Genomic DNA, 113,574 nt, shown 5'->3' on the forward strand with positions numbered 1-113,574 from the left:
TCAATATTCTCGCGCTGCGCTATCTTCAGTTGGTGGAGACGACCTCGATCTATTTTTTCGGCCCGATGATCATCACGGCGCTGGCTGGGCCTTTGCTGGGTGAATGGGCCGGCTGGCGGCGCTGGTCGGCCATCTTTGCCGGCTTCATCGGTGTGCTGGTGATTACGCGTCCCGGCATCGGCGTGTTCGGGATTGGCCATTTCCTTGCCTTGGGTTCCATGTTGTCGAACAGCTTCTACGTCATCATGACCCGGCGCATGTCGGCCTCCGAAACGCCTGAAAGTCTCGTCTTCTATTCCGCGCTGGCGCCTTTGGTGCTGTTGACGCCGACATTGCCGTTCACGGCGTCGATGCCCGGCGATGCCTGGCAATGGCTCCTGCTGGCGCTGCTGGGCGTCTTCGGCGGGCTCAGCCACTGGTGCCTGATCCAGGCTTACCGGCAGGCCACGGCAACGGCGCTCGCCCCCTATCCCTACCTGCAAATGGTCTGGATGATCGCCTTCGGCTGGTTCATTTTCGATCAGTTCCCCGACAACTGGACCCTGGCTGGCGCGGCCATCATCGTCGCCAGCGGGCTCTATATCGTCCATCGCGAGCATCGGCTGCGCGTACGCAACCGGGCGGCCCCCGGCTCGGAAACCGAAGCGGTGGCAAAAAAGCTTTGATTTGCTGCGGAACGATGGCATAAGCCGCTTTTAAACAGTTTAAAAGCGGTGGGGGACAAGCGGCTCTGGCGCAGAAAATCAAGCTTTCGACGATCGCGGACGCGTTGGGCGTCTCGACCGCAACCGTCTCGCTGGCGCTGCGAGACAGCCCGCTGGTGGCCGCCACCACGCGTGACCGCATCAAGGAACATGCGCGCGAGATCGGCTACATCTACAACCGCCGTGCCGCCAGCCTGCGCACGTCGCGCTCGGGGATTGTCGGCGTCGTCGTGCACGACATCATGAACCCGTTTTATGCCGAGATCCTGCGCTCCATCGAGCACGAGCTCGACCGCTCGCGCCAGACCTTCATCCTGTCCAACCACTACGACCAGTTGGACAAGCAGCGCACTTTCATCGACACGCTTCTGCAACTCGGCGCCGACGGCGTGATCATGTCGCCGGCCATCGACACGCCAGCCTCCGATATCCTCATGGCCGAGGAGAACGGCCTGCCGGCGGTGCTCATCGCCCGCGATGTCGAGGACGCGCATGTGCCGGTGTTCCGCGGTGATGATGCCTACGGGACGGCGCTTGCAACCAACCACCTGATCTCGCTTGGCCACAAGCGCATCGCCATGATCGGCGGCACCGACCAGACCTCCACCGGCCGCGACCGCTACCAGGGCTATGTCCACGCGATGGAGGAGGCAGGCCTTGAGGTCAAACCGTCCTGGCGCATTGCCGGCCCACGCACCAAGCAGGGCGGTTTCGAGGCCGCCAACCAGTTGCTGGCGCTGAAGGACAAGCCGACGGCGGCGTGCTGCTGGAACGACCTCGTTGCCATTGGCCTGATGAACGGCATTGCGCGCGCCGGGCTGGTGCCGGGCGTCGATATTTCCGTGACCGGTTACGACGACCTGGAAGAGGCGGCCATTGCCACGCCGGCGTTGACCACGGTCTGGAACGGCCAGCGCGAAGTCGGCCGCCGTGCCGCCAGCGCCCTGCTCGACAAGCTCAACGGCCAGACCGTTCGTCCATCGCAGGAACTCATCAAGCCTGAATTGCATGTGCGCCAGTCGACCGGGCGCCCCGTGGAACGTTCATGACCGATCCGATACCGTCAACGCCCGTGACCATATTGGTTCCGGGGAAGTTCCACGACCATGCGCTGAACCGTATCGCGGGCGAATTCCGGCTTGTCGCCATCGAACGCGCCGACGCCTCTCTCGTGGATAAAGCCGAGTGCGAGGCGGTGCGCGGCATTGCAGCCTTTGGCGGTGTCGATGCTGCCTTCATCGACGCCTTTCCCAATCTGGAGATCATTGCCAATTTCGGCGTCGGCTACGATTCCGTCGATGCCGCCCATGCCGCGACGCGTGGCGTGATGGTGACCAATACGCCCGATGTCCTGACCGAGGAGGTGGCGGATACCACCGTTGGCCTGCTGATCTCGACCTTGCGCGAACTGCCGAAAGCGGAAGCCTGGCTGCGCGCCGGCAAATGGGCCTCGCAAGGGCCGATACCGGTGAGCCCGCTGACGCTACGCACGCGCAGCATCGGCATTTTCGGCATGGGCCGCATCGGCCTTGCCATCGCCAAGCGGCTGGAAAGTTTCGGGCTGCCGATCGCTTATCACAACCGTCGTCCCGTCGAGGGCGTGGCCTATACCTATTACCGTTCGCTCAAGGCGCTGGCCAAGGCGGTTGACACGCTGATCTGCATTGCACCGGGCGGTGCGGCGACCGAGAAGGCGATCAACGCCGAAATCCTGGCGGCGCTGGGGCCGAACGGGGTTTTCGTCAACTCCGGGCGCGGCAGCACGGTCGATGAGGACGCACTGGCCAAGGCGCTATCGGATGGAACGATCGCCGCCGCCGGGCTTGATGTGTTTGCCAACGAACCGCACGTGCCGCAGGCGCTGCTCGATGCGCCCAACACCGTGCTGTTGCCGCATGTAGCCTCGGGCTCGGCTTTCACCCGTCGGGCGATGGCCGATCTGTGCGTGGACAATCTGGTGTCGTGGTTCTCGACCGGCAAGCCGCTGACCCCGGTTCCGGAAACGGCTAGGATCAAAAAGCAGTAAGAACCTACTCCGCTGCGGCACGAGTTCCGGTACGTGCGGCGGCGTGCAGCCGAGCGGCATCACCGAAGGCCTTGAACACCTTTTGCGAGACGCTGTCGGAGTTCACCCAATATTCCGGATGCCACTGGACGCCGACGGCAAATGCGAGCGAATCCTTGACCGATACCGCCTCGACCGTGCCGTCCTCGGCCACGGCTTCGATCTGCAGCTTCGGCCCCAGCCGGTCGACGGCCTGCCGGTGAACGGAGTTGACGGAAATATCACCGGCGCCGAAGACGCTCGCCAGGCAGCTTCCGGGCTTGATCGACAGTTTCTGGCGGATGGCGAAGCGTTCGTCCTGATTGTCGCTGGCCGGGGCGCGGTGGTCGAGCACGCCTTCCCGCTCCTGGATTTCGGTTGCCAGCGTACCGCCCAGCGCGACGTTCATCTCCTGGATGCCGCGGCAGATCGCCAGCAGCGGAACGCCCCGTTCGATGGCCTTGCGGATCAGCGGCAAGGTGGTGGCGTCGCGCGCAGGGTCGTAGGGGCCATTGGCTTCGCTGGCGTCGCCGCCATAGAGCGAGGGATGCACGTTCGACTTCGAGCCTGTCAGCATGACGCCGTCGACTGACGACAACAGCTCGTCGAGATCGAGCCGATCGCCGAGGCCCGGCACCAGGACCGGCAGCACGCCGGCACCCGTGATAGCCGCCTCGAGATATTGCTGGGGTGTCGCGTGCCAGGTGTAATTCTCGAATTGCTTGACGTCTGTGGAGACGGCGACGAGCGGCTGAAGCATTTTGCGTGTTGATCCGTTAGCGGCGTGGAACTTAGCTACATTCAAGATAGGCAATATGAAGGCGGTTTGCCACGTCAAGTTTTGCCTTGCCGCTGCGCCGGCCGGGAGGCCGTTCGACTATAGTTGCAAGCGTTTGGGCCGCATAAGAGAAGCTGCAACCATATTGTCTATGCTATCGTCCGGCCCGCTGGACTACGCAAGTCCGGCGTGTATTGTTTCATTGCACCGATTGCCAATAGCGAAATGAATCCACGGTGATCGGACCATAAATTCCGATACGGAAAGGGAGGAAATTGATGGATCGTCGTTCATTTATCAGAAAGGCCGGTACGGCCGGTGCGGGAGCCGCAGCAGCTGCCGCGACTCTTGCCACTCCGGCAATTGCCCAGTCCAACCCCAAGATCACCTGGCGGTTGGCCTCGTCCTTTCCGAAATCACTCGATACGATCTATGGCGGCGCCGATACGCTGTCGAAATATGTGTCGGAAGCGACCGACGGCAATTTCACCATCCAGCCCTTCGCCGGCGGCGAGATCGTGCCGGGCCTGCAGGCAGCCGATGCTGCCGCGGCCGGAACCGTGGAGATGTGCCACACGGTCGGTTACTACTACTGGGGCAAGGACCCGGCATGGGCGCTCGGCTCTGCCGTTCCGTTCGCGCTCAACGCGCGCGGCATGAATGCCTGGCTCTATCACGGTGGCGGCAACGATCTCTACAACGAATTCCTTGACAAGCAGGGCCTTTACGGCCTGCCTGGCGGCAACACCGGCGTGCAGATGGGCGGTTGGTTCCGCAAGGAAATCAACACCGTCGAGGACCTCAAGGGCCTCAAGTTCCGCGTCGGCGGCTTTGCCGGCAAGGTGCTCGAGAAACTGGGCGTAGTGCCGCAGCAACTGGCGGGCGGCGATATCTATCCGGCTCTTGAAAAGGGAACGCTGGACGCTGCCGAATGGGTCGGCCCTTATGACGACGAGAAGCTCGGCTTTCAGAAGGTCGCGCCCTATTACTACTATCCCGGTTGGTGGGAAGGCGGCCCGACGGTCCATTTCATGTTCAACAAGGCGAAATGGGAAGAACTGCCGGCTGGCTACAAGGCGCTACTGAAGGTTGCCGCACAGGCGACCGATGCCAACATGCTGCAGAAATACGACTATGTGAATCCGGGTGCGATCAAGTCGCTGGTTGCCAATGGCGCCCAGTTGCGGCCGTTCAGCCAGGAAATCCTGTCGGCCTGTTTCGACGCGACCAACGAAGTCTACGCCGAAATGGAAGCGAGCAATGCCGGCTTCAAGAAGATCTGGGATTCGATCAAGGCGTTCCGCAAGGATCACTTCCTGTGGGCGCAGATCGGCGAGTACAACTACGACACCTTCATGATGATCCAGCAGCGCAACGGCAAGCTCTGATCCACTGGCGTCGAACTGAAACAAAAACCCCGGAGGCCAGGCCTCCGGGGTTTTTTGTTGGGCTTGGGAAATAGTCCCGAAACTGCTCTCTTCCCGCAGTTCAGTTGAAGCTGGGCGGGGCGGAGAGATTGTTGCCCGGCTGTGGCGCTGCAGGTGCCGTTCCGTTGTCTGGCGCGGGCATACCGAGCGGAGCTCCGAGGCCCGGCATTTGCGGCAGTTCGATCTTGATGGTTGAAGGATCGACCACCTTGCCCTTGTAGTGCATGACCATCTGCGGGAAGAAGATCAGGATGCCGACCATAAGCACCTGGATCAGCACGAAGGGCACCGCGCCCCAATAGATCTGGGCGGTGGTGACCGGCTCGATCTTCTTGCCGATGACCTTGTCGATATAGGGCACCCTGGCCGCCACCGAGCGCAGATAGAACAGGGCAAAGCCGAATGGCGGGTGCATGAAGCTCGTCTGCATGTTGACGCCCAAGAGCACACCGAACCAGATCAGGTCGATGCCGAGTATCTCGGCGGCCGGTGCCAGCAGCGGCACGATGATGAAGGCCAACTCGAAGAAGTCGAGGAAGAAGGCCAGGAAGAAGACGAGGATGTTGACGACGATGAGGAAGCCGGTTGCACCGCCCGGCAGCGACGTCAGCAGATGCTCGACCCAGACATGGCCGTTGACGCCGTAGAAGGTCAGCGAGAAGACGCGTGCGCCGATCAGGATGAACATCACGAAAGACGAAAGCTTGGTGGTGGCGATCAGCGCCGAGCGCGTCACCGCGTAGCTGAGCCGGCCCTTGGCGGCAGCCATCGCCAGTGCGCCGACCGCGCCCATCGCTCCGCCCTCGGTGGGGGTGGCGATGCCGAGGAAGATCGTGCCCAACACCAGGAAGATCAGCGCCAGCGGCGGGATCAGCACGATGATGACCTGCTGGGCCAGCCGCGACATGATGCCGAACTTCATGCCACGGTCGATGACGGCGAAGGCATAGATGACGACGACGCCGACCGTTGCGCCCCAGATATCGGCGTTGACGCCGACTGCAGGCGTGAGCAGGACATGGGCGGTGTAGGCGATGCTGCCGGCCACGATGAGAGCGATGATCAGCGAGGTGACGCCGTGCCCCAGAGTGCGGGCCTCCAGCGGCAGTGCCGGCATCGACGCCGGCTTGAAGATCGACATCGCCAGGATATAGCTGGCGTAAAGCGCGGTCAGGAAAAGACCGGGAATGAGCGCGCCGGCATACATGTCGCCGACCGAGCGGCCGAGCTGGTCGGCCAGAACGATCAGTACCAGCGACGGCGGAATGATCTGCGCCAGTGTCCCGGAAGCGGCGATCACGCCTGATGCCACGCGCCGGTCATAACCATAGCGCATCATGATCGGCAGCGAGATCAAGCCCATGGCGATGACGGAAGCCGCCACGACGCCGGTGGTGGCGGCAAGCAGGGCGCCGACGAAGATGACGGCATAAGCAAGCCCGCCCCGGATCGGGCCGAACAACTGGCCGATCGTGTCGAGCAGGTCCTCGGCCATGCCGGACCGTTCCAGCACGATGCCCATGAAGGTGAAGAAGGGGATGGCCAGCAGCGTCTCGTTGGACATGACGCCCCACAGACGCTCCGGCATCGCATAGAGCAGCGGCCAGGACAGGTTGATGGCGTTGCCCGAGAAGGGGGCCAATTCGACCCCGATGACGAAGAACATCAGGCCGTTGGCTGCCAGCGAAAACGCGACGGGATAGCCGATCAGCAGGAACACGACGAGCGAGCAGAACATGATCGGGGCCATGTTCTCGGCGATGAGATGGATCACTGGCGGATCTCCTTGGCGAGCGCCTCGGCTTCCACTTCGGCCATTTCATGGGACGAGATGAACGGATTGGGGTCGTCCATGTTGCCGCGCAGGATCGCGATCTTCTTGATGATTTCGGAAATCCCCTGGAACAGGAGCATGATGAAACTGATCAGCAAAAGCGATTTGGCCGGCCATAAGATGAGGCCGCCGGCATTGTTCGACATCTCGCCCGAGCGGTAGGAAAGGCCGACATAGGGGAACAGATAGAGCACCATCAGAATGGTAAAGGGCATCAGGAACAAGACGTGGCCGAACAGGTCGATCAGGTGCTGGGTGCGGCGCGAGAACATGCCGTAGACGATGTCGACCCGGATATGCTCGTTGTCGCGCAAGGTGTAGGCGGCGGCGAGCAGGAATGCGGCGCCGAACAGATACCATTGCAATTCCAGCCAGGCATTGGACGACATGCTGAAGGCTTTGCGGATGATGGCGTTTCCGGCGCTGACCAGCACCGCAGCCAGGATCAGCCAGGCAACCCATTTGCCGATGAATTCGTTGACCCGGTCGATGCCGCGCGAGATCGCAAGCAGCACCGTCATGTTGCGGTCCCGCGTGCGCGTCCATAAGCCAGCAATGATCACGAGCAGCGCGACGCCAAGCAAGACTTGCCCGGTCGGCGAACGCCAAACGGCGTCGATCAGGTTCATCGGAATTCCTCCCTTGGACAACAGTCCCGTGTTCCGCCGAGCGTCAGGCGCTCTTTTGGACCAACGATATGCAGGATGCTGGCTTGGCCCGTCAACTTGTGAATTTCGGCGTGCCGGCTGTCCGAAATGAAGAAAGCAGCGGAAAATCAGGGCTTTCGCGCGTCACTCCAACGAAAGTCTGACAGGCTGAAGCACGTCCTGTCGAACGAATTCATGTGACGTGCTTTAGGCTCTCGAGTTTCGCGTGTCGTGTTCCGACCTGCTTCAGGCGGCTTTGACCGTGTCGCGCCCGGCACCCACAAGCACCAGCATGGCGGCCAGCAGCGCCAGCATCCAGGCGTCGCGCCATTCGGTGGGGAAATAGCCGGCCCAGAGCGATTCCCCCAATCCAAAGGCGGCTGCGCCAAGAGCTGCCCGAAACGGCGACAGGTATCCGCCGACCGCCGTGACGAACAGGATCTTCAGACCGTAGATGAGGCCGGCGCCGAAACCGATATTCCCATAGTAGAGGCCGGCCATGACCCCGGCGAGCGCAGCGTACAATCCGCCCGCGACCACGGAACGGCGAAAAACAGTCCTGGTATCGATGCCGCACAACGCGGCCGCGTGCGGATCGTCGCAAACGGCACGCCAGGTCCTGCCGAGACCGGAGCGGGCAAGCACAAGACCGCCGAAGCCCAGCGCGGCTGCCGCGATGAGGCAATTCGCGAGTTGGATGACTGTCATCGTCACCTCGAAGCCGCCCGACCGCGCGAACACCACCGGTATGGCCAGCATCGGCGGCAGCCAGAAGTCGTGCGTGTCGGCGGCGATGCGGCTGAATTCGGTGAGCGCCAGAAGGACGCCGAGCGTGGCGGTAACGATGGCGTTTGGCGAGGCGTTGGCGAGCGGCTGGAACACGCCGGACGCCAGGATGGTGCTGACCAGGGCGGTGTAGGCGATTGCCACCGCAATGCCGAGCGCGACCGTTGCCGGCAGGGTCAACCACAGTACGTTCCAGCCGAACACCGAAACGAGGATCATCGTTTGGCCGCTGAAAGCGAACAGGCCGCCATAGGCAAGGTTGGTGCGATGCAGGACACCGTTGGTCAGCGCGTAGCCGAAGGCCAGCAAGGCGTAGAGCGCACCCGAATGCAGCCCGTTCAACACCTGCTGGAGCAAGTAGAGCATGCGAAAGCTTTCGCGCCAGACGCCTCGGCAATAGTCTTGATGCACAGAATCTAACTTGTCAAATATCTTTTACCAGTTAGATTATGTCTTCATGACGGTTTCCTGGATCAAGCATCGGTTTGCCGGCGGCGTGCTGGCGCTGGATACCGCCAACACGGTGGTGCTGCGCGGCCATACCGACAGGACATTCGACAGGTTCGACGACCCTGACGAGATCGCGCGCTTCGCCGAGGCAGCGAGCGGTTTCAGGGCTGGGGAACTGGGCGGCCGGAGACTGTCGGCACCCAGGCCTCGCGAAATCGCGACGACCGTGCTGTCGATTCGGGAAGCCACCGATCGACTGTTTAGGGACGCGGCACTGAGCGGCGCAATGGCGGCCGACGACCTCGCCGCTTTTCTCGTGGCCTGTGCGGCAGGGCTGCACGGCAAGACGGAAACAACCGGCCAGCCGGGCAGGCCTTTCGGAGATCCCGCAACGCCGATTGCTTTCGAGGCGGCACTTGCCGTTTCGGCGCTGTCGCTGCTCTCAGGCGAAAGCCGTACGAGGCTGCGGATCTGTCCCAACTGCAATTGGCTGTTCCTCGACAAGAGCCGCAACGCTAGCCGCCTGTGGTGCGACATGGCCGTCTGCGGCAACCGCCGCAAGGCAAGCCGCCACTACCATCGCAAGGTCGCAAGCCGCAGCGCCGGCACATCAGGGGAGGTCGGCAATGCATAGCGGGTTCGTGCGCATGATCCTCGTGGCGGCAATGTTCGCTGCCGCCGTCGCCCTTGGGGCTTGCCGCGACACCGGCAAGGACGCCTTGTTCGAGATTTCCGGGCGGCTCGTCGTGTTCAACTATCGCGAGGCGACGCTGACCTATCTGGTGACGCTGAAACCGCTCAAGCCCATCGGCGAAGGGCAAGTAGTCGTGACGACCATGGACAACCCCGCAGGTGGCGCTCCCCTCGTCTTCAGCCAGAAGCTTTTCCCCGGCCAGGCCAAGGTCACCGTCGAAAGTCCGCCGCTGGAATGCGTTGTCAAGGACAAGCCCTACAACGTCGCCATCCGCATAGAGTACACCGATGGCGGCCTGTTGCAGCAGATCGACACGACCATGGTTTCGGCGCAGAACCAGGACATGCTGCCGGACCGCAAGCTGGTCGTCGGACCCGGCTACAAGCCGAATCCCGAGCTTGCCGGTCATCCTGACGGCAAGTTGCCGGGCGGACGCGGCGTGACCTGTCCGGCGGCAAGCTGATCGCCCGACGGCGCCCGCCGTCGTTGGCCTTATGCACCGATTTCGTTTGACCTCTTGGGTTTGGGGCGAAAGACTGCGACATCCGTTCTCGACGTTGGTCTGCTTCGCGGCAGCCTCCGCAGAGGTGAAACCTGATGACGCTGCATGCCGTCGCGCTCGACGACAAATTCGACCTTGCCAAGGAGCGCGTCTTCCTCTCCGGCGCGCAGGCTGTGGTTCGCATGCTGCTCATGCAGCGCGAGCGCGACCGCATGGCCGGCCTGAACACGGCAGGCTTCATTTCGGGGTATCGCGGCTCGCCGCTGGGCGGCCTCGACCAGCAATTGTGGAAGGCGAAGAGCCAGCTTGCCGGCTCCGGCATCGTCTTCCAGCCAGGCCTCAATGAAGAACTCGCCGCCACCGCCTGCTGGGGCGCGCAGCAGACGGAACTGCTTGGCGAAGGCAAGTATGACGGCGTCTTTTCGGTCTGGTACGGCAAAGGGCCGGGCGTCGACCGCACCGGCGACGTGTTCCGTCACGCCAACCTTGCCGGCACTTCGAAAAATGGCGGCGTGCTGGCCCTGATGGGCGACGACCACATGGCCGAATCGTCCACCAACGCCCATGCCACCGAGTTCGCCTTCGTCGACGCCATGATCCCGGTGTTCAATCCCGCCGGCGTGCAGGAACTGATCGACTACGGCCTTTACGGCTTTGCCCTGTCGCGCTTTGCCGGCACCTGGGCGGCGATCAAATGCGTCAAGGACAATATCGAATCGACGGCGTCGGTCGATGCCTCGCTCGGTCATCTCGGCATCGTCATTCCCGAATTCGACATGCCGCCGGGGGGTCTCGGCATCCGCCACGAAATCAACATGCTCGGCCAGGAGGAGCGCCTGTTCGAGCACAAGCGCGCCGCTGCCGCCGCTTTCATCCGCGCCAACAAATTGAACCGCATCGTCTATTCCGGCGGCCGGCAGCCGAAGCTCGGCATCGTCACCGTCGGCAAGAGCTATCTCGACGTGCGCCAGGCGCTGGAAGATATTGGCATCGACGAGGCAGCCGCCAACCGCATTGGTATCAGGCTGTTCAAGGTCGGCTGTCCCTGGCCGCTCGATTTCGAGCACATCGCCGATTTCGCGCGCGGCCTCGACACGGTTGTCGTGGTTGAGGAAAAGCGTTCGCTGATCGAGGTGCAACTGCGCGAAGGCCTCTACGGCAGCGCCATCCAGCCGAGGATCGTCGGCAAGAAGGACGAGCGCGGCGACTGGCTGTTCCCGGCCAAGGGCGCGCTCGACCCCAACGACATCGCCATTGCGCTGGGCGAACGCATCCTCATGACGATCGGGCCGTCGGAAGAGATTGCGGCGCGGGTCGCCAATCTGCGCCAGTTCCAGGCGATGTTGGCCGATACCAAGGATGTCGGTTCGCGCACGCCTTATTTCTGCTCGGGCTGCCCGCACAATTCCTCGACCAAGGTGCCGGAAGGCTCGCTCGCCGCTGCCGGCATCGGCTGCCACTTCATGGCATTGTGGATGGACCGCTCCACGGTCGGCTTCACGCAGATGGGCGGCGAGGGCGCGCAATGGGTCGGCCAGGCGCCGTTCTCCACGCGCGACCATATTTTCCAGAATCTCGGCGACGGCACCTACAATCACTCGGGCGCGCTGGCCGTCCGCTTTGCCCGTTCGAGCGGCGTCAACATCACCTACAAGATCCTCTACAACGATGCCGTCGCCATGACCGGGGGGCAGCCGCATGACGGCGGCCTGACCGTCGATGCCATCGCAAGGCAGGTGCGTGCCGAAGGCGTCGAGCGCATTGCGGTGGTCACCGACGAGCCGGACAAATATGCCGGCCGCACCGAATTCCCTTCAGGCACGACCATCCATCATCGCGAGGAACTGGACCGGGTCCAGCGCGATCTGCGCGAAGTGAAAGGCGTCTCGGTCCTGCTCTACGACCAGACCTGCGCCGCCGAGAAACGCCGCCGCCGCAAGCGCGGCGCGTTCCCCGACCCCGACAAGCGCATCTTCATCAACGAACTGGTCTGCGAAGGTTGCGGCGATTGCGGCGTCGCCTCCAACTGCGTCTCCGTGCAGCCGGTCGAGACCGAGTTCGGACGCAAGCGCCGCATCGATCAATCCTCCTGCAACAAGGATTTCTCCTGCGTCGACGGCTTCTGCCCGTCCTTCGTCACCGTTCATGGCGCGAAGATCAAGAAGGCGGCAGGGCTTGCCGGAGCTGCCGACCCGCTGGAGGGCGTGCCAGAGCCCTCACCTTTCCCGCTGGGTCGAGACGGCTGGGCGGCGGTCATTGACGGTGTCGGCGGCACCGGCGTCGTCACCATCGGCGCCATTCTCGGCATGGCCGCGCATCTGGAGGGCAAGGGTTGCGGCATGATCGACATGGCCGGCCTTGCCCAGAAGGGCGGTGCCGTGTTCACCCATGTCCGCATCGCGCCCGGCCCGGCTGACATCCATGCCATCCGCGTCTCCGCCGGCAAGGCCGATCTGGTCCTCGGCTGCGACCTCGTCGTCTCGGGCGCAAAAAAGGTGCTGGCCTCGGTGCGTGAGGGCCACACGCTTTTCCTCGCCAACACCGCCGAGATCATGCCGGGCGATTTCACCCGTTCGGCGGATTTCTTCCTGCCGGTCGAGCGGCTGAAGAAAGCCATCCGGTCGGCAGCCGGCGACGACAAGACGCACTTGGTCGATGCGACCAGCACCGCCACCGTGCTGTTCGGCAATTCTCTCGGTGCCAACATGTTCATGCTCGGCTTCGCCTTCCAGCATGGCGGCCTGCCGCTGTCTGCGGAAGCGGTCGAGAAGGCGATAGAACTCAACGGCGAGGCTGTCGCCATGAATGTCGCCGCGTTCCGCTGGGGACGCCGGGCGGCTCACGATCCCGCCTTCGTGCGCGATCTGGTTGAAAGCAAGGGCAAGGCGCGGTCTGAACAGTCGGCGGCCCAAACGCTGGATGAGGTCATCGCGCGCCGAGTCGAATTCCTCACTGCCTATCAGAACGCCGCCTATGCTAGCCGTTACGCCGACAGGGTTGCGGCTGTGCGTGCTGCCGAAACGAAAACCGCGCCGGGTTCCACGATGGTGACGGAAGCCGTGGCCCGCAACCTGTTCAAGCTGATGGCGGTCAAGGACGAATACGAAGTCGCGCGCCTTTATACGGACAGCTCCTTCGCCCGCCAACTGGCCAGCCAGTTCGGCAGCTACGACCGGCTGGAATTCCATCTGGCACCGCCGATCCTCGGCCGGCGCGACGCTGAGGGCCGCCCACGCAAATCCAGTTTTGGCCCCTGGATGATGACCGGGTTTCGGCTCCTGGCTGCCCTGAAAGGCTTGCGCGGCACCATGTTCGACGCGTTTGGCTATACGGCCGAGCGGCGGCTTGAGCAGCAATTGTTGGCGGATTACGAGAAGGATATGGACACTGTCGTGAGCCGGCTGGAGCCCGGCCGTCTTGAAGCCGCCGCAGCCCTTGTCTCGGTGCCGGCTCTCATCCGCGGTTATGGCCACGTCAAGCATGCGTCCATCGAAAGGGCTGCAGGTGAGAGGGCTCGCCTTGTCGCCAGGCTCGAGGGACAACTCGTCCAGCCGCAACTTCAGGCTGCAGAATGATCGATACTTCTTGTTTACCTGAAGCGAAGATTGTTGAGTTTTGGTGCGTTTCGTGCCGATCAGAAACCCTTGAAGGCCGTGTCTCTAAAGGTTTTTTAAGGCGGATCGTGGCATGACTGCGTTTCGTGCGGCGGCGTAGGCCATGAACGTAGACAAACCCGACGACATATCTGAGGACGTATATCTGGGCTTCGTTCGCTCGTTGTTTGACAACGCGAGCCTTCTGTTCGTTGCGGCGTTTTCTCAGGCAGTCATCGGCAGTCTGGTCTACTGGAAGACGTCTGCCACCATCTACCTCGTGCTCACGATCCTGATGGTGGTCGTTACTCTGGGCAGATATTACGCCATTCAAAGGGTGCGGCCTGAAACCATCGATACCTACCAGTCCGCACTGGAATGGGAGCGCTACTACCTGATCGCCGGGACCATCCATGGTTCGGTGGTCGGCTTTTTCGCCTTCACCAGCCTCTATATCGCGCCCGATCTGTTTGGCGAGATAGCCGCCATATCCATGGTGCTGGCGAGCGCCATCACCATCGCAGGCAGGAATTTCGGCTCGCGCAAGATGGTGGTCATCCTGACCGTTTCCGTCATTGCGCCGATTGCCGCCGGCCTGATGCTGAAGGGTGATTTCTACAATTTCATCCTCGGCCTGTTCATCGTCCCCTTCATCTTCACCATCAACACGATGGCGCGGATCGTGCGTACGGTGCTCTTCGCCGCCATCAGCCAGGAGAAGAAGGCAACGCGCCTGGCCCAGCGTTTCAACCGCGCGCTGAACACCATGTCGCACGGCCTCATCATGCTCGGCCCCGACGGGAGCGTGGTGGTTGCCAACGCCGAGGCGGCCCACCTGATGTCCCTGAAATCACCGGATCTGTTGCTGGGGCGAACGGTTCATTCCTTGCTCATGCGCGGCGTGGCCGGCGGCATGCTGACGGTGAAGGACTGTCAATATGTAGAAGCGCAACTGACCAGGGCCTTGCGCGAGGGCAGGGACCGCAAGGTCCTTGTCGGCTTTTCGAACGGGCAGCACTATGAATTCTCGGCGCGGGAAGGCAGCCTGGAACTCGGTGTCATCACCTTCGAGGATGTCACCGCCCGCGTGGAGGCCGAAGAGCGTATCCGCTTCATGGCGCGCTATGACAGCCTGACCGGACTCATCAATCGCGCCTATTTCCACGAACTGGCCGAGGAATGCATGTCGTCGGGCAACAAGGAACGCTATTGCGCCCTTGCCGCCATCGACCTCGACGACTTCAAGAGCGTCAACGATACGCTGGGCCATCCCGTTGGCGACGGGTTGATCTACGCGATCGCCGAACGGCTTACTGCCTTTTCCGCACCCGGCATCAAGGTCAGCCGCTTCGGCGGCGACGAATTCATGATCTTCTTCGACCGCATCGAGAGCGAGAGCGATCTTGCGAGCCTGCTCGACGACATCTTCGCCAGCCTGCAAGGCGAGGTCGACGTTGCCGGCCACGTCCTGCGCATCCAGGCCAGTGCAGGCGCGGTGATGGCGCGCGTGGAAAGCAGCGATATCGACGAGATGATCGTCAAGGCGGATCTAGCCCTCTACAAGGCCAAGGAACTGGGCAAGAACGGCTGGCGCATGTTCGAGTCCGCCATGGATGCCGCCTTCCGCAACCGGCAGATGATGAAAGCCGATCTGCGCAGTGCGGTGGAAGCCGCCAGCTTGCGCGTCGTCTACCAGCCGATCGTCGCCATGACCACCATGCGCATTGCCGGCTGCGAGGCGCTCTGCCGCTGGGATCACCCGGAACTCGGCCCGATTTCGCCCAGCGTCTTCATTCCGCTGGCCGAGGAAATGGGCATCATATCCGAGATCAGCACTTTCGTTCTCAATGCGGCTTGTGCGGAATGCGCCAAGTGGCCGGAACACACCAACGTGTCGGTCAATCTGTCGGCGCGCGATTTCCGCAACCGCAATGTCATCCACAAGGTGCGCGATGCGCTGGTCGGTTCCGGCCTTGCCCCGCATCGGCTGGAGGTCGAGGTTACTGAAACCGCGCTGCTCGACGACAAATCCGCCACCCGCGAACTCATTCAGGAACTGAAGGCACTCGGTGTGCGCATCGCGCTCGACGATTTCGGCACCGGCTACTCCAGTCTCAGCTATCTGCACAAACTGCCGCTCGACAAGGTCAAGATCGACCGCTCGTTCCTTGCCGATCTGACGTCTGAATCGAGTTCTTTGGTCCTGCTCAAGGGCATTGTCGATTTGACGCGTACTCTGGGGCTGACGGTCACCATCGAGGGTGTCGAAAACTTCGAGCAGCTGAAAGTCCTGATGCAATCGATCCATCCGGACCTCGTGCAGGGCTTCCTGTTCGGCTCGGCTCTGACCGCGACAGGCATCGAAACCATGTCGACGACGGTCTGGCCTTTCGCCCGCGAGTTGCGATCCGCGAGCCAACGCGCAATCAACTGACGTCAGGCGATCCGGCTGCTATTGCCGGCCAGTCGAACGAGTCCGGCGATTGCCGAGACGGCTTTGACCGGCTTTCGCGCCGAACCCTTCAGCCGAAAACCAGGGCCATTTGCCTGCCTAGCTGATCCCTCTTTTTCGGGGCTGCAGCATTCCACGGATCACCGGACGATTGTTAACCTTAACATAATGTAAATGACTTGAGGCTAATTTTCCCTTTTTACGAAGCTCCACCATCGGCTAGCTTGAAAAGCGCGGTGGACAGAGAGGGGATGACATGTCGGCTACGGCGACCGAGGATGTAGTACGGGTTCAAGATGTGTACTCTGGGCCTACAAAGATATCTTCTTTTTCTAGAAATATATCGGATTTACTCGAACACATTGAATATAGAAGGTGCGAGAGCGGGGAAGATCTTGAGGCGATATATCGCCTTCGGTACAAGGCCTATTACCTCAACGGCTTTCTTCCCGAAACGCGCGAACAGAAAATGTCGGACGACTTCGACGAAACCTCGAACAGCTACAAGTTCGGCGTGTTCATCGACGACAATCTGGTTTGCACGGTCCGTATTCACCATCTGAGCCCGGAAGAGCCCTATGCGCCGGCCATGACCACGTTCGGCGACGTGCTGAAGCCCCGCCTGGATCGCGGCGAAAGCTTCATCAACCCCACGCTTCTTGCCGCCGATCCAGAACTCGTCGCTTCCTACAAGGCCCTGCCTTATGTGACGTTACGGCTGGGTCTGCTGGCCAGCGTGCACTTCGACGCAACTGCCTGCATCGGCGTCATCCGCGAGGAGCATACGGCCTTCTACCGCAGGGTTTTCGGAGCGATTCAGGTGGGAGAGCCGCGCCCCTATCCGCCTTTCACCGTGCCCGTCATGCTCTATGACGCCAATGTCGCTGCCAACCGCAACTGGATCCTGCGGCGCTTTCCGTTCTTCCATTCCGCTGCGGCCGAGCGGCGCATGCTGTTTGCGAAGCCGCGCAAGGGCGAACTCGCGCCCTTGACCATCCTGCCGACGGCCAAATATTTCCACGACGCAGCGTGATGGGCAGCGCGGGACGCGCGAAATCCTGGCCTTGATATTTTCTGCTTACGGCGTGTTGCCCTTGTAGGTAACACGCCAGATGGTGCCGCTGCCGTCTTCGCTGACGATCAGCGAGCCGTCCTTGGCGACCGCGACGCCGACAGGCCGGCCCCATGCCTGAGCGTCGGAGATGACGAATCCGGTCATGAAATCCTCGTATTCGCCCGTCGGCTTGCCGTTCTCGAAGATCAGCCGCACGACCTTGTAGCCGGTGCGGATGCCGCGGTTCCATGAGCCGTGCAGCGTCACGAAGGCGTCGCCCTTGAAGTCTGGCGGAAATTGCGCGCCCTCGTAGAACGAGATGCCGAGCGGCGCCGAATGGGCCTGGAACAAAACGTCCGGCACCGTCACGTGATCGGCAAGATCGCGGCGGGCGCCCGTATGGCGGGGGTCCTCGTGATTGCCGATATAGTACCAGGGCCAGCCGTAGAAAGCGCCGTCCTTCACGCTTGTCGCAAAATCGAAAGGCACGTTGTCGCCGAGCCCGTCGCGCTCGTTGACGGCGCACCACAGCGCGCCGGTCGCCGGTTGGACGCTCATGCCAGAGCAGTTACGCAGACCTGTGGCGAGGATGCGACCGTTGCCGCCGTCCGCGTCGAAGGCAAGCACCGCGGCCCGGTTCTCCTCACTGCCCCAGGCCGCGCCCAGCGGTTGCTGCTCTGCCCATGCCTCGACGCCGCCAGCGGGTTGCCGTCCGGCGCTTTCAGCCACATTCGAGGCGGAGCCGACCGATACGTAAAGCGTAGTGCCGTCAGGGGAAAAGGCGAGGTCTCGGGTCCAGTGGCCACCGCTCGGCAGACGCTGCACCACCACTTCAGGTTCGGCGGAAGCTTCGAGGTCGCCCGCATTGTAAGGGAAGCGCACCACGCTGTCTGAATTGGCGACGTAGATCCATGCGGGCTTCTCGGCAGGATGGAAGGCAATGCCGTAGGGTTGGTTGAGTTCCCTAGCAAAGATCGCCTGCTCGACCGGTTCGGCGCTGCCGTTGCCGAGACGGTAGACCCTGATCCGGTTGGCGCGCGAATCCGCCACGAAGATGTCGCCGTTGGGCGCCACCCGCACGGTGCGCGGATTTCGGATGCCCGATGCGATCAGTTCCGCCGCAAAGCCGGGAGGCAGTTGCGGCTTGGCGTCCGCTGGCATCAAGGCCCGGTCGGCGCCGTTCGAGACCGATTCCGTTGCAAAGGGAACTTGCAGGTCGTCGGGCGTGATATGCCGCCTTACGCCCGGTCTGTCGGCATGCCAATCGCCAAAGGCGGCCTCGCCTTTGAGGGCGCTGCCGGTTTGCTGCTGGGCAAAAGCCGGTGTCGCCAGCAACAACAAGGGGAGGGCTAGTGCGGCCGCAAGCTTCAATCGTTCCTCCATCAGTGATGGCGAAACGTAGGAGAGCGAACGCCGTTCCGCATCACACGTCGATGTGAACGGCATTGATTGAGGATCAGGCCTCGCCGCCGCTGAATTCCTCGTCGAGGCGTCGTTCCAATTCGACCAGGTCGGCCGGCAGCGGCATGCCCATGGCGCGCAGTTCCCTCAGCTTTTCCCGCAACTGTTCCTGCGTTTCGCGCCGATCCTCGGGCTGGTTGACCATCTGCTCCAACAGCAGGCTGATCCTGGCCTTGATCTCTTCCAGTGCCATTTTTGTCTCCTTGGTCGGCATCGCGGTGGTACCGCTCAAGACCGGGGGCAGTGATCAGCGTAGCAGACGCGAAATAAGCTGCGCTGTATAGTCGACCATCGGCACGATACGGGCATAGTTGAGGCGCGTCGGGCCGATCACGCCGAGCGCGCCCACCACACGTGCGTCCTTGTCGCGATAGGGAGCCACCACCAGCGACGATCCGGACAGAGAAAACAGCTTGTTTTCCGAGCCGATGAAGATGCGCACGCCCGGCCCCTGTTCCGCCATGTCGAGCAGTTGGATCAGCCCGTCCTGGGTTTCGAGGTCGTCGAACAGGTGTTTGAGCAGGTCGAGATCGGCTTGCGCGGTGACGTTTTCCAAAAGGTTGGCCCTGCCGCGCACGATCAGGCGCGCCGGCAGTCCGGTTTCCGAGCCGGCCCACAGGGCAAGACCCTTTTCCACCAGATCCTGCGACAGCGAATCGAGCGCCGCCCGTGTCTCGTCTTTGATCCGGGTAATCTCGGTGCGCACTTCAACCAGAGTGCGGCCACGGATATGGGCGTTGAGGAAGTTCGAGGCCTCGTGCAATTGCGAGACGGTGACGCCGGCCGGCAGTTCGATGACCCGGTTTTCGACGTCGCCATTCTGCGACACCAGCACGGTCAGCGCCTTGGTCGGCTCGAGTTGGATGAACTCTATGTGCTTCAGCGCTGTCTCGTTCTTCGCGGCCAGGACCAGTCCGGCGCCGCGCGAAACGCCCGACAACATCTGGCTGGCTTCCGTCAGCATGTGCTCCAGCGAGGCTTCGCTGCCGGAGGCCTTGATCTGGGCCTCGATGCTGCGGCGTTCCTCGTCGGAAAGGTCGCCAAGCTCCATGAAGGCATCGACGAAGAATCGCAGGCCCGCCTGCGTCGGCAGGCGGCCGGCGGAAATATGAGGCGCATAGACGAGGCCAAGGTGCTCCAGATCGCTCATCACGTTGCGGATCGTTGCCGGCGACAGCGACGAAGGCAGGATGCGCGACAGGCTGCGTGAGCCGACCGGCTCGCCGTCCTTGAGATAGGACTCGACAATGCGCCGGAAAATATCGCGTGAACGTACGTCCAGCGATTGGAACGCTGGCGAATGCAGGGTCGGATCGGCAATTGGCTTCGTCATCTCCAGCTTCCTTACCGTAGCCTCCGGGTCCAAGGATATAGACTTGGGTCGGGCGAGTGCAAGCCGGGGCATTTTCCTTTGCGCCCTGCTCTCCATGAGGCTACAAGCCCGCCAGATATCCCTGACAATCACCAGAAAGAGGCCCGAATGCGCCCCTCCAAACGCCAGCCCGACGAAATGCGCGCCATCTCCTTCGAACGCGGCGTCTCGAAGCACGCCGAAGGCTCTTGCCTGGTCAAGTTCGGCGACACGCATGTGTTGTGCACCGCCAGCCTTGAAGAGCGAGTTCCGGGCTGGATGCGCAATTCGGGCAAGGGCTGGGTGACGGCGGAATATGGCATGCTGCCGCGTTCCACCGGCGATCGCATGCGCCGCGAAGCATCCGCCGGCAAGCAGGGCGGCCGTACGCTGGAAATCCAGCGCCTCATTGGCCGCTCGCTGCGCGCCGTCGTCGATCTGCAGGCGTTGGGCGAACAGCAGATCACCGTCGATTGCGATGTGCTGCAGGCCGATGGCGGCACCCGCACCGCCTCCATCACCGGCGGCTGGGTTGCTCTTTACGACTGCCTGCGCTGGATGGAAGCGCGCCAGATGGCAAGCATCCAGCGTGTGCTGAAGGATCACGTCGCCGCCATTTCCTGCGGCATCCATGATGGCCAACCGGTCATCGATCTCGACTATCTGGAGGATTCGTCGGCCGGCACCGACGCCAATTTCGTCATGACCGGCAAGGGCGGCATCGTCGAAATCCAGGGCACGGCGGAAGGCGAGCCGTTTTCGGAAGCGCAGTTCGCCGAACTCATGGGGCTGGCCAAGAAGGGCATTGCGCGCCTCGTCAGCCTGCAGCAGATGGCGGTGGCGTAAGGTCACCGACGGAAAGAAGATGCAGCCTGCGTCCATCCTCGAATCGGCCCTCTACGTCACCGACCTCGACGCGGCGGAAGCCTTCTATGGCGCCGTCCTTGGTCTTGAGCGCATTGCCAGGGTCGAGGGCAGGCACGTCTTCTTCCGCTGCGGGACCGGTGTGGTCCTGCTGTTCAACGCCGAGGCGACGAAAGTGCCGCCGACTGCTGGCGCGCGTCTGCCTGTACCGCCGCACGGTACAACCGGCCAAGGCCATCTGTGCTTTGCCGCCCATGCCGATGAAATCGAGCGCTGGTGCGCGCATCTGAAGGAAAGCCAGGTGGAAATCGAAGCCGACTTCCACTGGCCGTCCGGTGGCCGCTCCATCTACTTTCGCGATCCGTCCGGCAATTCTCTGGAATTCGCCGAACCGAAAATCTGGAACCTGTGATGCATTCTCTCGACGGGAAAAAGATCGTTATTGCCAGCCACAATGCCGGCAAGCTGCGCGAATTCGCCGATCTTATGGGCCCGTTCGGTTTCGAGGCGAAATCGGCCAAGGACTATGGCTTGCCCGAGCCGGACGAAACCGGCACCACCTTCGAGGAGAACGCCTACATCAAGGCCTTTGCCGCCGCCAGCGCCATTGGCCTGCCGGCGCTCTCCGACGATTCCGGTCTGTGCGTCGACGCGCTGGATGGCGCGCCGGGCGTCTATACCGCCAACTGGGCGGAATTGCCGGATGGCAGGCGCGATTTCGGCATGGCCATGCAGCGCACCGAAGTGGCGATGCAGGAAGTCGGCGCGAAAGAAACGGGCCAACGCACCGGGCGCTTCGTTGCCGTCATCTGCCTTGCGTTTCCCGATGGGCAGGCCGAGTATTACCGCGGAGAGGTGGAAGGCCGGCTTGTGTGGCCGCCGCGCGGCGAGCTTGGCTTCGGCTACGATCCCGTGTTCCTTCCCGATGGCTTCGGCAAGACGTTCGGTGAAATGACGGCCGAGGAGAAGCACGGCTGGAAGCCGGGTGATGCGTCGGCGCTTTCGCACCGCGCTCGTGCCTTCCAGAAATTCGCGCGAGCGAGGTTGGACGTCGCCTGATCATGCTGCTTGACCGCAATCCCGGCTTCGGGGTCTACATCCACTGGCCCTTCTGCGCGGCCAAATGCCCTTACTGCGACTTCAACAGCCATGTCCGCCATCAGCCGGTGGATCAGGAGCGCTTTGCCAGGGCTTTCGCCACCGAGCTTGCCACCATGCGCGCTCGTACCGGCCCGCGCGAAGTCACCTCGATCTTCCTCGGCGGCGGCACGCCCTCACTGATGAAACCGGAAACGGTCGGTGCCGTACTGGAAGCGGTGGCGAAGAACTGGACGGTGCCTTCTGGCATCGAGGTGACGCTGGAAGCCAATCCGTCCTCGGTCGAGGCCGAGCGGTTTCGCGGCTATCGCGCCGCCGGCGTCAACCGCGTATCGCTTGGCGTACAGGCGCTGAACGACACCGATCTGCGCTTCCTCGGCCGGCTGCACAATGTGGCTGAAGCCTTGCATGCCATCGGCTTGGCGCGTGAAATCTTCCCGCGGCTGTCTTTCGACCTCATCTATGCCCGGCCCGGCCAGAGACTGGATGCCTGGGCGGCGGAACTGGAGGAAGCGATCGGCTACGCTGCCGACCATCTGTCGCTCTACCAGCTTACCATCGAGGAGGGCACGCCCTTCTTCAAACTGCATGAGGCTCACAAGTTCGAGATTCCCGATGCCGATCATGCAGCCGACCTTTATGCACTCACCCAGGAGATCACGACCGCATGTGGTCTGCCGGCCTACGAAATCTCCAACCACGCCCGGCCCGGAGCCGAGAGCCGCCACAACCTGACCTATTGGCGCTATGGCGAATATGTCGGCGTCGGCCCCGGTGCGCATGGCCGTTTCGTGGAAGGTGGTACACGCATCGTCACCATCGCCGAGAAGATGCCGGAGACCTGGGCCGGTCTTGTCGAGCAGAAGGGCCACGGCATCGTCGATGGCGAGGTCCTGCACCGTTCGGAAGAGGCCGACGAATTCCTTTTGATGGGATTGCGCCTTGTGGAAGGCATCGATCTGGCCCGCTACGAGCGCCTGTCAGGGCGCGGCCTGTCTTCGACCCGCCTGTCGATCCTGCAGGAGGAGGGGCTGGTCGCCTCGATCGGCAATTCGCGCTTGCGCGCCACGCCCTCCGGCATGATCGTACTCGATGCACTGGTGGCCGATCTGGCCCGGTAGATCGGTTTCCGCGCTGCCGACATCCGGGGAGTGTTTGCGATGAACGTATCGGATAGTTGGCAATTCTGGGCGGTGCTATCCGCCGTTTTTGCAGCGCTGACGGCAATCTTCGCCAAGGTCGGCGTCGAAACCGTCAATTCCGATTTCGCCACCTTCATCCGCACCGTTGTGATCCTGGCCGTTCTCGCAGCGATCCTCTTGGCAACCGGTCAGTTTCAGCCGCTCGCTTCGATCTCATCGAAAACTTACGCGTTTCTGGCGCTGTCGGGTCTGGCGACGGGCGCGTCATGGTTATGCTACTTCCGCGCGCTGAAACTGGGGCAGGCCGCTGAGGTCGCGCCGATCGACAAGCTAAGCGTTGTGCTTGTTGCGGTGTTTGGCGTTGTCTTTCTCGGAGAACGCCTGACCGGCACGAACTGGCTTGGCGTCGGCCTTATCGCCGTTGGCGCTGTACTGGTTGCCTATCGGGTGTGATGGGGGGGCGTCGTTTCGGGCGCTCTTCGTTTCGATCCGGGACATGAAGACATCGAAGCGGTTAGGCATCGTTCGATCAGCGCTCCGTCACTTTGCCGGCACGTTTGGCCTGTTGCCGCTTCTTGTACGCGACCCGTAACCATTTGAGCTTGTCGTCGCCATTGGCGGCGGATTGGTTGTTTTCCGCGGCAAAGCGCTTGCGCCCGGCATAGTAGGGCTCGAAAGCGTCTTGGATTTTCAGGCTGTCCATCGTGTCCTCCATAGGGAATCGATGTCTAAATCCATGGTCGCCGGTTTCGTTCCGCACTGTGGCAAAGACATGGCGGTGAGGATGGAAAATTGTGGGTTTTGCAACAAGCGCCAAGCCGTGCCAAACAGAGGCTGGCGAGGGTTTGAAATGGCCGGCGAGACGAAAAGACATAGCTATGTGATCGGTTCGGCCGAAGTCCCGGTCCGGCCATTGCAGCCGGCGCTTTATCTGGTCGCTACGCCGATCGGCAATCTGGGCGACATCACGCTGCGGGCGCTGGAAACGCTGGCCGCTGCCGATATTCTCGCTTGCGAGGATACGCGCGTTTCGCGCGTCTTGCTCGACCGCTACGGCATCCGCCGGCGCACCACCGCCTATCACGAGCACAACGCAGCGGAAGCGGGGCCGAGGCTCATCGAGGCGCTGGACGCCGGTCAAAGCGTGGCGCTGATTTCCGATGCCGGCACGCCGCTGGTTTCCGATCCCGGCTACCGGCTGGTCGGCGAGGCGTTGGAACGCGGCCTGCGCGTCGTGCCGATTCCCGGGCCGTCTGCGGTGCTTGCAGCGCTTACGGCCTCCGGCCTGCCATCCGACGCTTTCATGTTCGCAGGCTTCCTGCCCGTGAAAACCGGCCAGAAACGCACCCGCCTCGAAGAGTTGCGCGCCGTGCCGGCGACCCTGATCTTCTTCGAATCGCCGCGCCGGCTGGCTGATACGCTTGTCTCGATGGCCGAAACGCTGGGCGGCGCCCGCAAGGCTGCCATCGGCCGCGAGCTTACCAAGGCATTCGAGGAAATGCGGCTGGGATCGCTGCAGGAATTGGCGGATCACTATGCCGCCGCCGACACGCCGAAGGGCGAGATCGTCATCTGCGTCGGCCCGCCGGACGCCGAGAACCGGACGCCTGCCGACATCGACAGCCTGCTTCTGTCCCTGGCCGCCGAATTACCGGCTTCCAAGGCTGCAGCCGAGGCGGCGAAGATGACCGGGACCAGCAAGCAGGATTTGTATCGCCGCCTGCTGGAACTGAAAGCGAATGGCTGACGCCACAAAGGCCAGGCGCCGCAAGGCCTATCGGCGCGGCCATCACGGTGAAACGCTGGCCTCGCTGGCGCTGATGCTGAAAGGCTACCGCATCCTTGCCCGCCGCTATCGTACCAAACTGGGCGAGATCGACCTTATCGCCCGGCGCGGCGACCTGATCCTCATCGTCGAGGTCAAGGCGCGGCGTTCGCTGGTCGAGGCCATGGAAGCCATAGCTCTCGAATCCGAGCGCCGCATAGAAGGTGCCGCCGACCTGTGGCTTGCACGCCAGCCGGACTACGGCCGGCTCTCGGTGCGCTTCGACATGGTCGCGATACTGCCGTGGCGCTGGCCCGTCCATGTAGAGAATATTTTCCAAGGCAGGAGTTGAGGCCGCACGTCAGGCGGTTGTATCGGGAGAAATCGATGTTGCGGGCTTGAAACCGGCGCCTGAGCCGTTTATCGGCGGGCCGCCGGTGGTTTTCATCGGCCTCCCGGAGACTGAAGATGACGCTTCCCGACAGAATGAGCATCGACGAGCGCAGCCCGTTCTACAATGCCGAGGCGCTTGAGCGCGGCGTCGGCATCCTCTTCAACGGCAAGGAGCGGCAGGATGTCAGCGAATATTGCGTCAGCGAGGGCTGGATACGCGTCGCCACCCCGAAATCCAAGGATCGCTATGGCCAACCGCTGACCATCAAGCTGAAGGGCGAAGTGAAGCCTTTCGTCAAGGAATACGCAGCGCACCGGGTCAACATCACCGGCTAGACGGTGATGCGGAACCCGCCCTGCGCAACGGCATTATCCGTCGCCTCTGCCCTGACATCGGCCACGACCGCCCCGCGCGGCCCTTGCCAAAACCGCTCCAGCATTGCCGTGACCGCGTCATCCGGTCCGGCTATGAGTGCCGCGACTGAGCCGTCCGGTTCGTTGCGCACCCAGCCGTCGAGGCCAAGCCGCTTGGCTTCGCCCTGCGTCCAGAAGCGGAAGCTCACGCCCTGCACGCGCCCGGTGACGCGCACCAGCATGGCTCGAGTGTTCGCGGTTTCGCGTGTCAACGCCGTGTCACCCGCATCGGCAGGCCGCCTTGCGGCTGTGTCGTCAGCTTCTGCACCGGCCATGGCTTCGTCTCGGCGGTCGCATCGAAGCGGAAGCGCGACAACAAAATGGCAAGCGCGATGATCGCCTCCTGCATGGCGAAGCTTGCGCCGATGCAGACGCGCGGCCCCGCACCGAACGGCAGATACTGGAAGCGGTCGATCTTTTCGCGGTTTCCCGGATGGAAGCGCTCGGGCATGAAGGCGTCTGGCCTATCCCACAGCTTGCGGTGGCGATGGATGACCCACGGCATCACCAGCACCGCTGCTTTCGGCGGGATGTACAGATCCTTGTAGTGCTCCGGTTCGATCGGCTCGCGGTTGATCGAGGGGGCGGGTGGATAGAGCCTGAGCGCCTCGTCGAAGGCGGCGCGGGTCAGCGGCATGGCGTCCAGCCATCTGGTCGGATCTGGTTCGCTGGCCAGCACCGCGTCGATCTCTCGTTCGATCGGCTCGCGCTCCCACGGCGCTTCGGCCAGGCAATAAAGTGTCCATCCGAGCGCACGCGCCGTGGTTTCGTGGCCGGCCCCGATGAAGGTGATGATGTTGTCCTCGATCTCCGCGCGCGTCAGCCCGTCCTGTCCCTCGGCGCGCAACAGCAGCGTCAGAAAGTCCTGCGGCGCGCCGCCCGGATCACGCTTCAGCCGCGCCTCGCGCATCGACACCGTGTCGGTGACGATCTTGCGGAAATAGGCCATGGTCTTGCGTCCGCGAATGCGGGTCAGGCGCGGCATCCAGTCGGGCGCGCGCAGAAGGTCGAGCGGATCGACCCGGCCCATGGTTTCCAGCAGGCGGTCTATATCCTGCGCGAACGTGCCTTTCTCACCGGCGATCTCGCCCGAAAACAGCGTTTCGGCCAGGATATCGTAGGTCAGCATGGTCATGTCGTGGGCGATGTCGGAGACCACGCCGTCTTCGTAGCGCTCCACGAATTCCAGCGTCCGTTTCAGCATCGGCTGCGCAAAGCCGAAGATGTTGCGCGGCGTGAACACCGGCGCCATCGCCTTGCGCGAGCGCTTCCACACCTCTCCCTCGGCGGTCAGCAGGCCGTCGCGCAGAATCGGGCGCAGAATCTTCTGGCGCACCGCCGCCATCTTGTAGTTCTTGGCGTTGTCCACCAGAACGTGCCGGATCAGGCCCGGATCGTTGGCAATCACCAGCGGTCCTCCCACTCCGGTCACCGAAATCCACGGTTCGTTGTAGGAAGGCTCTCCCCACAGTTCGAGCGGATTGCTGTAGACAATGCGGATCATCTCCAGCGTCGAAGGCGGCACGGAGCGCGGCTTCGGCGCCGGCGGCACGAATGGGGCAGGTTTTGCGTCCATGGTCTGCTCCCTTCAAGCGCCGAATGTAGGAGGCGGCGGGCAAGGCGTCCATAGGGCGGGCGGCGTGCGGTTACGCAAAGGTGCCTTCTTGAAGGTGGGGCTGTTGGCCTCTATTTCACGGTCACCATAAGATACTGCCATTGAAAAGGGATTCAGCCTTGAAGCATCGCCTCGCCATCATCATCGGTTCGACACGTCCGGGTCGCGCCGGTCCCGTTTTTGCAGAATGGCTGGAGGCATTTGCGCGTCAGCACGACAAGTTCGAGCCGGTCGTCACCGATATCGCGGCTTTCGACCTGCCGCTGCTGGACGAGCCGCATCATCCGAGGCTCGGCAAATACGAGAAGGAGCACACCAGGGCCTGGTCGAAGGCAATCGACGCTGCCGATGCCTTCGTCTTCGTGACCCCGGAATACAATTACTACGCCGCGCCCGCGATCGTGAACGCGGTCGACTACCTGTCGCGCGAGTGGCAATACAAGCCGGCGTCGTTCTTGAGCTATGGCGGCGTGTCCGGCGGCCTGCGCTCCGTGCAGGCGGTGAAGCCGCTGCTCACCACGGTCAAGATCATGCCGATCCCCGAAGCCGTCGCGGTGCCGGCCTACCAGAAGAGCCTCGATGAAGACGGTGTTTTCCAGCCGTCCGAGCATGCTGTTTCCGGCGCGGGCGCAATGCTGGACGAACTCCATCGCTGGAGTTTGGCTCTGAAGCCGATGCGCGCCGGATAGCCGCTCGTTTCAAAGCCGGCGGGCGCGCGGCCGCCACCTGGCATGGCCTGTGGTCAAATGCCCGGAAAGCTTGGAAAATCGCCCCCAAACGCCTATATCTACAGGTATCAGACAGCGCGATTCGGGGCAGGTTTTTCGCGCATCCCGTACGGCTTCGAGAAAACAGGTTTTCATGAGCGAACAGTCCGAGAACGACAACGGCGCGCAGGCCGAATACGGTGCCGATTCCATCAAGGTTTTGAAGGGGTTGGACGCCGTCCGCAAGCGGCCCGGCATGTATATCGGCGACACTGACGACGGTTCCGGCCTTCACCACATGGTCTACGAGGTGGTCGACAACGCCATCGATGAGGCATTGGCCGGGCACGCCGACCTCGTCACCGTGGCGCTCAATCCCGACGGATCGGTGACCGTCATCGACAATGGGCGCGGCATTCCGACTGCCATTCACACCGGCGAAGGCATTTCGGCCGCCGAAGTGATCATGACGCAGTTGCATGCCGGCGGCAAATTCGACCAGAATTCCTACAAGGTTTCCGGCGGCCTGCACGGTGTCGGCGTTTCCGTGGTCAACGCACTGTCCTTGTGGCTGAGGATGAAGATCCGCCGCCACGGCCAGATCCACGAAATGAGCTTCACTCATGGCAATTCGGACGCGCCGCTTTGCGTCACCGGAACCTATGAGGAGAACAATCTGCCTGGCACCTATGAGGGCCGCAGCGGGACCGAGATTTCATTCTTTCCCTCGACCGACACGTTCACGATGGTCGACTTCGATTTCGAAACGCTGGAACACCGGCTGCGCGAACTGGCCTTCCTCAACTCGGGCGTGCGTATCCTGCTGACCGACAAGCGGCACGCCGATGTGGTGCAGCGGGAACTGCATTATGACGGCGGCCTGGAAGAATTCGTCAAATATCTCGACCGCTCCAAGAAGCCGCTGCTCGACAAGCCAATCGCCATCCGCGCCGAGCGCGACGGCATCACCGTCGAGGTGGCGATGTGGTGGAACGACAGCTACCACGAGAACGTGCTGGCCTTCACCAACAACATTCCGCAGCGCGACGGCGGCACCCATCTGGCCGGATTCCGCGGCGCGCTGACCAGGCAGGTGACCGGCTATGGAGAAAGCTCCGGCCTCACCAAGAAGGAAAAGGTCGGCCTGATCGGCGACGACTGCCGCGAAGGGCTGACGGCGGTGCTTTCGGTGAAGGTTCCCGATCCGAAATTCTCATCTCAGACCAAGGACAAGCTGGTCTCGTCGGAGGTGCGCCCGGTGGTCGAAGGTCTCGTCAACGAGGCGCTCGGCACCTGGCTGGAAGAACATCCGGCCGAGGGCAAGGTGGTGATCGAGAAGGTCATCCAGGCGGCGGCGGCTCGCGAGGCGGCGCGCAAGGCGCGCGACATCACCCGCAAGAGCACGCTAAGCGTCACCTCGTTGCCGGGCAAGCTGGCCGACTGTCAGGAAAAAGACCCCGCCAAGTCGGAACTGTTCATTGTCGAGGGCGACTCGGCTGGCGGTTCGGCCAAGGGCGGGCGCTCGCGCCAGAACCAGGCGATCCTGCCGCTACGCGGCAAGATTCTCAACGTCGAGCGGGCGCGCTTCGACCGCATGCTCGGCTCCGAGATGATCGGCACGCTGATCACCGCGCTCGGCACCTCGATCGGCAAGGACGAGTTCAATGCCGACAAGCTGCGCTATCACAAGATCATCCTGATGACCGACGCCGACGTCGACGGCGCTCACATCCGCACACTCTTGCTCACCTTCTTCTTCCGCCAGATGCCGGAACTGATCGAGCGCGGCCACCTCTTCATCGCCCAGCCGCCGCTCTACAAAGTTTCGCGCGGCAAGAGTTCGCAATATCTGAAGGACGAGGGCGCCCTCGAGGAATACCTCATCGGCATAGGGTTGGAGGAGGCGTCGTTGACGCTGGGCTCTGGCGAAGTCCGCACCGGACAGGACTTGCGGTCGGTCATCGATGACGCGCTGACGGTGCGGCAGCTCATCAACGGCCTGCACACGCGCTACAGCCATGCCGTGGTCGAACAGGCAGCAATTGCCGGCGGCCTTAGTCCGGAAGCCTTTGTCGATCTCGCCCATGCCAACCAGATGGCCGAGCGGATCGCAGGGCGTCTCGACATCATCGCCGAGGACACCGAGCGCGGCTGGACCGGCCGCATGTCGACCTCGAACGAAGGCGTCGGCGGCTATGTGTTCGAGCGCACCGTGCGCAGCGTCAAGGAATATGCGCATCTCGATCTCGCGCTGATCAACTCCGCCGATGCGCGCCAGCTCGACCGTTATGCGCCGCGCCTCGGCGAAGTCTATGACCAGCCGCCGGTGCTGCGCCGCAAGGATGTTCACGAGACGATCTCGGGACCGCTCGCCTTGCTCAACGCTGTCTTCGCCACCGGCCGCAAGGGCCTCACCATGCAGCGCTACAAGGGTCTTGGCGAAATGAATGCCGAGCAGCTTTGGGAAACCACGCTGGACCCCAATGTGCGTTCGCTTCTGCGGGTCAAGGTCAACGATGCCGCCGGCGCCGATTCGCTGTTCTCGCGCCTGATGGGTGACGAGGTCGAGCCGCGCCGCGAATTCATCCAGGACAACGCCCTGAGCGTCGCCAATCTCGACATCTGATTGTCTGGCATGATTGCCTTCTCACCCGGTCCGCATTGCGGATCGGGTGAGCAAGCGCCGCGTGTTTCGCAGCGAGAGGTCTACTGCGGCCGCAGTTCGAAGCTGAAATATTTGTCCGCGATCGTCTTGAAGGTGCCGTTGGCGATGATGCCGTCGAGCGCGGTGTTGATGCCGTCGGCGAGCGCTGCCTCGTCCTTGCGCACCGCAATGCCGATCTCGGTGCCGAGCGCGGCATCGGTGATGTTGCCGCCGATCTGCTCATAGGCGCCAACCCCGCCGTTCGCTTCCATCCACGGCACCATGGCCGGTGCTTCTGCGAACACGGCGTCCAGCCGGCCGTTCTGGAAATCGAGGAACATCTCGTCGCTCGACGGATAGCCGTGAAGCTCGATGGCGTTGCCGAACTGGTCGCGCAGCCAGTGTTCGTGCGTGGTGGCGGCCTGGACGCCGATGGCCCGGTCTTTCAGGCCTTCACTGGAGAAATTGAGGCCGCTCCCCTTGTTGGCGATCATCATGCCGTAGGAGAAATAGTAGGGCTTTGAAAACAGAACCTGTTGCTTGCGCTCGGCGGTAATGGTCATCGACGACATGAGCACGTCGAACTTGCCCGCCTGCAGCGCGGGGATGAGGCCATCCCACTGCACCACGACCCACTCGCATCGGCGCTGGAGCCGCGGGCAGATCGCCTCGCCGACATCGACATCGAAGCCCTCGACCTTGCCGGCCGCATCGACGGAATTGAACGGCGGGTAGGCACCCTCAACCCCCATCTTCAGCGGCGGGTCATCGGCTCGCGTTGCGGTGCTTGCCAGAATGAGACCTAACGCAATGAGGGCGGTTAGCTTCACTGTTTTTCCTTGTTTGGCTTGTTGTTGCGTACCGGCGTGACGAAGCTGGGCCCTGGAAACGTTCGGCGTTCAGCAACGCCGCCCGTCCTGCCAAGTGCCCGCACTTCTGTTAATTTAGAATGTACGCATAATACAACCCGGAAATCGATCCCGACTTCCGGGCTAAGCCCCTGGTCTTAGTCTTTGGCGCGTTCCACATAGGCGCCATCGGCGGTCATGACGACGATGCGCGTACCCACGGCGATGTGGGGCGGGACGGTGGTTTTCACGCCGTTCGAAAGGATCGCCGGCTTGTAGGAAGACGAGGCGGTCTGGCCCTTGGTGGTCGGCTCGGTGTCGACGACTTCGTAGATGGCGCGCTGCGGCAGGACCAGCGCGATGCCGACGCCTTCATACACCGACAGCGTTACCGCCATACCTTCCTGCAGATAGGGAGCCTGGTCGCCCACCACGTCCTCGGTCACGGCGACCTGGTCGTAGGTTTCCGGGTTCATGAAATGGAAGCCTTCGCCGTCATGATAGAGGAACGTATGTTCGCGATCCTCGACATGGGCGCGCTCGACCTGTTCGGTCGTGCGGTAGCGTTCGGAAACCTTCACGCCGTCGGAAATGCGGCGCATGTCGAGTTGGGTGACCGGCGTGCCCTTGCCAGGATGGATATTCTCGGCAAAGAGGATCACATAGAGCTTGCCGTCTCTTTCGACGACATTGCCTTTACGGAGGGAACTGGCAATTACCTTCACAAGCGTTCTTCCTGAAATATTGCGTTGCGGCCAATCGGCTGTCGCAGCCATCGTGCGCGCTTTACCCTATCCGCGCGGCAATCGCCAGCCACCCCTTGAACCCGTGTCCGCACAATCATGATCGAAGCTTCGCCCTGGTGGACACCGCATGTCCACGCCGACCGCCGGCCGCGCCTTTTGCTGCGCAACAGGGTTGCCGCCGCGATCCGCAGCTTTCTGGCCGATCAGGACTTCATCGAGATCGATGCTGCCGCCCTTCAGATATCGCCCGGCAATGAAACCCACCTCAGTGCCTTTGCCACCGCGGAAATCCGCTCCGACGGCACCGCGCAACCGTTCTATCTGCACACCTCGCCGGAATTCGCCTGCAAGAAACTGCTGGCGGCAGGCGAAAAGCGCATCTTCAGCTTCGGTCCGGTCTGGCGCAATCGCGAGCGCAGCGCCCTTCATCATCCCGAATTCACCATGCTGGAATGGTATCGCGTCGGTGAATCCTATCAAAGCCTGATGCAGGATTGCGCCGCGCTACTTTCGCTCGCCGCAGAAAAGGCCGGCGCCGCCCGCTTCTCGTTCAGGAACCGCGAGGCCGATCCCCATGCCGAGCCGGAGCGACTGACGGTTGCCGAAGCGTTCGACCGTCATGCCGGCATCGACCTGCTTTCGACCGTCGCGCCAGACGGATCGACGGATCGCGACACCCTTCATGCCGCTCTGGTCAAGTCTGGCCTGCGCACCGCGCCCGACGACACCTGGTCCGACCTTTACAGCCGCGTCATGGTGGAGTGCGTCGAACCGGCGCTGGGCATCGGCCGCGCCACCGTGCTTTGCGAATATCCAATCGTCGAGGCTGCCCTTGCGCGCCCCGCGCCGCACGACCCGCGCGTGGCCGAGCGCTTCGAGCTTTACTGCTGCGGCGTCGAACTTGCCAACGGCTTCGGCGAACTCACCGATCCTGTCGAACAGCGCAAGCGCTTCGAGGCCGACATGGACGAGAAGGAGCGCATCTATGGCGAGCGCTACCCGATTGACGAGGGTTTCCTGTCGGCTCTCGCCATCATGCCGGAGGCCAGCGGCATTGCATTGGGCTTCGATCGGCTGGTGATGCTGGCTGTGGGTGCAGCCCGCATCGAGGACGTCATCTGGACGCCGGTCGCGGATCCGGCCGTGGCGTCCACGAAGGTCTAGCACCCACCTCACCGCCCCGCTGAGGGGAAACCCGGACTGCAATGATTTGGCCTGCCGCGGAACAGAAGTCCGACCGGCGCATTATGCCGGTGTCACAGGCTTTTTCTTTCAGGAGGTTTTTTATGGGTCGCGGTATTCTACTCTGGCTACTTGGGATTCCGATCCCGATCATCATCCTCATCCTCCTTTTCGTGCGGTAGGTGGATGCCATGCAGTCAACCGTCTCCGCAGTGGAACTCGCTACCCCGACAGAATCGTCGTCGCCCGCCGTCAGTTGGGGGCCGATCATCGCCGGCGCTTTCGCGGCCGCGACGCTGACATTCGTCCTGATGCTGCTCGGCTCCGGTCTTGGCCTTTCCATGGTGTCGCCATGGTCTGGCTCGGGCGCAAGCGTCACCACCTTCGCCGTTTCCACCGCCGTCTGGCTGATCGTCGTGCAATGGCTGTCGTCCGGCTTCGGCGGTTATCTGACCGGACGGCTTCGCACCAGATGGGTGGGTATCCATACCGACGAGACCTATTTTCGAGATACTGCCCATGGTTTCCTGGCGTGGGCGCTCGCCACGCTTTTGATGGTCGGGGTTTTGGGTTCCGCCCTTACCTCCGTCATAGGCGGCGGCGTGCAGGCGGCTTCGACCGTCGTCTCGGGGGCCGCACAGGGCGCATCGACAGTGGCGGCATCAAGCGGCGCCGGCGAACAGGCAGGCGACGCAACGTCCTACTTCATCGATTCGCTGTTCCGGCCGGCCGACGCATCCAGGCTGTCGGCTCCCGGTGCCGAGGGCGACGCGGCGGCAACCGCGCAAGCCTCGCGCATCCTCATTGCCAGCGCGGCTGAAGGCCAGGTCTCCGACGAAGACAAGGCCTATCTGGCCCAGCTTGTAGCGTCACGGACCGGCCTTTCGGCAGCGGACGCCACGGCGCGGGTGGATGCGATGCTTGCCAGGGTGGCGGACGCCAAGGTCAAGGCCCAGCAGGCCGCCGATACGGCCCGCAAGGCAGGCGCCACCTTCTCGCTGATCGGCGCTCTGTCGCTGGTCATCGGCGCGTTCATCGCCAGTGCCGCTGCGGTCCTCGGCGGCCGCCAGCGTGACGACGACGAGGCGCTCTTCCTGAGCAGACGCTAGAGCCGCTCTATGCGTTACGACATCCGACAAAAAAGCCCGGCGGAGATGCCGGGCTTTTTCGTGGTCGTGATCCGGGCTGTTCAGTGATCGAACGCCTTGACGATTTCCTCGGTCATCTTCTTGGCATCGCCGAGCAGCATCATGGTGCCGTCCTTGTAGAACAGCGTGTTGTCGATGCCGGCATAGCCGGAGCCGAGCGAGCGCTTGACGAACAGGCAGGTGCGGGCCTTGTCGACCTCGAGGATCGGCATGCCGTAGATCGGCGAGGATTTGTCGTCGCGCGCCGAAGGGTTGGTCACGTCGTTGGCGCCGATGACATAGGCGACGTCGGCCTGCGCGAACTCGGAGTTGATGTCCTCCAGTTCGAACACCTCGTCGTAAGGCACGTTGGCCTCGGCCAGAAGCACGTTCATGTGGCCGGGCATGCGGCCGGCGACCGGGTGGATGGCGTATTTGACCTCGACGCCGTTGGCCTTGAGCTTGTCGGCCATTTCGCGCAGCGCGTGCTGCGCCTGCGCCACCGCCATGCCGTAGCCGGGCACGATGATGACCTTTTGCGCATTCATCATCAGGTAGGCGGCATCGTCCGCCGAACCCTGCTTGACGGTGCGCTCGATGCCGTCGTCGCTGCTGGCGGCGGCCGTCTCGCCGCCGAAGCCGCCGAGGATGACCGAGATGAAGGAACGGTTCATGCCCTTGCACATGATGTAGGACAGGATCGCACCGGAGGAGCCGACCAGCGCGCCGGTGATGATCAGCGCCAGGTTGCCCAGCGTGAAGCCGAGTGCCGCCGCCGCCCAGCCCGAATAGGAGTTCAGCATCGAGATGACGACCGGCATGTCGGCGCCGCCGATGGGGACGATGAGCAGCACGCCGAGCACCAGCGACGCAGCCACGATCAGCCAGAAGATGGTGTAGCTTTGCGTGGTCACCAGAAGCACGATCAGCACGATGAGCGCTGCGCCGAGCGCGATGTTGATGAGGTGGCGCGCCGGCAGCATGATCGGCTTGCCGGACATGCGCCCGTCGAGCTTGAGGAAGGCGATGACCGAGCCGGTGAAGGTGATGGCGCCGATGGCGACGCCAAGGCTCATCTCGACCAGTGCTTGGCCGTGGATGGCCCCAACCGTGCCGATGCCGAAGCTCTCTGGCGCATAGATGGCAGCCGCTGCCACCATCACGGCGGCGAGGCCGACGAGGCTGTGGAAGGCGGCGACGAGCTGCGGCATCGAGGTCATGGCTATGCGCCGTGCGATGACCGCGCCGACGCCGCCGCCGATGGCAAGCCCGATCAGGATGAGGCCGAGGCCGCCGGCCGAAGGCAGCGCCAGCGCCAGCGTGGTGACGATGGCGATGGCCATGCCGATCATGCCGTAGGTGTTGCCCTTGCGGCTGGTGGTCGGGTGCGACAGGCCGCGCAGCGCCAGGATGAACAGGATGCCGGAGACGAGATAGAGGAAGGAAGCGAGGTTCACGGACACGTCACTTTTCCTTCTTCTTGTACATGGCTAGCATGCGCTGGGTGACCAGGAAGCCGCCGAAGATGTTGACCGAGGCAAGCACCAGGGCCGTGAAGCCGAAGCCGGTGGCAAGGCCGGAGGCCGAGATGCCGACCGCCAGCAGTGCGCCGACCACGATCACCGAGGAGATGGCGTTGGTGACGGCCATCAGCGGCGTGTGCAGCGCCGGCGTCACCGACCACACCACATAGTAGCCGACGAAGATCGCCAGGACGAAGATGGCGAAACGGAACACGAACGGGTCGATCGCCCCGCCCGACAGCGCATGCGCCGCATCGCCTGCTGCATCGGCGGCGCTGGGAGCGCTGGCCAGATCCTGCGCCGCCATGCGCACGGCGGCGATGGCCTGGTCGAGTTGGTCGAGCGCTTTCTGCAAGGTTTCCATCGTCAGGCCCCCTTCGATTTTGCAGCGGCAGGTTTCTTCGGCGCTGCCGGTTTCTTCGCGGCTGCCGCTTTCGGCGCTGCCGGCTTCTTCGCAGCTTCGGCCTTGGCCGGTTTGGCAGCGGGAGCAGGCTGCGCCACAGCCGCCTGTTCCTTGCCGGCGAAGGCCGCATGCACGATGCGGCCGCCGTCGGTCAGCATCGTCGCCTTGACCAGTTCGTCGTCGCGGTTGATGGCGATCTGCTTGCTGTCCTTGTCGATCATCGTTTCGAGGAAGGCATAAAGGTTCTTGGCGTAAAGCAGCGAGGCGGACGCCGCGATGCGTCCGGCCACGTTGAGATGGCCGACGATCTTGACGCCATTGGCGGTGGTGGCGACCTTGCCGGGCACCGCGCCCTCGACATTGCCGCCGCGCTCGACCGCCAGGTCGACGATCACCGAGCCGGGCTTCATCGAAGCGACCATCGCCGCCGAGATCAGCTTGGGGGCCGGGCGGCCGGGGATCAGCGCGGTGGTGATGACGATGTCCTGCTTGGCGATATGCTCGGCCGTCAGCGCCGCTTGCTTCGCCTGGTATTCCTTCGACATTTCCTTGGCGTAGCCGCCGGCCGTCTCGGCTGCCTTGAATTCCTCGTCCTCGACGGCAAGGAATTTTGCGCCCAGCGACTGAACCTGTTCCTTCACGGCGGGGCGAACGTCGGTCGCGGTCACCACCGCGCCCAGCCGGCGCGCCGTGGCGATCGCCTGCAGGCCGGCGACGCCGACGCCCATGATGAAGATCTTTGCCGCCGGAACCGTGCCCGCCGCCGTCATCATCATCGGCAGCGCCCGGTCATACTCGCCAGCCCCGTCGATCACCGCCTGGTAGCCGGCGAGGTTGGCCTGGCTGGAGAGAACGTCCATCACCTGTGCGCGGGTGATGCGCGGCATGAACTCCATGGCGAATGCGGTCACGCCCGCCTTGGCAAGGGCAGCGACCGCTGCCTCGTTGCCGTAAGGGTCCATGGTGGCCAGCACTGCAGCGCCCTTTTTGTAGCCCTTGAGTTCGGCCTCGTTCGGGCGGCGCACCTTTAGCACCACGTCCGCCTTCGCGGCATCCGATGCCTTGCCGGTCTTGGCCCCGGCTTTGGCGAACTCCTCGTCGGGAATGCGCGACAGCGTGCCGGCGCCCGCCTCGACGATCACGTCGAAGCCAAGCCCCGCAAGTCGCTTTACCGTATCGGGAGAGGCCCCGACGCGGGTTTCCCCAGCGTCAACCTCTTTGGGTACGAAAATCGTCTGTCCCACCGCATGATCCTTTCGGCTGGAGCCTTGCGCAGGTCGGCGGCGACCTTTGCGGCCACGCCTCAGGCCAAGGAGAGAAAGATTTTATCGCAGGATGAAGGCGCCTACGGCACAGGCCAGCAGAAATACGATAAAGCCGGAAATCGCGCCGCCGACGAAAAAGCCGAAGGCCATTCCGATCAGGGTCGCTGCGCAGCCCAGGGATCCGTATTTAGCCAGAAGCGTGAAGCCGTGATAGGTCCGCTCGTGCTCCGGATAGTCCATGTGAGCACCAAGTTCTACAGGACCGGTCGGCGTATGGTCGGCCATAGGAATACCCCTCCGAAATTGACTCAACGGCACATAGCGAAAACCGCGCTGAAGGGCAATGGCGCTATTGCCGCATCGTTCGCCTGGCTGGCGCAATCGATAGCGCGGCGAAGGAAATTCACAGCAACACGCGTGTGTGGCAAAAGCCTGCTTCGCCGCGAAAGAGAGTACGATGACACTCACAGGATTTCTTGCCTACAGCGCTGCCCTCGGCATCGCCGCCGCCATTCCCGGCCCCGGCGTGACCGCGCTTGTCGCCCGCGCGCTCGGCTCCGGCTTCCGCTCGTCCTTCGCCATGTTCTGGGGCCTGTTGCTCGGCGACCTGTTCTATCTCACCGCTACCGTTCTCGGCCTTGCCTTCGTCGCCCAGCAGTTCGGCATGGTGTTTTTGGCGATCAAGTGGTTCGGCGTGCTTTACCTCGCCTGGCTCGGCTGGCGCTTCTGGAAAGGCGGTATTTCCGCGGAAACGGTGCAGGCCGGCAAGGCCAAGGGTGGTCTGGTGTCGAGCTTTATGGGCGGGCTGACGCTGACGCTCGGCAATCCAAAGACCATGATCTTCTATCTCGCCATCACGCCGACCATCGTCAATCTTCGCGCCATAACCCTTGGCGACTATGCCATTCTCCTGAGCGTCACGGCGCTGATCCTGCTGGTGGTGCTGGTGCCTTACCTTGTGCTGGCGGCCAAGGCGCGCTGGTTCCTGTCCTCGCCGCGCGCCCTCAAGCGTTTGAACCGCACCGCCGCTTCCTTCATGATCGGCGCGGCGGCGGCCATCGCGGCACGACATTGACGGATAGCAGGCGCAAACCGCGAAACAGTTTCAGCCAAAACGAAATGCAGGAATCGGTGGATGGACCAGTCGTCCAAACCCATCCGATATGCGCCGTCAGGGGAACATTATTGCGGGAAGCGCCAAAATAATCCGGAAATGGGACATTTCAGGAAATTCCTTCCCTTGTGCGCAGGCTTTTCAGCACGCTTCCCACTCGGATAGTCTCATTTCGTCGCCTATTTTCGCTATGAACACGTAAAACCAGAAGCCGCCGACTCGATGCGAGAGTGATGCCCATGACCAGATCCGAGGCTTCCGCCCATATTCCCGGCCGTGGCCGTATCTACAATTCGATCACCGAGACGATCGGCGACACGCCGCTGGTGCGGCTGGACCGTTTCGCGAAAGAAAAGGGCATCGTCGCCAATCTTCTGGTCAAGCTGGAGTTCTTCAATCCCATCGCCTCGGTCAAGGACCGCATCGGCGTGGCGATGATCGAGGCGCTGGAGGCAGAGGGCCGCATCAAGCCCGGCAAGACGACGCTGATCGAACCGACTTCGGGCAACACGGGCATCGCGCTCGCCTTTGCCGCCGCCGCCAAGGGATACAAGCTGATCCTCACCATGCCGGAAACCATGTCGGTCGAGCGGCGAAAGATGCTCGCCCTGCTTGGTGCCGAACTCGTGCTCACGGAAGGCGCCAAGGGCATGAAGGGCGCCATCGCCAAGGCCGATGAACTGGCCGCCAAACTGCCCGATGCGGTCATTCCGCAGCAGTTCGAAAATCCGGCCAATCCCGAAATCCATCGCACCACGACTGCCGAGGAAATCTGGAACGACACTGAAGGTGGCGTCGACATCCTGATCGCCGGCATCGGCACCGGCGGCACCATCACCGGCGTCGGCCAGGTGCTGAAGCAGCGCAAGCCGTCGGTCAAGGTGGTGGCGGTCGAGCCTGAAGCCTCCCCGGTTCTGTCGGGCGGTGCGCCAGGGCCGCACAAGATCCAGGGCATTGGTGCTGGCTTCGCCCCAAAAATCCTGGACACGACCGTCTATGACGAGGTGGTGACCGTATCGAACGACGACGCGGTGGCCAATGCGCGCCTTGTCGCGCGGCTTGAAGGGGTGCCGGTCGGCATCTCGTCGGGCGCGGCGCTGCAGGCTGCCATCGTCGTTGGCTCGCGGCCGGAAAACGCCGGCAAGAACATGGTCGTCATCATCCCGTCCTTCGCCGAGCGCTATCTCTCGACCGCCCTGTTCGAAGGCCTCGGCGCCTGATTGGCGGGCGTCTTGCTGGACCGCTGAAAAAAGCGCCTTGGCGCAGGCTTCACGCGTTGAGGCGCGCCGGCTTTCGGCTACAAATCCTCCGGCCCGTGTAGCGCGGGCGGGGAGAATCAGCATGTACAAACTTTATACGCGTCCCGGCAGCGGCGGCTTCGTCGCCGAGGCCGCATTTCTTCTGGCCGGCGAACCGTTCGAGCAGATCAACGTTCCGAAAACCGACAAGCCCGAAGCCGCGTTTCTCGCCATCAGTCCGCTCAATCAGGTGCCTGTGCTGTCCTTGCCGGACGGCCACACGATCACGGAATCGGTCGCCATCTGCATGCTGCTGGCCGAGCGCCATCCGAAGGCGGGTCTCGCGCCGCAAGACAGCGCCCCGGCGCGGGCGGATTTCCTGCGCTGGATGGCCTTCATGACGTCGGCCATCTATCCGGCGGTGCTGCGCTTCTACTATCCGCATCGCTACTCGGCCGATGACGGCGCGAAGGCGGGTGTCAGGAAGGCAGCCATTGCCGAACTCGACCGCGACTTCGCCGTTGTCGACAACGCGCTGGCCGGGCGTGAGTGGCTGGCCGGCGATCGCATGACCATTGCCGACGTCTATCTTCTGATGCTGTTTTCCTGGCACCCCGAAGCGGATCGGGCAAGGCAGGCGTTCGCCAATGTCGAGCGCCTGTGCACCGGATTGCGGGATCATCCGGTGCTGGCAAAACTCAATGCCAGCCACGAGATGTGGTGACACTTGGAGCGCGTCCCGATCTTTCAGATTCGCTGACCGCGCTTTTGGTATTCGTTTGCCCGAAACAGGTTCCCACTTTCGGGCGACATGCAATAACGCTCTTACGTGTGTGATCTGAAAGGCGGCGGGCAACTGCCCGCGCCGGTGCGCTGGCCTTAGTGGCGGCGCGAGGCGGCCGGTTGTCCCTTGCGATAGGTGGTCGCGCGGGTATCCAGAGCCGGCTTTGAAATGCGGGGGCCGTGACGGCTTTCAGGCAGCATGTCAGTGCGTGCCGAAGCCGAGTTGGTGATTGCGGCGAGCGCAAGCCGGGCCTGGGCCGCGCATGTAGTAGCGCTCAGGCCGATAGGTTGGCGCGATGAACTCGCGCACGGTGGCGGCATAGCCGCGTAGATGGTTCAAGATAGTCATTTTAGTCCAGTCCCTGTCCCGAACTTCGGAGTCCCTTCCGAATTACGGACACCATAGCGCCGAGGCGTGAATAGTCGGTGAACGCTATGTTAACTTTCGGTCGAAACCGCCTCGCTTCGTGGCGGGATTGCGGCTGATTCGGGGTCTTTTCATGCCTTTCGTCGGCATGTTTAGCGATGTGCCATTTGCGTCACACGAGCGTGGCCGGAACAAGCGGCTCGTTCGCCCGTTGTTGGCCCACGACAGTCGGGAACCCGGGGGAAGTATGTCATGGCGCCACGCCCCGCTTGGAAAGGCTATCTCAAGCTCTCGCTCGTGACCTGCGCGGTGGAGTTGACCAACGTGGTCACCCATGCCGAGCGCATTTCCTTCCGTGTGCTCAACCGCAAGACCGGCAATACGGTCAACCGTGTCTACGTCGATGCGGAGACCGGAAAGCCGGTTGGAGATGGCGACGAGATCAAGGGCTACGAGGTCGATGACGGCGACTTCGTGCATATCGAGGAAGAAGAGATCGAGGCGGTTCGCGTCGAATCCTCGAACATGATGAGCCTCGACGGTTTCGTCGACAAATCCTCCATCCAGCAGATCTATCTCGACACGCCTTATTATCTCGCGCCGGCCGACAAGGTGTCGCTCGATGCCTTCGCCGTCATCCGCGACGCCATGGCGGCCAGGAAGAAAGCGGGTTTGGCGCGCATCGTTTTGTATCGTCGCGAGCGTCCGGTGGTCATCGAACCCTTGGGCAACGGCATGGTGCTGACCACGCTGCGTTACGACAACACGGTGCGCCAGCCCGACACGGTGTTCGCCGATATCAAGCCGGTGAAGACCGACACGGAAATGATCGAACTTGCCGAACACATCATCGACAAGAAGGCCGCGCGCTTCGATTCGTCGGTCTTCGACGACAAATATGAAGAGGCGCTGCTCGAACTGATCCGCGCCAAGAAGGCCGGCCGCAAGGCGCCCAAGGCAAAGGCTGCGCCCAAACCTTCCAATGTCGTCAATCTGTTCGAGGCGCTGAAGCAGAGCATTGCCGCCGACAATGACGACGCAGCGACATTGGCGAAACCCGCCAAGGCATCGAAGCCCAAGGTAGCGGCGCCGAAGGCCAGGCCGGCTGCCAAAAGCAAATCCGCCTAGGCGCGGTCTGCTCTGACCATGGCCGCTCTCAAGGAATACCAAGCCAAGCGCGATTTTTCGAAGACCGCCGAGCCTGCCGGCAAGGTGGTGCACAACGAGCGGCCGGACGTAGGCGGCATTTTTGTCATCCACAAGCATGCGGCCACCCGTCTCCACTACGATCTGAGGCTGGAGCATGACGGCGTGTTGTGGAGTTGGGCCGTTACGCGCGGTCCGAGCCTCGATCCCAACGAAAAGCGCCTTGCCGTCCACGTCGAGGACCACCCGCTCGACTACGCTCCGTTCGAAGGCACCATCCCGAAGGGCGAATACGGCGGCGGTTCGGTCATCGTCTGGGACGAGGGGCGGTGGGTGCCGGAGTATTCTCCCGCCAAGGGCATGAAGAAGGGCCATATCGAGTTCGAACTCGACGGCCACAAGCTCAAGGGCAAATGGCATCTGGTGCGGCTCAAGCCACGAGCGGGCGAGAAGCGTGACAACTGGCTGCTGATCAAATCCGACGATGCCTTCGCCCGTCCGGGCGAGGACATATTGGAGGAGGAGACGCATTCGGTGAAATCCGGCCTCACCGTCGAGGAGGTCGGCGCCGGCAAGACCGTCAAGGGCAGCAAGCCGAGGGTCTGGCATTCCAACAAACCGGCTGGTGGCAAGGCGCGCAAGGAACGCAAAGAACTGGGTTTCATCGAACCCCAGCTTGCAACGCTGCAACGGCAGGCGCCGGGCGGCACCGATTGGCTGCACGAGGTGAAGTTCGACGGCTATCGCATGCAGGCGCAGATCGTTGGCACCGATATGCGTCTCCTGACCCGCAGCGGGCTCGACTGGACTGGACGGTTCGGCCCCGAAGTCGTTGGCGCGCTGGGGGCGCTGAAATGCAAGGACGCCATCATCGACGGCGAGATCGTGGTGCTGGGCGGCAACGGCGTCTCCTCGTTTGCGCTGCTGCAGGCCGACCTTTCGGCCGGCCGCTCGGACCGCTTTGTCTACTACGCGTTCGACCTGATGCGGCTCAACGGCGAGGATTTGCGCGACGAACCTGTGGTCGAGCGGAAGGCTGCATTGCATAAATTGCTGGCCGGCATGGGCGAGGATTCGCCGGTGCGCTTCAGCGAACACTTCGTCGAACCCGGCCGGGTCATGCTCGAGCATGCCTGCCGCATGGGGCTGGAAGGCGTGATCTCCAAACGCGCCGATGCCCCCTATCGCAGCGGGCGCTCAACCGCCTGGGTCAAGTCGAAATGCATTGAGCGGCAGGAGTTCGTCATCGGCGGCTATTTGCCTTCCGACAAGACGGGAAGGGGTTTGAAATCGCTGCTGGTCGGCTATCATGAGGCTGGCCATCTGAAATATGCGGGCCGGGTCGGCACCGGCTTTTCGTCGGGCGTAGCCGACGATCTCAAGGCGCGGCTGGGTAAGCTGAAGGCCAAAAACAGTCCTTTCCATGCCGCCGTGCCCGATGCACGGCAGGCGATATGGATCGAGCCGGAACTCGTGGCAGAGGTTGAATTCCGAAGCTGGACCGCGGACCGCATCCTGCGCCATGCTTCCTTTCAAGGACTGCGCGAGGACAAGCTAGCGGAGGAAATCGTGCAGGAAGCGCCGAAAGCCGCGAAACGCCCAGCAGGCAGGAAGGCCGCAAAGGCGGTAACCTCCGTCACGCTTTCCCATCCCGACAAACTGCTGTGGCCAGACGAGAAGGTGTCAAAGCAGGCTCTGCTCGACCACTATGCGCTGGTGTGGCCGCGCATGGAGCAATTCGTGGTCGACCGGCCGCTGGCGCTTGTGCGCGCGCCCGATGGGGTCAACGGCCAGCGCTTTTTTCAAAAACACGCCTCGCCCGGCATGAGCGACAAGATCCTGCGCTCGCACGATCCGGAGGACAAGGAAGAGATACTCTACGTTCGCGATTTCGACGGCATCGCAGCCCTTGTGCAGATGGGCGTGGTCGAGGTCCATGTCTGGGGCTGCAAGGTCGAGGAAATCGACACGCCCGACCAGATCGTTTTCGACCTCGATCCCGACGAAGGGGTCGCCATGGACCGGGTTCGCGAAGCCGCGCTCTCGATCCGCCAGCGTCTTGAGGAACTGTCGCTTGCGACCTTCGTCAAGACATCGGGCGGCAAGGGCTACCACATCGTGGTGCCGTTGAAGCCGACGGCCAGATGGGATCAGGTGAAGGGCTTCTCCCACGACTTTGCCCGCGCCATGGAGCAGGCCGAGCCGGAGCGTTTCACCGCCACGCTGTCGAAAAAGGCGCGGACCGGAAAGATTTTCATCGACTACCTGCGCAACGGCCGCGGCTCAACCACGGTCGCCCCCTATTCGTCGCGGGCCAAGACGGGCGCCACCATCTCGATGCCGGTCACATGGGCCGAGATCGAGAAAGGCATTGCGCCCAATGCCTACCCGCTTGGCGGCAAGACGACATTGCAGCGTCTTGACGCCGACGACCCCTGGCAGGATTTCTTCAGCAAGGGCAAGCCGCTGAAGCTGCGCTGAAGCTGCCTCAGGCGTTGCCGATCAGCACGCCTGCCGCAAACACCAGCGCCCCACCCAGCACCACCTGGAAGGCGGCGCGCAGGAACGGCGTTTCCATATAGCGGTTCTGGATGAAGGCGATGGCCCACAATTCGAAGAACACCACGATTGCCGCCACCGTGGTCGCGGTCCAGAAGTTCGTGATCAGATAGGGCAAGGCATGGCCGAGGCCGCCCAGCGCCGTCATGACGCCTGAGGCGATGCCGCGCTTCAGCGGCGAGCCGCGTCCGGACAACTTGCCGTCATCGGATGCGGCTTCCGTAAAGCCCATCGAGATACCGGCGCCGATCGAGGCAGCGAGGCCGACCAGGAAGGTCTGCCAGGTGTCATGCGTGGCAAAGGCCGCAGCAAAGATCGGTGCCAGCGTCGAGACCGAACCGTCCATCAGTCCCGCCAGTCCCGGCTGCACATAGGTCAGGATGAACTGCCGGCGCTCGGTGGCGGCTTCCTCGTTGCGCACCGCACCCGGCACATGTTCCTGCTCCAGTCTTTGCGCCAGCCTCTCATGGCCTTGTTCGGCAGCGGCGAGGTCGCCCAAAAGCTTGCGCGTCGAGGCATCGGAAGTGCGCTTGGCCGCCTCGACATAAAACAGGTGCGCCTGCCGCTCCATGTCCTCGGCCTGGCTGCGCACCTTGTCGATGCCAAGCGGCCTGACCAGCCAGTCCGGCTTGCGCTCGTAGTAGCCTTTCACATGCTCGCGCCGGATCAGCGGGATACGTTCGCCGAAGCGCTTGCGGTGCAACTCGATCAATGCGGCGCGATGCCCGTCCTCTTCCGCCGCCATCGCCTCGAAGACCTTGGTCGACTGCGGGAAGTCCTTTTCCAGCCCGTCGGCATAGGCGCGGTAGATGCGCGCATCGTCTTCTTCCGAAGAGATGGCCAGAGCCAGGATTTCCTGTTCCGACAAGGAAGAGAACGGGCGCCGCCCAAAACCGAACACGCGAGAAAGCATGAGCGTTCCAATCTAGTTTAGAATTGTTCTAAACTAGATTGTGCGCCGCAAGAGGTCAATCGCGTCCGGGAAATCGACCGTCAGAATTATTGAACGGCAAATCGAATCGGGGCTCTTTTTATCGGTGAACGTTTGCCTATATGGATGCCTTCTGTAGAACTCCCCCGGAAGGCACCGACATGCACAAGGAGCACGTAAACGCGTTCGATCCGAAGCCGCTGCTGGACCTGATTGCCTCCATCGAAGCGGACCTGCACCGCCTCAAGGGCATGGTCGAGCAGGAGGTGGAGAAATTCGACCCCGCCAATCCGCACAACAAGACGTCCGATGGCAAGTTGACCACGGAGGGCGTCGAATGCTGCTACCGAATGTTCGATGAGGGCAAGACGCGCTATACGGTCGCGCAGCAGATGAAGATCTCGTTCGCCGCCGCGACCCATCGCTTCAACGCGTGGCGAAAGGCGGGTGGTGCCAAGCGCCAGCGCGAATTGCTGGGATGAAACTGCTGGCGGGGCATCGGATACGGCGCCCCGCCGCAAGCATGGTACGCCGTCAGCGGTAGAGCGGGCAGCTTCTGTCCCAGCGGCCGAAGCTGACGACGACACGCTCGCCGTAGCGCGAGCGGCCGCTGACATCGATCGTGCGCCGGCCGACGTCGACGATGCGTGCGCGCCGGATCCCCATCCTCTCGGCTTTGGCCACGGCACGCTGCGGCGCGCATTCGCGCCGTGCCCAGCCCCGATCGTCGGGACGCCGGTCGTAGTAGCGCCGATCGTCATAACGACGGTCGTCATATCGCCGATCCTCACCGCGGCAACGCTCGCGATATGGGTTGCAGTCGTCTCTCATGAGCATCCTCGGTCCGTCCGGACCGAGTTGCAGTTCAAGCGTTTCGGCTTGCGCGACATTTGCGGCAGCACCTGCCAGGGCAAGCGTCGCCGCAATCAGGGCGGTTTTCAGTATGTTTCGCATTACAAGGCCTCCTGTCGGGACCATAACGACGCCAGAGCGATCCGGTTCAAATCAGCTTTGACGATTGCCCCGAAATAGTTGGTGAGTGTCCCGCCTTCGTCGCCTCAGGACGCGACGATTGCGGCGCCTTGATGGTTGCGATCGTAAAATTTCATTGGTGCAGGTCGCCGTTTTGCGGGAATGGTAAAGAACAAGGCCTTTTAGTTCGTCACCACGGCCTGGGGTTCTGCCATGACCGCCACCTTTTCCGCCGGCTTGCCCGGCATTGCCGATATCCGCCGTGCCGCGCAGCGCCTTGCCGACCTTGCGGTGCGCACGCCGATCGTCGAGTCGCCGGCCCTCAACGAGCGCTTCGGCGGCCGGGTGCTGTTCAAGCCCGAAGTGCTGCAGCGCACCGGTTCGTTCAAGTTCCGCGGTGCCTACAACAAGATCTCCGGTCTCAGCGAGGAGGAGCGCGCGCGCGGCATCGTTGCCTTTTCGTCCGGCAACCACGCGCAAGGCGTCGCTGCTTCGGCGGCCCTGTTCGGGGCAAAGGCTGTCATCGCCATGCCGTCGGATGCGCCGCAGGCCAAGGTCGGCAACGTGCGGCGCATGGGTGCCGAGGTCGTCCCCTTCGATCGCTTCCGCGACAGGCGTGAGGATGTCGTGCAGCCTTATCTTGATCGCGGCATGGTTCTGGTTCCGCCCTTTGACGATCCGGCCATCATTGCCGGGCAGGGTACGGTCGGCCTCGAAATCGTGGAACAGGCGGCGAAACTCGGCGTCAGTCTCGACGCGGTGGTGGTGCCGTGCGGCGGCGGCGGTTTGATCGGCGGCATCTCGCTCGCCGTCAAGGACGCGTCAGCCGCTACGGCGATCTGGGGAGCGGAGCCGGAACATTTCGACGACACCCGCCGCTCGCTGGAAGCGGGCCGGCGGGTCGCCAATGAACCCGGCCACGTTTCCTCCTGCGATGCCTTGCTGACCTCCGAGCCCGGCCTCATCACCTTCGAGATAAACCGCCGCAATCTTGCCGGTGTGGTTGCCGTTTCGGAGCAAGCGGTAGCCCTGGCCATGCGGGACGCCATGGCCCATCTCAAGCTGGTGGTCGAACCGGGCGGATCGGTCGCGCTTGCCGCTCTTTCTTCCGGCCGCATCGACTTGCAAGGCAAGTGCGTGGCGGTCGTGCTGTCGGGCGGCAATGTCGACTTCGATGTCTATTCCAGGATGATCGCTGAAGCCTGATCGCCGTCAATCCAGAGTTCGCCGGAAACGCAGCAGGGCAAAGCCCGCAAACAACAGCACGAAGCCGAACAGCCAGGCCACTTCGGTTGCGATCGCTGGAAATTCCGCGCCTTTCAGCATCACCGCGCGCACGATGCGCAGGAAATGGGTGAGCGGGAAGATTTCGCCCAGCCATTGCGCCCATACCGGCATGCCGCTGAACGGAAACATGAATCCGGACAAAAGGATCGACGGGAGGAAGAAGAAGAAGGTCAGTTGCATGGCCTGCATCTGGGTGCGCGAAACCGTCGAAATGGTGTAGCCGAGCAGAACCAGCCCCAGCACGAAAACGAGGATGGACGACAGCAAGAGCGGCAGGCCGCCGACGAAGGGGACGAAGAACAACAGCTTGGCCGCGATCAGCACCACCACCACCTGCACCGCGCCGACGCAGGCATAGGGCAGCACCTTGCCCATCATGATCTCCAGCGGGCTGGACGGCATGGCGAGCAGGTTTTCCATGGTGCCGCGCTCCGTCTCGCGCGTCAGTGCGATCGAGGTCATCATCACCATGGTCATTTGCAGGATGACGCCAAGCAGGCCGGGCACGATGTTGTACTGCGAAATGCCCTCCGGGTTGTAGCGCCGGTGCACCACCACATCGAGTTGGCCGCGCGCATTCTCGGCCGCGGCCGCTTGCTGGCCTTGTGCCCGCAGCAGCGCTTGGCCGGCAATCGTTCCCAGGGTCGAGATCGCGCCGCTTGCCACCGAAGGGTCGGTGGCGTCCGCCTCGATCAGGATTTGCGGCCTGTCGCCGCGTTCCACCCGTCGTCCGAAGTCTGCGGGAATGGTGACCACGAACGTCACCTCTCCGCTCGCCATCAGCGCATCCGCTTCTTCCTGGGTCTCGGCGATATGGTCGAAACGGTAATAGTTGGTGTTCTCCAGCGCCGACACCACGGCGCGGGTGTACTGGTCGTTGCTCATCGCCAGAAGTGCCGCCGGCAGGCTCTTGGGATCGTTGTTGATGGCGAAGCCGAACAGCACCAGAAGCATCAGCGGCACGCCGAGCATCATGGCGAAGGTTACGCGGTCGCGCCGCATCTGGATGAACTCCTTCACCAGCAGCGCATTCAGCCTCGAAAGGGAGAAATCACCGTTCATGGCAAGGCCTCGCGGTGGACAGCCCCTATGGCGCCGGCCTTGCGGCAGCGTTTCCTCTTCTCCGGGCGGGGGGAGAGGTGGTCCGAAGGGGCGGTGAGGGTGTGTTTCCCCAATCGAGCGACAATCCTCATCACATATTGTCCTTCGCACCGGCCATGAACTGGATGAAGACGTCTTCGAGGCTGGTTTCGCCAGCGGTCACCGTCACGCCGGGGTGATGCCTCTCCATCTCGGTGAGCGATGTTTGCAGCGCAGCCTTGTCGGAGCCCACCACATGCAGCGTCGCGCCGAACGGTGCCACCTGCTCGACGCCGGGCTTGCCGGCCAGCGCCGCGGCCACCCTGTCCAGCCGCTGCCCCTGCACCACAAACGTGGTCAGCCCGGCGTTGCGCACCACCTCGTCCACAGTGCCGGTGGCCAGCATCTTTCCGTAGGAGATGTAGCTGATGCGGTGGCAGCGCTCGGCCTCGTCCATGTAGTGGGTGGAGACCAGCACGGTCAGCCCGCCGCTGGCCAGCAGGTGGATTTCGTCCCAGAATTCGCGCCGCGCCTTGGGATCGACGCCCGCCGTCGGCTCGTCGAGCAACAACAGCTTCGGCTTGTGCATGATGCAGGCGGCCAGCGCCAGCCGCTGCTTCCAGCCACCCGACAGCGTACCCGCGATCTGGTTGCGCCGCGAGGTCAGGCCGAGGTCGGCCAGCGTATCCGAGACATAGGTTTCGACCGGCTGCAACTGGTAGAGACGCGCCACGAATTCGAGGTTCTCTCCGATGGTCAGGTCCTCGTAGAACGAGAACTTCTGCGTCATGTAGCCGACTTCGCGCTTGATCATCAGGCCTTCGGTGAGCAGGTCGTAGCCAAGCACGGTGCCGTCGCCCTCGTCGGGCGTCAGCAGGCCGCACATCATGCGGATGGTCGTGGTCTTGCCCGAGCCGTTGGGGCCGAGGAAGCCGACGATCTCGCCTTCGGCGACCGACATGGTGACGTGATCGACCACCGTCTTGTCGCCGAAGCGCTTGACCAGGCCGCGAACGTCGATGGCGTTCATTGGTCTGGATCCACCAGGGCGACATCGACGATCTGGCCCGGCTGCAGCAGCGTCGCCTCGCCTTCCGGACGCGCCTCGACCAAGTAGACCAGCTTCTGCCGGTTATCGAGCGAATAGATCACCGGCGGCGTGAATTCGGGATCGGGCGATACGTAGCTCACGCGCGCCCTCAGGTCGTCGGCGCAGCCGTCGCAGTGAATGGCAAGTTCCGAGCCGACCTTGACCGACGAAAATGCTTCCTGCGGCACGTAGACCGTAAGCTTCACCGCGCCGTCCGGCAGGATGGAAACCACAGGGGCCGTCGGCCCGGCCGTATCGCCGGCATTACGGATGATGTCGTTGACGCGGCCGGGGGCGGGGGCGGCGAGCGACCGCTTCGACAGCCGCCACTTCGCCTGCTCCAGCGCGGCCTCAGCCTGCTTGACCTGGCCGTTCGCCGCCTTGATCTCCTCGGGGCGCGCCGGCAGGCCGGCCACGGCGAGATTTGCCTCGCTCTGGCCGATCTGCGCCTCGGCCACTTCGACGGCGGTAGTCGCCTCGTCAAGCTGCGCCTGGGTGGCGATGCCGCGCTTGGCAAGGTCCTGCGTCCGCTCCAGCACTCGCCTGGCTTCGTCTGCCTGGGCATTGGCCGAGCGTACGGCGGCTTGCAGCACCGCGATCTCCTCCGGTCGCCTGCCGACCTTGAGGTTGGCAAGCTGGGCTTGCGCCTGCGACAACGCGGCGTCGGCTTGTGCGACGGCGATCTCGGCGTCGGCACTTTCCAAAGTCACCAGCGGGATGCTGGGTTCGACCCGGTCGCCGCGCTTCACGCTCACATCCTTGACCTGTGCCACCTCGATCGGGGCGAGCAGGACATAGTCGCCCTCGACATAGCCGACCGCCAGCGGCGGCGGCGCTGCGCAGGCTGAAAACAACTGCATGGCCAGCGGGACGTAACAGAAAAAGCTCATGTGTTTTCACCTTTTCGCGCCGCCAGGATGGCGCCGAGATTGTCGCGCATCACGCCAAGCACCTTGTCGGCCTCCTTGTCGCCGATACCGTCCCAGCCCATGCGCTTCAGCACTACGTCGCGGCCGATGCGGAAATAGACCACCTGTCCGATCAGCGTGAACACGGTGAGCCTGGTGCGCTCGCTTTCCGCCGGTTCGCCCGTCGCCTGTTCCCAGATCAGGCAAAGCCGCCGGTGCAGCGGCTCGAAGACGCCTTGGTAGATGCGGTCCAGCGCCGTGGTCGGCTGCGAGACCTCGCGCAGCATGAACTGGGCGATGTCGCCGGCCTCCGGCGTCACGACGAAGAACAGCACCATGCGCTCCAGCGTCGCAAACAGTTGCGCCCGCGCTGCCTCGGGATCGGCGTCCATGGCCGGTGCCTGCACGTTGCCGAGCGCCTGCGCGGCAATGGTCTGCACGGTCTCGACGATGTAGTCCGCCGCCGCCGCGTGCAGGCCTTCCTTGCCGCCGAAATGATAGGCGATGGAGCCGATATTGGCATTCGCCGCCGCCGCGATTTCGCGCGTCGAGGTGCCCTCGAAACCCTGCCGGCCAAACAGCTTCAGCGCGGCCCGGATCAGCGCTTCGCGCGTCACTTCCGCCGGTGAGGGGGCCGCTTTGCGCCGGCCCGACCTGACATTGGCTGCTTTCGTCATGACGCATAATTTAATCAATCGATTGATTAAAGTCAATCATGCCCAGTTTAACTACCGCTGCTGCGGTTGATTTGGCTGACCGCACGCGCTTTAGTCCCGGCCATGGCCAAGGAAATAGAACGCAAGTTTCTGGTAAAGGATGCAGCGTGGCGCGCCGCCGCCGAGGCCAGCATCGCCATCGTCCAGTTCTATCTGGCGATTTCCGCCGAGCGCTCGATCCGCGTTCGCATTTCCGACGGCAAGGCCGCCAAGTTGACGCTGAAATTCGGCAGCGACCTTTTGCAGCGTGACGAGTTCGAATATCCGGTGCCGCTGGCCGACGCCCGCGAGATGCTGGCCTTCGCCATCGGCACGGTCATCCGCAAGACACGCCATCACGTCCGCCACAAGAATTATCTCTATGAGGTCGACGTGTTCAACGGTGAACTCGACGGTCTCGTCGTCGCCGAACTCGAGACCGCCGACAAGGTGGCGGACGATCTGTTGCCCGCCTGGCTCGACCGCGAGGTCACGGGCGAACTGCGCTATTCCAATGCCTCGCTGGCCCTGAACGGCTTTCCGGAACGCGTGCAGTGATGAGGCATCCAATGTCTGAGGCGCGAGATTGCGGCCGGAGAACGATTTGAAGCATGACAGCACCTGCCGAAACATTTCTCGACAAGCTTGGCCGCTGGCTTGCCGGCCGGCTGCAGGTCGAATCCTCGGGCTATGAGCCGTACACGCCCTCCGATCCTGACACGCTGCGCCGTACGCTGGAACCGGGCGACATCCTGCTTGTCGAAGGCAACCAGAAGATTTCGGCGGCCATCAAGTACCTCACCCAGTCGACATGGTCGCATGCCGCGCTCTATGTCGGCGACGCCTTGCCGGAACCGGAGGACGGCTCGGAGCGGCCGCGCCTCATCGAGGTCACCATCGGCGATGGCTGCGTGGCCGTACCCTTGTCGAATTATCGCACCTACAACACCCGTATCTGCCGGGCGAGCGGTTTGTCGCCCGAAGATCGCGACCACGTCGTCGCCTTCATGATAGGCAAGCTCGGCCTGAGCTACGACGTGAAGAACATCTTCGACATGCTGCGCTATTTCTTCCCGGCGCCGCCGGTGCCGGTGCGCTGGCGCCGCCGCTTGATCGCCTTCGGTTCGGGCGACCCCACCCGTGCCATCTGCTCGACGCTGATTGCCCAGGCCTATGGCGAGATCCGCTACCCCATCCTGCCGGAGATCACGCTGGCGCCCGGCCGCGCTTCGGCGCAATCGAATTATTCGCGGCAGGAAATCCTGCACATCCGCCACTATTCGCTCTACACGCCGCGCGACTTCGACCTGTCGCCCTATTTCCGCATCGTCAAGCCGACGCTGGAATACGGCTTCGACTACAAGACGGTGGTGTGGGGCGACGCTTCCCCTATCGCGCTTCCGCCGCTGTCTCAAAAAGAGCCGGAACGTCCCTGACTGAAGCGGCAAAATTCGCCAGCGGCGGTGTCACGCCATGGGTCGTCAGCATGCGTCGCACCTGTGGGGATGCGCCGGCTATGTAGAAGCGCACGCCGGCTTTCCTTGCCTTTTGCGCCGCGCCCTCGATGACGTTTGCGGCGGTCGAATCGATGAACGGCACCGCCGAGCAATCGAGGATGAAGGTGCGGCGCTGGTCGGCGATGCGATCGAGCACCGAGCCGACCGTTGCCGCCGCGCCGAAGAAGAAGGCTCCTGAAATCCGGTAGATCACCGTATCGGGATCGGTGGCGGTTGCGGGGTCGTAGGCCTTGCGCTCGCCGTTCGCGTCATCGGCAACATCGTCGGCTACCAGAGGCGTGTGGGCCTCCACCTCGACCTGGTGCGCCATGCGGCCGATGAACAAAAGCGCCCCCAGCGAAAAGCCGACGACGATGCCGGTGGTGAGGTCGCGGAAAATCACCAGGCCGAAGGTGGCGAGCAGCACCGCCGCATCGCCGCGCGAAGAGGCGAGCAAGGCCCGGAACGCCGGCCGCTCGACCATGTTCCAGGCCACGACCGCCAGCACGCCGGCAAGTGTGGCCAGCGGTATGTAACTGGCCAGCGGCGCCGCCAGCAGCATGAACAGGAGCAGGAACACCGCATGCAGCATGCCGGCGACCGGGCCATGCGCCCCGGCGCGCACATTGGTTGCCGTGCGCGCGATGGTGCCGGTCACGCAGATGCCGCCGAACAGCGAAGCCCCGATATTGGCAACCCCTTGCGCCACCAGTTCGCAGTTGGAGCGGTGGCGGCGTCCCGTCATGCCATCGGCCACGACCGCCGAAAGCAGCGATTCGATCGCACCAAGCAGGGTAAAGGCCATGGCATCCGGCAGCACCGCCAGCATTGTCGCCGGATCGAGCGTTGGCAGTGTCGGTTCAGGCAGCATGGAAGGGATGCCGCCGAAGCGCGTGCCGATCGTCTCCACGTCAAGCCCGAACAGCACGGTGACACAAGATGCCAGTGCGACCGCGATCAGCATGCCCGGCCATGTCGGTCGCCAGCGATTGAGCCCGACGATCGCGGCTGCGGTCAGTGCGGCGATCCCCACCGCGCCGGCATTGACTGTCGGCAGCGCCTTCGCCAGCACCATCAGCTTGGGGATCAGGTCGCCCGGTTCCTTTTCGGACAGCGTCAGGCCGAACAGGTCGTGCAACTGGCTGGCGAAGATGATGACGGCGATGCCGGCGGTGAAGCCGACCGTTACAGGGTAGGGGATGAATTTGATGTAGGTGCCGAGCCTGAGATGGCCCATCGCAACCATCATCAGGCCGGACATCATCGTGGCCAGGATAAGTCCGTCGACGCCGTGCCGGTCCACGGTCGCGGCCACCAGAACGATGAAGGCGCCCGCCGGCCCGCCAATCTGGAAGCGGCTGCCGCCGAGCAGCGAAACGAGAAAGCCGCCGACGATTGCGGTGAACAGGCCCCTTTCCGGTCCGACGCCAGAGGCAATGGCAATCGCCATCGAAAGCGGCAGCGCCACGATCGCAACCGTCAGGCCGGCAATCGCATCCGCCTTGAATTGAGGCAGGTGGTAGCCTTCACGCAGCACCGTCACCAGCTTGGGCGTGAACAGGTCGAGAAAGCTTGGTCCTGCGGCCTTTTGGCGGCTGGTCGGGTCCATCGGTCTGCCTTCGTATCCAGCGCGGCATCGTCGGCATTCGAAAGAAACGTCGGCGGCCGCCGTCGCGGCTTGATGCGGACCCGGACCGAAAAGCCTATTGGGACTTGAGGCGCACGCCCCTGCCGCCGCGTTCGCTGGCCTGGTTCTCGCCGATCAGTTCCACCCCGGCCTCTTCGAGCGCCTGGATGACCTTCATCAGCGTATCCACCACGCCGCGAACCACGCCTTCGCTGGCTTCCATCCGCTGGATGGTGGGCAGCGAAACGCCGGCGCGCTCGGCAAGCGTCCTCTGGTCGATCCCGGCCAGTGCCCGCGCCGCGCGCATCTGCGCTGCAGTGATCACTGGTCGGAACTCCCGTCTAGATCTGCAATATGCATATATGATACATTCATAGTGATGTGTCAAACATAAGTATGGATATCTGAAGCGTTACAATCAGTCAGCCGTCTCGGGTTCGCCGCGGCTCTGCAGCAGGCGCGCCGCCAGCCACCACAGCATGGCCCAGGCAAAGCCTGCGCACCAGCCCGCCAGCACGTCCGAGGGCCAATGGACGCCCAAATAGATGCGGGAGACGCCGACAAGCAGCGAAATGAAGACGGCAAGCGACAGCACGTAGATCTTGGCGGTGCGGCCATGCACGGCCCGACTCGCCAACGCGCCCAGCGTCAGATAGGCCAGCGCCGAGATCATGGCGTGGCCGCTGGGAAAAGACAGCGAAGTCTCCTGCATCAGATGCGACACCAGTTCCGGCCTCGGCCGGTCCACGCCTGCCTTGAGCAGGGTCGAGAGCAACTGGCCGCTGGCAATCGCCGCGATCACGAACAGTCCCGTCGCCCATTTCCTGACGAGGAAGAGGTAGATGGCCGTTGCCGCCGTCACCAGCGTCAGCACGCTGGCGCTGCCGAGCGCTGTGATGTCGCGCACGGCATTTTGCAGCCAATGCGGACCGATTGGCATGTCAGGGTGGCCGGCCACGCGGAAGAACAGGAGGATTTCGCTGTCGAGCGAATGCGGAGCGCCGTCGCGCGCCACCTCCATCAGTTCGAGAAATCCCCACATCCCGCCGGCAATGACGACGCCGGCAAGAAGCAGGGGAAATTCTACCCTGTTCAGGAGTGCCGCGACTGCTTTCATGCGCCGGTTTCCATGGTCATCGGCCCTGGAGATAGGGTCCGAGCGTGATCAGCGCCACCGCCACGATTGCCAGCACGATGCCCGTCGCCTGCAGCGAGGTGAGGCGTTCGCTGAAGAAGGCGAGCGCCACCACGTTGACCGCCACAAGCTGGATCACCGCCGACAGCGAAAACGAGATCGACATGCCGAAGTCGCGAACAAGCTTCAGCATGATGAGATTGCCCAGCGAATAAAGGACCAGCGCCAGCACCAGCTTGCCGAAGCTTGGCCCCAGCGCCCAATATTTCGCCACCGTGGCAGCGAGCAGGAATATCGCGGTCGATAGACCGAGCAGGATCGCTCCCGACAGACTCATTGGTTTTCCCCGAATGGCGCGTCAACCAGCCTTGTTCCCGAACCGTGTGGCGTGGTCAAGCGGCCAGGCCGCACGGCTGCGGCTTGCCGGCAACTTTCCATCGGCAAGTCATGAAACTGTTATCCGCCGCCTTTACCGGTTCGCGAGCGCAATGCCCCAGCCAATTTGAAAGCCAGAGGACAAGCCATGACCGAACAGACGGCGCACGAAACGACCTTCCGCACCAGCCTGCTTGAAGAAAATGAGGGGCCGGGCACCAATCTCACCGACAACCGCACCATGGGCGAGATCATCGCCGCCCGCTTTTCACGCCGCGGCTTCCTCAAGGGTTCGCTGGCCGTATCCGCGATTGCCGCGACGGTCAGCCCGCTTGCGCTCGTCACTGCCGAAAAGGCGCGCGCCGCCGGCGCTTCCGCCTTTTCCTTCGATGAGGTCGCAGCCGGTATCGACGAGAAGCACCACGTGGCTGCCGGCTACGATGCCGACGTACTCCTGCGTTGGGGCGATCCGCTGTTTGCCGATGCGCCGGAATTCGACCCGGCCAACCAGTCCGCCGAGGTGCAGGCGAAGCAGTTCGGCTACAACAACGACTATGTCGGCTACATCCCCCTTGAAGGCTCCTCCGAGCACGGCCTGCTCGTCGTCAACCACGAATACACCAACCCGCACCTGATGTTCCCAGGCATCGTCACCGTCGCCGAGAAGGAAGGCAAGAAGGTGCTCGAACAGGCGCCGCTCAGCAAGGAACAAGTCGATATCGAGATCGCTGCCCATGGCGGCACCATCGTCGAAATCAGGAAGGAAAGCGGCAAGTGGCAGGTCGTGCGCGACGGCAAGCTCAACCGCCGCATCACCGCCGACACCGAAATGCAGCTTTCCGGTCCCGCCGCCGGCAACGACCGGGTCAAGACCAATGCCGACCCCTCTGGCCTGAAGGTGCTCGGCACCGTCAACAACTGCGCCGGCGGCGTCACCCCCTGGGGCACCTATGTGATGGCCGAGGAGAACATCCACGGCTACTTCTCCGGCGAATTGCCGGCCGATCACAAGGAAGCGCAGAACTATAAGCGCCTCGGCATCCCGGAGGGCTCCTACGAGTGGGCCGCGCACTACGAGCGCTTCGACCTCGCCAGGGAGCCGAACGAGGCCAACCGCTTCGGCTGGATCGTGGAGGTGGACGTCAACGACCCGACCTCGACGCCGAAGAAGCGCACCGCTCTCGGCCGCTTCAAGCACGAAGGTGCCGAATCGATCGTCGCCAGGGACGGCCGCGTCGTCTTCTACCTCGGCGACGACGAGCGTTTCGACTACGTCTACAAGTTCGTTACCGCCGGCAAGTTCAATTCCGACGACCGCGCCGCCAACATGGACCTGCTCGATGAGGGCACGCTCTACACGGCGAAATTCGCCGAGGACGGTTCGCTCGAATGGCTGCCGCTCACCTTCGGCGAAGGTCCGCTGACTGCGGAAAACGGCTTCGCCTCGCAGGCCGACGTGCTGATCGAAACCCGCCGCGCCGCCGACCTTCTGGAGGCCACCAGGATGGACCGTCCGGAGGACATCCAGCCGAACGGCGTCACCGGCAAGGTCTATGTCATGCTCACCAACAACACCAAGCGCAAGGACGAGGACGTCGACGCCGCCAACCCGCGCGCCAAGAACGCTTTCGGCCACATCATCGAGATCATCGAGGACGAAGGCGATTTCACCGCCACCAAGGGCAAGTGGGAAGTGCTCTTGAAATGCGGCGATCCGTCCGTGGCCGAAGTCGGCGCGTCCTTTTCGACCGCAACCACCGCCAACGGCTGGTTCGGCATGCCGGACAATTGCGCCGTCGATTCGGCCGGGCGCTTGTGGGTTTCGACCGACGGCAACAACGCCAAGGATACCGGCCGCACCGACGGCCTGTGGGCGGTGGACACCGAAGGCGAAGCGCGCGCCACCTCCAGGCTGTTCTTCCGCGTGCCGGTAGGGGGGGAAATGTGCGGACCGCTGTTCACGCCCGATGACGAGACCGCCTTTGTCGCCGTCCAGCATCCGGGCGACGGCGGCGAGGAGTGGGAAGGCTTCGGCCGTCCGTCCTACTACGAGGACCTGTCCACGCGCTGGCCGGACTTCCAGCCTGACATGCCGGTGCGTCCGGCTGTTGTCGTCATCACGAAGCAGGGCGGCGGCAAGATCGCTGTCTGACCGGAACTTTTCGGTATGGGGGCGGGCTTCGGCTCGCCCCCAGCCTGAGGTCAGGAACTACGTCCTCAGCCGGTAGCCGGTCTTGAACATCCACCCCACCACCATGATGCAGGCAAAGAGGAAGGCAAGCGTCATGCCCAGGCTGATGGCCAGCGAAACGTCCGCCGTGCCGAAGAAGCTCCAGCGGAAGCCGCTGATCAGATAGACCACCGGGTTGAACAGCGTGATCGTGCGCCACATTTCCGGCAGCATGTCGATCGAATAGAACGCGCCGCCGAGGAAGGTCAGCGGCATCACGACCAGCAGGGGCACGAGTTGGAGTTGCTCGAAATTCTGCGCCCAGATGCCGATGATGAAGCCGAACAGCGAGAACGTCACCGCCGTCAGGATCAGGAAGCAGACCATCCACACCGGATGCTCGATATGCAGCGGCACGAACAGCGCGGCCGTCGCCAGGATGATCAGCCCGATCGCCACCGATTTGGTTGCCGCCGCCCCCACATAGGCGATGACGATCTCCAGATAGGAAACCGGCGCCGACAAAAGTTCGTAGATCGTGCCGACGAATTTCGGGAAGTAGATGCCGAACGATGCGTTCGAAATGGACTGCGTGAGCAGCGACAGCATGATCAGCCCCGGCACGATGAAGGCACCGTAACTGACGCCGCCGATTTCGGAGATGCGCGAACCGATCGCCGCGCCGAACACGACGAAATAGAGCGAGGTCGAGATCACCGGCGACACGATGCTCTGCAAAAGCGTGCGCAAGGTGCGGGCCATTTCGAACCGGTAGATGGCCCAGATCGCGTGGCGGTTCATGCCTGCCTCACCAGGTTGACGAAGATTTCCTCGAGCGAGCTGTTTTGCGTATCGAGGTCGCGGAACTGGATTTCCGCTATCTCCAGGTCGCGCAACAGCGAAGCGACGCCCGGCCGATCGCTCTGGTTGTCGTAGGTGTAGGTGAGCGCTTCGCCATCCCCGGAAAGCTCCAGCCTGTAGTCGGCCAGCGCGGCCGGAATGGCGCTCAGCTTCTGGCGCAGTTCCAGCTTCAACTGCTTGCGGCCGAGCTTGCGCATCAGTTCGCTCTTGTCTTCCACCAGGATGATCTCGCCGTGATTGATGACGCCGACGCGATCGGCCATCTCCTCGGCTTCCTCGATATAGTGCGTGGTCAAGATGATGGTCACGCCGCTTTCGCTGAGCCGCCGCACCATCGCCCACATGTCTTGCCGCAGTTCCACGTCGACGCCCGCCGTCGGTTCGTCGAGGAACAGGATCTTCGGTTCGTGCGCCAGCGCCTTGCCGATCATTACCCGCCGCTTCATGCCGCCTGACAGCGTCATCACCTTGGCGTCGCGCTTGTCCCACAAAGACAGGTCCTTCAGGATCCTGTCGACGAGGTCTGGATTGGCAGGCTTGCCGAACAGGCCGCGGCTGTAGCTCAGCGTCGCCCGAACCGTCTCGAACGCTTCGACCGTCAGTTCCTGCGGCACCAACCCGATCAGCGCGCGCGCCGCGCGGTAGTCTCTGCCGATGTCGTGGCCGTCCACGGTGATCGTGCCGCCCGATCGGTTGACGATGCCGCACACGATCGAGATCAGCGTCGTCTTGCCCGCGCCATTGGGGCCAAGCAGGGCGAAAATTTCGCCGCGCCTGATGTCCAGATTGATGTCCTTCAGCGCATTGAAGCCGGAGGCATAGGTTTTCGAAACGCCGGAAATCGAAATGATTGGCTGCATGGCTGAAAACTGCGGCTGGAATGAATTTGTCTCTGATGCTTGAATGTCGGTGCGCCGCGCGCAATGTCAACGTGCCTCCTGACATTTCACGCCATTTCCGTTTCAGGGAACCAAAGCGGGGCGGGGCGAGTTGTTTCTTGTTTGCCGGTTCAAATCGCAAGACAGGTTGCAAGATATAGGGGTTCTCATGCTCAAGACAGTTTCTGCCGCCGCCATCGCGACTTTCCTTCTTGCCAGCGGCGCCTATGCCCAGGACACCGACCGGGCGCCGCCTCCGGACGCGAAGAAACTCTCCGAGATCGTCGCCAAGGTCGAGCAGCGCAACGGCTTTCGTTACATCGGCGACATCGAGTGGGACGACGGAGCCTACGAGGTCACTTACTACACCGTGGACAAGGCCAAGGTGGAAATCCGGTTCGACCCGGTTACCGGCGAGCCGAAATAGCGCATGCTGCGACACCTCGCCTCGCGTGGCGCTGCGCCGCTTTGACGGCGTTTGCCTGAGCGCCTAGTTTCTGCCTGGGAGAGCAGCCGGAGCCTTTGCCCATGGACCCGCTCATACTGTCTCGGATTCAGTTTGGAGCGAACATCTCGTTCCATATCCTGTTTCCGACCATCACCATCGCTCTCGGCTGGGTGCTTCTCTTCTTCAAGCTGCGCTACAACGCCACCGGCGACACCGCCTGGATGCGGGCCTACTTCACCTGGGTCAAGGTGTTCGCGCTGTCCTTCGCGCTCGGCGTCGTCACCGGCGTCACCATGAGCTTCCAGTTCGGCACCAACTGGCCGGGCTACATGGAAACGGTCGGCAATATCGCCGGCCCCTTGCTCGCCTACGAGATCCTCACCGCCTTCTTCCTCGAAGCCGCCTTCCTCGGCATCATGCTGTTCGGCTTCCGCCGTGTCTCGAACCGCATCCACACGCTCGCCACCGTTCTCGTCGCCGGCGGCACCACCGTCTCGGCCTTCTGGATCATTGCGCTCAATTCCTGGATGCAGACCCCGACCGGTTACGAGATTCGCGATGGCGTGGCGCATGCCGTCGACTGGTGGGCGGTCATCTTCAATCCGTCCATGCCCTACCGGCTCATCCATATGCTGATCGCCTCGGGCCTCACGGTCGCCTTCCTCATCGCCGGCTTTTCCGCCTTGCGCTACCTTGCGGGCGACCGCTCGGACTCCATGTGGAAGGCGTTGCGCACCGGCACCTTCCTTGCCGCCGTGCTGATCCCGGTGCAGATCTTCGTCGGCGACCTGCACGGACTGAACACGCTGGAGCATCAGCCGGCCAAGATCGCCGCCATGGAAGCCAACTGGCATACCGGGGCGAACGTGCCGCTGGTGCTGTTCGCCATTCCCGACGAGGCGGCGAAGGAGAACCGTTTCGAGATCACGGTGCCCAATGGCGCCAGCCTCATCCTCAAGCACAGCGCCGGCGGCGTCGTGCCGGGTCTCGACCAGTTCGAAGGTAACCATCCGCCGGTCTTTCCCGTCTTCTGGGGTTTTCGCATCATGGTCGGCACCGGCCTGTTGATGCTCGCCGTGTCATGGTCCGCCGCCTTTTTCCTCCGCCGCCGCGCCAGCCTGCCGAAACCTTTGGCGCTGCTCATGGTGCCGATGGCGCTGGCAGGCTGGGTGGCGACGCTTGCCGGCTGGTACACCACCGAGATCGGCCGCCAGCCCTGGCTGGTCACCGGCATTCTCAAGACCGCCGATGCGGTCGGTCCGGTTGCCGGCAGCCATGTCGCGCTGACGCTGGCCATCTATCTCATCCTCTATGCGGCACTGCTCGTCACCTATCTCGGCGTGCTGGTGCATCTGGCGTTGAAGGCGGCGAAGGACGGCGATACCTCGCCCTTGCCCGGCGTGCTCAACGCCGCGCTCTCGCAACCGGCGCAAAGCGAGAGGTGAGGGTGATGCGCGCGCCGGCCTTGACATTTGCACATGCCCGACGCCTTCGCCGCGACATGAGCCTTCCCGAGGTTCTGTTGTGGGATTGCCTGCGGGCAGGACGCCTCGAAGCCTTGCGGTTCAGGCGGCAGCACGCGGCCGGGCCGTATGTGCTCGATTTTTATTGTCCCGAGGCAAAGCTGGCCGTCGAGGTGGATGGCGCACACCATGACCTTGCTGGACAGATGGAGCATGACAAACGCCGGGATCGGTGGCTGTCTGAGCAGGGCATCCGTACTCTGAGAATTCCAGCCACGGACATCCTGAATGAAAAATCGTTGGAAGGCGTGCTGATTATGATCGCGCATGCCGCAAGTTCTTCGACTGCCAAGCCGCCCCCTCCACCGCCTTCGGCGGTCCCCCTCCCCCGTAAACGGGGGAGGATCAACGGTGGCGACGGCCTCGACCTTGGATCCTCCCCTGCGAAGCGGGGGAGGGGGACCGCCGAAGGCGGTGGAGGGGGCGAAGCCTGCTGCCGTGGAGGGGGCGCAGTCGACCTCGGTGGAGGGCGCGCAGATGGCGCCGCCGACAGCAACGACGACCGGGAGCAGACCCCATGACCCTCGACTGGCCAACCCTGCTGCCGCTGATCTTCGCGGGCCTGATGGGCCTTGCGATCCTCATCTATGTTGTGCTCGACGGTTTCGATCTCGGCATCGGCATCCTGTTTTCCGTTGCCGACGACGCCGAAAAAGACACCATGATCGCCGCCATCGGGCCGTTCTGGGATGCCAACGAAACCTGGCTGGTGCTGGCGGTCGGCCTTTTGCTCGTCGCTTTTCCGCTGGCGCACGGCATCATCCTCACCGCCCTTTATCTGCCGACCTTCCTGTTGCTGGTCGGCCTCATCCTGCGCGGCGTTGCCTTCGACTTCCGCGCCAAGGTGCCCGCTGGCCGCAAGCGGCGCTGGAACGGCATCTTCTTTGCCGGATCCGTGCTGGCCTCGCTGGCGCAGGGTTACATGCTCGGCATCTATGTGCTGGGGCTCGATACGGGTCTCGCGGCAATGGCCTTTGGCGCGCTGGTTGCGCTTTGCCTCGCCGCCTCCTATGCCGCAATGGGCGCGGCCTGGCTGATCTACAAGACCGAGGGCGCCTTGCAGCAAAAGGCGGTGCTGTGGCTGCGCTCGACGCTGGTGCTCACCGTGCTCGGCATGGTGGCAATATCGCTGGCCACGCCTTTTGCCAGCCCCCGCATCTTCGACAAATGGTTCGTGTGGCCACAGATGCTCTATCTGTCGCCGCTACCCATCCTCTCAGCGCTGCTGTTCGCGTGGCTGTGGCGCCAGACTTTCCATTTGCCGAAGGAAAATGACCGCCATTCCATCGTGCCGTTCCTCACGCTCGCGGCAATCTTTGCGCTTGGCTTCGCCGGCCTCGCCTGGTCGTTCTATCCCTTCGTGGTGCCGGATAGGCTGACCATCTGGCAGGCGGCCTCGGCGCCTGAAAGCCTGGCCTTCATTCTCGTCGGCACGGTCTTCGTGCTGCCGATCATCATCTTCTACTCGTTTTATGCCTATCGCGTTTTCGGCGGCAAGGCCGGCGATCTGACCTACGACTAGCAGGGGATGAGCCGGTTTTCGGGCAAGACAAAGTTGAATCCGCCGTCGTGAAAATAACCGCAGACATCCCGATCGATCAGGACTTGGCCGATCTGCAGAAGGTTTCCTTCGGCTATTTCCTGCATGAGACGAACCCGCGCACGGGGCTCGTCGCCGACCGCACCCGCGTCGGGTCTCCAGCCAGCATTGCTGCCGTGGGCATGGCGCTCACAGCCTATCCCATCGGTGTCGAACGCGGCTTTTGCACCCGCGAGGAGGCGCGTCGAAAGACGCTGGCCGTTCTGCGCTTCCTGTGGAACAGCCCGCAAGGCCCGGAGCGGGACGCGGCTGGCTACAAGGGCTTCTTCTACCATTTCCTCGACATGGAAAGCGGCCGCCGCGTCTGGAAATGCGAACTCTCCACCATCGACACCGCGCTGCTTATGGCCGGCGTGCTGGCGGCGGGTCACTGGTTCAACCACGACAGCGCGGAGGAAGCGGAAATCCGCGACCTCGCCGACCGTCTCTATCGGCGCGTCGATTGGCGTTGGGCGCTGAACGGCGGCGCCACCCTCTCGCATGGCTGGCGGCCGGAGCGCGGCTTCCTGCGCTATCGCTGGGCCGGCTACGATGAGGCGTTGATCCTCTATTTGCTGGCGCTCGGCTCGCCGACTTTCCCCATCCCGCCGGAAAGTTACGCGGCCTGGCTCTCCACCTATCGCTGGAAAAGCGTCTACGGCCACGAATTCGTCTATGCCGGGCCGCTGTTCATCCACCAGTTCTCGCACATCTGGGTGGATTTCCGCGGTATCCGCGACGCTTTCATGCGCGAACACGGCAGCGACTATTTCGAAAACAGCCGCACCGCCACCTATGTCCAGCGCGCCTATGCCATGCGCAATCCAGGCGGCTTTGCCGGCTACGGCGCCGAATGCTGGGGCATCACGGCCAGCGACGGGCCGGGCCGCATGTGCCGCACCGTCGGCGAGCGGCAACGCCGCTTCTTCTCATATCATGCGCGCGGCGCGCCGTTCGGGCCGGACGATGGGACCGTTTCGCCTTGGGCGGCGGTGGCTTCGCTACCCTTCGCACCCGAGATCGTGCTGCCGGCCATCCGCCATTTCCACGACCTCAACCTGCACATGGACAACCCTTACGGTTTCACCGCCTCCTTCAACCCGACGCTGGCCGAGCCCGGCGGTTCGCCGGCCGGGTGGGTCGCGCCCGACCATGTCGGCATCAACCAGGGTCCGGTCGTGCTGATGCTGGAGAATTACCGCAGCGGCTTCGTCTGGAGGCTGATGCGTCGCTCGCCCTATCTGGTCGAAGGTCTGCGCCGCGCCGGTTTTCGCGGCGGGTGGCTCGAATAATGCGCCGCTCCGGTTGATCAGTTCGTCGCCGCTTTCACCAGCACCGGCTTGTCGCTGTATACCTGCGGGAACAGCTTCTTCAGGTTCTCGACCTTGGGCAGGTCGTTATAGACGATGTAGGGATAGGTCGGGTTCAGTTCGAGGAAGTCCTGGTGGTAGGCCTCGGCCGGATAGAACGCCTTGCCGGTTTCCAGCGTCGTCACGATCGGCTTGCCGAACGCCTTGGTCTCGTCGAGTTGGGCAATGTAGCTCTGCGCGATCTTTTTCTGCTCGGCATTTGCGGCAAACACCGTCGAGCGGTATTGCGGCCCGCGGTCCGGCCCCTGGTAATTCAGCTGGGTCGGATTGTGCGCCACCGAAAAATAGACCTGCAGCAACTGGCCATAGGTCACCTTGGCCGGATCGTAGGTGATCTCCACCGATTCCGCATGGCCGGTGCGCCCCGTGCCCACCGTCTCGTAGACGGCATCGTCGGCGCTGCCGCCGGCATAGCCGGACACCGCGCTCGTCACGCCCTTGACGTGCTGAAACACGCCTTGCACGCCCCAGAAGCAACCGCCCGCGAACACCGCCTTTTCCAGCCCCGGCTTCACTTGCTCGTCAAGCGCCGGCGGCGGTATCGCCACTGCGTCCTCCGCCGAGATGGCCGGCGCCTGCCACAGCGCCACGGCAACACCGGCCAGCGCCAATGCTGCGAGCACGGCTCTTGCGCCGCTGCCCCATCTTGACGCGCGTTTCGTCATGTCGGTCATGGCAACGGTCTCCATCGTCCAGCAGCCCTCGTCGTCAGCATAAAACGGAACGCCGCGCCGCGCGTCTCACAATCCCGTGCGCGCTGCGTTTGCGCCCGTGCCTGCCGCTGCGGCCTGGTCCCGGTTGCTTTGTCGCATTCGTCCGCCGAAATCCGGTTTCCACTTTGCCTGCGAATGCTTTATAGCCCGCGCCCATGACCACATCGCTCGACCACATCCGCAATTTCTCCATCGTCGCTCACATCGACCATGGCAAGTCCACGCTCGCCGACCGCCTGATCCAACTCACCGGCGGCATGGACGCCCGTGAGATGGCCGGCAAGGAGCAGGTTCTCGACAATATGGACATCGAGAAGGAGCGCGGCATCACCATCAAGGCCCAGACCGTGCGCCTGACCTACAAGGCGAAGAACGGCGAGGACTACATCCTCAATCTCATCGACACCCCCGGCCATGTCGACTTCGCCTATGAGGTGTCGCGCTCGCTCGCCGCCTGCGAAGGCTCGCTGCTGGTCGTCGACGCCTCGCAGGGCGTCGAGGCGCAGACGCTGGCCAACGTCTACCAGGCCATCGACAACAACCACGAGATCGTCGTGGTCCTGAACAAGATCGACCTGCCCGCCGCCGAGCCCGAGCGCATCAAGGAACAGGTCGAGGAAGTCATTGGCCTCGACGCCAGCCAGGCCGTGATGATCTCGGCCAAGACCGGCATCGGCATCGAGGACGTGCTCGAAGCCATCGTCCACCAGCTTCCGCCGCCGCGCGAGGGCGACGCCTCAAAGCCGCTGAAAGCCATGCTGGTCGACAGCTGGTACGACGCCTATCTCGGCGTCATCGTCCTGGTGCGCGTCATCGACGGCGTCATGAAGAAGGGCCAGACCATCCGCATGATGGGCACCGGCGCCAAATATCTGGTCGAGCGCACCGGCGTGTTCACGCCCGCCCGCGTCGCCGTCGACGAACTCGGCCCCGGCGAATTCGGCTTCATCACCGGCTCGATCAAGGAAGTGGCCGACACCCGCGTCGGCGACACCATCACCGAGGATCGCCGCCCGACCACGCAGGCGCTGCCCGGCTTCAAGCCGGCCCAGCCGGTGGTGTTCTGCGGCCTGTTTCCCGTCGATGCCGCCGACTTCGAGGATTTGCGCGCCGCCGTCGGCAGGTTGCGCCTCAACGACGCCTCCTTCTCCTATGAAATGGAAACCTCGGCGGCCCTCGGCTTCGGCTTCCGCTGCGGCTTCCTCGGCCTCTTGCACCTCGAAATCATCCAGGAGCGGCTGGAGCGCGAGTTCGACCTCGACCTCATCGCCACCGCGCCCTCCGTCGTCTACCGCATGCACCTCACCAATGGCGAGGTGAAGGAACTGCACAACCCCGCCGACATGCCCGACGTGGTCAAGATCGACCATATCGAGGAGCCGTGGATCCGCGCCACCATCCTCACCCCGGACGATTACCTCGGCTCCATCCTCAAGCTGTGCCAGGACCGCCGCGGCATCCAGTCCGACCTGTCTTATGTCGGCAAGCGCGCCATGCTGGTCTACGACCTGCCGCTCAACGAGGTGGTGTTCGATTTCTATGACCGCCTGAAGTCGATCTCGAAGGGCTACGCCTCCTTCGACTATCACCTGACCGACTACAGGGAAGGCGACCTCGTCAAGATGTCGATCCTCGTCAACGAGGAGCCGGTCGACGCGCTCTCCATGCTGGTCCACCGCACGGCGGCGGAAAAGCGCGGTCGCACCATGGTCGAGAAGCTGAAGGAACTGATCCCGCAGCACATGTTCAAGATCCCGATCCAGGCTGCCATCGGCGGCAAGGTCATCGCGCGCGAAACCCTTTCGGCGCTGCGCAAGGACGTCACCGCCAAATGCTACGGCGGCGACGTCTCACGCAAGCGCAAGCTGCTCGACAAGCAGAAGGAAGGCAAGAAGCGCATGCGCCAGTTCGGCAAGGTCGACATCCCGCAGGAAGCGTTTATCCAAGCGCTCAAGATGGGGGATAATTGACGACGACAAGCAACTGAAGTTGCTTGTCGGAAAATCGATCCGGTGGATCGATTTTAGTCAATTATGGGTGGGAGGTGCCGGAGGCACCGGGTCCCACCCCGGGCGCCGCCTGATGACGGGCACGATCTTTGTCCTCACCTTTTGGCGCGAAGATCTGGTACTTCGAGGCGTTTTCCGCCAACCTTCCGGCATCGTCATCCGCGGGTTTGGCCCGACGATAACGATGCAGCAAAACAGATCACAAGCTGCTCGGTAAGCAAACGAAAGACAAGATCGCGATGGGACGGCGTCCCTTAGAAATATTGCATTCAGGCGCTCTGACTAGATTCAAGCTCATTTGTCGGCGCTTCCAGATTTGCTGCCTTAGCTTTTCTTAAAAGGTGTTGGGCAAAAACCAACAGTTCAAGGGCGATGTCGGGCTCATCAACCCAATTAAACTCATGAGTTACCGGGTTGCGAATTCCCAACATGGCACCAGCGTACAACTGATGATAGCCGCGCTGCTCGTCCAATTGCGATTGACTAGTACGATCACTCCAAAACAAGATGGGAGAGCGTGGGCTGAACGCTTGATCCATCAACTGCGTGCCAGAGTGACGGCTTATGCCAGATTTTTCACGTATAAACCTATCTAGCGCCTTGTAAGCTTCCTGCACTGCCAAAGAATAGTGACCTGAGACAAACAAATCACGAGAAACGCCCTCTATCTCGGGCTCAGTAATTGTTATCGTGAATACATTGCTGGCAGCGGCATCATCGCTAGTAGGTGATGGCAGCGCCAACATCCTTGGAGCCGGCAAGGCGAGAACGCCTCTTGCCAAACCCAACTCAAGAACATTTTCCTGAAGCTTCTTCAGCGATTCAATTAGCCGGAGCGTCATTTAGGTAACGTCTCATGGCGGAGAAAATCGCTTCGATCTGTTCTGTACCCGCATCTGCTCCAATATGTATTTGCAGATTAATGTTGAGGGGAATTGTATCAGTGCCCAATGCCCCAGTCCGTCTTACCTGAGTTGAAGCGCCACTTTTTGCATTTTGCTTCGGTGAGGGAGAGGCTGTGGCTAAGCTCACTTTCTTCCGTGGCGCAGTGGGAAAGCCTCGCCATGAACCAACGGGACGGCAACAAGCGCGTGGCGTTTGCCTGCATGGATATCTTTCTCGGCCTCAACGGCGCGCGGCTGGAGGCCGGGCCGGACGACGTGATCGCCTTCATCTACCGCCATCTCGAAGCCGGCACCTTCCGCAAGCCGGTGCTGGAAGAGTGGCTGCGGGCGCATGTCATCCCAACTCAACTGTAACTCGAAGCGGCAAAGGAAAACTTCGTCATGCCGGCCAACTGAGCGGAGCGAGGGCGAACCGGCATCCATTCCGCCACAATGGGTCAGGGCGCACAACGCAGAATGTGGATCAAACCATCTCCATTGCTCCGCCAATCGCTTGATCCTGCTCACTCTCGCAAAAAAATCCATCCCCACCCTCTCCGCCTGCCCGCATACTCCACCTTATCGCCCTTGCGGGAGACCTGGTGCGCACCGGGTATCAGGGAAGGGCGACGGTGCCGGGCTGGTCGTCCACGGTGGGCGGCTGGGTGATGAGCCCCCAGGTTGAGGGAAGCCACCGGACGGGCGGCCGCAAGGTCGCATTACTTACCTAAACGAGCGTCCGAACGGCCGCCCGTCTTCCCGACCTTTCGCGCTACAAGCAGAGGTCAGTTCTTTGACAATGGCCAGACGGCGAAGCCGGGCGTGGCAACCATACAGCACGAACTCCGATAGCCGTCTGGCCATCCGGGGCCCCCGCCAGCGACGAGCGCAGCGAGCGAGCTTAAGGGCGGGGCAGAAGACTCCCAGGGCCGAAAGGCAGAGTGGCGATGAACAAGCGCGCACCACTCCTCACCCCATAGGGGAAAAGGGTGGGCCAAGCCCATTGTTCCAACGGATCATTGACCCTTTGGCCCTGTCATGCCAAAGCGCCCGCATTGATGCCACCTACTCTTTCGGGTGGGGCTTGCGGAGATTTTTTGAATGACGAACCGGATCGAGATCGCCGGGCTGCGTATTGCGCGCCCCTTGCACGACTTTGTTGTCGGCGAGGCCTTGAAAGGCAGCGGGATCGAGGCGGAGAAATTCTGGTCCGGCTTTTCCGAAATCGTCCACGACCTCGCGCCGAAGAACCGGGCGCTGCTGGTAAAACGCGACGAGCTGCAGGCAAAACTCGACCAGTGGTATCGCGACAACGGCGCGCCCGCCGACATGGAGGCCTACAAGGCCTTCCTGCGCGACATCGGCTATCTCGTGCCGGAAGGCCCGGCCTTCTCGGTCACCACCGAAAACGTCGATGCCGAGATCGCGGAGGTCGCCGGCCCGCAACTCGTCGTTCCGGTCATGAATGCGCGCTATGCGCTCAACGCAGCCAACGCCCGCTGGGGTTCGCTCTACGACGCGCTTTACGGCACCGACGCCATTTCCGACGCCGGCGGCGCCGAAAAGGGCAAGGGCTACAATCCCAGGCGCGGCGCCAAGGTCATCGCCTGGGCGCGCGCCTTCCTCGACGAAGTCGCCCCGTTGGTGTCCGGCTCGTGGAAGGACGTCACCGCCCTTGCCGTCTCCGGCGGCCGGCTGAAGGTCGCGGTCGAAGCCGGCCCGACGGCGCTCAAGGATGCTTCCCATTTCGCCGGCTGGCGCGGCGAGGCGGCCAATCCCGGCGCGGTGCTGCTCGAGAAGAACGGCCTCCATGTCGAGATCGTCATCGACCGCAACAGCGTCATCGGCAGGGCCGACAAGGCCGGCATTGCCGATCTGGTGGTCGAGTCGGCACTCACCACCATCCAGGATTGCGAGGATTCCGTCGCCGCAGTGGATGCGGAAGACAAGGTCGTCGTCTATTCCAACTGGCTGGGCCTGATGCGCGGCGACCTCTCCGAGGAGATTGCCAAGGGCGGCAAGAGCTTCACCCGCCGCCTCGCCGCCGACCGCACCTACACCGCGCCCGACGGCAGCGAACTTGTCCTGCCCGGCCGTTCGCTGATGCTGGTGCGCAATGTCGGCCACCTGATGACCAATCCGGCCATCCTGGATCGCGACGGCAACGAGGTGCCGGAAGGCATCATGGATGCGGCGATCACCGCGCTCATCTCCCTGAACGACATCGGCCCCGACGGCCGCCGCGCCAATTCCCGCGCCGGCTCGATGTATGTCGTCAAGCCGAAGATGCATGGCCCCGAGGAAGTTGCCTTCGCCGTCGAGGTTTTCGACCGCGTCGAGGCGCTCGTCGGCTTGGCGAAAAACACCATCAAGATGGGCATCATGGACGAGGAGCGGCGCACCACCGTCAACCTCAAGGAATGCATCCGCGCCGCTTCAGCGCGCATCGCCTTCATCAACACCGGCTTCCTCGACCGCACCGGCGACGAAATCCATACTTCCATGGAAGCCGGCCCGATGATCCGCAAGGGCGACATGAAGCAGGCGGCGTGGATCGGCGCCTACGAGAACTGGAACGTCGATACCGGCCTCGAATGCGGCCTTGTGCGCCATGCCCAGATCGGCAAGGGCATGTGGGCGATGCCGGATTTGATGGCGGCGATGCTGGAACAGAAGATCGCCCACCCCAAGGCCGGCGCCAATACCGCCTGGGTGCCGTCGCCGACCGCTGCGACCCTGCACGCCACCCACTATTTCCGCGTCGATGTGCCTGCCGTTCAGGAAACCCTGAAGGGCCGGCCAAAGGCCAGGCTGGACGACATCCTGTCGGTGCCGGTGGCAACCCGTCCCAACTGGACGCCGGACGACATCCAGCGCGAGCTGGACAACAACGCGCAAGGTATCCTCGGCTATGTCGTGCGCTGGATCGACCAGGGCGTCGGCTGCTCCAAGGTGCCCGACATCAACGACGTCGCCCTGATGGAAGACCGCGCCACCTTGCGCATTTCCTCGCAGCACATCGCCAACTGGCTGCGCCACAACGTCTGCACGAAGATCCAGGTCATGGATTCGCTGCAGCGCATGGCCGTCATCGTCGATCACCAGAATGTCGGCGACCCGCTTTATAAGCCTATGGCGCCCGATTTCGACATGTCGATCGCCTTCCAGGCGGCCTGCGACCTCATCTTCAAGGGCGCGGTCCAACCGAGCGGCTACACCGAGCCTATCCTGCACGCCCGTCGGCTGGAATTGAAGGCCGGGGAGAGCGGGGCAAATACATAACTGCATGATCGTCCTTGCCATCGACTGTGCCGCAAGCCTCTGTGCCGCCTGTGTTTATGACACAGCTGCCGGCAAGGAACTCGGCCGCAATGTGCTGGATCTCGGCAAGGGGCATGCCGAGCATCTGATGGCGGTGATCGCCGGTGCGCTGGAGCAAGCCGGCAAAGCCTATGCCGATCTGGGTGCCATTGCCGTCTCTGTGGGGCCGGGCTCATTCACTGGCGTGCGTGTGGGCGTTTCGGCGGCGCGAGGTCTTGCGTTGGCGCTGAAAATCCCCGCCGTCGGCGTGACCACGCTGGAGGCGCTGGCTGCTGCGGCTGCCGCTGAGTTTCCACATCGTGCGGTGCTGGCGGTACTCGACGCCGGGCGTGGCGAAATCCATGCCGCGCTGTATGATGAAGCGATGCAACTGCGCTTTGGACCCGCTGTGACGACACTGGAAGGGGCCACCGACATGGCGGCCAAATCGCAGCCGGTCCTAGCCGGCACGGCAGCCGCGTTGGTTGCCGATGCGGCTGGTCGATCTTTCGATGTCGGTCCGGCAGGTGCGACCGCCGATATTCCCGTATACGCTCGTCTTGCCGCCGCCAAGGGAGTTGGTGCCAAACCCGCGCCCGTCTATCTGCGCGGGGCCGACGCCAAGCCGCAGGCCGGCTTCGTCTTGCCGAGGGCCAAGCCTTGATCTGTGGCAAAGAGGCGTTAAGCATCAACCGGCAAGGGCTGGGCTGATGCGCATCCCGTTCCTGACGCCCCGTCGCCGCGACTATGTCCTTGAGCCGCTGTCGACGATCGATAGCCCCGCATTATCGCTGCTCCATCAGGAGGATTTCGTGCGGCCCTGGTCCGATACCGAATTTGCCACCTTGCTGGCGCAGGACACCGTCTTCGGCTACGCCGCGCGCGAGGTCGGGCAGGGCGGTCGCTCGCCTGTCGGCTTCGTGCTGGCCAGGCTTGCCGCCGGGGAGGGCGAAATCCTCACTGTCGCGGTCGCCCGTTCGCATCGCAGGCAAGGTATCGGCTGGCGATTGATGGACGCCGTATTGCGTGAACTGCATGGGGAGCGCGCCGAAGCCCTGTTCCTCGAAGTCGATGAAACCAACGCTGCGGCGATCGCGCTTTATCGGCGACTGGGATTCGGCGAAGTCGGCAAGCGCCCGAACTACTACCGCTCGCCCGAGCATGGCCCGACTGGCGCGCTTGTCATGCGCCGCGACCTTCGCTGATGTGAGGGCGAAAAGAGGATGGCCAAGATCAGGACGTTTCTGGCGCTGGTGTTCGTCGCGGCAAGCACGCTCCTGCTCGTGCCGCTGCAACTCGTGTCGATGAAGACAGGGCTGTGGCGCGAGACCGTCATATTGAGGCTCTGGCACAAGGCGATCCTGAGGGCGCTCGGCCTGCGCGTCCATGCCACCGGAACGCTGTCGAACGAACGTCCGTTGCTGGTGGCGGCCAACCATGTGTCCTGGACCGATATCGCCGTCCTTGGCTCGCTGGCCGACGTGCGTTTCATCGCCAAGGCCGACATGGAAGGCTGGCCGCTGATCGGGTTCCTGTCGAAATTGCAGCGCACCGTCTTCATCGAACGTGAGCGCAGGCGCAAGTCCGGCGATCAGGCCAGCGAAATTGCTGGGCGGCTGGCCAATGGCGACGCCATGGTGCTGTTTGCCGAAGGCACGACCGGCGACGGCAACATGGTCCTGCCGTTCAAAAGCACGCTGTTTGGCGCAGCAGCCATGGCGGTTTCGGGCGGTGCGGCTGAGGAAGTGTTCATCCAGCCGGTGGCGATTGCCTATACGCGCCTGCATGGCTTGCCGCTCGGCCGCCAGCACCGGCCCCACGCCGCGTGGATCGGGGACCAGGATCTGGTGCCGCATGTCAAGGATCTGTTGGCTGAGGGCGCCATGGATGTGGAGGTTCATTTCGGCGAGCCGGTGGCGTTTTCTTCCGCCTCGAACCGCAAGCAGGCCTCACGCCTCATGGAAAAACAGGTCAATGCGATGATGCAGGGGGCGTTGCGTGAACCTCGCCCCAGTCGACCCGGCGCCTCGAGCCGGCCCAAGGCGTAGAATCGGCTGTTTTTTGCTACTGAAAGGCGTTAGAAGCCGCCGCATGGAACTGGAAACGACAAGCCTCGATGAATGCGCTGCGCTTGGCAGCGCGCCTGCGATGCCGAAAAAGGTCTTCGTGAAGACCTATGGCTGTCAGATGAATGTCTACGATTCGCAACGCATGACCGATGCGCTCGTAGCAGACGGCTATGTGGCGACTGAAGCCATCGATAATGCCGATCTGGTGCTCCTGAACACTTGCCATATCCGGGAGAAGGCGGCCGAAAAAGTCTACTCGGAACTTGGCCGTCTCCGCGATCTGAAGTCTGAACGGGCAGAAGCCGGGCGTGATCTTACGATCGGCGTTACGGGTTGTGTGGCGCAGGCCGAAGGCGGCGAGATACTCCGGCGCTCGCCCTCCGTAGACCTGGTCATAGGGCCGCAGACCTATCACCGCCTGCCCGACGTACTTGCCAAGGTCCGCAAGGGCGAGAAGGTCGTCGAGACCGACTATGCCATCGAGGACAAGTTCGAGCATCTGCCGCAGCCGAGGCGCGCCGAAGTCATCAAGCGTGGCGTCACGGCATTTCTGACCGTGCAGGAAGGTTGTGACAAGTTCTGCACCTTCTGCGTCGTGCCCTATACGCGTGGTTCCGAAGTCTCGCGCCCGGTCAAGCAGATCGTCGCCGAAGCCGAGCGCCTCGCCGAGGCGGGGGTGCGCGAAGTCACGCTGCTCGGCCAGAATGTCAATGCCTGGCACGGCGAGGGTCCGGACGGCAGCGAGTGGGGCCTCGGCCGACTGCTTTTTCGCTTGGCGGAAATCCCCGGCCTTGCCCGCCTGCGCTACACCACCAGCCATCCGCGCGACATGGACGATGACCTGATCGCTGCACATCGCGATCTGGCCGTGCTGATGCCTTACCTGCATCTGCCGGTGCAGTCCGGTTCGGATCGCATCTTGAAGGCGATGAACCGCCGCCACAAGGCGGCTGACTATCTGCGGCTGATCGAACGTGTCCGTGGCGCGCGCGCCGACATTGCCATGTCGGGTGACTTCATCGTCGGCTTCCCCGGTGAGACCGAAGGCGATTTCGAGGCGACGATGCAGATCGTGCGCGAGGTCGGCTACGCCTCGGCGTTCTCCTTCAAGTATTCACCGCGCCCCGGCACGCCGGGCGCCGAAATGGACGGCCATGTGCCCGATGAGGTCAAGGACGAGCGCTTGCAGCGGTTGCAGTCGTTGCTGGTCGAACAGCAACAGGGCTTCACGCAAAGCATGGTTGGGCGCACGATGTCGACCCTGATCGAGAAGCCGGGCCGGCAGGCCGGCCAGAAGGTCGGACGGTCGCCGTGGCTGCAACCGGTTATTGTTGATGAAAAGGTCGCGGAAATCGGTGACATTGTAGACGTGCGAATCACGAAGACTGGCTACAATAGCCTGTTCGCCGAACCGGCCTGAGCAAGGCCACGGCAGATGAGGAGAGACGGTTGAGCGCTGCCGATCTGAAGAACGTGCCCTCTAAGCTGGAGTCGGGGGCATCGGACATGGCGCACATCGTTCTGACCTTCGACAACAACAAGCTGGCGAGCGCCCTTTACGGTCAGTTCGATGAGAACCTGGCCAGGCTCGAGCAAAAGCTCGGGGTCGATATCCGTTCGCGTGGCAACCAACTCACCATCAAGGGTTCGTCGTCGGCGGCAGAGCAGGCACGCCGCGCGCTGGACAGCCTCTATGACATCCTGCAGAAGGGCGTTGATATCGGCCAGTCCGACGTCGACGGAGCGGTGCGGATGGCGGTCGCTGCCGACGATCAACTCACGCTGCCGACATTGGAGCGCAAGGGCAAGGTGTCAGCCGCGCAGATTTCGACCCGCAAGAAGACCATCTATGCCCGTTCGCTCAATCAGGACGCCTATATGCGGGCGCTAGAGCGCTCCGAATTGGTGTTCGGCATCGGTCCCGCTGGCACCGGCAAGACCTATCTGGCGGTCGCGCATGCGGCCATGCTGCTCGAACGCGGCATGGTCGAGCGCATCATCCTGTCCCGGCCAGCCGTGGAAGCCGGCGAGCGGCTTGGCTTCCTGCCCGGCGACATGAAGGAAAAGGTCGATCCCTATCTGCGACCGCTCTACGACGCACTCTACGATATGATGCCGGGAGACAAGGTCGAACGGGCGATAGCCGCGGGCGTCATCGAGATCGCGCCGCTGGCCTTCATGCGCGGCCGCACGCTGGCGCATGCCGCTGTCATCCTTGATGAGGCGCAGAATACCACGCAGATGCAGATGAAGATGTTCCTGACGCGCCTGGGCGAGAATTCACGCATGATCGTCACCGGTGACCCGACCCAGATCGACTTGCCGCAAAATACGCGCTCCGGCCTGGTCGAGGCTTTGCGGGTTCTGGATGGGGTGCCGGGGATTGTCACCGTGCGTTTCAACGACACCGACGTGGTGCGCCACCCGCTGGTTGCCGAGATCGTCAGGGCCTACGATCGCGACGGCAAGGTCGCCCGCGGCCTTGGCGTGGAAGGCTGATCGCGGCGTCACCATGCCCATAGGCACACCACCGTCCGCGACCGCTTTGTCGCACCCTCTCGATATCGATCTTCTGGTCGAGGCTGGCCAGTGGCCGGACGAGAAAGTACTGAGGCAATTTGTCGAGCGATCTGCAGGCGCGGCCTTTGCCGAGATCGGTTCGGCTTGGTCGGGTCAAAGCGAGCTTAGCATCGTTTTTTCCGACGATGCTAATATCCGTGAGTTGAATGCCGGCTGGCGGGGCAAGGACAAGCCGACCAACGTGTTGTCTTTCCCGGCATTTCCGACGTCGGGTGGCGGGCCGTTGCCGCCTATGCTGGGCGATATCGTGCTTGCATTCGAGACGGTTTCGCTGGAGGCGGAACTGGAAGAAAAGCCGATCGAGAACCATATCAGTCATCTCGTCATCCATGGCCTCCTGCATCTTTTAGGCTATGATCACGAGACCGACGCCGAGGCCGAGGCCATGGAGGCCGTCGAGCGCGCAGCGCTGGCGAGGCTTGCCATTCCCGATCCCTATGCGTAACTACGAGGCGCAAACCAACCGGACGACGATGACCGACACACCACAGACTGCCGCCCGCCCAGACGCCGGCAGTGCGGGCAAGCCCCCCGAAAATACCGACGAGGACCCTAGTCCCAGTACCATGTCCGGCAGTGTTTCGGTTGACACCGCACCTGCCGGGCCATCCGTTTTCGAACGGCTGATCGGTCTGTTCAGGCACCGCAACGGCACCACGCTTCGCGAAGAGATCGCCGACGCGCTTGCCGAGACGGCGAGCGGAGCCGGCTCATTCTCTCCCGGCGAACGGGCGATGCTCAACAACATCCTGCGCCTGCGCGAAGTGCGCGTCGAGGACGTCATGGTGCCTCGCGCCGACATCGAGGCCGTGGAGATCGCGACCACGCTCGGCGACCTGCTTGCCGTGTTCGAGCAATCCGGCCATTCGCGTATGCCTGTCTACGCCGAGACGCTGGACGATCCACGCGGCATGGTCCACATCCGCGACGTCCTGGCCCACATCACCCGCAGCGCGCGTGGCAAAAAACGCCGCACCACCCGCAAACGGCCGACGGGTGCTGACCTTGATCTGGCTCAGGTCGATCTCACCCGCACCATCGGCGATCTCGGTCTCATGCGGCCGGTGTTGTTTGTGCCGCCATCGATGCTGGCCTCCGACCTGATGGGTCGTATGCAGACGGCGCGCACACAGATGGCGCTGGTCATAGACGAATATGGCGGGACGGACGGTCTCGCTTCGCTGGAAGACATCGTCGAGATGGTTGTCGGCAATATCGAGGACGAGCACGACGACGAGGAGCCGATGGTCACCAAGGCTGGCGATGGCGCTTTCATCGTCGATGGCAAGGCCGAGATCGATGAGGTTGCAGCCATGATCGGCGAGGGGTTCGCTGCCGGCGAGCATGGCGAATCCGTCGACACAATCGGTGGGATGATCTTCAACACGCTTGGCCGCGTGCCGGCGCGTGGCGAGGTGGTACAGGCGATCCCCGGCTTCGAATTCCATGTGCTCGACGCCGATCCGCGACGGGTGAAACGCGTTCGCATTGTGCAGATCCTGAAAGGTGACCGGCGCAAGCGCGTGGCTCGTGCCGAGCAAGCCTGATCTATTGCGGGTGAGTGCCGTTGGAGTGAAGGCTTCAGCCTGATAAATCTTCTCCCGTGATTCGCGCGAATCGGAAGATTTCATGGAGCGCCTAGCGGGCCGCATAATTCTGCTCTGGGGCTGGCGCCGTGCCGTTGTGGCATTTCTTGCCGGTGCACTGGCTGTTCTGGGGCAGGCGCCTTACGATTTCTTCGCCGCCTGCTTTGTTTCCTTTCCGGTCCTGGTCCTGCTGCTCGACGGTGCCACCGGCGATGCCTCCGCGGGGCGTTTCAGGCGCCTGCGCCCCGCGTTTGCCGTCGGCTGGTGGTTCGGCTTCGGCTATTTCCTGGCCGGGCTTTGGTGGATTGGCGCAGCCCTTTTGGTCGAAGCCGAAAGCTTTGCCTGGGCTCTGCCTTTCGCCCTTGTCGGTATCCCGCTGGTGCTTGCCATCTTCTATGGCTTAGCGACGGCCGTCGCCCGGCTTCTCTGGAGCAGCAATATCGGCCGCATAGCGGCTCTCGCATTCGGCTTCGCGCTCGGAGAATGGCTTCGCGGTTTTCTTTTCACCGGCTTTCCGTGGAATGCCGTCGGATATGCGGCAATGCCCGTGCCGTTACTCATGCAAAGCGTGTCCGTGGTTGGTATGGATGGCATGAATGCGCTGGCGGTCTTCGTCTTTGGGCTGCCAGCCCTGCTGGCCAATCGCCAAAACCTTCGCCTTGGCGTCGTGCTGTTTGCCACCCTTATCCTCGCCGATGTCGGCTTTGGTTATTATCGACTTACCAAGTCGGCGCCGGATACGGTCGAACATCTTGATGTGCGCATTGTCCAACCTGCGGTCGATCTAAGCGAGAAGTGGGACAAGGTGGTGCGCGACCGCATCTTCGCCTCGCTTCTGGCGCAGTCGGCAAAGCCGCCTGAACAGGGACACGGCAAGCCGAAGCTGATCATCTGGCCGGAAACCGCAGTGCCGTTCCTGTTCAATGAGCGGCCCGATGCGTTTTCGGCACTCGCCGAAATGCTGGACGACGGCCAGATGTTGCTAGCCGGTATCGTGCGCGAAGAGGCGGCCGTGGCGGGAGCCTCCGACGACCGCTACTATAACTCGGTTGCGGCAATCAACGACCGTGGCGAGATCGTCGATGCGGTCGACAAGGTCCACCTCGTGCCTTTTGGCGAATACATCCCGTTTGCCGATCTGTTCGGCCGCATCGGGTTGAAACAGATCGTTGCAGGTCCAATGAATTTTGCCGCCGGAAACGAGCGTCATGCCATCTCCGTACCCGGAGGTGTGATGGCGCTGCCCTTCATTTGCTATGAGGTCATTTTCTCCGATCTTGTAGCAATTGACGTTACGTCATCTGAGCTTATTGTGAACGTAACCAATGACGCATGGTTTGGAGACACACCGGGCCCTTATCAGCATTTCAGACAGGCTCAGGTACGTGCGGTTGAGAACGGACTGCCTTTGTTAAGAGCGGCTAACACTGGCATCTCTGCCGTCGTGGATCAAAGGGGGAGAATCGTCGACGCTTTGGCGATCGGCGCGAAGGGGGAGATAGACGTTCAATTGCCAGTCTACAGGCTGGAGACGGTGTCGACGCGTCAGCGGCGCGTTAACGGATTGCTGACGGTTCTGTTGTTTGCCGCCGCTTCTCTTGTCGTAAACGTAAGACAAAGGCTACGGGCGAATTGACAGTCCGTATATTAGAAATTCATATAGTATCTGCCTGACAATTTTCAGTACGCGTTGGCAAGTTTCATCGGGGGCGCTCTGGCCAGGCGTCTTCAGGCCCAAAAACAGAAAAATGCCGAAAAAATCGGCGAGGAAAAAATGGTAGAAGAAAACAAAAAGAAACCGAACCCAATCGACATTCATGTTGGTAGCCGCATTCGGCTGCGCCGAAATATGCTTGGAATGAGCCAGGAAAAACTGGGTGAAAACCTGGGGATTACGTTTCAGCAGATTCAGAAATACGAGAAAGGCACGAACCGTGTCGGCGCCAGCCGATTGCAGGCGATCGCATTGATCCTCGAGGTTCCTGTCGCCTTCTTTTTCGAGGACGCCCCCGGCCAGGCGCCTTCCACAGGCCGCGGTTTTTCCGAGGACTCGTCCATGAGTTCGGTGATGGAATTCTGTTCCAGCACGGAAGGTTTGCAACTCAACCGTGCTTTCGTGAAAATCACGGACCAAAAGGTGCGTCGCCGCATTCTCGACCTTGTGAAATCGCTTTCCCCTGACGACTTCGATTAGAGAATGTCATTGCAGGACTTTGCGCCGCCGACGGTGTTATCCCGTTGGCGGGCATATTGCTTGACGAGACGTGGCGCGCACCGCTAACACGTGGCGCGCTTAACGGCGCGCAGCTATCATTTCGAGAGGGGACACCCGTGAGTCGCCAGGACTACTTCTTCACCTCTGAATCGGTATCGGAGGGGCATCCCGACAAAGTCTGTGATCGCATTTCCGACGAGATCGTCGATCTGGTCTATCGAGAAGCCAGGAAGACCGGCATGGATCCCTGGGAGGTGCGCGTCGCCTGCGAGACGCTGGCGACGACCAATCGGGTTGTCATTGCCGGCGAACTCCGTGTTCCGAATTCACTCCTGAAGAAGGATAAGCAGGGTAACGTCCTGACCGATTCCGGCGACTTCCCGGTTATCAATCCGGCGAAATTCAAATCTGTAGCGCGCAAGGCGATCCGCGAAATCGGCTACGAGCAGGCCGGTTTCCATTGGAAGACGGCCAAGATCGATGTTCTCCTGCATGGCCAGTCGGCCGATATCGCACAAGGCGTAGACAACGCATCCGACAAGCAGGGTGAAGAAGGCGCGGGCGATCAGGGCATCATGTTCGGCTATGCCTGTCGTGAAACGCCCGACCTGATGCCGGCGCCGATCTACTACAGCCACAAGATTCTCGAACTGCTCGCCGCCGCGCGACACGAAGGCAAGGGTGAGGTCGGCAAACTCGGCCCCGACGCCAAGAGCCAGGTTACGGTGAGGTACGTCGGCGGCAAGGCCGCCGAAGTCACGCAGATCGTTCTCTCGACCCAGCATCTCGACGAAAGCTGGGATTCACACAAGGTCCGCAAGGTTGTCGAACCATATATACGCGAGGCTTTGGGAGACCTGAAAATCGCCGACGATTGCAACTGGTATATCAACCCGACCGGAAAGTTCGTCATTGGCGGGCCGGACGGGGATGCCGGACTGACCGGACGCAAGATCATTGTTGACACCTATGGTGGGGCTGCTCCGCACGGTGGCGGTGCCTTTTCGGGCAAGGATACCACCAAGGTCGACCGTTCCGCTGCCTATGCGGCGCGTTATCTGGCCAAGAACGTGGTTGCGGCCAAATTGGCGGATCGCTGCACGATCCAACTTTCTTACGCCATCGGCGTTGCGCAGCCGCTGTCGGTCTATGTCGATCTGCATGGTACCGGCAAGGTCGATGAGGCCGTTCTGGAAAAAGCGTTGCGCGAGGTCATGGACTTGTCGCCGACGGGTATTCGCCGACATCTCGATCTTAACAAGCCGATCTACGCCAAGACCACGGCCTATGGTCATTTCGGCCGCAAGCCCGGCCGCGACGGCTCCTTCTCCTGGGAGAAGACCGACCTTGCCAAGGCGCTTAAGGAAGCCATCGCCGCTTGAATGCGGTGGCGCTCGCCGTGACCTCTGACGAAAGACCCACACGCGCCAGCGAGGCTTTTTTCGGTCGCCGTCGCGGCAAGACCATCCGCCCGGCCCAGTCGGTGGCGTTGGAAGGCGGCTTGGCGCGTTACGGGCTCGACTTGTCGAGCCCGGCCCCCGCCGATCTGCGCCTGATTTTCCAGGCGCCTGTGAACGCCGTGCGTCTGGAAATTGGTTTCGGCGGTGGTGAGCATCTTTTCCACGAAGCGACATCCGCGCCTGTTAGCGGCTTCATCGGGGCCGAGCCTTTCGTCAACGGCATGGCCAAGATGATGACGGCGCTGGAAAGAGAGCCGCTCGACAATATCAGGGTGTTTGATGAGGATGCGACACGGCTGCTGGATTGGCTGCCGGCGGCGTCGCTGGATGGCATAGACCTGCTGTATCCCGACCCTTGGCCGAAGAAGAAGCATTGGAAGCGGCGCTTCATCAGCAAGGTCAATCTGGACCGCTTTGCGCGTGTCCTTAAATCCGGTGCCCGATTCCGATTTGCGTCCGACATAGATACCTATGTCAACTGGACGCTTCAGCATTGCCGCGCTCATGACGATTTTGAATGGCAGGCTAGGCAGGCCGCAGATTGGCACCAACCCTATGATAGCTGGCCCGGCACCCGCTACGAAGCCAAGGCGATCCGCGAAGGCAGGCAACCAGCCTATCTCACTTTCGTGCGGAAGTGAGCAGTAACGCTGCCGGAATTTCCCGGCAGCTGTTCATGTCGATCTTAGCGGCCGATTTTGTCGAAGGCGCGTGGATCGATGCCCAGATTGCTGAGGTGGCGTGCTTTCGGCTTGCGGCCGGCCTCAATCGCGCTCGAAACGGCGACCGCGCTGCCGAGGGCGATGAAGAGATCGCTGATCCCTGCCAGTGCGCTACGCTTGACCATGATGATGGTCCTTTCCGGTGCTGTCGCACCACTTATGTTGCAATGCATCACAGATGGGGTGCGCTGCAAAAGATTTGAATGCTCGTTTCGACATATGCGCCTTGCGCTGGGCGCATCGCTGCGCAAATCGCACCCGATATGACGCTGTTCGGTGTTCGGCCTTGAAACATCACGCCTGATCGTTTATATCGCGATCAAATTCTTGGTCGGTATGACGAAGAGTGGGTCCACCCGGTCCCGCTCTTTTTTATTACCTACCGGTTCAAAACCACAGGGTTTGATGACAGTGACGTCAGGCGAGGCGAATGGCGACGACCGCATCATCCGCGAGAGCGGAATCGATGCGCGCATTGCCATGATCATCCAGCCGGTCCTGCGCGGCATCGGCTTTCGGCTCGTGAGGGTCAGGCTGTCGGGTCAGAGCGGACTGACGCTGCAGATCATGGCCGAGCGCGACGACGGCACCATGAACGTCGAAGACTGCGAAGAAGTCAGCCGCGCAATATCGCCGGCGCTCGATGTGGAAGACCCGATCGAACAGGCGTATCATCTGGAAGTGTCGTCGCCTGGTATCGACCGCCCGCTGGTGCGCAAGTCGGATTTCACCACTTGGCTTGGCCATCTGGTGAAGATGGAGACCGTAACTCTCGTCACCGACCGCAAGCGCTTCAAGGGCAAGATCGCCGAAGCTGACGATCAAGGCGTAGTGATCCAGCGTGACCAGGCAGCTTATGGCGAAGCGCCGAGTGTGCGCGTGCCTTATGATGCGATTGCCGAGGCGCGTCTCATCCTGACGGATGACCTGATCCGCGACGCGCTGTCGAAGGACAATCGTGCGCGCAAGGAAGCCAAGAGGCGCCACGCAGGACAGGATGATGCGCCCGAGGGTGCTGAAGAAGACGATAACGAACAGGAAGATTGATTGAACTGCCGCGATGGATTGCGGCAAGGTTCAGGGAGAAAGACATGGTTGTAAGCGCCAACAGGCTTGAATTGCTGCAGATCGCGGACGCGGTCGCGCGCGAAAAGTCGATCGACAAGCAGATTGTCATCGATGCGATGGCCGACGCTATCCAGAAGGCGGCCCGCTCGCGCTACGGCCAGGAAACCAACATCCGCGCCGACATCAATCCGCAGACTGGAGAAATGAAGCTTCAGCGCCTCATGGAAGTGGTGGAGCAGGTCGAGGATTATGCCACCCAGATCGCACTTGTTTCGGCGCGCGAGCGCAATCCGGACGCCCAGCTTGGCGATTTCATTGCCGAGCAGCTTCCACCGATGGACTTCGGTCGCATCGCGGCACAGTCTGCCAAGCAGGTCATTGTCCAGAAGGTGCGAGAAGCCGAGCGCGATCGCCAGTATGACGAATACAAGGATCGCATTGGCGAGATCGTCAACGGCACCGTCAAGCGCGTCGAATATGGCAACGTCATCGTCGATCTGGGCCGCGGTGAGGCAATCATCCGCCGCGACGAGTTGATCCCGCGCGAGAACTACAAGTACGGCGATCGCGTGCGCGCCTATGTCTACGACGTGCGCCGCGAGCAGCGCGGCCCGCAGATATTCCTGTCGCGCACCCATCCGCAGTTCATGGCAAAGCTGTTCACGATGGAAGTGCCGGAAATCTACGACGGCATCATCGAGATCAAGTCGGTGGCGCGCGATCCGGGTTCTCGTGCCAAGATCGCCGTCATTTCGCGCGATAGCTCGATCGATCCGGTCGGCGCCTGCGTCGGTATGCGCGGCTCCCGCGTGCAAGCTGTCGTGGGCGAATTGCAGGGTGAGAAGATCGACATCATCCCGTGGTCTCCGTCGGCTGCATCCTTTATCGTCAACGCGCTGCAGCCGGCCGAGGTCGCCAAGGTCGTGCTCGACGAGGATGCTGAGCGTATCGAAGTCGTGGTGCCCGACGACCAGCTTTCGCTGGCCATCGGCCGCCGCGGCCAGAATGTGCGCCTTGCCTCGCAATTGACCGGTTGGGATATCGACATCCTGACCGAACAGGAAGAGAGCGAGCGCCGCCAGAAGGAGTTTGTCGAACGCTCGAGCCTGTTCATGGATGCGCTCGATGTCGATGAGATGGTCGGCCAGGTACTGGCTTCGGAAGGCTTCACCAGCGTCGAGGAGGTCGCCTATGTCGATGCCGACGAGATTTCCTCCATCGACGGTTTCGACGAGGATACGGCCAGCGAAATCCAGACCCGCGCCCGCGAATATCTGGAAAAGATCGAGGCCGAGCAGGATGACAAGCGCAAGGAACTCGGCGTCGAGGACGAAGTGCGCGAAATTCCCGGCATTACCACCGCTATGATGGTGTCGCTTGGCGAGGATGGCGTGAAGACGATAGAGGATTTCGCCGGCTACGCTGCCGACGACCTCACCGGCTGGAAAGAACGCAAGGACGGCGAGACCAAGGTCTATCCGGGTGTGCTTGCCAGCCATGGCGTATCCCGCGCCGACGCTGAGCAGATGGTTTTGGCCGCTCGCCTCAAGGCCGGCTGGATTTCCGAGGAGGAAGCCCAGGCCGAGGCGGTCGATGCCGAAGCTGCCGGTGCGTGACGTGAGCCGACCCGGAGCACCCCTTGGCCGAGATGAACGATCGCACCTGCATCGTCACGAGAAAGACCGCCGAAACGGATGATCTGATCCGTTTCGTCGTCGGCCCGGACACGGCCGTCGTCCCGGATATCAAGAGAAACCTTCCCGGCCGCGGTTGCTGGGTCACCGCCGACCGCCTACATGTGGACAAGGCTGCGGCGAAAGGACTGTTCGCACGCGCCTTCAAGGCCAAGGTTTCCGTCCCGCCCGAATTGGGCGGCATGGTCGAGAGCTTGCTTGAAAGGTCTGCGTTGGGCATGCTGGGCCTTGCCCGTAAGGCAGGGAGCATCGCTCTCGGTGCCACCAAGGTCGAGGCAGCGGTGCGAAACGGGACGGCCCTGTTCGTCCTGCACGCTGCCGAGGCGTCGCCCGATGGCGTGCGCAAGATCAGCCAGGCCCGCCGCGCCACGGCCCATCTCGGTGGCCCCGCGATCCGTGCCCACAAACTTTTCTCCGAAGCCGAATTGGGTTTGGCATTGGGGGGCACAAATGTGATACATGCTGCCGTTCTCGCGGGAGACGCGGGCAAGGCGGCTCAGAAGCGCATGGTTGCGCTCGACCGTTACCGGGGCGGTACCCCGGACGATCTGGCGATGCTTGCGGCCGTCGCTGGCGAAGATGACGCCGCAGAGGATATGGAATGAGCGATACGAAATCGGGTGACGACAAGACGTTGAGCGTGACGCCGAAAAAGACCTTGACGCTGAAGCGTCCGGGCCTGGAGCAGGGTACGGTGCGCCAGAATTTCTCGCACGGCCGCAGCAAGTCGGTCGTTGTCGAGACCAAGAAGCGCAAGTTCAACATCCCTGGTGAGAAGCCGGAGCCGCAGCCCGTTTCCGTATTTGCGCCGCAGCCTGTCGCCGCGCCCGAACCCGCAACGGCGCCCGCGCCAATCGTGCAGGAAGCGCCCAAGGCGCCTGCACCCGCGCCTGCCGAGCGACTGGTTCTGAATGAATTGTCGCGTGGCGAGATGGAAGCGCGCCGTCGTGCTTTGGAAGGCTCCAAGGCTCGCGAAGCCGAAGACCGCCAGCGTGCGTCCGAAGATGCCAAGCGCCGCGCCGACGACGAGGAACGTCGCCGCCGCGAGCGCGACGATTCCGCCCGCCGTCAGGCCGAAGAAGAGGCCCGCCTGCTGACCGAGGCCGAAGCCCGTCGCCGGGCAGAGGAAGAGGCTCGCCGTCGCGCGCCGCAAACCGCCGATATGGTTGCAGCGGACGACGAAGACGTTAAGCCGAAGCGCCCAGCCGCTGCCGGTGCGCCGGTGCGCCGTCTGGTCACGCCCGAAGTCGCGCGTCCGGCCAAGCCGACCAAGGGAGAGGAAGACCGTCGCCGCGGCAAGCTCACCCTCAACACCGCGCTTGCCGGTGAAGAAGCGCGCGCCCGTTCGCTGTCGTCGATGCGTCGACGCCAGGAGAAATTCAAACGCGCGATGCACAATGAGCCGCGCGAAAAGGTGATGCGCGAAGTGATCCTGCCCGAGACCATTACCATTCAGGAACTGGCGCAGCGCATGTCAGAGCGCGCCGTCGACGTGGTCAAGTACTTCATGAAGCAGGGCCAGATCCTGAAGCCGGGCGACGTCATCGACGCCGATACGGCTGAACTGGTCGCGACCGAATTCGGTCATACCGTACGTCGTGTGGCGGAATCCGATATCGAGGAAGGCCTGTTCAACATCGCCGACAACGAAGAGGATTTGGTCAGCCGCCCGCCGGTGGTGACGATCATGGGTCACGTCGATCATGGCAAGACCTCGCTGCTCGACGCCATTCGCAACGCCCATGTGCAATCGGGCGAGGCGGGAGGCATCACCCAGCATATCGGAGCCTATCAGGTCGAGAAGAACGGCCAGAAGATCACCTTCATCGATACGCCCGGCCACGCGGCCTTCACGGCAATGCGTGCCCGCGGCGCGCAGGCCACCGATATCGCCATCCTAGTGGTAGCAGCGGACGATAGCGTGATGCCGCAGACGGTCGAATCGATCAGCCACGCCAAGGCGGCCAGCGTCCCGATCATCGTTGCGATCAACAAGATCGACAAGCACGAAGCCGATCCGCAGAAAGTGCGCTCGGAATTGCTGCGCCACGAAGTGTTCGTCGAATCGATGGGTGGTGAAGTGCTGGACGTCGAGGTGTCGGCCAAGACCGGCGCCAACCTCGACAAACTACTCGAAGCCGTCCTGCTGCAGGCCGAAATCCTCGACCTCAAGGCAAATCCGGATCGTACGTCCGAAGGTGTCGTCATCGAGGCGCAACTGGATAAGGGTCGTGGACCGGTGGCGACTGTGCTGGTACAGACCGGTACGCTGATGCCAGGCGACATCATTGTTGCAGGCAACGAATGGGGTCGCGTCCGCGCGCTGGTCAACGACCGTGGCGAGCATGTCAAGGAAGCGCCGCCGGCGATGCCGGTAGAGGTGCTCGGCCTCCAGGGCACGCCGCATGCCGGCGACCGCTTCGCCGTGGTCAACAACGAAGCCCGCGCTCGCGAGATCACCGAATATCGCCAGCGCATTGCCCGCGACAAGGCGGTGGCCAAGCATGCCGGCCAGCGTGGATCGCTCGAACAGATGATGTCGCAGTTGCAGACGAGCGGGCTGAAGGAATTCCCGCTGGTCATCAAGGGCGACGTGCAGGGTTCGATCGAAGCCATCGATGCGGCCCTGGACAAGCTGGGCACCGACGAGGTTCGGGCGCGCATCGTCCATTCGGGTGCCGGCGCGATCACCGAAAGCGACGTGACCCTGGCCGAAACCTCGGGCGCTGTCATCCTCGGCTTCAACGTGCGTGCCAACGTCCAGGCCCGCGCTGCAGCCGAAGCCGCCGGCATCGAAATCCGCTACTACAATATCATCTACAGCCTTGTGGATGACATCAAGGATGCGATGTCGGGGCTGTTGTCGCCGGAGCGCCGCGAAACCTTCATCGGCAACGCCGAAATCCTGGAAGTGTTCAATATCACCAAGGTCGGCAAGATTGCCGGCTGCCGCGTCACCGAAGGCAAGGTCGAGCGTGGCGCGGGCGTGCGCCTGATCCGCGACGACGTCGTCATCCACGAAGGGACGCTGAAGACGTTGAAGCGCTTCAAGGACGAAGTCTCGGAGGTTCCGGTCGGTCAGGAATGCGGCATGGCGTTCCAGAACTACGAGAACATCCAGGCCGGCGACGTCATCGAGTGCTTCCGCGTCGAGATGGTGGCGCGCACGCTCTAGTCGTCATCAGGGCGAAATTCGAGCGAATGGCGGCCTCCGGCCGCCGTTCGTCTACATGAGGCGAGGTGCGGTCCAATCCCGTCCCCGCGTTGTCAGGATCAAACAAGATGTCCCATTCCAGCAAATCCGGCCCCTCGCAGCGCATGCTGCGTGTCGGCGAGCAAGTCCGTCATGCGCTTTCCGAGACACTGCAACGCGGTGAAATTCTTGACCCGCTGATAGAGATGGCCGTCATCTCCGTGTCGGAGGTGCGCATGTCGCCCGACCTCAAGATTGCCACCGCATTCGTTTCGCCATTGGGCGCAAAGGACCCCGATGCGGTGGTCGAAGCGCTCAACAAGCACGCGAAATTCGTCCGCGGCCGCGTCTCGCCTTCACTCAGGCAGATGAAGTACATGCCGGAGTTCCGCTTCCGGCTCGACACCAGCTACGACAACTTCCAGAAGATCAACGAGCTTCTCCATTCTCCGGAGGTGGCGCGCGATCTCGCACATGACGACGAGGGTGAGAAATAGTGGGGCGTCGCGGCAAGAAGAAGGGTCGGCCCATTTCCGGCTGGGTGGTTCTGGACAAGCCGGTCGGCATGGGCTCGACCGACGCCGTTTCCAAGGTCAAATGGCTGTTCCAGGCTGAAAAGGCGGGCCACGCCGGCACGCTCGATCCGCTGGCATCCGGCATGCTGCCGATCGCGCTCGGCGAAGCGACCAAGACGGTGCCTTACGTCCAGGACGGCGCCAAGATCTATCGCTTCACCGTCGCCTGGGGCGATGAGCACTCGACCGACGACCTTGAAGGTCCGGTGACCAAAAGCTCGGACAAGCGCCCGAGCGAAACCGAAGTCCGGGCGCTGCTGCCCAAATACACAGGCGTCATCATGCAGACGCCGCCGCAGTTCTCGGCGGTCAAGATCGCCGGCGAACGGGCCTATGATCTTGCCCGTGAGGGCGAGACGGTCGACATTCCGCCGCGCGAAGTCGAGATCGGCCGCCTCGATATCGTCGAGCACAAGAAAGACAGCACCGTGTTCGAAGTCGAATGCGGCAAGGGCACCTATGTGCGTTCGCTGGCGCGCGACATGGGGCGCGATCTCGGCTGCTTCGGCCACATTGCCGATCTGCGCCGCACCGAGGTCGATCCTTTCACCACCGCCGATTTCGTCACCATTGCCGAACTCGAGGCTGCCCGCTTCGGCACCAAGACGGAGACGGATGAAGAAGCCGCGGATGCACCCGCCGATTTCTCGGCCCCCCCTGATTTCTCGGCGATAGACGCGTTGGTGGTCGATACGGTCGCCGCCCTCGACTGCCTGCCGCAAGTCGCCATCAGCGATGACGCAGCGACCAAGATCAGGCTTGGCAATCCGATCGTCATTCGCGGCCGCGACGCGCCGGTCGAGGCGGATGAGGCCTGCGCCACCGCACGCGGCAAGCTGGTCGCCATCGGCGCCATCGAGCAAGGCATGTTCAAGCCGAAGCGGGTTTTTGCCGGATAAATCGGGAAGCGCACCGAGGGTCGGTTTGCCATGACGAAGACGGAAACGACTGTGAAGAGAACGGGGCTCAAGCGCCGCCGCTCGCCGGTCGGGGCGTCTCCGGGTACGTTGATCGCCGATCCGGCCGCCCATCGCTCGGAACTGACGCTGACCCTGATTTCGGCTGAAAAGTGCAAGACCATCGCCAGTGCCAGCATTGACGATGTCATCAAGCATCGCGGCCATTGGTCCACCGTCTGGCTGGATTGCAGCGGCCTGGCCAATATCCAGCTGATCGAGGAAATTGGCCGCATCTTCGGCCTGCACCCATTGGCGCTGGAAGATGTCGTCAACACCGGCCAGCGGCCGAAGGTCGATTTCTTCGAGGACCATGCCTTCGTCGCCGTCAGCATGATCGACGATGTCGTGGCGCATCGCTACGAGCAGATTTCGGTGTTTTTCTGCCAGAATTTCGTCATCACCTTTCAGGAGCGCGAGGGCGACCCATTCGACCCGGTGCGCAAACGCATCGCCGCACCGCTGCCGAACAGGCTGCGCTCGCGCGGTGCCGACTATCTCGCCTATGCGCTGATCGATGCCATCGTCGACAGCTACTTTGCACCGGTCGAGTCGGCCAGCGATGTGGTCGAGCGCATCGAGGACGATATGTTGAAGACGCCGCACAAGCAGCAGATGCAGGAACTTCAGGCGCTGCGCCGCAGTTCCAACGTGCTGAAAGGGGTCTTGTGGCCGCTGCGCGACGCACTGGCCACGCTGATCCGCAACGACGTGCCCTATGTGAAGCCTGAGACCAAGGTGTTCCTCAACGACACGCTCGATCATTGCATGCGCCTGATCGAACTGGTCGAGACGCAGCGCGACGCCATGACCGGCCTGATCGAGATGCATTTGTCGCTGAGCCAGGCGCGCACCGGCGAGGTCATCGGCCTTTTGACCATCGTCTCGGCGGTTTTCATCCCGCTCACTTTCCTGGTCGGTGTCTGGGGCATGAACTTCGACCCGGATAGTTCGCCCTGGAACATGCCGGAACTGCGCGCCTATTACGGCTATCCGGCTGCCCTAGTGTTCATGGCCGCGGTGGCGATCGGCCTGTTCAGCTTCTTCAAATGGAAGAAGTGGCTGTAGAGCCTTCGCGGCATAGTTCATCATCGCCACGCCCGGCTTTGCCGTTTGGGTGTCTTTGCCCCGCCGGTTCTTTGGTTCCGCAATTCCGAACGGAAAACCGGTTTCCATTTTTACTGGAATTGCTACGAACTCGCTCGCTGCGCTCGTCGCTGGCGGGGGTACGTCCTGTGCCCTTTCCCCTTGGCGGCAGAAGGGAAGCGCGCGCCTCTCGACTTCGTCATCCACGGGCAAGCCTGAGCGCAGCGAAAGGCACGACCCGAGGATCCATGCCGTGAGGGACCACTGAGGAGCAGAACGGGGGCCTTGTGCACCGTATCGCGCTGCCGCTTCGTCACGGCATGGATCCCAGGGTCTGCGCGACGGCCTTCGGCCTGCTTCGCCCCAGGATGACGAAGGGATGGTTGCACTTCATCATTGCCACGCTGCCTTTTCGGCCCTGGCCATTGTCAAAGAACTGACCTCGGTTGAGAGGTCGGGAAGACGGGCGGCCGTTCGGACGCTCGTTTGGTAAGTAATGCGACCTTGCGGCCGCCCGTCCGGTGGCTGTCATCCCGTCGACCGGTCCCAAGNGAGGTCGGGAAGACGGGCGGCCGTTCGGACGCTCGTTTAGTAATTTAGTGCGACCTTGCGGCCGCCCGTCCGGTGGCTGTCATCCCGTCGACCGGTCCCAAGACCGTCCGGTGGTTTTCACCTGCCGCGACGATCAGGCGATATACGCCTCTTGCACCTGACACGGGTTGCTCTTTCCGTTGGAAAGCCCGCCGCAAGACGCCGGCCTGTCGGATGCCCTCGGGTCCACTGGCGCCGAACCAATGGGGGGAGGTCACCGCCGCTCTTGGAAAGCCCGCCGCAAGACGCCGGCCTGTCGGATGCCCTCGGGTCCACTGGCGCCGAACCAATGGGGGGAGGTCACCGCCGCTCTAACCGTTGCCCGGTGCGCAGCCGGTTCCCGCAAGAGCGATGGCGGGGATTATGAGAGGGATTGAGAGCGTGTGGACAAGAATGCCGGCGGTTTCTGCACGAAGTGAGCGGGATCAACCGGTTGGCGGAGTGAGGGGTTGGCTTCGATCCACGGCCACTCGCGCGCTCACCTCTCAAGGCTGGCGCCGTTACCCCTCATGCGCCTTCACTTCGTTCAGGCACCGAGCGAAGCGAGGTCGGATGAAGGGTGATTGGACCGCAAATGGCTGCCGCGAGGCAATCCAGGTTTCGAAGCGTCGGCTGGTCGACATGATGCTGTGGACTATGGACAGATATGCGTCTGCTATCCATATTGAACCGGCAATTGCCGCATGCCCTTCGTGCAAGGCCGGCATGCGAATTGATGCTGGCTTTTCCCATGAAATTGAACTATATGCGCCGCAGCATCGCGCCAGACGCGCGGTCACAAGTGGCCTTTGCTGGACGACATCCCGGCTTCAGGCGTCCCGTTTCCTCCAACAGACAAGGAAAAGCACGATGTCGATTACTGCCGAACGCAAGCAAGAATTGATGGCACAATTTGCTACTGTCAAGGGTGACACCGGGTCGCCTGAAGTGCAGGTTGCCATTCTCTCCGAGCGTATCAAGAACCTCACCGAGCATTTCAAGGGCCACAAGAAGGATAACCATTCCCGCCGTGGCCTGCTCGCACTCGTCTCCCAGCGCCGCAGCCTGCTTGACTATCTCAAGCGCAAGGACGACGCGCGCTACCAGACGCTGATCGAGAAGCTCGAACTGCGTCGCTGACGTATCTACCGGCGGGTTCTCGAAAGAGGGCCCGCCGCTTACGTATCCGGGCCCAGCAGATCACAGGCCCAACCGGTTCCGATGCAGGAAAGGGCCACTTCGGAGCCGCCCATGGACGGTCATGGGGCAGGATTGCAGGACGCTTGACATCGGCCTCACGCCGAATTCAACAAGCTTCCCGTTGTCTTGCCCGTGGCTGCCCGAAACAAGCCAGGAAAGTTCAGTCGCGCACGAAATTTCGGCGCGGCCTTTCCGCATATGAAGGACAAGACATGTTCAACCAACACAAAGTCGAAATCGAATGGGGCGGACGTCCGCTCACCCTGGAAACCGGCAAGATCGCCCGTCAGGCCGACGGTGCGGTTCTCGCCACCTATGGCGAAACCATGGTGCTGGCCACCGTCGTCTCGGCCAAGGAACCGAAGCCCGGCTTCGATTTCTTCCCGCTGACCGTCAACTACCAGGAAAAGACCTACGCAGCCGGCAAGATCCCCGGCGGCTATTTCAAGCGCGAAGGCCGCCCCAGCGAAAAGGAAACGCTGGTTTCGCGCCTGATCGATCGCCCGATCCGCCCGCTTTTCGCCGATGGCTACAAGAACGACACCCAGGTCGTGGTTACGGTCGTCCAGCACGACCTTGAGAACGATCCCGACATCCTGTCGATCGTTGCCACTTCGGCCGCGCTGACATTGTCGGGCGTTCCGTTCATGGGGCCGATCGGCGGCGCTCGCGTCGGCTACATCAACGGCGAATACGTTCTGAACCCGCACCTCGACGAGATGCCGGAATCCAAGCTCGACCTCGTTGTCGCCGGCACCAACGAAGCCGTGCTGATGGTCGAATCGGAAGCCAAGGAACTCGACGAAAAGACCATGCTCGACGCGGTCATGTTCGGCCATCGCGCTTTCCAGCCGGTCATCGAGGCGATCATCAAGCTCGCCGAAGCGGCCGCCAAGGACCCGCGCGACTTCACCTCGCCGAACTATTCCGAACTCGAAGCCGAGATGCTCAAGATCGGCGAAGCCGAACTGCGCGAAGCCTACAAGAACGTCGACAAGCAGGCCCGCTATGCCGCCGTCGACGCGGTGAAGGCCAAGGTCAAGGCAGCGTTCACCCCGGCCGAAGGCGAGGAAGCGAAGTACTCCTCCGAGCAGGTCGCCACTGTTTTCAAGGAACTGCAGGCCAAGATCGTTCGCTGGAACATCCTCGACACCGGTTCGCGCATCGATGGCCGTGACCTGAAGACGGTCCGCAAGATCGTTTCCGAGGTCGGCGTCCTGCAGCGTACCCACGGCTCGGCGCTGTTCACGCGCGGCGAGACCCAGGCGCTGGTAGTTGCCACGCTGGGCACCGGCGAAGACGAGCAGTATGTCGATTCGCTGACCGGCATGTACAAGGAGAAGTTCCTCCTCCACTACAACTTCCCTCCCTATTCGGTCGGCGAGACCGGCCGCATGGGTTCGCCGGGCCGTCGCGAGATCGGCCACGGCAAGCTGGCATGGCGCGCCATTCGCCCGATGCTGCCGAGCGCGGAACAGTTCCCCTACACGCTGCGCGTCGTCTCGGAGATCACCGAATCCAACGGTTCGTCCTCGATGGCCACCGTTTGCGGCACCTCGTTGGCGCTGATGGATGCCGGCGTGCCGCTGGCCAAGCCCGTTGCAGGCATCGCCATGGGCCTCATCAAGGAAGGCGAGCGCTACGCTGTGCTCTCCGACATCCTGGGCGACGAGGATCACCTCGGCGACATGGACTTCAAGGTGGCCGGTACTGAAGGCGGCATTACCTCGCTGCAGATGGACATCAAGATCGACGGCATCACCGAAGAGATCATGAAGGTCGCGCTCGGTCAGGCCAAGGACGGCCGCCTCCATATCCTGGGCGAAATGTCCCAGGCGCTTTCCGGCGCGCGTTCGGAACTTGGCGAGTTCGCGCCGCGCATCGAGGTCATGCAGATCCCGACCGACAAGATCCGCGACGTCATCGGTTCGGGCGGCAAGGTCATCCGCGAGATCGTGGAAAAGACCGGCGCCAAGATCAACATCGAGGACGACGGCACGGTCAAGATCGCTTCGTCGAACGCCAAGGAGATCGAGGCGGCCAAGAAGTGGATCCACACCATCGTGGCCGAGCCGGAAGTCGGTGAGATCTACGAAGGCACGGTCGTCAAGACCGCCGATTTCGGCGCCTTCGTCAATTTCTTCGGTCCCAAGGACGGCCTCGTCCACATTTCGCAGCTTGCCAGCGAGCGTGTCGCCAAGACCTCCGACGTGGTCAAGGAAGGCGACAAGGTCTGGGTCAAGCTGATGGGCTTCGACGAGCGCGGTAAGGTTCGCCTGTCCATGAAGGTGGTCGACCAGGCCACCGGCAAGGAAATCGTGCGCGAGAAGAAGGCCGACGGCGAAGAAGACGCTGCCTGATCGGTTTGGCATGAACAAGGAAACGGGCGCGCCGCGAGGCTGCGCCCGTTTTCGTTTGGCCATATGGTGGCGACGCCGGATATGATTTCGATATGGCATCCGAAGCTCTGAAGACCTTGTTCCACCCATTCGAGACGGACGCGCTGGGCGCGCCCGCAAAAGGCGCGCGCGCGCTCTTTTTCGGGGCCGAACCAGGCTTTCGCTTGCCGGACGGGTTCGACGCGGAGCTTCACTGCGTCCAGGGTTTCCGCCCGCATTACCGGGCGTTGCAGGCAGCAAGGCAGATGGTTACGCCGCGCGCGGAAGGCGAGGGCTATGCGGCGGCCTTTGTGCTGGCCGGACGCTATCGCGGCCAGAACGAGTTGTGGATCGCAGAGGCGCTGGAGCGCGTGGTACCAGGCGGGTTGATCCTCGTTGCAGGCTCCAAGGATGACGGCATTGCCTCCTTGCGCAAGCGCATCGACGCAGTTGTTCCCCTGGAGGGGTCACTGCCGAAATATCATGGCGTGGCGTTCTGGTTGCGGCGGCCCCCTGGCGAGGGTGCGGCGGCAGACCTGCGTGCTGCCAATCCGGCAATGCGGGTTGAGGAACGCTTCAATACCGCGCCCGGCATGTTTTCCTTCGAGAAGATCGATGCCGGCTCGAAGCTGCTGGTCGACAATCTCCCTGCCGACATTCGCGGCAGCGTCGCCGATTTCTGCTGCGGCTGGGGCTTGCTTGCCGCCGAGGTGGCGGCCCGTTCCCCCGGTATATCGGCGCTGGACCTTTATGAAGCCGGCTTCGAGGCGCTGGAGGCGGCCAAGACCAATGTCGAGGCCAAATGGGCCCCGCGTTTCTTCTGGCTCGATCTGATCGGGGAGGCGGTGGAGGGGCGCTATGACTGGATCGTCATGAACCCGCCGTTCCATCAGGGCAGGGCAGCAGAGCCGGATATCGGCATTTCATTGATCAAGGTTGCCGCAAAGGCGCTGAAATCCGGCGGGCGGCTGGCGATGGTGGCGAACCGGCAATTGCCCTACGAGGCGGTGCTTGCCGCCTCGTTCTCGTCAGCGAGCGAACTCGCCCGCGACAATTGCTTCAAGGTGCTTCTCGCCCGCCGATAGAGCGTGATCCGGGCAAGCTGAAACCCGTTTTCGGAAGGCCTGGCTCAAACAGGGAGATGAGGCAGATCAGCCCTTGTCGCCGTCCATCTGCTTCAGTTCGTCCAGCGTCGGCATGGATACGATGTGGTAGCCGGAATCGACGTAGTGGATTTCGCCGGTAACGCCGGACGACAGGTCCGACAAAAGGTAGAGCGCCGAGTTGCCGACCTCGTCGATGGTGATGTTGCGGCGCAGCGGCGAGTTGCGCTGCTGATAGCTGAACATGTGGCGCGCGTCCGAAATACCGGCGCCGGCAAGCGTGCGCACGGGGCCGGCGGAAATGCCGTTCACCCTGATGCCGCGCGGTCCGTAATCGTTGGCGAGATAGCGCACGCTGGCCTCGAGACCTGCCTTGGCGACGCCCATGACGTTGTAGTTCGGCATGACGCGGACGGAACCGGCATAGGTCAGCGTGATCATCGACCCGCCGCCCTGCATCAGCCGCGCCGCGTTGCGGGCAATCTCGGTGAAGGAGTAGCAGGAGATCACCATGGTGCGCACGAAGTTGTCGCGCGTGGTGTCGGCGTAGGCGCCCTTCAGTTCGTTCTTGTCGGAAAAACCGATGGCGTGGACGACGAAGTCGAGCCCGCCCCAGGCCTTTTCCAAGGTATCGAAGGTGGCGGTCACCGAAGCGCTGTCCTCGACGTCGCATGGCACGACGAGCTTGGCGCCGATCTGTTCGGCAAGCGGCTTGACCCTGCGTCCGAAGGCTTCGCCCTGGTAGGTGAAGGCGAGTTCCGCGCCTTGCGCGGCCAATTTCTGCGCGATGCCCCAGGCGATCGAATGGTCGTTGGCCACCCCCATGACAAGCCCGCGCTTGCCTTTCATCAATCCATTCATGGCCGTAACCTTTATGCCGAGTAGCGCTGGAAAACCAACGTGGCGTTGGTGCCGCCGAAGCCGAACGAATTCGACAGCACAGTATCGATCTTGGCATTGTCGATGCGCTTGCGCACGATCGGCATGCCTTCAAATTCGGGATCGAGTTCTTCGATATGGGCGCTTTCACCGATGAAGCCGCCCTGCATCATCAGGATCGAGTAGATCGATTCCTGCACGCCGGCAGCACCCAGCGAGTGGCCCGTCAGGGACTTGGTGGACGTGATGTTCGGCATCTTGTCGCCGAAAACCTCGCGGATGGCCCCCATCTCCTTGGAATCGCCGACGGGGGTCGATGTGCCGTGCGTGTTGATGTAGTCGACCGGCCCGGAAACCGTGGACAGGGCTTGGCGCATGCAGCGAATGGCGCCTTCGCCGGACGGGGCCACCATGTCGTAGCCGTCGGAGGTCGCGCCGTACCCGACCAGTTCACAATAAATCTTCGCGCCGCGCGCCTTGGCGTGCTCCAGTTCCTCAAGCACCAGCACGCCGGCACCGCCGGCGATGACGAAGCCGTCGCGATTGGCGTCGTAGGCGCGCGAGGCGCTGGACGCCTTGTCGTTGTACTTGGACGACATCGCGCCCATGGCGTCGAACAGGTCCGACATGGTCCAGTCGAGATCCTCGTGACCGCCGGCGAACATGATGTCCTGCTTGCCCCACTGGATCATTTCGGCGGCGTTGCCGATGCAATGCGCCGAGGTCGAGCAGGCCGAGGAGATGGAATAGTTGACGCCGTGGATCTTGAACCAGGTGGCGAGCGTGGCCGAGGCCGTGGACGACATCGCCTTCGGCACGGCGAACGGCCCGATGCGCTTGGGCGAATTGTTCTTCAGCGTGATTTCGGCGGCTTCCACGATGGTGCGGGTGGAAGGGCCGCCAGACCCCATGATGATGCCTGTGCGTTCGTTTTCGGAATAGTCCGCCTCCGGCAGTCCGCTGTCGGCGATTGCCTGCTTCATCGCGACGTGGTTCCACATGCCGCCCTGCGACAGGAAGCGCGCGGCGCGGCGGTCGACGAGTTCGCTGGTGTCCAGCTTTGGTGAACCCCAAACCTGGCAGCGGAAGCCATGTTCGGCGAAAGACTCCGAGAAAGTGATGCCGGATCTGGCGTCCCGCAGCGAAGCTTGCACTTCGCCGGCGTCATTGCCGATTGACGATACGATACCGAGGCCGGTGACGACGACGCGTCTCATGGGCGGTTTCCTTCCAGAGTCTGCGCGCCGGTCAGGCGGCGGCTTCCTGCTTCGACAGGCCGACCTTGAGGTCGGTCGCCTTGTAGATAGGTTCGCCATCGGCCTTCAGCCAGCCGTCGGCGATGCCGAGCACCAGCCGGCCGCGCATGACGCGCTTGAAATCGATGCCGTATTCGACCTTCTTGACGGAAGGCGTGACCATGCCCTTGAATTTGACCTCTCCGGTGGAAAGCGCCATGCCCTTGCCCTGCTCGCCGAGCCAGCCTAGGAAAAATCCGGTCAATTGCCACATTGCGTCAAGGCCAAGGCAGCCCGGCATGATCGGATTGCCGATGAAGTGGCATGGGAAGAACCACAGGTCTGGCTTGATGTCGAACTCGGCGCGAATGAAGCCCTTGTCGAACTCGCCGCCGGTCTCGCTGATCTCGGTGATGCGATCGAACATCAGCATCGGCGGCGCAGGCAACTGCGCATTTCCCGGACCGAACAGCTCGCCGCGTGCGCAGGCAAGCAATTCCTCGTAGCCGTAACTGGATTTCCCTGCCGCCATCAACACGTCCCCGTTTGTATCGGGCGGTCGGGCGCCCTTGTCTGGTGTGGTGTAACACAGTCCGTTTCAGGCCGGAAACCGGCACTAAGGTGTGTCTGACCTGAATCTGGACACACCCTTGTCTAGCGATGTGGCTCTAACGCGCTGATTTGGCCGGGTCAATGCGCGCTATTGATCGCGATTGGGCGACAGAATATATCTTGCGTGGTATCTAATTTGCATTGATGTCCATTTTTCGCCCATATGGGCGTGTTTGGGGTCATTTGAAGTGGATTGCCGCGAACAAATGGGTTCGGTGGTTCAAAGTGAAAGGGACGCTGTGGACAAGCGCGTTCGAGAAGCCGGTCTGAGGCCCACGCGCCAGCGTGTGGCGCTGGCCGACCTGCTTTTCGCCAAGGGCGACCGCCATTTGTCGGCCGAGGAACTGCACGAGGAAGCGCTGGCAGCCGGCGTGCCGGTATCGCTGGCCACCGTCTACAATGCGCTGCACCAGTTCACCGAGGCGGGCCTGCTCCGCATTCTGGCGGTCGAGGGGGCAAAGACCTATTTCGACACCAACACGTCCGATCATCACCATTTCTATATCGAGGGCGAAAACCGGATTTTCGACATCGAGGGCGGACCGGTCAGCGTGATGAACCTGCCCGAGCCACCGGAGGGGATGGAAATCGCCAACGTCGACATCGTCGTCAGGCTGCGCCCCAAGAAATAGCCGACGAGACTAATAACCGGCGAGACACGCTGTGCAATGACGACGGCACTGCTCAGACTTGAAGGTGCCGTCCTGTTGGCGGCGGCGCTGACAGGCTATTGGCTGGCGGGCGCAAGCTGGTGGCTGTTTGCCCTGCTGATCCTGGCTCCCGACCTTTCCATGCTTGGCTATCTCAGGGGCCCGAAGGTCGGCGCCTATGTCTACAATTGCCTGCACATCACCTTGTGGCCGCTGGCGCTGCTGATTGGCGGCTATCTGGCCGGTGAAGCACTACCCGTCAGTCTCGGCCTGATCTGGCTCGCCCATATCGGCATCGACCGCGCGCTGGCTACGGCCTTAAATTGCCATCGGACTTTCGCGATACGCATCTTGGCCGAATCGGCAGGGGCTAATGCATGTCGCCCGAAAGTGAGACCCGGTTTCGGGATATCGATATGCATAGAAACGGGTACTGACCCTAAGTGCTCAGTCCTTCACTTTTTCGCCGGGATAAGCGCCCCACACCAGCGACTGGCTGATCCAGCCGGTCTGGCCGCCCAGCGTCATCTGACACCACTGGCCGTCGCAGGACTTGATCGAACCAATCACGCCCGGCTCGACTTTCGCAACGACACTGGCTTCGGCGCGCGGCTCTTCATACACATTGATTTGCGTGTCCTTGCCGCGCTGCCAAGGCGCCACGATGGCCGTGCGCTTGCCCGACAGCAGCGACTGGTTGATCCAGCCTTCCGAGCCTTCAGCATCGCGCACCCGCCGCCAGTTGTCGTATTCTTGGATGATTTCCATCGGCAGGCCGGATTTCGTGTACATCCAGTCCACGGAATAATTGACGCCGGGGCCAACGCGCGAATTGACGCGCGCCGACTTCAGGCTGACGAACCGGGGCAAGGGCAGTCCGCTTGGGCCGAGCCGCACGTTCTGGGCCGGTGCTGCCGCCGACTGCGCCGATACCGTTGGGGCTGCGAGCACGCCGCCGAGCAGTATTGCGCTTAGCGCCAAGCGAATCGACACGAGACCAGACACTTTCGTTCCCTTGCGATGGGAGAGGGTTCGTAACCCTGCCGCCCCTTTTTCTTTGTCTTCGCCGGCACCACTTGATACATGAGGCAATCGGGCCGCGACCGGTTTGCAGTTTCGCCCGTCTTGGTTAAAGAGGTCTCAACGTATCCGGGATCGAGGGAACTATGGCCGGCAAGAAGAAGCCTCTGGTCGTCATCACGCGCAAGCTGCCCGACCCGGTTGAAACGCGCATGCGAGAACTGTTCGACGCGCGCCTCAACGTCGAGGACAGGCCGATGACGCAGCCCGAGCTTGTGGCTGCGGTCAAGGAAGCCGATGTGCTGGTGCCGACGGTCACCGACACCATCGACGCCGCCGTGATCGCGCAGGCCGGCGAAAACCTCAAACTCATCGCCAATTTCGGCAACGGCATCGACAAGATCGACATTGCCGCCGCCGCCGCCAGGGGAATAACCGTCACCAACACGTCTGGCGTGTTGACGGAAGATACCGCCGACATGACCATGGCGCTGATCCTCGCTTTGCCGAGACGCTTGACCGAAGGCGCCAACATCCTGCCGGACGGCAAGAAATGGGCCGGCTGGTCGCCGACATGGATGCTTGGCCGGCGCATCTGGGGCAAGCGGCTGGGCATTGTCGGCATGGGCCGCATCGGCACCGCGGTTGCGCGGCGCGCCAAGGCTTTCGGCCTGTCCATCCATTATCACAACCGCCACCGCGTCATGCCGGCGATCGAGGACGAGCTGGAGGCGACCTATTGGGAAAGCCTCGACCAGATGCTGGCCCGCATGGACATCATTTCGGTCAATTGCCCTTCGACACCGGCAACCTTTCATCTTCTATCGGCGCGGCGGCTGGCCCTGATGCAGCCGAGCGCCTATCTGGTCAACACCGCACGCGGCGACCTGATCGACGAAGAATCGCTGGTGAAACTGATCGACACCGGCAAGCTGGCCGGTGCCGGCCTCGACGTCTACGAGAACGAGCCGGCCCTCAGTCCGAAGCTCTTGAAGCTGTCGGCCAAGGGCAAGGTGGTGCTGTTGCCGCATATGGGCTCTGCCACTCTGGAAGGCCGAATCGATATGGGCGAGAAGGTGATCATCAACATCCGCACATTCTGCGACGGTCACCGCCCGCCGGACCGGGTGTTGCCGCTGAAGGCTTGATGGTTTCGCGCTTTACGCAGTGATGCCGACGGCACCTTCGGCGGTGATCCGGACCTTGCGGCCGTCGAATTCGTGGAAACGGTTGCGGTCCAGCCGGACGGCGACCGGGCCTTGCCAGGCCATTTCGCGGCCCACGATGAGGCCAAGCAGCAGGATGGCGTCCGGTTCGTGCAGGACAAGGGCGGCCGGCGCGTGGCCGTTGTGGACCAGTTCCAGAAGCACCGCGGATGCCGACGACGAGCCGATGGTTCCGGGCAGGAACAGAACGCGCCCGGCGATGCACTGGCCGTGTTGCGGGTGCCGCACATCGGCGATGCGCCCGGTTTTCGCATCGACGCCGCCCCAGAAACTGATCGGCTGGCTGAGAACCAGCGCGTCGCCTTCGCCGCCACGACCTGCAACGAGAATCTCGGCGTGTTCGCTCATGCCGCCATGTCCGTGTACACGGGCTTGCCGGTGACCGCGCTTTCCACGCAATCGGTGAGCGAGCCATAGACCACCGAGTAGCCGGTATTGCCGGGTGCGTAGTGGGCGAATTTGCCCGAATTGGTCATCAGGACGCCGCCCGCAAGCTCGGCAAGGATCGGCGTCACCACAACGCAGGTGTCGGCAACGATGACGACGCCGCAGGATTCCAGCGCCTTTCTGAGGCCGGTCCTGTCCAGTTCCGTCACCACATGACGCCCGGTGCAGGCGTGGATGGGGACGCTGAGCCGTCGCCCGTCGATCAGCATTGCCAGCCGCTCGAACTCGTCCAGCGACAGATGCGGACTGCCGATCGCCACGGCGTCGATGGCGGTGGCGTGCTGGGCCGTGGAAAGGCTGGCCCGTGCCGCCGCGATCATTTCGGGTGTTACCCGGATGGTCTGTTCGGGTTCGATGTTGTCGAGAGCGGTTTGCGGGTCGGCCGCTTCCGGGGTGATGCCGGCGATGTGGAACAGGCCGACCGCGCCCGACGAGGCTGCGGCCGCACCGAAGGCTTTCAAGGCGTCCTCGCCGGGGTGGCGCTCGATGCCTGTCACCACGCCAACCGCATTGCCGACCTCGCGGCCATAGAGGCTGCCGAGCACCGGCCAGGCAATTTCCGAGGCGAGGAAGGCTGCGGGCAGGGCGCGGACGTCGAATAAAAGCCGCGCGCGGCGGTTTTCCGGACGGTGCAGACCGTAATCGGGGGCTCGCCCGGCAATGGCGCAGGCAATGTCGAGGAAATCGCCGTAGCGGTTGGTGCGCGCGCCGAGCACCGAGTTGCAGAAGACGACGGCGTTCGACTCACCCCAGGCGACGTCGGAGCCGAATTCAGGCCTGTGGCCGGCCTGATAGGGCGCGCAGGTCCAGCTCTGCTCGCAGCCGAGCTTGCGGTAGGCTTCCGTCATGCGCCGCGCCATGCCGCGCTGCGGCTCTTCCAGCCTGACGCGCGAGCAGCCCAGAAGATCGAGCGCGCCGACATTGAGCGTCGAGCGCACGGCGACATGCGCCCCGCCCTCGACCAGTTTCTCGGCAAACAGCGTGCCGGAATCACCGTGATAGAGCGCCCCGTCTATGTGAGCCGAGGCGATCGGCAGCAGGCGTGGCGCGCCGAGCAGGCGGGCGGCGTCGGCCACGATGCGCATGGCCATGGCCGCACCTTCGCCGTCTGCGCCTGAAGCGACGGCACGCTCCTCGGCGGTGAGGGCGAGGCCCATCTCAGCGCCTCTTGTAGCGGATCGTGTCGAAACGTGCCGCCAGCGCATCGTAGAGCAGCAGGCGGCCGATCAAGGGTTCGCCGATGCCGGTGATGAGCTTGATCGCCTCCATGGCTTGCAGCGTGCCGATGACGCCGGTCAACGCTCCGACCACGCCGGCAGCGGCACAGGATGGCACGAGGCCGGGCGGCGGCGGCTCGGGAAACAGGTCGCGATAGGAGGGGTTTTGCGCGCCGTTCTGACCGATCTCGAATGGCTTGAGTACGGTGACGGAACCGTCGAAGCGCCCGACTGCGGCATGGACGAGAGGCCTTTGCTCCTGCGCGCACGCATCGGCGACCGCATAGCGGGTCTCGAAATTGTCGGAGCCGTCGATGACGAGGTCGTACTGGGCGACGAGGGCCGGGGCGTTTTCCGCCGTCAGCCGAAAGCCGTGCAGTTCGACGGCGACATGCGGATTGATGCGGACAATGGCCGCCTTGGCGCTCTCGCCTTTCGGTGCGCCTATCGACGCGGTCTCATGGATTACCTGGCGTTGCAGGTTGGAGAGCGACACGGTGTCGTCGTCGATGATGCCCAGCGTGCCGACGCCGGCGGCGGCGAGATATTCGAGCGCCGGCGCGCCAAGGCCGCCTGCGCCGATGACCAGCACGCGCGCCTGTTTCAGCTTGCGCTGGCCTGCGCCGCCGATCTCCGGCAGCACGATGTGGCGCGCGTAGCGCTTCAATTCATCTTCGGTAAGCGGCGGCAGCAATGTCATGGCCGGACAATAGCCGCGCGCCGAAGCGTTGTCAGGCGCTATCGGTGGGGCCAGCGGTGCCATGGTCGATGGTGAGGAACTGGGCCTGGCCCGTCAGGCTGGAGAACAGGGCGGCGTCCGTGCCGGTCATGAATGCCTGGCAGTTGAGGTCTTTCAGGATCGAAAAAAGCGCCGCGCGCCGTCCGGCGTCGAGATGGGCGGCGATCTCGTCGAGCAGCAGGATCGGCGTCATCCCCGATATTTCGGCGGTCAGGCGCGCATGGGAAAGCACGATGCCGACAAGCAGCGCCTTCTGTTCGCCGGTCGAGCACAGGTCGGCAGGCATCGCCTTGGGACGGTGGCGGACCAGGAGGTCGGAGCGATGCGGGCCGGCAAGCGTGCGCCCCGCCGCGCGGTCACGCTCGCGGCCCGTCGCCAAGGCTTGCCGGAACGTCTCTTCCACGTCCACGGCCGGCAGCGCGCCGATCTGGCTTTCGAGTTCGCCGGACAGGGCGATATCGGCTTGCGGGAACGGTCCCTCGCCTGGCAGGCGTTCGATCATCGCCGTCAACAGGCGCACCAGTTCTGCCCGGGCTGCCGCGATTGCCACGCCTGTTTCGGCCATTTGCGTCTCGATGGCGTCGAACCATGCGCCGTCGCGGGAATTGTCGGCAAGCAGCCGGTTGCGGCCGCGCATCGCCTTTTCATAGTCGAGCGCGCGCTGTCCGTGACTGGCATCGATGGCCAGCACCATCCGGTCGAGGAAGCGGCGCCGGTCGCCTGCCGGCCCGGTGAAAAGCGAATCCATGGAAGGGGTGAGCCACACCACGCGCAGCCATTCGAGCAGATCGTCGGCCGAACGCGCCGGCGCACCGTTGATGCGCACGCGCCTGCCGGCTTCGCCGCTCTCGACGCCGGCAAAGCCCGTGCCGATGTCAGCCTGTCCGTTCGGGCCGTCGAGTTTTGCGTGCAGGGCAAAGCCGCCGTCGCCGCCTTCGCGCGCAACCTCCGCATAGGGTGCGCGGCGCAAGCCCCGTCCGGGTGTCAGCAACGAGACGGCTTCGAGAAGATTGGTCTTGCCGGCGCCATTGTCGCCGGTCAGTACGACCACCCCAGCGGTCAGCCCGAGCGAAAGCGCGGCATAGTTGCGGAAATTCGTCAGCGTGAGTTGGCGAATATGGACCTGTTCATGGCCGGATGGATCCGAAGTCATGACAGCACGGCGGCAGGCCAGAGGGGGGTGAGCGCCGCCATGGGAAGGAAGTGCGGCCCTACACCCGCATCGGCATCAAGACGTAGAGCGTGTCCTGGTCGTTGGTGTCGCGGATCAGCGTCGGCGAGCCGGCGTCGGCCAGCATGAATTCGGCGTTGCCGCCGGTGAGTTGGGCGGCGACGTCGAGCAGATAGCGCGCGTTGAAGCCGATCTCGATGGGGTCCGACGAATAATCCGCAGCCAATTCCTCGGTGGCGCTGCCGGAATCCGGGTTGTTGACCGCCAGCGTCAATTGCCCTTCGACGATCGAGAGCTTGACCGCTCGCCCGCGCTCCGAGGAGATGGTCGACACGCGGTCGACGGCCGCTGCGAAGCTCTGGCGGTCGATGGTGAGTTTCTTGTCGTTGCCGGTCGGGATCACGCGCTGATAATCCGGGAAGGTGCCGTCGATCAGCTTGGAGGTGAGCACGACGCTGCCGACGGTGAAACGGATCTTGGTGTCGGACAACTCGGTGGTGACGGCGACATCGGGGTTGTCGACGAGCTTTTGCAATTCGCTGACCGTCTTGCGCGGAATGATGATTCCCGGCATGCCTTCCGAACCTGCCGGGGCGTCGATTTCGGCCCGTGCCAGCCGGTGACCGTCGGTCGCCACCGAGCGCAGCTTGAGCTTGCCGCCGGCCTCGTGCACATGCAGGTAGATGCCGTTGAGATAGTAGCGCGTCTCCTCGGTCGAAATGGCGAACTGGGTCTTGTCGACAAGACCTTTCAGCGCCGTCGAATCGAGCCGGAAAATGTGTGGGAACGAGCCGGCGGAGAGTTCGGGAAAATCCGTCTGCGGCAGGCATTGCAGGCGAAAGCTCGACCGCCCCGACGTGACGGTCATGGCATTGCCGTCCTCATCGGTCTTCAGCATCACCTCGGCGCCCTCGGCGAGCTTGCGCACGATGTCGTAAAGCAGATGCGCCGGCACCGTCGTCGCGCCCGCGCGTTCCACCTTCGCCGGCGTCGCCTCGGTGATCTCAAGGTCGAGATCGGTCGCCTTCATCTCGAGGCTGGCGCCATCGGCGTTCAACAGCACGTTGGAAAGGATTGGAATTGTATTGCGCCGCTCCACCACCCGGTGAACGTGGTTGAGCGACTTTAGAAGGTTCGACCGTTCCAGAATTACACGCATGTTGAAACAGGCTCGCTTGAAGGAAAGGGCAGGCCCCCGAATCGGTCACCTGCCACCGTCTGAACTGGCTTAGAATTTAGCCAAACTGACAGGAAAAAGGTCCTGAAAGCAAGCCCGCACGCCCGGTTTGGGCCGGAGATGCGGGCTTTCCGTGGGAAAACGGCACAGCCGCGGCGATGACCGCCTAAGCCTGATCGTTGATCAGCCTTCTCAGCAGTTCGAGTTCCTGTGCCAGCGTGTTGTCCGCGCCGGACAGATCCTCGATCTTGCGCACCGCATGCAGGACCGTGGTGTGGTCGCGGCCGCCGAAACGCCGGCCGATCTCGGGCAGAGAACGCGGTGTCATCACCTTGGACAGATACATCGCCACCTGACGCGGCTTGACGATGGTGCGGGTGCGTCGATTGGAGAGAAGCTCCGTCTTGGAGACATTGTAGTGGCGCGCGACGATGCGCTGGATGTCCTCGATGCGCACGCGCTTCGGTTCGCCGGTGCGGTAGATATGACCGAGGATTTCATCGATGCGATCGATGGTGATCTGCGGCTCGAAGGACTGCCTGAACAGGAGTTGGTTGAAGGCGCCTTCCAGTTCGCGGCCGCTGCCCGTCACCGTACGCGCCACATGCTCCAGTATCTCTTCCGAAATCCCCAGCGAAGGGTCTTCGGCCTTGGCCGAGGCGAGCCTCAGCTTGAGCATGGCAAGCCGCATGGTCAGGTCCGGCGCCGACATTTCCAGCGCTACCCCGCCGTTGAGGCGCGAACGCACGCGCGGCTCCAGCGATTCCAGTTCCGAGGGCGGCCGGTCGGCGGCAACAACCACCTGCTTGGCGCTGTCGAGCAGCATGTTGATCAGATGACAGAACTCATGCTGGATCGACTTGCCCTGCAGGAACTGCATGTCGTCGATGATCAGGAGGTCGATGTCGCGCAGTTGCTCCTTCAACGTCAGCGCGTTGTTGTCGCGAATGGCCGTTGCGAAGCGCCACATGAAATATTCCGCCGTCAGGTAGACGACGCGCGACTTCGGATTCTGACGCAGCGATTCCGCGGCAATGGCTTGCAGCAGATGGGTTTTGCCAAGGCCGACCGTGGCGTGCAGGAACAGCGGATTGAAGCGCACCGCGCTGGACTGCGATTCCGCCACGGCGCGCGCGGCAGCAAAGGCCACCCGGTTCGAAGGCCCATCGACGAAGGAACCGAAAGTGTAGCGCGGATCGAGCGGCGAGCCGAGCACGCTTTGCCGAAATTCCGGCTCGGCCGTGCCGTTGCGGGTCGCCGCAGGGCGCTCGATCTTGCCGGCGGCCATCGTGCTGGTGGAAAGCGCGGTCTGTGCCTGGCGTGTCAGCGCCTTGCGCTGGGGAATGCCGTCGCTCTCGCCATTGCGTGTCTGGCGGGTGGCGCTGCGCACGATGATCTCGACCTTGATGATGTCGGGGTCTTCTTCCTTCCACAGTTCCACGATCTGGTCGAGGTAGTGGCCGTTGATCCAGGAGCGGAGAAACGCAGTCGGAACCGACATGCGCACAACGCCTTTGGAAGCCTCTGCCACCTTCATGCGCCCGAACCAGCTTGAATACACTTCGGTCCCGAGCCGTGCCTTCAACTGGGCCTTGATACGTTCAAATCTCTGATCGGTTCCTACGGGAACCGTCAGGCTGTTGTCTTTCACCAAGTCTCTGGAAAGAGGGAGGTCGCCACCAATCTCCCTGTCGATGCCGCTTTGCATTCGTCACCCCTGTCTATGCATTACCGTCACGATCGCAGTCGCCTGCGTCGTGCGCCTCGTTTTCATTCGCCGTAGCCGCCGCCGGCCAAAGGCGTTTGCCTGCTGCGGGACCCTCGCGGCCCCCTTCGTCATGGGATGAAGCGACGCCGGACAACGCAAAGCCATCCGGCAAAACCGCCGGTGCGGACTCAACACTGCGTGCGCAAAACCCCGTCCCCTACCCGTTTCGAAAAGGCAAACCCAACCACCCCGCGGAAAAGCCCCCGCGGCGTCAATGCTGCCATTTATGATTAGGTCGAGGGCGTTCGGCCCATCCCTTTCGATGGGCAGACACTACAAAAATCGTTGTGGAAAGGGCAAGGCCGCGTCTAACCGATTTTTAACGAATCTGGTTACTGAAACACCCCCAAAGGGGGCGTGGCCAGCAGGGTTTCTGGTGAAAGCTATTGTGATTCAACCCCTTTCGGGAGGGCGGCCTGAAAGGCTAGCTGGCGAGACATTTTTTTTAATATTTTGCTTGACAGGCGATTGCCTGCCTTCTGCCCCACACAATATGAACAAGTTGTGGACGACCTACGGTAAGTCATTGAAAACAAAAAGATAATGATGAGAGCGAGTATATCAGCAAGCGCTCTTAAATGCGCAACTCTTTGAATATGCCGGCAAAATTTTTAAGCCGCCGGATGTGCCGTTACGGCATCCACTTCGACGAACGCCGGCAATTATGTCGATAAACGTAAAAAACCCGGCGCGAGCGCACCGGGCTTAAAAAAAATTCAAATTTTTAAACTTTAAAGGGTCAGGCCGAGAGGCTCTTTACCCGGTTGGCCAGACGCGAAACCTTGCGCGATGCCGTGTTCTTGTGCAGCACGCCCTTGGTGGCGGCGCGCATCAGTTCCGGCTGGGCATTCTTGAAGGCGGCTTCTGCAGCTACCTTGTCGCCGGCAGCCAATGCCTCTTCGACCTGGCGGACATAGGTCCGGACGCGCGAGCGCCGGTTCTTGTTGATCGCGGCGCGGCGGGCGATCTTGCGCGTTGCCTTTTTGGCCGAGGAGGTGTTGGCCATGAATGCCTCTCTTCTGATCTCAACGGTGGGCGCACGCGGCATGCCGCAAGGCGCAAAAAACAAACGGGCAGCCATAGGGCCGCCTCAGTTGGTGCGGCTTATAGTTCAGCTTTTGAGGCCCGTCAATGTTGGCCGGGGCTCTTTTTGGAGATATCGGCGCGCATTGTGCATTTAGCGGTTCCTGAAGCTCGGCTTACGCTTTTCCGCGAACGCCGCCATGCCTTCCTTCTGGTCATCGAGAGCGAACATGGAGTGGAACACGCGCCTTTCGAACCGCAGCCCCTCGGCAAGCGTCACCTCGTAGGAGCGGTTGACGGCCTCCTTGGTCATGATGACGGCGGGCAATGAGAAATCGGCGATCTTGGTTGCCGCCTTCAAGGCTTCGTCGATCAGGTCGCTTGACGGCACCACGCGCGAAACGAGGCCCGATCGCTCTGCCTCGGCGGCGTCCATCATGCGGCCGGTCAGGCACATGTCCATCGCCTTCGACTTGCCGACGAAACGCGTCAGGCGTTGCGAGCCCCCCATGCCCGGCATGACGCCCAGCGTGATTTCCGGCTGTCCGAACCTGGCGCTGTCTGCGGCGATGATGAAGTCGCACATCATGGCCAGTTCGCAGCCGCCGCCCAGCGCATAGCCCGCAACCGCCGCAATCATCGGCTTGCGCGTGCGCGCGAACTCTTCCCAGCCGCTGAAGAAATCCTGGAGATAGGCTTCGACATAGCTCTTGGCCTGCATCTCCTTGATGTCGGCGCCGGCGGCAAAGGCTTTTTCCGAACCGGTGATGACGATGGCGCCGACCGAGGCGTCGGCGTCGAAGGCCTTCGTGGCGGCAAGCAGTTCCGACAGGACTTGCGAGTTGAGAGCGTTCAGCGCCTTGGGTCTGTTGAGCGTGATCAGCCCGACCTTGCCGCGAGTTTCCGCGATGATGGTTTCGTAGGCCATGGCCATGTCTCCCGAAGTGGTGCTGTATTCGGCTGTAGCTTACTCTTGGCACGCACGGCAATAGAAGGTCGAGCGGCCGCTTTGCACGATCCGTTCCACATGGCCGGCGCAACCGGGCGTCGGGCAGGCGACGCCTTCCCGGTCGTAGACGGCAAAGGAGTGCTGGAAATAGCCCAGCGATCCGTCGGTGTGCATGTAGTCGCGCAGCGAGGAGCCGCCTGCGGCAATCGCATCGGCGATGACGGACCGGATCGCCTCGGCAAGGCGCTCGCTTTGCGCCCTGGCCTTCTTCGTCCTGGCGGCGATGGTTCCTGCCGCGCGCAACGGAGACAGCCCCGCGCGCCAGAGCGCCTCGGAGACGTAGATGTTGCCAAGTCCCGCAATCAGCCGCTGGTCGAGCAAGGCTGCCTTGAGAGGGGCTTTGCGGTCCTTCAACAAGGCTGCCAATAGCCCGCCGTCCAGTGCGTTGCCGGTCGGTTCGACGCCGAGCCCCGCAAGCATGGGATGCTCGTCGGGAGCCGTTTCGCTAAACAGCATGAAGCCGAATCGCCGCGGGTCGTTGAAGACGATGCGATGCGGCCCTTGCAAGGACATGATGTCGAAAACGACATGATCGTGCGCGGCGTTCTTGGAACGCTCATGGTGGAATATGCCGGGCGCGGCGCTGCCCCCGCCCGCCTCGATGCGGAACGAGCCGGTCATGCCCAGATGGCAGATCAGGGTCGGGCCGTCATCGACGTGCATGGTGAGGTATTTGGCGCGGCGGCCGAGTGCGGTGATCGTTCTGCCCTTGAGCCGCTCGGCGAATTTTTCGGGCAGGGGAAAGCGCAGATCGGGCCGCCGGGCCTCGACTTCGACGATGCGCGCCCCTTCCATGACGGGCTGCAGGCCGCGCCGTACGGTTTCGACTTCGGGCAACTCAGGCATGGAGGTTCCCCAGGCCGCCGATCGCCGTGTAGAACGAGGTGCCGTGCCGGCCGGGCGCCAGTCCAAGATGCTCGGCAACCGTTTCGCCGATGTCGGCGAAGGTCGACCGCAGCCCGATCGTGCCCCCCGTCATTCCCGGCGCCATCCCGATGACCGGAATGCGCTCGCGCGTATGGTCGGTGCCGCGCCAGGTCGGATCGTTGCCGTGATCCGCCGTCAACAGGAAAAGGTCGCCGGGCTTGAGCCGGGCCAGCGCTTCGGGAATACGGCGGTCGAACGCCTCAAGCGCGGCCGCGTAGCCGGCGACATCGCGCCGGTGACCGAATTCGGTGTCGAAGTCGACGAAATTGGCAAAGACGAGATTGCCGTCCTGGGCGTCGTCTAGTGCGCCCAGCGCCTTGTCGAACATCGCCATGTTGCCGACGCCCTTGCGAATCTCGGATATGCCGCGATGGGCAAAGATGTCGCCGATCTTGCCGATGGCAATGACACGGCTGCCGCGCCCGGTCAGCCGGTCGAGCAAGGTGGGTTCGGGAGGCGGCACGGCATAGTCGCGGCGGTTGGGCGTGCGTTTGAACGTGGCCGCCGTCTCGCCGACAAAGGGGCGGGCGATGACGCGCCCGATCTTGAGCGGATCGCACAATTTGCGTACGACCGCGCAGAAATCATAAAGTCGTTCCAGGCCGAAAAGCGTTTCGTGGGCGGCGATCTGGAGCACCGAGTCCACCGACGTGTAGCAGATCGGCTTGCCCGTCCTGATGTGCTCCTCGCCGAAATCCTCGATGACCGTGATGCCGGAGGCATGGCAGTTGGCCAATATGCCCGGCACCTCGCCTTCGCGGATCATGGCTTCGGTCAGGGTTTGCGGAAAAGCCGGCACCGTGTCCGGAAAATAACCCCAGTCGAATCGAACGGGCAGGCCCGCGATCTCCCAGTGGCCGGACGGCGTATCCTTGCCGCTCGACACTTCCTGTGCGGCGCCATGGAAGGACGAAGCCGACAGCCTGGCGGCCGCTCCGGCATCGAAGGAAAATCCCGAAGCAATCCGCGCGGCTTCGCCAAGGCCGAGCGCCGTCATGTTCGGCAGGACAAGCGGCCCGGCACGCAAGCCTTCACGGTCGGCCTTGCCGGCTGCGCAGGCTTCGGCGATGTGGCCGAAGGTGTTGGAGCCGGCATCGCCATAGACGTCGGCATCCGCTGCGCCGCCGATACCGAACGAGTCGAGAACGAAAACGAATGCGCGCGCCATTGCAGCCTTGCAGATTCGATGCGTCGGTCAGCGAAGGCGGGACAATTCCCGGTCTATTCCGGCGCGGATGGGGAAGCCGCGCGGCAGGCCGAATGGCTGCCGCTGCTCCATGGTCATCCAGACATAAATGCCTGCCAGCCGGTTGGCAATTCGCAAGATGAGGGCGAGGGCAACAGAACGTGCGGTCCCAGGACCAATCGACATTCAGGTTTCGAGCGTCGCGCTCCACGGATTCATGCGACGGGCTTCAATTTATGCATGTCGTGGTTCCGGAACCGGTTCCCACTTTCGGGCAACATGCATTAGCAGTTGAAGCATCCGATCTCCTGCATGACACGCGGCCTGAGATAGTATGTCTCTTTCATGGTAATATTGTTGAATATCCCGGCCAGCCCCGTCGCCTTGTTGCCATCCACGGCCCAGGCGATGACGGGCGTGTAGCCGAGCTGGCTCTCAACCTTGATCAGGAAAGTTCCCGCTGTCTTGAGTGTGGACGGCACGCCGACGATGTCGTTCTTCGCGAAAGGGACCGTGTAGTTCGTGCCTGACCCCCTGTAGGACCAGGTCACCTTGGGATCGGCCGCAGCATCGTTGGTGATCTTGATCGCGGTAATGGTGATCGTCGGATCCGAGCGGTTGTAGGGTCGCATCGTCGAGGCGCCGATCTGCATGATGTCCTTCAGCACCGATGTGGAAACATTGTCCTGCTGCGCAATGAGGTCGGCAACCATGCTGCCCAGACGGCTAACCTTCTTGCTGGTTTCGATCGCCTGCGCCGCTTCCATGGTGATGAAATACAT

At 62.7% G+C, this 113,574-nt stretch carries 110 protein-coding genes and 1 pseudogene (2 of these 111 only partly in view); 63 read left to right on the forward strand and 48 right to left on the reverse strand.

The annotated features are described in order from the left end of the window. The 3 genes from ASD64_RS08835 to ASD64_RS08845 form a co-directional block, all read left to right on the forward strand. Nucleotides 1–665, forward strand: the 3' portion of a protein-coding gene (locus ASD64_RS08835; RefSeq protein ID WP_056103816.1) for a DMT family transporter. 220 nt of this gene lie to the left of the window's left edge; 665 of the gene's 885 nt are visible here — the last part of the coding sequence; its start codon lies off the left edge, out of view; it ends in the stop codon at nt 663–665. Between the two features lie 65 nt (nt 666–730). Further along, nucleotides 731–1,753 carry a LacI family DNA-binding transcriptional regulator gene (locus tag ASD64_RS08840; protein ID WP_056103820.1) on the forward strand — a complete coding sequence of 341 codons (1,023 nt, stop codon included), beginning with the start codon at nt 731–733 and terminating at the stop codon, nt 1,751–1,753. Further along, on the forward strand, nt 1,750–2,730 hold the full coding sequence (locus ASD64_RS08845; protein ID WP_056103823.1) for a 2-hydroxyacid dehydrogenase: 981 nt from the start codon (nt 1,750–1,752) through the stop codon (nt 2,728–2,730). Before ASD64_RS08840 ends, ASD64_RS08845 begins: the two co-directional genes overlap by 4 nt. Before the next feature lie 4 nt (nt 2,731–2,734). On the opposite strand, the gene ASD64_RS08850 is transcribed toward ASD64_RS08845, so the two are convergent. Then, on the reverse strand, nt 2,735–3,508 hold the full coding sequence (locus tag ASD64_RS08850; protein WP_056103826.1) for a gamma-glutamyl-gamma-aminobutyrate hydrolase family protein: 774 nt from the start codon (nt 3,506–3,508) through the stop codon (nt 2,735–2,737). A gap of 296 nt (nt 3,509–3,804) precedes the next feature. On the opposite strand from ASD64_RS08850, the gene ASD64_RS08855 reads away from it, so the two are divergent. Then, nucleotides 3,805–4,914, forward strand: coding sequence for a TRAP transporter substrate-binding protein (locus ASD64_RS08855; RefSeq protein ID WP_056103830.1), 1,110 nt, complete (start codon nt 3,805–3,807; stop codon nt 4,912–4,914). A 100-nt stretch (nt 4,915–5,014) separates the two neighbouring features. Here ASD64_RS08855 and ASD64_RS08860 read toward each other — a convergent pair whose 3' ends face one another. From ASD64_RS08860 to ASD64_RS08870, 3 genes are all read right to left on the reverse strand, one after another. Beyond that, nucleotides 5,015–6,727 (reverse strand): TRAP transporter large permease, encoded by a 1,713-nt coding sequence (locus ASD64_RS08860; protein ID WP_056103833.1) that lies wholly within the window; start codon nt 6,725–6,727, stop codon nt 5,015–5,017. Then, entirely contained in the window at nt 6,724–7,308 is a 585-nt protein-coding gene (locus ASD64_RS08865) for a TRAP transporter small permease subunit (protein WP_056104969.1), read from the reverse strand. The genes ASD64_RS08860 and ASD64_RS08865 overlap by 4 nt, the downstream gene beginning before the upstream one ends. Before the next feature lie 372 nt (nt 7,309–7,680). Continuing rightward, the gene (locus ASD64_RS08870) at nt 7,681–8,586 is read right to left on the reverse strand and encodes a branched-chain amino acid ABC transporter permease (RefSeq protein ID WP_056103836.1); all 906 of its coding nucleotides are present in this window, start codon (nt 8,584–8,586) and stop codon (nt 7,681–7,683) included. Between the two features lie 91 nt (nt 8,587–8,677). Here ASD64_RS08870 and ASD64_RS08875 point away from each other — a divergent pair, with 91 nt between their 5' ends. From ASD64_RS08875 to ASD64_RS08895, 5 genes are all read left to right on the forward strand, one after another. Continuing rightward, nucleotides 8,678–9,304: a CGNR zinc finger domain-containing protein gene (locus ASD64_RS08875; protein WP_056103840.1), complete on the forward strand. Its 627-nt coding sequence runs from the start codon at nt 8,678–8,680 to the stop codon at nt 9,302–9,304. Continuing rightward, on the forward strand, nt 9,297–9,827 hold the full coding sequence (locus ASD64_RS08880; RefSeq protein ID WP_056103844.1) for a hypothetical protein: 531 nt from the start codon (nt 9,297–9,299) through the stop codon (nt 9,825–9,827). Before ASD64_RS08875 ends, ASD64_RS08880 begins: the two co-directional genes overlap by 8 nt. A 134-nt stretch (nt 9,828–9,961) precedes the next feature. After that, a complete protein-coding gene (locus ASD64_RS08885; RefSeq protein WP_056103847.1) occupies nt 9,962–13,441 on the forward strand; it encodes an indolepyruvate ferredoxin oxidoreductase family protein in 3,480 nt (1,159 codons plus the stop codon). 142 nt (nt 13,442–13,583) lie between these two features. Then, nucleotides 13,584–15,893: a putative bifunctional diguanylate cyclase/phosphodiesterase gene (locus ASD64_RS08890; RefSeq protein WP_056103850.1), complete on the forward strand. Its 2,310-nt coding sequence runs from the start codon at nt 13,584–13,586 to the stop codon at nt 15,891–15,893. 316 nt (nt 15,894–16,209) lie between these two features. Continuing rightward, nucleotides 16,210–16,944 carry an N-acyl amino acid synthase FeeM domain-containing protein gene (locus tag ASD64_RS08895; protein ID WP_082549923.1) on the forward strand — a complete coding sequence of 245 codons (735 nt, stop codon included), beginning with the start codon at nt 16,210–16,212 and terminating at the stop codon, nt 16,942–16,944. A 45-nt stretch (nt 16,945–16,989) separates the two neighbouring features. Here the strand turns inward: ASD64_RS08895 and ASD64_RS08900 are convergent, their stop codons facing one another. From ASD64_RS08900 to hrcA, 3 genes are all read right to left on the reverse strand, one after another. Further along, nucleotides 16,990–18,348 carry a PQQ-dependent sugar dehydrogenase gene (locus ASD64_RS08900; protein WP_056104971.1) on the reverse strand — a complete coding sequence of 453 codons (1,359 nt, stop codon included), beginning with the start codon at nt 18,346–18,348 and terminating at the stop codon, nt 16,990–16,992. Nucleotides 18,349–18,421: 73 nt separating this feature from the next. Further along, nucleotides 18,422–18,619, reverse strand: coding sequence for a hypothetical protein (locus ASD64_RS08905; protein WP_056104973.1), 198 nt, complete (start codon nt 18,617–18,619; stop codon nt 18,422–18,424). 54 nt (nt 18,620–18,673) lie between these two features. Beyond that, nucleotides 18,674–19,759, reverse strand: a complete 1,086-nt coding sequence (gene hrcA / locus ASD64_RS08910; protein ID WP_056103855.1) for a heat-inducible transcriptional repressor HrcA — start codon at nt 19,757–19,759, stop codon at nt 18,674–18,676. A 147-nt stretch (nt 19,760–19,906) separates the two neighbouring features. Here hrcA and rph point away from each other — a divergent pair, with 147 nt between their 5' ends. From rph to ASD64_RS08935, 5 genes are read left to right on the forward strand one after another with little or no spacing between them, the layout of a single operon-like run. Further along, the gene (rph, locus tag ASD64_RS08915; protein WP_056103858.1) at nt 19,907–20,623 is read left to right on the forward strand and encodes a ribonuclease PH; all 717 of its coding nucleotides are present in this window, start codon (nt 19,907–19,909) and stop codon (nt 20,621–20,623) included. A gap of 19 nt (nt 20,624–20,642) precedes the next feature. Next, nucleotides 20,643–21,053, forward strand: coding sequence for a VOC family protein (locus ASD64_RS08920; RefSeq protein ID WP_056103860.1), 411 nt, complete (start codon nt 20,643–20,645; stop codon nt 21,051–21,053). After that, a complete protein-coding gene (gene rdgB, locus ASD64_RS08925; RefSeq protein WP_056103863.1) occupies nt 21,053–21,700 on the forward strand; it encodes an RdgB/HAM1 family non-canonical purine NTP pyrophosphatase in 648 nt (215 codons plus the stop codon). Before ASD64_RS08920 ends, rdgB begins: the two co-directional genes overlap by 1 nt. Before the next feature lie 2 nt (nt 21,701–21,702). After that, nucleotides 21,703–22,860: a radical SAM family heme chaperone HemW gene (hemW, locus tag ASD64_RS08930; RefSeq protein ID WP_056103866.1), complete on the forward strand. Its 1,158-nt coding sequence runs from the start codon at nt 21,703–21,705 to the stop codon at nt 22,858–22,860. A 39-nt stretch (nt 22,861–22,899) separates the two neighbouring features. Then, complete coding sequence (locus ASD64_RS08935) at nt 22,900–23,334, forward strand: EamA family transporter (RefSeq protein ID WP_056103869.1); 435 nt, start codon at nt 22,900–22,902, stop codon at nt 23,332–23,334. A gap of 76 nt (nt 23,335–23,410) precedes the next feature. Here the strand turns inward: ASD64_RS08935 and ASD64_RS08940 are convergent, their stop codons facing one another. Next, nucleotides 23,411–23,584, reverse strand: a complete 174-nt coding sequence (locus ASD64_RS08940; protein WP_156460083.1) for a hypothetical protein — start codon at nt 23,582–23,584, stop codon at nt 23,411–23,413. Nucleotides 23,585–23,731: 147 nt separating this feature from the next. On the opposite strand from ASD64_RS08940, the gene rsmI reads away from it, so the two are divergent. The 3 genes from rsmI (at nt 23,732) to ASD64_RS08955 (ending at nt 25,375) form a co-directional block, all read left to right on the forward strand. Further along, complete coding sequence (rsmI, locus tag ASD64_RS08945; RefSeq protein ID WP_056103876.1) at nt 23,732–24,628, forward strand: 16S rRNA (cytidine(1402)-2'-O)-methyltransferase; 897 nt, start codon at nt 23,732–23,734, stop codon at nt 24,626–24,628. Then, nucleotides 24,621–24,998 carry a YraN family protein gene (locus ASD64_RS08950; RefSeq protein WP_056103879.1) on the forward strand — a complete coding sequence of 126 codons (378 nt, stop codon included), beginning with the start codon at nt 24,621–24,623 and terminating at the stop codon, nt 24,996–24,998. Before rsmI ends, ASD64_RS08950 begins: the two co-directional genes overlap by 8 nt. Before the next feature lie 116 nt (nt 24,999–25,114). Next, nucleotides 25,115–25,375, forward strand: a complete 261-nt coding sequence (locus tag ASD64_RS08955; protein WP_056103882.1) for a DUF3297 family protein — start codon at nt 25,115–25,117, stop codon at nt 25,373–25,375. Here ASD64_RS08955 and ASD64_RS08960 read toward each other — a convergent pair. Both ASD64_RS08960 and ASD64_RS08965 read right to left on the reverse strand, forming a co-directional pair. Then, nucleotides 25,372–25,665 (reverse strand): acylphosphatase, encoded by a 294-nt coding sequence (locus ASD64_RS08960; protein ID WP_274533356.1) that lies wholly within the window; start codon nt 25,663–25,665, stop codon nt 25,372–25,374. The two genes, ASD64_RS08955 and ASD64_RS08960, sit on opposite strands and share 4 nt — an antisense overlap. Further along, on the reverse strand, nt 25,662–27,029 hold the full coding sequence (locus ASD64_RS08965; protein ID WP_056103888.1) for a cytochrome P450: 1,368 nt from the start codon (nt 27,027–27,029) through the stop codon (nt 25,662–25,664). Before ASD64_RS08965 ends, ASD64_RS08960 begins: the two co-directional genes overlap by 4 nt. A 158-nt stretch (nt 27,030–27,187) precedes the next feature. Here ASD64_RS08965 and ASD64_RS08970 point away from each other — a divergent pair, with 158 nt between their 5' ends. Beyond that, nucleotides 27,188–27,757: an NADPH-dependent FMN reductase gene (locus tag ASD64_RS08970; protein WP_056103891.1), complete on the forward strand. Its 570-nt coding sequence runs from the start codon at nt 27,188–27,190 to the stop codon at nt 27,755–27,757. A 172-nt stretch (nt 27,758–27,929) separates the two neighbouring features. Next, the gene (gyrB, locus tag ASD64_RS08975) at nt 27,930–30,401 is read left to right on the forward strand and encodes a DNA topoisomerase (ATP-hydrolyzing) subunit B (protein ID WP_056103894.1); all 2,472 of its coding nucleotides are present in this window, start codon (nt 27,930–27,932) and stop codon (nt 30,399–30,401) included. An 80-nt stretch (nt 30,402–30,481) separates the two neighbouring features. Here the strand turns inward: gyrB and ASD64_RS08980 are convergent, their stop codons facing one another. Together ASD64_RS08980 and efp are read right to left on the reverse strand one after the other, a co-directional pair. Beyond that, nucleotides 30,482–31,249 (reverse strand): transporter substrate-binding domain-containing protein, encoded by a 768-nt coding sequence (locus ASD64_RS08980; protein WP_156460084.1) that lies wholly within the window; start codon nt 31,247–31,249, stop codon nt 30,482–30,484. Nucleotides 31,250–31,425: 176 nt separating this feature from the next. Next, nucleotides 31,426–32,043, reverse strand: coding sequence for an elongation factor P (gene efp / locus ASD64_RS08985; RefSeq protein WP_156460085.1), 618 nt, complete (start codon nt 32,041–32,043; stop codon nt 31,426–31,428). Nucleotides 32,044–32,109: 66 nt separating this feature from the next. Here efp and epmA point away from each other — a divergent pair, with 66 nt between their 5' ends. Further along, nucleotides 32,110–33,177, forward strand: coding sequence for an EF-P lysine aminoacylase EpmA (epmA, locus tag ASD64_RS08990; protein WP_056103901.1), 1,068 nt, complete (start codon nt 32,110–32,112; stop codon nt 33,175–33,177). A gap of 209 nt (nt 33,178–33,386) precedes the next feature. Next, nucleotides 33,387–34,304 (forward strand): hypothetical protein, encoded by a 918-nt coding sequence (locus ASD64_RS08995; RefSeq protein WP_056104978.1) that lies wholly within the window; start codon nt 33,387–33,389, stop codon nt 34,302–34,304. Nucleotides 34,305–34,384: 80 nt separating this feature from the next. Here ASD64_RS08995 and ASD64_RS09000 read toward each other — a convergent pair whose 3' ends face one another. The 4 genes from ASD64_RS09000 to ASD64_RS09015 all read right to left on the reverse strand — a co-directional run bounded on the left by ASD64_RS09000 (nt 34,385) and on the right by ASD64_RS09015 (nt 37,798). Beyond that, nucleotides 34,385–35,785, reverse strand: a complete 1,401-nt coding sequence (locus ASD64_RS09000) for an NAD(P)(+) transhydrogenase (Re/Si-specific) subunit beta (RefSeq protein WP_056103904.1) — start codon at nt 35,783–35,785, stop codon at nt 34,385–34,387. Between the two features lies 1 nt (nt 35,786). After that, nucleotides 35,787–36,209: a proton-translocating transhydrogenase family protein gene (locus tag ASD64_RS09005; protein WP_056103907.1), complete on the reverse strand. Its 423-nt coding sequence runs from the start codon at nt 36,207–36,209 to the stop codon at nt 35,787–35,789. Nucleotides 36,210–36,211: 2 nt separating this feature from the next. Next, nucleotides 36,212–37,492, reverse strand: coding sequence for a Re/Si-specific NAD(P)(+) transhydrogenase subunit alpha (locus ASD64_RS09010; protein ID WP_056103911.1), 1,281 nt, complete (start codon nt 37,490–37,492; stop codon nt 36,212–36,214). 81 nt (nt 37,493–37,573) lie between these two features. Next, the gene (locus tag ASD64_RS09015) at nt 37,574–37,798 is read right to left on the reverse strand and encodes an aa3-type cytochrome c oxidase subunit IV (RefSeq protein WP_056103914.1); all 225 of its coding nucleotides are present in this window, start codon (nt 37,796–37,798) and stop codon (nt 37,574–37,576) included. A 172-nt stretch (nt 37,799–37,970) separates the two neighbouring features. On the opposite strand from ASD64_RS09015, the gene ASD64_RS09020 reads away from it, so the two are divergent. The 3 genes from ASD64_RS09020 to ASD64_RS09030 all read left to right on the forward strand — a co-directional run bounded on the left by ASD64_RS09020 (nt 37,971) and on the right by ASD64_RS09030 (nt 40,589). Further along, nucleotides 37,971–38,588, forward strand: coding sequence for a LysE family translocator (locus ASD64_RS09020; protein ID WP_056104980.1), 618 nt, complete (start codon nt 37,971–37,973; stop codon nt 38,586–38,588). Nucleotides 38,589–38,866: 278 nt separating this feature from the next. Next, on the forward strand, nt 38,867–39,847 hold the full coding sequence (gene cysK / locus ASD64_RS09025; RefSeq protein ID WP_056103917.1) for a cysteine synthase A: 981 nt from the start codon (nt 38,867–38,869) through the stop codon (nt 39,845–39,847). 121 nt (nt 39,848–39,968) lie between these two features. Then, on the forward strand, nt 39,969–40,589 hold the full coding sequence (locus ASD64_RS09030) for a glutathione S-transferase family protein (protein WP_056103920.1): 621 nt from the start codon (nt 39,969–39,971) through the stop codon (nt 40,587–40,589). A gap of 261 nt (nt 40,590–40,850) precedes the next feature. Here the strand turns inward: ASD64_RS09030 and ASD64_RS21375 are convergent, their stop codons facing one another. Beyond that, nucleotides 40,851–40,997: a hypothetical protein gene (locus ASD64_RS21375; protein WP_156460087.1), complete on the reverse strand. Its 147-nt coding sequence runs from the start codon at nt 40,995–40,997 to the stop codon at nt 40,851–40,853. 270 nt (nt 40,998–41,267) lie between these two features. On the opposite strand from ASD64_RS21375, the gene ASD64_RS09035 reads away from it, so the two are divergent. Further along, nucleotides 41,268–42,143 (forward strand): Ku protein, encoded by an 876-nt coding sequence (locus ASD64_RS09035; RefSeq protein ID WP_056103923.1) that lies wholly within the window; start codon nt 41,268–41,270, stop codon nt 42,141–42,143. An 18-nt stretch (nt 42,144–42,161) separates the two neighbouring features. Next, nucleotides 42,162–44,642: a DNA ligase D gene (gene ligD / locus ASD64_RS09040; RefSeq protein WP_056103926.1), complete on the forward strand. Its 2,481-nt coding sequence runs from the start codon at nt 42,162–42,164 to the stop codon at nt 44,640–44,642. Nucleotides 44,643–44,649: 7 nt separating this feature from the next. Here the strand turns inward: ligD and mbfA are convergent, their stop codons facing one another. Continuing rightward, nucleotides 44,650–45,633: an iron exporter MbfA gene (mbfA, locus tag ASD64_RS09045; protein WP_056103929.1), complete on the reverse strand. Its 984-nt coding sequence runs from the start codon at nt 45,631–45,633 to the stop codon at nt 44,650–44,652. Nucleotides 45,634–45,812: 179 nt separating this feature from the next. Here mbfA and ASD64_RS09050 point away from each other — a divergent pair, with 179 nt between their 5' ends. Beyond that, a complete protein-coding gene (locus tag ASD64_RS09050) occupies nt 45,813–46,133 on the forward strand; it encodes a hypothetical protein (protein WP_056103932.1) in 321 nt (106 codons plus the stop codon). A gap of 52 nt (nt 46,134–46,185) precedes the next feature. On the opposite strand, the gene ASD64_RS09055 is transcribed toward ASD64_RS09050, so the two are convergent. Beyond that, nucleotides 46,186–46,605, reverse strand: a complete 420-nt coding sequence (locus ASD64_RS09055) for a hypothetical protein (protein ID WP_056103935.1) — start codon at nt 46,603–46,605, stop codon at nt 46,186–46,188. Nucleotides 46,606–46,836: 231 nt separating this feature from the next. Between ASD64_RS09055 and ASD64_RS09060 the strand changes: the two genes are divergently transcribed. After that, a complete protein-coding gene (locus ASD64_RS09060; RefSeq protein ID WP_056103938.1) occupies nt 46,837–47,829 on the forward strand; it encodes a threonine/serine dehydratase in 993 nt (330 codons plus the stop codon). Nucleotides 47,830–47,835: 6 nt separating this feature from the next. Here ASD64_RS09060 and ASD64_RS09065 read toward each other — a convergent pair whose 3' ends face one another. From ASD64_RS09065 to ASD64_RS09080, 4 genes are all read right to left on the reverse strand, one after another. Continuing rightward, nucleotides 47,836–48,972 carry an ABC transporter permease gene (locus ASD64_RS09065; RefSeq protein ID WP_056103941.1) on the reverse strand — a complete coding sequence of 379 codons (1,137 nt, stop codon included), beginning with the start codon at nt 48,970–48,972 and terminating at the stop codon, nt 47,836–47,838. 130 nt (nt 48,973–49,102) lie between these two features. Then, nucleotides 49,103–50,020: an ATP-binding cassette domain-containing protein gene (locus tag ASD64_RS09070; protein ID WP_056103946.1), complete on the reverse strand. Its 918-nt coding sequence runs from the start codon at nt 50,018–50,020 to the stop codon at nt 49,103–49,105. Further along, complete coding sequence (locus ASD64_RS09075; RefSeq protein WP_056103947.1) at nt 50,017–50,970, reverse strand: HlyD family secretion protein; 954 nt, start codon at nt 50,968–50,970, stop codon at nt 50,017–50,019. Before ASD64_RS09075 ends, ASD64_RS09070 begins: the two co-directional genes overlap by 4 nt. Next, nucleotides 50,967–51,665, reverse strand: coding sequence for a CerR family C-terminal domain-containing protein (locus tag ASD64_RS09080; RefSeq protein ID WP_056103950.1), 699 nt, complete (start codon nt 51,663–51,665; stop codon nt 50,967–50,969). Before ASD64_RS09080 ends, ASD64_RS09075 begins: the two co-directional genes overlap by 4 nt. Before the next feature lie 102 nt (nt 51,666–51,767). On the opposite strand from ASD64_RS09080, the gene ASD64_RS09085 reads away from it, so the two are divergent. Both ASD64_RS09085 and ASD64_RS09090 read left to right on the forward strand, forming a co-directional pair. Next, nucleotides 51,768–52,241, forward strand: a complete 474-nt coding sequence (locus tag ASD64_RS09085; protein WP_056103953.1) for a CYTH domain-containing protein — start codon at nt 51,768–51,770, stop codon at nt 52,239–52,241. A gap of 53 nt (nt 52,242–52,294) precedes the next feature. After that, nucleotides 52,295–53,119 (forward strand): YiiX/YebB-like N1pC/P60 family cysteine hydrolase, encoded by an 825-nt coding sequence (locus ASD64_RS09090; RefSeq protein ID WP_056103956.1) that lies wholly within the window; start codon nt 52,295–52,297, stop codon nt 53,117–53,119. On the opposite strand, the gene ASD64_RS09095 is transcribed toward ASD64_RS09090, so the two are convergent. The 4 genes from ASD64_RS09095 to ASD64_RS09110 form a co-directional block, all read right to left on the reverse strand. Continuing rightward, a complete protein-coding gene (locus ASD64_RS09095; protein ID WP_056103959.1) occupies nt 53,073–54,788 on the reverse strand; it encodes a SulP family inorganic anion transporter in 1,716 nt (571 codons plus the stop codon). The two genes, ASD64_RS09090 and ASD64_RS09095, sit on opposite strands and share 47 nt — an antisense overlap. Before the next feature lie 94 nt (nt 54,789–54,882). Then, nucleotides 54,883–55,131 carry a helix-turn-helix domain-containing protein gene (locus tag ASD64_RS09100; RefSeq protein WP_056103962.1) on the reverse strand — a complete coding sequence of 83 codons (249 nt, stop codon included), beginning with the start codon at nt 55,129–55,131 and terminating at the stop codon, nt 54,883–54,885. Nucleotides 55,132–55,224: 93 nt separating this feature from the next. After that, complete coding sequence (locus ASD64_RS09105) at nt 55,225–55,923, reverse strand: phosphatase PAP2 family protein (protein WP_056103965.1); 699 nt, start codon at nt 55,921–55,923, stop codon at nt 55,225–55,227. A gap of 16 nt (nt 55,924–55,939) precedes the next feature. Continuing rightward, entirely contained in the window at nt 55,940–56,278 is a 339-nt protein-coding gene (locus tag ASD64_RS09110) for a hypothetical protein (protein ID WP_056103968.1), read from the reverse strand. Between the two features lie 186 nt (nt 56,279–56,464). Between ASD64_RS09110 and ASD64_RS09115 the strand changes: the two genes are divergently transcribed. Then, the gene (locus tag ASD64_RS09115; protein ID WP_056103971.1) at nt 56,465–58,468 is read left to right on the forward strand and encodes a PhoX family protein; all 2,004 of its coding nucleotides are present in this window, start codon (nt 56,465–56,467) and stop codon (nt 58,466–58,468) included. 57 nt (nt 58,469–58,525) lie between these two features. Here the strand turns inward: ASD64_RS09115 and ASD64_RS09120 are convergent, their stop codons facing one another. After that, complete coding sequence (locus ASD64_RS09120; RefSeq protein WP_056103975.1) at nt 58,526–59,287, reverse strand: ABC transporter permease; 762 nt, start codon at nt 59,285–59,287, stop codon at nt 58,526–58,528. Beyond that, nucleotides 59,284–60,207, reverse strand: a complete 924-nt coding sequence (locus ASD64_RS09125; RefSeq protein WP_056103978.1) for an ABC transporter ATP-binding protein — start codon at nt 60,205–60,207, stop codon at nt 59,284–59,286. The genes ASD64_RS09120 and ASD64_RS09125 overlap by 4 nt, the downstream gene beginning before the upstream one ends. Nucleotides 60,208–60,394: 187 nt before the next feature. Between ASD64_RS09125 and ASD64_RS09130 the strand changes: the two genes are divergently transcribed. The 5 genes from ASD64_RS09130 to ASD64_RS09150 all read left to right on the forward strand — a co-directional run bounded on the left by ASD64_RS09130 (nt 60,395) and on the right by ASD64_RS09150 (nt 65,067). Next, a complete protein-coding gene (locus tag ASD64_RS09130; protein WP_056103981.1) occupies nt 60,395–60,652 on the forward strand; it encodes a PepSY domain-containing protein in 258 nt (85 codons plus the stop codon). A gap of 101 nt (nt 60,653–60,753) precedes the next feature. Beyond that, on the forward strand, nt 60,754–62,118 hold the full coding sequence (locus tag ASD64_RS09135; RefSeq protein ID WP_056103984.1) for a cytochrome ubiquinol oxidase subunit I: 1,365 nt from the start codon (nt 60,754–60,756) through the stop codon (nt 62,116–62,118). 5 nt (nt 62,119–62,123) lie between these two features. Then, nucleotides 62,124–62,717: an endonuclease domain-containing protein gene (locus ASD64_RS20585; protein WP_082549925.1), complete on the forward strand. Its 594-nt coding sequence runs from the start codon at nt 62,124–62,126 to the stop codon at nt 62,715–62,717. Continuing rightward, nucleotides 62,714–63,718, forward strand: a complete 1,005-nt coding sequence (locus ASD64_RS09145) for a cytochrome d ubiquinol oxidase subunit II (protein WP_056103987.1) — start codon at nt 62,714–62,716, stop codon at nt 63,716–63,718. Before ASD64_RS20585 ends, ASD64_RS09145 begins: the two co-directional genes overlap by 4 nt. A 65-nt stretch (nt 63,719–63,783) precedes the next feature. After that, complete coding sequence (locus ASD64_RS09150) at nt 63,784–65,067, forward strand: glucoamylase family protein (protein ID WP_200957827.1); 1,284 nt, start codon at nt 63,784–63,786, stop codon at nt 65,065–65,067. Between the two features lie 17 nt (nt 65,068–65,084). Here the strand turns inward: ASD64_RS09150 and msrA are convergent, their stop codons facing one another. Beyond that, nucleotides 65,085–65,810, reverse strand: a complete 726-nt coding sequence (gene msrA, locus ASD64_RS09155) for a peptide-methionine (S)-S-oxide reductase MsrA (RefSeq protein ID WP_413813594.1) — start codon at nt 65,808–65,810, stop codon at nt 65,085–65,087. A gap of 203 nt (nt 65,811–66,013) precedes the next feature. Here msrA and lepA point away from each other — a divergent pair, with 203 nt between their 5' ends. After that, nucleotides 66,014–67,828, forward strand: a complete 1,815-nt coding sequence (lepA, locus tag ASD64_RS09160) for a translation elongation factor 4 (protein WP_056103992.1) — start codon at nt 66,014–66,016, stop codon at nt 67,826–67,828. A gap of 308 nt (nt 67,829–68,136) precedes the next feature. Here lepA and ASD64_RS09165 read toward each other — a convergent pair whose 3' ends face one another. Then, on the reverse strand, nt 68,137–68,709 hold the full coding sequence (locus ASD64_RS09165; RefSeq protein ID WP_056103993.1) for a TIGR02391 family protein: 573 nt from the start codon (nt 68,707–68,709) through the stop codon (nt 68,137–68,139). Between the two features lie 222 nt (nt 68,710–68,931). Between ASD64_RS09165 and ASD64_RS09170 the strand changes: the two genes are divergently transcribed. The 13 genes from ASD64_RS09170 to trmB all read left to right on the forward strand — a co-directional run bounded on the left by ASD64_RS09170 (nt 68,932) and on the right by trmB (nt 82,602). Beyond that, on the forward strand, nt 68,932–69,126 hold the full coding sequence (locus ASD64_RS09170; protein ID WP_056103996.1) for a hypothetical protein: 195 nt from the start codon (nt 68,932–68,934) through the stop codon (nt 69,124–69,126). 726 nt (nt 69,127–69,852) lie between these two features. Continuing rightward, the gene (locus ASD64_RS09175; protein WP_056103999.1) at nt 69,853–72,033 is read left to right on the forward strand and encodes a malate synthase G; all 2,181 of its coding nucleotides are present in this window, start codon (nt 69,853–69,855) and stop codon (nt 72,031–72,033) included. Between the two features lie 4 nt (nt 72,034–72,037). Further along, nucleotides 72,038–72,715, forward strand: coding sequence for a tRNA (adenosine(37)-N6)-threonylcarbamoyltransferase complex dimerization subunit type 1 TsaB (tsaB, locus tag ASD64_RS09180; RefSeq protein ID WP_056104004.1), 678 nt, complete (start codon nt 72,038–72,040; stop codon nt 72,713–72,715). A 46-nt stretch (nt 72,716–72,761) separates the two neighbouring features. After that, nucleotides 72,762–73,256 carry a ribosomal protein S18-alanine N-acetyltransferase gene (gene rimI, locus ASD64_RS09185; RefSeq protein WP_056104006.1) on the forward strand — a complete coding sequence of 165 codons (495 nt, stop codon included), beginning with the start codon at nt 72,762–72,764 and terminating at the stop codon, nt 73,254–73,256. 18 nt (nt 73,257–73,274) lie between these two features. Next, nucleotides 73,275–74,099: a lysophospholipid acyltransferase family protein gene (locus ASD64_RS09190; protein WP_056104009.1), complete on the forward strand. Its 825-nt coding sequence runs from the start codon at nt 73,275–73,277 to the stop codon at nt 74,097–74,099. A gap of 43 nt (nt 74,100–74,142) precedes the next feature. Then, nucleotides 74,143–75,540, forward strand: coding sequence for a tRNA (N6-isopentenyl adenosine(37)-C2)-methylthiotransferase MiaB (gene miaB, locus ASD64_RS09195; protein ID WP_056104019.1), 1,398 nt, complete (start codon nt 74,143–74,145; stop codon nt 75,538–75,540). Nucleotides 75,541–75,626: 86 nt separating this feature from the next. Beyond that, nucleotides 75,627–76,619: a PhoH family protein gene (locus ASD64_RS09200; RefSeq protein ID WP_244480770.1), complete on the forward strand. Its 993-nt coding sequence runs from the start codon at nt 75,627–75,629 to the stop codon at nt 76,617–76,619. A gap of 13 nt (nt 76,620–76,632) precedes the next feature. Continuing rightward, nucleotides 76,633–77,145, forward strand: coding sequence for an rRNA maturation RNase YbeY (gene ybeY / locus ASD64_RS09205; protein WP_056104984.1), 513 nt, complete (start codon nt 76,633–76,635; stop codon nt 77,143–77,145). Nucleotides 77,146–77,173: 28 nt separating this feature from the next. Next, entirely contained in the window at nt 77,174–78,247 is a 1,074-nt protein-coding gene (locus tag ASD64_RS09210) for a hemolysin family protein (protein WP_056104986.1), read from the forward strand. A gap of 82 nt (nt 78,248–78,329) precedes the next feature. Continuing rightward, a complete protein-coding gene (gene lnt, locus ASD64_RS09215; RefSeq protein ID WP_056104023.1) occupies nt 78,330–79,922 on the forward strand; it encodes an apolipoprotein N-acyltransferase in 1,593 nt (530 codons plus the stop codon). A 138-nt stretch (nt 79,923–80,060) separates the two neighbouring features. Further along, nucleotides 80,061–80,480: a helix-turn-helix domain-containing protein gene (locus ASD64_RS09220; RefSeq protein ID WP_056104988.1), complete on the forward strand. Its 420-nt coding sequence runs from the start codon at nt 80,061–80,063 to the stop codon at nt 80,478–80,480. A 137-nt stretch (nt 80,481–80,617) separates the two neighbouring features. Continuing rightward, entirely contained in the window at nt 80,618–81,883 is a 1,266-nt protein-coding gene (gene metK, locus ASD64_RS09225) for a methionine adenosyltransferase (protein ID WP_056104025.1), read from the forward strand. A 17-nt stretch (nt 81,884–81,900) separates the two neighbouring features. Then, on the forward strand, nt 81,901–82,602 hold the full coding sequence (gene trmB, locus ASD64_RS09230) for a tRNA (guanine(46)-N(7))-methyltransferase TrmB (RefSeq protein ID WP_056104989.1): 702 nt from the start codon (nt 81,901–81,903) through the stop codon (nt 82,600–82,602). A 44-nt stretch (nt 82,603–82,646) separates the two neighbouring features. On the opposite strand, the gene ASD64_RS21380 is transcribed toward trmB, so the two are convergent. Further along, the gene (locus tag ASD64_RS21380) at nt 82,647–82,808 is read right to left on the reverse strand and encodes a hypothetical protein (protein ID WP_200957818.1); all 162 of its coding nucleotides are present in this window, start codon (nt 82,806–82,808) and stop codon (nt 82,647–82,649) included. Between the two features lie 280 nt (nt 82,809–83,088). Between ASD64_RS21380 and rimP the strand changes: the two genes are divergently transcribed. The 10 genes from rimP (at nt 83,089) to ASD64_RS09285 (ending at nt 96,488) form a co-directional block, all read left to right on the forward strand. Continuing rightward, nucleotides 83,089–83,730 (forward strand): ribosome maturation factor RimP, encoded by a 642-nt coding sequence (gene rimP, locus ASD64_RS09240; RefSeq protein WP_056104037.1) that lies wholly within the window; start codon nt 83,089–83,091, stop codon nt 83,728–83,730. 44 nt (nt 83,731–83,774) lie between these two features. Continuing rightward, complete coding sequence (gene nusA, locus ASD64_RS09245) at nt 83,775–85,367, forward strand: transcription termination factor NusA (RefSeq protein WP_056104038.1); 1,593 nt, start codon at nt 83,775–83,777, stop codon at nt 85,365–85,367. A gap of 32 nt (nt 85,368–85,399) precedes the next feature. Beyond that, the gene (locus tag ASD64_RS09250; protein ID WP_056104040.1) at nt 85,400–86,050 is read left to right on the forward strand and encodes an RNA-binding protein; all 651 of its coding nucleotides are present in this window, start codon (nt 85,400–85,402) and stop codon (nt 86,048–86,050) included. After that, on the forward strand, nt 86,047–88,620 hold the full coding sequence (infB, locus tag ASD64_RS09255; RefSeq protein WP_056104042.1) for a translation initiation factor IF-2: 2,574 nt from the start codon (nt 86,047–86,049) through the stop codon (nt 88,618–88,620). Before ASD64_RS09250 ends, infB begins: the two co-directional genes overlap by 4 nt. Before the next feature lie 107 nt (nt 88,621–88,727). Further along, nucleotides 88,728–89,135: a 30S ribosome-binding factor RbfA gene (rbfA, locus tag ASD64_RS09260; protein ID WP_056104046.1), complete on the forward strand. Its 408-nt coding sequence runs from the start codon at nt 88,728–88,730 to the stop codon at nt 89,133–89,135. After that, nucleotides 89,135–90,112, forward strand: coding sequence for a tRNA pseudouridine(55) synthase TruB (gene truB / locus ASD64_RS09265; RefSeq protein WP_056104050.1), 978 nt, complete (start codon nt 89,135–89,137; stop codon nt 90,110–90,112). Before rbfA ends, truB begins: the two co-directional genes overlap by 1 nt. 30 nt (nt 90,113–90,142) lie before the next feature. Continuing rightward, entirely contained in the window at nt 90,143–91,237 is a 1,095-nt protein-coding gene (gene corA / locus ASD64_RS09270) for a magnesium/cobalt transporter CorA (protein ID WP_056104053.1), read from the forward strand. Between the two features lie 1,458 nt (nt 91,238–92,695). Continuing rightward, nucleotides 92,696–92,965 (forward strand): 30S ribosomal protein S15, encoded by a 270-nt coding sequence (gene rpsO, locus ASD64_RS21830; protein ID WP_056104991.1) that lies wholly within the window; start codon nt 92,696–92,698, stop codon nt 92,963–92,965. Nucleotides 92,966–93,237: 272 nt separating this feature from the next. Continuing rightward, nucleotides 93,238–95,385, forward strand: a complete 2,148-nt coding sequence (pnp, locus tag ASD64_RS09280; protein WP_056104055.1) for a polyribonucleotide nucleotidyltransferase — start codon at nt 93,238–93,240, stop codon at nt 95,383–95,385. Between the two features lie 92 nt (nt 95,386–95,477). Continuing rightward, on the forward strand, nt 95,478–96,488 hold the full coding sequence (locus ASD64_RS09285) for a class I SAM-dependent methyltransferase (protein WP_056104057.1): 1,011 nt from the start codon (nt 95,478–95,480) through the stop codon (nt 96,486–96,488). A gap of 66 nt (nt 96,489–96,554) precedes the next feature. Here ASD64_RS09285 and fabI read toward each other — a convergent pair whose 3' ends face one another. From fabI to fabA, 3 genes are read right to left on the reverse strand one after another with little or no spacing between them, the layout of a single operon-like run. Continuing rightward, entirely contained in the window at nt 96,555–97,367 is an 813-nt protein-coding gene (fabI, locus tag ASD64_RS09290) for an enoyl-ACP reductase FabI (protein ID WP_056104059.1), read from the reverse strand. A gap of 11 nt (nt 97,368–97,378) precedes the next feature. Then, complete coding sequence (fabB, locus tag ASD64_RS09295; protein ID WP_056104062.1) at nt 97,379–98,602, reverse strand: beta-ketoacyl-ACP synthase I; 1,224 nt, start codon at nt 98,600–98,602, stop codon at nt 97,379–97,381. A gap of 31 nt (nt 98,603–98,633) precedes the next feature. Then, the gene (gene fabA / locus ASD64_RS09300) at nt 98,634–99,152 is read right to left on the reverse strand and encodes a 3-hydroxyacyl-[acyl-carrier-protein] dehydratase FabA (protein ID WP_056104064.1); all 519 of its coding nucleotides are present in this window, start codon (nt 99,150–99,152) and stop codon (nt 98,634–98,636) included. Nucleotides 99,153–99,438: 286 nt separating this feature from the next. Here fabA and irrA point away from each other — a divergent pair, with 286 nt between their 5' ends. After that, nucleotides 99,439–99,864, forward strand: coding sequence for an iron response transcriptional regulator IrrA (gene irrA / locus ASD64_RS09305; RefSeq protein ID WP_056104067.1), 426 nt, complete (start codon nt 99,439–99,441; stop codon nt 99,862–99,864). 36 nt (nt 99,865–99,900) lie between these two features. Next, nucleotides 99,901–100,256, forward strand: a pseudogene (locus ASD64_RS20590) (DUF4260 domain-containing protein). Between the two features lie 73 nt (nt 100,257–100,329). Here the strand turns inward: ASD64_RS20590 and ASD64_RS09310 are convergent. Then, complete coding sequence (locus ASD64_RS09310) at nt 100,330–100,887, reverse strand: SH3 domain-containing protein (protein WP_056104069.1); 558 nt, start codon at nt 100,885–100,887, stop codon at nt 100,330–100,332. Between the two features lie 161 nt (nt 100,888–101,048). On the opposite strand from ASD64_RS09310, the gene ASD64_RS09315 reads away from it, so the two are divergent. Continuing rightward, on the forward strand, nt 101,049–102,050 hold the full coding sequence (locus tag ASD64_RS09315; protein WP_056104071.1) for a 2-hydroxyacid dehydrogenase: 1,002 nt from the start codon (nt 101,049–101,051) through the stop codon (nt 102,048–102,050). A gap of 12 nt (nt 102,051–102,062) precedes the next feature. Here the strand turns inward: ASD64_RS09315 and ASD64_RS09320 are convergent, their stop codons facing one another. The 12 genes from ASD64_RS09320 to ASD64_RS09370 form a co-directional block, all read right to left on the reverse strand. Beyond that, nucleotides 102,063–102,476 (reverse strand): aconitase X swivel domain-containing protein, encoded by a 414-nt coding sequence (locus tag ASD64_RS09320; protein WP_056104072.1) that lies wholly within the window; start codon nt 102,474–102,476, stop codon nt 102,063–102,065. After that, complete coding sequence (locus ASD64_RS09325) at nt 102,473–103,732, reverse strand: aconitase X (RefSeq protein WP_082549926.1); 1,260 nt, start codon at nt 103,730–103,732, stop codon at nt 102,473–102,475. Before ASD64_RS09325 ends, ASD64_RS09320 begins: the two co-directional genes overlap by 4 nt. Before the next feature lies 1 nt (nt 103,733). Then, nucleotides 103,734–104,492, reverse strand: a complete 759-nt coding sequence (locus ASD64_RS09330; RefSeq protein WP_056104996.1) for a molybdopterin-synthase adenylyltransferase MoeB — start codon at nt 104,490–104,492, stop codon at nt 103,734–103,736. A gap of 31 nt (nt 104,493–104,523) precedes the next feature. Then, complete coding sequence (gene recF, locus ASD64_RS09335; RefSeq protein WP_056104073.1) at nt 104,524–105,684, reverse strand: DNA replication/repair protein RecF; 1,161 nt, start codon at nt 105,682–105,684, stop codon at nt 104,524–104,526. Between the two features lie 58 nt (nt 105,685–105,742). Continuing rightward, entirely contained in the window at nt 105,743–106,861 is a 1,119-nt protein-coding gene (gene dnaN, locus ASD64_RS09340) for a DNA polymerase III subunit beta (protein WP_056104075.1), read from the reverse strand. A gap of 184 nt (nt 106,862–107,045) precedes the next feature. Continuing rightward, nucleotides 107,046–108,587 (reverse strand): chromosomal replication initiator protein DnaA, encoded by a 1,542-nt coding sequence (dnaA, locus tag ASD64_RS09345; RefSeq protein ID WP_056104078.1) that lies wholly within the window; start codon nt 108,585–108,587, stop codon nt 107,046–107,048. A gap of 799 nt (nt 108,588–109,386) precedes the next feature. After that, complete coding sequence (gene rpsT / locus ASD64_RS09350; RefSeq protein ID WP_056104080.1) at nt 109,387–109,653, reverse strand: 30S ribosomal protein S20; 267 nt, start codon at nt 109,651–109,653, stop codon at nt 109,387–109,389. Between the two features lie 171 nt (nt 109,654–109,824). Continuing rightward, nucleotides 109,825–110,598 (reverse strand): enoyl-CoA hydratase, encoded by a 774-nt coding sequence (locus tag ASD64_RS09355; protein ID WP_056104998.1) that lies wholly within the window; start codon nt 110,596–110,598, stop codon nt 109,825–109,827. Between the two features lie 39 nt (nt 110,599–110,637). Beyond that, entirely contained in the window at nt 110,638–111,525 is an 888-nt protein-coding gene (mutM, locus tag ASD64_RS09360) for a bifunctional DNA-formamidopyrimidine glycosylase/DNA-(apurinic or apyrimidinic site) lyase (protein WP_056104082.1), read from the reverse strand. Beyond that, nucleotides 111,518–112,774, reverse strand: coding sequence for a phosphopentomutase (locus ASD64_RS09365; RefSeq protein ID WP_056104085.1), 1,257 nt, complete (start codon nt 112,772–112,774; stop codon nt 111,518–111,520). The genes mutM and ASD64_RS09365 overlap by 8 nt, the downstream gene beginning before the upstream one ends. 27 nt (nt 112,775–112,801) lie before the next feature. Continuing rightward, nucleotides 112,802–112,978: a hypothetical protein gene (locus ASD64_RS20980; protein ID WP_156460088.1), complete on the reverse strand. Its 177-nt coding sequence runs from the start codon at nt 112,976–112,978 to the stop codon at nt 112,802–112,804. A gap of 98 nt (nt 112,979–113,076) precedes the next feature. Next, nucleotides 113,077–113,574, reverse strand: the 3' portion of a protein-coding gene (locus ASD64_RS09370; RefSeq protein WP_244480747.1) for a TadE/TadG family type IV pilus assembly protein. The gene runs 96 nt beyond the window's last position; the window shows 498 of its 594 coding nt (coding positions 97–594); the start codon falls outside the window, past its right edge; it ends in the stop codon at nt 113,077–113,079.

The sequence above is a fragment of the Mesorhizobium sp. Root157 genome (assembly GCF_001427385.1).
GTDB lineage: Bacteria > Pseudomonadota > Alphaproteobacteria > Rhizobiales > Rhizobiaceae > Mesorhizobium.

Coding starts and splice junctions, on each gene's coding strand:
- ASD64_RS09050 (WP_056103932.1), top strand. CDS start 45,813: ATGCACAAGGAGCACGTAAACGCGTTCGATCCGAAGCCGCTGCTGGAC.
- ASD64_RS09070 (WP_056103946.1), bottom strand. CDS start 50,020: ATGAACGCCATCGACGTTCGCGGCCTGGTCAAGCGCTTCGGCGACAAG.
- ASD64_RS09175 (WP_056103999.1), top strand. CDS start 69,853: ATGACGAACCGGATCGAGATCGCCGGGCTGCGTATTGCGCGCCCCTTG.
- tsaB (WP_056104004.1), top strand. CDS start 72,038: ATGATCGTCCTTGCCATCGACTGTGCCGCAAGCCTCTGTGCCGCCTGT.
- fabB (WP_056104062.1), bottom strand. CDS start 98,602: ATGAGACGCGTCGTCGTCACCGGCCTCGGTATCGTATCGTCAATCGGC.
- ASD64_RS08940 (WP_156460083.1), bottom strand. CDS start 23,584: ATGGACAGCCTGAAAATCCAAGACGCTTTCGAGCCCTACTATGCCGGG.
- ASD64_RS09165 (WP_056103993.1), bottom strand. CDS start 68,709: ATGACGCTCCGGCTAATTGAATCGCTGAAGAAGCTTCAGGAAAATGTT.
- ASD64_RS20980 (WP_156460088.1), bottom strand. CDS start 112,978: ATGTCGATTGGTCCTGGGACCGCACGTTCTGTTGCCCTCGCCCTCATC.
- ASD64_RS09105 (WP_056103965.1), bottom strand. CDS start 55,923: ATGAAAGCAGTCGCGGCACTCCTGAACAGGGTAGAATTTCCCCTGCTT.
- ASD64_RS09060 (WP_056103938.1), top strand. CDS start 46,837: ATGACCGCCACCTTTTCCGCCGGCTTGCCCGGCATTGCCGATATCCGC.
- ASD64_RS09080 (WP_056103950.1), bottom strand. CDS start 51,665: ATGACGAAAGCAGCCAATGTCAGGTCGGGCCGGCGCAAAGCGGCCCCC.
- nusA (WP_056104038.1), top strand. CDS start 83,775: ATGGTTGTAAGCGCCAACAGGCTTGAATTGCTGCAGATCGCGGACGCG.
- irrA (WP_056104067.1), top strand. CDS start 99,439: ATGGGTTCGGTGGTTCAAAGTGAAAGGGACGCTGTGGACAAGCGCGTT.
- rsmI (WP_056103876.1), top strand. CDS start 23,732: ATGGCCGGCGAGACGAAAAGACATAGCTATGTGATCGGTTCGGCCGAA.
- ASD64_RS08890 (WP_056103850.1), top strand. CDS start 13,584: ATGAACGTAGACAAACCCGACGACATATCTGAGGACGTATATCTGGGC.
- ASD64_RS08850 (WP_056103826.1), bottom strand. CDS start 3,508: ATGCTTCAGCCGCTCGTCGCCGTCTCCACAGACGTCAAGCAATTCGAG.
- mbfA (WP_056103929.1), bottom strand. CDS start 45,633: ATGCTTTCTCGCGTGTTCGGTTTTGGGCGGCGCCCGTTCTCTTCCTTG.
- ASD64_RS09200 (WP_244480770.1), top strand. CDS start 75,627: ATGGCGCACATCGTTCTGACCTTCGACAACAACAAGCTGGCGAGCGCC.
- ASD64_RS08905 (WP_056104973.1), bottom strand. CDS start 18,619: ATGGCACTGGAAGAGATCAAGGCCAGGATCAGCCTGCTGTTGGAGCAG.
- rpsT (WP_056104080.1), bottom strand. CDS start 109,653: ATGGCCAACACCTCCTCGGCCAAAAAGGCAACGCGCAAGATCGCCCGC.
- ASD64_RS09110 (WP_056103968.1), bottom strand. CDS start 56,278: ATGAGTCTGTCGGGAGCGATCCTGCTCGGTCTATCGACCGCGATATTC.
- ASD64_RS09250 (WP_056104040.1), top strand. CDS start 85,400: ATGAACGATCGCACCTGCATCGTCACGAGAAAGACCGCCGAAACGGAT.
- ASD64_RS09005 (WP_056103907.1), bottom strand. CDS start 36,209: ATGGAAACCTTGCAGAAAGCGCTCGACCAACTCGACCAGGCCATCGCC.
- ASD64_RS20585 (WP_082549925.1), top strand. CDS start 62,124: ATGCGCGCGCCGGCCTTGACATTTGCACATGCCCGACGCCTTCGCCGC.
- ASD64_RS09190 (WP_056104009.1), top strand. CDS start 73,275: ATGGCCAAGATCAGGACGTTTCTGGCGCTGGTGTTCGTCGCGGCAAGC.
- ASD64_RS21380 (WP_200957818.1), bottom strand. CDS start 82,808: ATGGTCAAGCGTAGCGCACTGGCAGGGATCAGCGATCTCTTCATCGCC.
- ASD64_RS09015 (WP_056103914.1), bottom strand. CDS start 37,798: ATGGCCGACCATACGCCGACCGGTCCTGTAGAACTTGGTGCTCACATG.
- ASD64_RS09030 (WP_056103920.1), top strand. CDS start 39,969: ATGTACAAACTTTATACGCGTCCCGGCAGCGGCGGCTTCGTCGCCGAG.
- rph (WP_056103858.1), top strand. CDS start 19,907: ATGCGCCCCTCCAAACGCCAGCCCGACGAAATGCGCGCCATCTCCTTC.
- ASD64_RS09085 (WP_056103953.1), top strand. CDS start 51,768: ATGGCCAAGGAAATAGAACGCAAGTTTCTGGTAAAGGATGCAGCGTGG.
- dnaN (WP_056104075.1), bottom strand. CDS start 106,861: ATGCGTGTAATTCTGGAACGGTCGAACCTTCTAAAGTCGCTCAACCAC.
- ASD64_RS08995 (WP_056104978.1), top strand. CDS start 33,387: ATGCAGTCAACCGTCTCCGCAGTGGAACTCGCTACCCCGACAGAATCG.
- ASD64_RS09135 (WP_056103984.1), top strand. CDS start 60,754: ATGGACCCGCTCATACTGTCTCGGATTCAGTTTGGAGCGAACATCTCG.
- ASD64_RS09355 (WP_056104998.1), bottom strand. CDS start 110,598: ATGGCCTACGAAACCATCATCGCGGAAACTCGCGGCAAGGTCGGGCTG.
- cysK (WP_056103917.1), top strand. CDS start 38,867: ATGACCAGATCCGAGGCTTCCGCCCATATTCCCGGCCGTGGCCGTATC.
- ligD (WP_056103926.1), top strand. CDS start 42,162: ATGGCCGCTCTCAAGGAATACCAAGCCAAGCGCGATTTTTCGAAGACC.
- ASD64_RS09075 (WP_056103947.1), bottom strand. CDS start 50,970: ATGAGCTTTTTCTGTTACGTCCCGCTGGCCATGCAGTTGTTTTCAGCC.
- rimI (WP_056104006.1), top strand. CDS start 72,762: ATGCGCATCCCGTTCCTGACGCCCCGTCGCCGCGACTATGTCCTTGAG.
- ASD64_RS08880 (WP_056103844.1), top strand. CDS start 9,297: ATGCATAGCGGGTTCGTGCGCATGATCCTCGTGGCGGCAATGTTCGCT.
- ASD64_RS09170 (WP_056103996.1), top strand. CDS start 68,932: ATGAACCAACGGGACGGCAACAAGCGCGTGGCGTTTGCCTGCATGGAT.
- fabA (WP_056104064.1), bottom strand. CDS start 99,152: ATGGCGGCAGGGAAATCCAGTTACGGCTACGAGGAATTGCTTGCCTGC.
- recF (WP_056104073.1), bottom strand. CDS start 105,684: ATGACTTCGGATCCATCCGGCCATGAACAGGTCCATATTCGCCAACTC.
- ASD64_RS21375 (WP_156460087.1), bottom strand. CDS start 40,997: ATGACTATCTTGAACCATCTACGCGGCTATGCCGCCACCGTGCGCGAG.
- lnt (WP_056104023.1), top strand. CDS start 78,330: ATGGAGCGCCTAGCGGGCCGCATAATTCTGCTCTGGGGCTGGCGCCGT.
- efp (WP_156460085.1), bottom strand. CDS start 32,043: ATGGCTGCGACAGCCGATTGGCCGCAACGCAATATTTCAGGAAGAACG.
- ASD64_RS08845 (WP_056103823.1), top strand. CDS start 1,750: ATGACCGATCCGATACCGTCAACGCCCGTGACCATATTGGTTCCGGGG.
- ASD64_RS09325 (WP_082549926.1), bottom strand. CDS start 103,732: ATGGGCCTCGCCCTCACCGCCGAGGAGCGTGCCGTCGCTTCAGGCGCA.
- rdgB (WP_056103863.1), top strand. CDS start 21,053: ATGCATTCTCTCGACGGGAAAAAGATCGTTATTGCCAGCCACAATGCC.
- ASD64_RS08900 (WP_056104971.1), bottom strand. CDS start 18,348: ATGGAGGAACGATTGAAGCTTGCGGCCGCACTAGCCCTCCCCTTGTTG.
- ASD64_RS08955 (WP_056103882.1), top strand. CDS start 25,115: ATGACGCTTCCCGACAGAATGAGCATCGACGAGCGCAGCCCGTTCTAC.
- mutM (WP_056104082.1), bottom strand. CDS start 111,525: ATGCCTGAGTTGCCCGAAGTCGAAACCGTACGGCGCGGCCTGCAGCCC.
- ASD64_RS09145 (WP_056103987.1), top strand. CDS start 62,714: ATGACCCTCGACTGGCCAACCCTGCTGCCGCTGATCTTCGCGGGCCTG.
- ASD64_RS08855 (WP_056103830.1), top strand. CDS start 3,805: ATGGATCGTCGTTCATTTATCAGAAAGGCCGGTACGGCCGGTGCGGGA.
- hemW (WP_056103866.1), top strand. CDS start 21,703: ATGCTGCTTGACCGCAATCCCGGCTTCGGGGTCTACATCCACTGGCCC.
- gyrB (WP_056103894.1), top strand. CDS start 27,930: ATGAGCGAACAGTCCGAGAACGACAACGGCGCGCAGGCCGAATACGGT.
- fabI (WP_056104059.1), bottom strand. CDS start 97,367: ATGAATGGATTGATGAAAGGCAAGCGCGGGCTTGTCATGGGGGTGGCC.
- msrA (WP_413813594.1), bottom strand. CDS start 65,810: ATGACGAAACGCGCGTCAAGATGGGGCAGCGGCGCAAGAGCCGTGCTC.
- rimP (WP_056104037.1), top strand. CDS start 83,089: ATGACAGTGACGTCAGGCGAGGCGAATGGCGACGACCGCATCATCCGC.
- ASD64_RS09120 (WP_056103975.1), bottom strand. CDS start 59,287: ATGAACCGCCACGCGATCTGGGCCATCTACCGGTTCGAAATGGCCCGC.
- ASD64_RS08885 (WP_056103847.1), top strand. CDS start 9,962: ATGACGCTGCATGCCGTCGCGCTCGACGACAAATTCGACCTTGCCAAG.
- ASD64_RS09090 (WP_056103956.1), top strand. CDS start 52,295: ATGACAGCACCTGCCGAAACATTTCTCGACAAGCTTGGCCGCTGGCTT.
- epmA (WP_056103901.1), top strand. CDS start 32,110: ATGATCGAAGCTTCGCCCTGGTGGACACCGCATGTCCACGCCGACCGC.
- infB (WP_056104042.1), top strand. CDS start 86,047: ATGAGCGATACGAAATCGGGTGACGACAAGACGTTGAGCGTGACGCCG.
- ybeY (WP_056104984.1), top strand. CDS start 76,633: ATGCCCATAGGCACACCACCGTCCGCGACCGCTTTGTCGCACCCTCTC.
- ASD64_RS09285 (WP_056104057.1), top strand. CDS start 95,478: ATGGCATCCGAAGCTCTGAAGACCTTGTTCCACCCATTCGAGACGGAC.
- lepA (WP_056103992.1), top strand. CDS start 66,014: ATGACCACATCGCTCGACCACATCCGCAATTTCTCCATCGTCGCTCAC.
- ASD64_RS08950 (WP_056103879.1), top strand. CDS start 24,621: ATGGCTGACGCCACAAAGGCCAGGCGCCGCAAGGCCTATCGGCGCGGC.
- ASD64_RS08965 (WP_056103888.1), bottom strand. CDS start 27,029: ATGGACGCAAAACCTGCCCCATTCGTGCCGCCGGCGCCGAAGCCGCGC.
- ASD64_RS09095 (WP_056103959.1), bottom strand. CDS start 54,788: ATGGACCCGACCAGCCGCCAAAAGGCCGCAGGACCAAGCTTTCTCGAC.
- rpsO (WP_056104991.1), top strand. CDS start 92,696: ATGTCGATTACTGCCGAACGCAAGCAAGAATTGATGGCACAATTTGCT.
- ASD64_RS08865 (WP_056104969.1), bottom strand. CDS start 7,308: ATGACGGTGCTGCTTGCGATCTCGCGCGGCATCGACCGGGTCAACGAA.
- dnaA (WP_056104078.1), bottom strand. CDS start 108,587: ATGCAAAGCGGCATCGACAGGGAGATTGGTGGCGACCTCCCTCTTTCC.
- ASD64_RS09020 (WP_056104980.1), top strand. CDS start 37,971: ATGACACTCACAGGATTTCTTGCCTACAGCGCTGCCCTCGGCATCGCC.
- ASD64_RS09365 (WP_056104085.1), bottom strand. CDS start 112,774: ATGGCGCGCGCATTCGTTTTCGTTCTCGACTCGTTCGGTATCGGCGGC.
- ASD64_RS09315 (WP_056104071.1), top strand. CDS start 101,049: ATGGCCGGCAAGAAGAAGCCTCTGGTCGTCATCACGCGCAAGCTGCCC.
- hrcA (WP_056103855.1), bottom strand. CDS start 19,759: ATGACGAAGCCAATTGCCGATCCGACCCTGCATTCGCCAGCGTTCCAA.
- rbfA (WP_056104046.1), top strand. CDS start 88,728: ATGTCCCATTCCAGCAAATCCGGCCCCTCGCAGCGCATGCTGCGTGTC.
- corA (WP_056104053.1), top strand. CDS start 90,143: ATGACGAAGACGGAAACGACTGTGAAGAGAACGGGGCTCAAGCGCCGC.
- ASD64_RS09125 (WP_056103978.1), bottom strand. CDS start 60,207: ATGCAGCCAATCATTTCGATTTCCGGCGTTTCGAAAACCTATGCCTCC.
- ASD64_RS09065 (WP_056103941.1), bottom strand. CDS start 48,972: ATGAACGGTGATTTCTCCCTTTCGAGGCTGAATGCGCTGCTGGTGAAG.
- ASD64_RS09320 (WP_056104072.1), bottom strand. CDS start 102,476: ATGAGCGAACACGCCGAGATTCTCGTTGCAGGTCGTGGCGGCGAAGGC.
- ASD64_RS08920 (WP_056103860.1), top strand. CDS start 20,643: ATGCAGCCTGCGTCCATCCTCGAATCGGCCCTCTACGTCACCGACCTC.
- ASD64_RS08935 (WP_056103869.1), top strand. CDS start 22,900: ATGAACGTATCGGATAGTTGGCAATTCTGGGCGGTGCTATCCGCCGTT.
- pnp (WP_056104055.1), top strand. CDS start 93,238: ATGTTCAACCAACACAAAGTCGAAATCGAATGGGGCGGACGTCCGCTC.
- ASD64_RS09220 (WP_056104988.1), top strand. CDS start 80,061: ATGGTAGAAGAAAACAAAAAGAAACCGAACCCAATCGACATTCATGTT.
- ASD64_RS09330 (WP_056104996.1), bottom strand. CDS start 104,492: ATGACATTGCTGCCGCCGCTTACCGAAGATGAATTGAAGCGCTACGCG.
- miaB (WP_056104019.1), top strand. CDS start 74,143: ATGGAACTGGAAACGACAAGCCTCGATGAATGCGCTGCGCTTGGCAGC.
- ASD64_RS09055 (WP_056103935.1), bottom strand. CDS start 46,605: ATGCGAAACATACTGAAAACCGCCCTGATTGCGGCGACGCTTGCCCTG.
- ASD64_RS09035 (WP_056103923.1), top strand. CDS start 41,268: ATGGCGCCACGCCCCGCTTGGAAAGGCTATCTCAAGCTCTCGCTCGTG.
- ASD64_RS08870 (WP_056103836.1), bottom strand. CDS start 8,586: ATGCTCTACTTGCTCCAGCAGGTGTTGAACGGGCTGCATTCGGGTGCG.
- ASD64_RS09210 (WP_056104986.1), top strand. CDS start 77,174: ATGACCGACACACCACAGACTGCCGCCCGCCCAGACGCCGGCAGTGCG.
- ASD64_RS09115 (WP_056103971.1), top strand. CDS start 56,465: ATGACCGAACAGACGGCGCACGAAACGACCTTCCGCACCAGCCTGCTT.
- ASD64_RS09130 (WP_056103981.1), top strand. CDS start 60,395: ATGCTCAAGACAGTTTCTGCCGCCGCCATCGCGACTTTCCTTCTTGCC.
- ASD64_RS08875 (WP_056103840.1), top strand. CDS start 8,678: ATGACGGTTTCCTGGATCAAGCATCGGTTTGCCGGCGGCGTGCTGGCG.